Origin of the sequence: Streptomyces sp. NPDC059008, from assembly GCF_042749045.1 — a bacterium.
Classification (GTDB): domain Bacteria; phylum Actinomycetota; class Actinomycetes; order Streptomycetales; family Streptomycetaceae; genus Streptomyces.
The window spans coordinates 57,672-173,014 of the sequence record NZ_JBHYJC010000005.1 but is presented as its reverse complement, the minus strand read 5'-3'; the positions used below and the strand labels follow the sequence as shown (position 1 = coordinate 173,014).

Sequence of the window (115,343 nt, the reverse complement as noted above, 5' to 3'; positions counted from 1 at the left end):
GGGTCGCAAGCAACCTGCAGGTCTGCGGGTTCTTGGCCAGTGCTGTTTTCGGACATCTTTGCGCGCGGTGCGATCGCGGCGCGAAGAAGCATTTCCGGGCCGCGATCGACGAGTCGCACGAAGCAATTCCGGATCTGGTAAGTGCGGCGTGTGAAGCCCGCGGCAATTGGCGGGTTTGTGTCTTTCCTTTTCCGTGCCCCCTGATGCGCCCGGCGAGATCGGGCATGCGGGGATGCATGATGATCATGTTGGGTACCCGGCTGCCAGTGCGGCCCGTGGGAGAGGGCAAGGACGCGTGAAAGAACAATCACCGATATCGCTGACGGCATATCAGCGGGACATCTGGGTCGCTGGCCGCCAGGAACCGGAATCACCCCAGTTCAATTGTGTACTCCATGAGCGACTACAAGGTGACGTGGACCACGAAGTTCTCGTGGGCTGTGTTGAGCGCGCATTATCCCGCCACGAGAGTTTCCGGCTGCGCTTCGGCGAAAGCGCCGGCACGCCCCATCAGTGGGCTGCGCCCGAAGGTGTCCGGGTCGAGCGGCTCGACCTGACGCAAGAGCGCGAACCGGCCGCGGCGTGCGACGCGTGGATACGGCGATCGCTGTCCCGCGCCCTGCCGCTCATCGACCGGCCGATGGTCGAGGCGACCCTGCTCCTGGAGAGCCCGACCGTCACCCATCTGCACATCAAGGCGCACCACATCGTCGCCGACGGCTGGGCGGTCAACCTGCTGAGCCGGGAAATCCTGGAGGACTACGCCCGGGTGACCGGCGGCCGCGCGGACACCGGCCCCGCCCCGTCCTCCTACCTCGCCTTCGTCGAGGAGGAGGCCGCCTACCGGGCCGGCGCCGAAGCCGACCGCGACCGGGCCTTCCACCGCGAAGCCCTGGCCGGCGTGGAGCCGGCGCTGTTCACCCGCTCCGGAAGCACCGGCGAGCACTCCCGGCACTCCTTCGTGATCGAAGGCGCGCTCGTCGAGCGGATCCGCGCCGCCGGCTTCTCACCGTTCACCTACCTGGCCGCCATGTTCGGCAGCTATCTGACGCGGGTGCACCGCAGCGCCGAGGCCGTCCTCGGCATCCCCTTCCTCAACCGGCCCGACGAGCGGCACCGCGCGGTGCCCGGCCACTTCGCCAACACCCTGCCGCTGCGGGTCGCCGCACACGGCGGCCGGACCGTGCGGGAGGTGGTCGCCGAGACCCAGCGCGCGACCCGCGACCTGCAGCGCCACGAACGGCTCTCGCTCGGCGACGTGCTGCGCGAGCTGCCCACGTCCGCCGAGGGCCCGCGCCGGCTCTTCGACGTGCAGATCTCCTACATGCGCTGGCCCCGCCCGGACCAGATACCCGGCGTCGCCCGCGAGACGGCCATGATGGCCCCCGCGCACGAGCAGGACGCGCTCAGCGTCGTCGTCTCCGCCTTCGACGACACCGCCGACCTCCACATCGACCTGGAGTACGCCTGCGACGTCTTCGACCAGGACCTCCCGATCACCTCGGTCGCCGGTCACCTCAAGACGCTCGTCGCACAGGGCCTGGACGACCTGGACCGTCCGCTGTCCGACGTCGGCATGCTGGAGCCCGCCGAGTACGACGACCTCACCGCCGTACGCAGCCACGGCCCGCGGGTGCCCTACGCCCACCACGCCACCCTCCACGCGCTGTTCGAGGCGCAGGCCGCCCGGCGCCCCCGGCAGACCGCCGTCATCGGGGCCGCGGGGGAGACCCTGACCTACGCCGAACTCGACGAGCGGGCCAACCAGGTCGCGCGCGCCCTGCGGGCCGAGGGCGTCGGCCCGGACGACCGGGTCGCCCTCATGCTGGAGCGGGGGCCGCAGCTCCTGGCCGCCCTCCTCGGCGTCCTGAAGTCCGGTGGCGCCTATGTGCCCGTGGACCGCGGCTACCCCGCCGAACGCGTGGCGTTCCTGCTGGCGGACAGCCGCGCCAAGGTCGTGATCGTCGACGGCGACACCCCCGTCACCGAGGCCGCCGAGGGGACGACCGTACGGCGCATCGACGACCTGCTGCAGGGCAGCGGCGCCCCGCTGGAACCCGTCGCCACCTCCCGCGACCTGGCCTACGTCATCTACACCTCCGGTTCGACCGGCCGCCCCAAGGGCGTGATGGTGGAGCACCACAGCGTCGTCAACCGGCTCGCGTGGATGCAGCGCCGCTACCCGCTCGGCGAGCACGACGTCCTGCTGCAGAAGACGCCGGTCTCCTTCGACGTCTCCGTGTGGGAGCTGTTCTGGTGGGCGATCGAGGGCGCGAGCGTGGCGCTGCTGCCGCCCGGCGGCCAGCAGGACCCGCGCGAGATCCTGCGCACCATCCGTGAACAGCGGGTCAGCGTCGCGCACTTCGTCCCCTCGATGCTCGGCCCCTTCCTCGACCTGTTGCAGGAATCGCCCGAGGCCCGCGCGGGCGCCCGCTCCCTGCGCCAGGTCTTCTGCAGCGGTGAGGCCCTGCCGCCCGCCCGCGTCGAGCAGTTCCAGCGCGTCTTCGGCACCGACTACCCCGCGCGGCTGGCGAACCTCTACGGCCCGACCGAGGCGACCGTGGACGTCTCGTACCACGACTGCCCACCTGATCCCGCCCGGCCCGTCACCCGGGTCCCCATCGGCCGGCCGATCGACAACACCCGGCTGTACGTACTGGACGCCGACGGCCGGCCGCAGCCGGTGGGGGTCGCCGGTGAGCTGTGCATCGGCGGCGTCGGCGTGGCCCGGGGCTATCTGGACCGGCCCGAACTGACCGCCGAGAAGTTCCTGCGCGACCCGTTCGTGCCGGAGGGCCGCATGTACCGCACCGGCGACCTCGCGCGCTGGCTGTCGGACGGCAGCCTGGAGTACCTCGGACGGATGGACGGCCAGGTCAAGATCCGCGGCAACCGCGTGGAGCTGGGCGAGGTGGCGGCCGCACTCGGCTCGGTCCCCGGCATCCGCGACGCCCTCGTCGTGGACCGCACCACCGCCGCCCGCGGCACACACCTGGTCGGCTACTACGTCGCCGACACCGCGCACGACCCGGTCCGGCTGCGCGAGCACCTCGCCCGCACCCTGCCCGGCTTCATGGTCCCGGCGTACTTCCTGCCGATCGACGCCGTTCCGCTCACGCCCAACGGCAAGGCCGACCGCCGGGCACTGCCCGCGCCTCAGGACGGCCCGCACACCGAGGACCCCGCGGCGCGCGAGACGGCCCGTACCCCCGTCGAGGCCGCGCTGGCCCGGATCTGGGCCGGTGTACTGGGCCGGGAGACCGTCGGGGTGCACGACGACTACTTCGCGCTCGGCGGCGACTCGATCCTGATGCTCAAGGTGCGTGCCGCGGCCGAGGCCGAGGGCCTGCGCTTCTCGCTCACCGACCTCGTCCGCAACCCGACGGTCGCGCAACTGGCCGCCAGGACGGGCGAGGCCACCGGGCACGCGGGCGACGCCGCCCCCGCGCCCTTCGCCCTCGTCTCGCACGTGGACCGGGCCGGCCTCGAAGGCGCCGAGGACGCCTTCCCGCTGACCCGGCTCCAGCTCGGCCTGCTCTACCACAGCCGCCGCCACGAGACCTCCGCCACCTACAAGGACGTCTTCCAGTACACCCTCGAACTCCCTTGGGACGAGGGCGCGTTCCGCGCGGCGTTCCAGCGGCTGGTGGCGCGTCATCCGGCGCTGCGCTCCGCCTTCGCCCTGGCGGGCTTCTCCGAGCCGCTCCAGGTCGTCCACCCCGAGGCGCCCGGCGGCCTGGACGTCGCCGACCTGCGCTCCTTCGAACCCGGCGCCGCCGACGCCGAGATCCGCCGGCACATCGAGGAGCGCCGCCGGCACCCCTATGTCTTCGACCACGCGCCGCTGTACCTCTTCCGGGCCCATGTCCGGCCCGAATCCGTCGACCTGGTCCTCAGCTTCCACCACGCGCTCCTCGACGGCGGCAGCGTGGCCACCCTCGTCGGCGAACTCCTCCAGGACTATGCGCACGGCCTCGGCCTGGACACCGGCCCCGTCGACACCCCCCGGCTGCCCTCACCCGCCGCCCACGTACGCGACGAGCAGGAGGCTCTGCGCTCCGAGGAGACCCGGCGCTACTGGCGGCAGAAGCTGGCCGGCAGCGAGCCCCTGCAGATCGAGGCGTTCGGCCCGCACCTGGCGGACGGCGAGGGCGCCGAGCCCTCCGCGCGCCGGGTCGAGCTGCCCGACGCGCTCACGGAGCGGGTGCGGCACTTCGCGGCCGAACACACCGTGCCGGTCAAGTCCGTGCTCTTCGCCGCGCACTGCCTGACGCTGGCGATGCTCGCCGGCACCCGCGACATCACGACCGGACTGGTCACCCACGGGCGGCCCGAACTGGCGCACGCGGAGCGGATCGCCGGCCTCTTCCTCAACACCGTGCCGCTGCGCCTCGACGCCGACCACGACAGCTGGCTCGACGTGGTGCGCGAGGCCTTCCGACAGGAGCAGGACGGACACGACCACCGCCGCTACCCGCTCAGCGCCATCCAGGAGGACCACGGCGGCCCGGTCCTGGACACCGCCTTCAACTACGTCCACTTCCACCAGCTCGCCGAGATCCTCCACCTGCCGGGCCTGCGCCTGCGGGACTTCCGCACCTGGGAGGAGACCAACTTCCGCCTCCTGGTCAACGCCGTCACCGAACCGGACGGCGGGCGGGTCTGGCTGCGCATCGACTGCGACGGCCACACCTTCTCCGCCGACCAGGCCGACCTCTTCGCCGACGGGTACCTGAAGATCCTCCGGCAGATGGTGGAGGAGCCGCACACCGAGCCCGACTTCGCCTTCCTCGCCCGGCCCGCGGCCCTCGCCCGGCCCACCGCCCTGCCCACCGTCGTGACCCGCTTCGCCGACCAGGCCGCGCGCACCCCGCAGGCGACCGCCCTGGTCGCCGGCGAGGAGCGGTGGAGCTACCGGCGGCTCGACGAAGCCGCCGGGCACGTGGCCGGCCGGCTGCGCGCGCTGGGCGCCCCGTGCGAGGCCCGGATCGGCATCGCCATGGACCGGTCACCGCAGACCATCGCCGTGATCCTGGGCGTCATGCGGGCCGGCTGCGCGGTGCTGCCGCTCGACGTCGGCTACCCCGCGCAACGACTGGCCGCGATGCTGGAGCAGGCCGGGCCCTTCCGCGTCATCGCCCACGCCCCCTACGCCCACCTCGCGGGCGACCCCGCACTGGTGCTGCCCGCCGAATCGGTGACCGAGCCGTCCCCGGATTCCGAGGACGGACCGGCGGATGCCGCCTGGGGCCGGGACCTCACACCGGACAACACCGCGTATGTGCTGTTCACCTCCGGCTCCACGGGGCGGCCCAAGGGCGTCGCGATGCCGCACCGCTCGCTGGCCGCCCTGGTCGACTGGCAGATACAGGCCCCCAGTTCGGCCGCCGGCGGCGCGACCCTGCAGTACGCCCCGCTGAGCTTCGACGTCTCCTTCCAGGAGATCTTCTCCACCCTGTGCTCGGGCGGTGCGCTGCACCTGGTGAGCGACGGCGAGCGGCGCGACATGCCCGCACTGCTGCGCCGGATCGACACCGAGCGCATCGAGCGGGTCTTCCTGCCCTATGTGGCGCTCCAGCAACTCGCCGAGACCGCCGACGCGTTGGACATCACCCCGCGCGCCCTGCGGGTGCTGATCTCGTCCGGCGAGCAGCTGCGGGTGACCGGGGAGATCCGCCGGCTGTGCGCCGCACTCCCCGACGCCGTGCTGGAGAACCAGTACGGGCCGACCGAGACCCATGTCGCCACCGCCTTCACCATGGCCGGGGACCCGACCGCGTTCCCGGCGCTGCCGCCCATCGGATACGCCGTCGACGGCTCCGAGGTGCACGTCCTGGACGACCGCCTGCGCCCGGTCCCCGCCGGTGCGCGCGGCGAGGTCTACCTCGGCGGCGCCTGCCTGGCGCACGGCTACGAAGGCCGCCCCGACCTGACCAAGGAGCGTTTCGTCCCGCACCCGTTCGCCGACGAGGGGCAGGTCCTCTACCACACCGGCGACCTCGGCCTGGTGCTGTCCGACGGCGCCGTCGTCTACGCCGGACGCGCCGACGCGCAGGTCAAGGTCCGCGGCTTCCGCGTCGAGCCCGCCGAGGTGGAACTGGCCCTCACCGCCCTCGCCGAGCACTACCCGCCGCTGCGTGACGCCGCGGTCGTGGCACGGCAGCGCGAGAACGGCGACACCTTCCTCGCGGCGTTCCTCGTCGGCGACGGCGCCGAGGAGGACCTGCCCGGCATCCGGGAACGGCTGCAGTCCACGCTGCCCGAGCACATGGTGCCCTCGCATCTGCAGTGGACCGCGCGGCTGCCGCTGACGCCCAGCGGCAAACGGGACGACGCCGCGCTGCGCAAGGCACCGCTGACCACGACCGCCGGCCCCGACGACGTCGCGCCCCGCGACGACTACGAACGCGCGCTCGCCGAGATGATGGCGGACCTGCTGCACCTGCCGTCGGTCGGCATCCACACCGGCCTGTTCGACCTGGGCGGCACCTCGCTGACCGCGATGCGGCTGGTGGTGCAGATCGAGCAGCGCTACGGGGTGACCATCGCCCTGTCCGAGTTCATCGCGGCGCCGACCGTGGCCGGACTCGCGGCCCGGCTCCGCAACGGTGACGCGGTCGCCGCCTTCGACCCCCTGGTGCCGATCCGCCCCGACGGCGACCGCCCGCCGCTGTTCATGGTCCATCCCATGGGCGGCAACGTGCTGTGCTACGTCCGCTTCGCCCGTCATCTCCCGGCCGACCAGCCGCTGTACGCACTCCAGGCGGCGGGCGCGGACCCGGGCACCACGCCGCTGCTCCGCGTCCAGGAGCTCGCCGCCAGCTATGTGACCGCACTGCGCGAGGTGCAGCCGCACGGCCCGTACAGCATCGGCGGCTGGTCCTTCGGCGGCTTCGTGGCCTTCGAGATCGCCCGCCAGTTGCGCGCGGCGGGGGAGGAGATCAACCGACTGGTCCTGCTGGACACCACCGCGCTGAGCCCGGGGCCGCGCACGCAGCACGACGACGACGCCCTGCTGGGCTGGTTCTTCTGGGAACTGCTGTGGCTGGAGCGCGGCGGCGGCTCCCCGGTGGAGGCGATCCCGGCGGAACTGTCCACCGTGGAGGAGAAGTTCGACTTCATCGCCCAGCTGGCCGGCGAGGCCGGTGTGCTGCCGGCCGGCAGCTCGGGGGCCGTCATCCGCCGCCTCTTCCACGTCTACCAGGCGAACTGGCAGGCGGCCCTGGACTACCGGCCCCAGGACGAGCAGCTGGAGCCCACCCTGATCCGCGCCATGGAGCCGCTGCCGGACGTCCTCGCCGAGATGCACGGCGCCGCCCGGACCCGCCACCAGGACGCCCGCAACGGCTGGAGCACGATGACCGGCGGTCCGATCAACGTCGTCAGCGTCCCCGGCGACCACCTGACGATCATGGAGGAGCCGTACGTGGAACACGTGGCGAAGACCGTCGCCGACCTGATCCGGACCGACCGGTCCGCAGCCCGTGAGGAGAACTGACGAGATGTCCCAGAACCGTGTGAAGGCCCTCGTCGCCGGAGCCGGCATAGGCGGGCTCAGCTGCGCCGTCGCGCTGCGGCGGGCCGGCCTCGACGTGGAGGTGTTCGAACGGGCCGGCGAGCTGCGCGCCGCCGGATCCGGACTGTCGGTGATGAGCAACGCCATCGCCGCGCTCGCCACCCTCGACATCGATCTCGGACTCGCCAAGCGCGGCCGGGTCGTCGAGTCGTTCACCATCCTGGACCACCGCGGCGAGCTCATCAGGGACCTGCCGTTCAAGGAGGTCTGCGACAAGTTGGGCGTGCCCAGCGTCTGCCTGAGCCGCTCGGACCTGCAGGAGGCCCTGCTCGACCAGATGGCGGACCCGATCCGCCTCGGCGCAGCGGTCACCGGTTTCGACGCCGACGACACCGGCGTCACGGTCCGGCTGGAGGACGGGCGCGAGGTACGCGGCGACATCCTCATCGGCGCCGACGGCTTCCAGTCGGCCGTCCGCCGGCAACTCGTGGGACCGGGGGAGGACTCCCAGGACAGCGGTTACGTCTGCTGGCTGGGCATCGTCCCCTTCCAGCACCCCACCATGGCCCCGGGCGCCGTGCACCACTACTGGGGCAGCGGACAGCGCTTCGGCCTCATCGACATCGGCCACGGCCGCTACTACTGGTGGGGCACGAAGGAGATGCCCGCCTCCGAGTCCCACGACTGGAACGGCACCAAGGACGACATCACCCTGGCCTTCGCGGACTGGGCCGAAGAGGTCCGGGCGGTGATCGACGCCACCCCGCGCGAGGACATCCTCGCCGTGCCCTCCCGCGACCGCGCCTTCCTGGAGCGGTGGGGAGCGGGCCGGGTCACCCTGCTCGGCGACGCGGCCCACCCCATGCTGACCACGCTGGGGCAGGGCTCGTGCATGGCAATCGAGGACGCCGTCGTCCTGGCGCACACCCTCGCCGAGCCGGGCGCCGCCGCGGACCTGCCGGGCGCCCTGCGCAGGTACGAGGACCGGCGGCGCGATCGCACCCGGATGATGGTCGACGCCTCCCGCTCGCTGAGCGACTTCGAACAGGCGGCCACCCCCGCCGAACGGCAGGCCCGTGACGACTACTTCCGGCTGACCTCCCGCGAGGAACTCGCCCGCCGGAACGAGGAGGCCATGACCTTCGCCGGCGTCTAGCCGACCGGACCGCCTCGTGCGGCGGCGCCCGCCCGGACCCGCCACGGGTCCGGGCGGCGCCGTCTCCGGCCCCCGCCCCATGGCGCCGGTTGCCGGCGTCCCCCGCACGACCGGTCCCGGGCAGGGATGCCGTACGGCGCCCCGGGGCACATATCTTCTCCCCACCGACGCCAGATCCCGTCCACGCCGGACGCCCGCCGACGTCTCCGAGGAGCACGCCATGAACAAGCCATCGACCGGTCCCGGTGGCCCGGAGGAACTCCAGCGGCGACTGGGCCTCTTCGACGCGGTGGTGATCGGCCTGGGGGCGATGATCGGCGCCGGGATCTTCGCCGCCCTGGCACCGGCGGCGCAGGCGGCCGGGTCGGGGTTGCTGCTCGCGCTCGCCGTGGCCGCGGTGGTCGCGTACTGCAACGCCACCTCCTCGGCGCGGCTGGCGGCGCGGTACCCGGCGTCCGGCGGCACCTACGTCTACGGCCGCGAACGGCTGGGGGACTTCTGGGGGTATCTGGCCGGGTGGGCGTTCGTGGTCGGCAAGACCGCCTCCTGCGCGGCGATGGCACTGACCGTCGGCTCCTACGTATGGCCGTCCCAGGCGCACGCGGTCGCGGTGGCCGCCGTGGTGGCGCTGACCGCCGTCAACTACGCCGGGGTGCAGAAGTCCGCCTGGCTCACCCGCGCCATCGTCGCCGTCGTGCTGGCCGTGCTCGCCGCGGTGGTGTGCACCGCCCTCACCTCCGGCGCCGCGGACCCCGGCCGGCTGGACATCGGCGGCGACACCACGCTCGGCGGGCTGTTGCAGGCGGCGGGCCTGCTGTTCTTCGCGTTCGCCGGATACGCGCGGATCGCCACCCTCGGCGAGGAGGTGCGCGACCCGGCCCGCACCATTCCCCGCGCCGTGCCCCTCGCCCTTTGCCTCACGCTGATCGTCTACGCCGCCGTCGCGGTGGCGGCGCTGACCGTACTGGGGAGCCAGGGGCTGGCGGCGGCCCCCGCCCCGCTCGCCGACACGGTCCGCGCCGCGGGCCTGCCCGGCCTGGCTCCGGTGGTCCGCGCCGGTGCCGCGGTCGCCGCGCTCGGCTCGCTGCTGGCGCTGATCCTGGGCGTCTCGCGCACCACCCTGGCGATGGCCCGGGACCACCACCTCCCCTCCGCCCTGGCCGCCGTCCACCCGCGGTACAAGGTGCCGCACCGCGCCGAACTGGCCGTCGGCGCGGTCGTGGCGGCCCTCGCCGCGACGGCGGACGTGCGCGGGGCGATCGGGTTCTCCTCCTTCGGGGTGCTGGCCTACTACGCCGTCGCCAACGCCAGCGCCTGGACCCTCGACCCGGACCGGGGACGTCTCCGGCGCGTGGTGCCGGTGCTCGGGCTGGCGGGCTGTCTGGTTCTGGCCTTCGCCCTGCCGCTGTCCTCCGTGGTCTTCGGGGCCGCGGTCCTGGCCGTCGGCGCGCTCGCCTACGTCCTGCGCCGCAAGGCCACCCACTAACGCTCGGGGGAGTGGGCAACACCACTGCCGGAGAGCCGACGTTCGGGTGCGGTAGGTGTGATAACCGTCTCAGCCCGTACCGCGAGTAGCGGGGTGACCGTGACTGGTGATCAATTCTGGTTACACTGTTACCAGTTGAGTACACCGGAGAGCGGCGATTCTCCTTGTATTCAACCAATGGTTTTGTTATCGCCTTGAGTGGGTCAGGTAGGCCCGACACCGTCGTCACCGCCGTGCCGCCTCCCACGCGCCTTGCAGTTCCCCACGATTGAGGATGTTGATGGTTCGCACTGCGTCGTCACCCGGAGGATCTCATTCCGGCTCGGTTGCGGCGTGGTCGGCACCCGCTGTCGTGGCGGCCGCGGCGACGGTGGTCACCGCGGTGCTGGTGCCGCCCGCGGCCACCTGGGCGGTGATCTGGTGCGGGGTGGTCGCCACGGCGGCCGTTGCCGTCCTCTCGGCGGCGGTGGCACGCCGCGGCCGGGCCCTGACCGAGCTGCGCGCCACGGCACTTGAGCGGGAGTCGCTCCTCGCCCAGCACCTGCGGCAGCAGGAGGCGGCGACGATCCGGCTGGCCGAGCAGCAGCTCCCGGTGGCCGTCAGCAGACTCCAGGAAGGCGAGTTCGCCGAGGACGTACTGCTGTCCCTCACCGTCGAGGACAACGGCCTCAGCCCGCAGTTCCGCGCGGCGCACGAGGCGCTGCTGCGCTCGGTGGTGGAGGCGGTGCAGGCCGAGGAGTCCATGCGCGACTCCGCCCAGCGCGGTGTGGTCAACGTCGCCCGCCGCGTCCAGGCCATCGTCCACCAGCAGGCGACGGACCTGCGCGCGATGGAGGACCGGCACGGCCAGGAGCCGGCGTTCTTCGCCGACCTGCTCAGGCTCGACCACGGCACGGCCCTGATCGGCCGCCTGGCCGACAGCATCGCCGTCCTCAGTGGCGCCCGGCCCGGACGCCAGTGGAGCAAGCCGGTACCGCTCTACAGCGTGCTGCGCGGCGCGATGTCCCGGATCCTGGACTACCAGCGCGTCGAACTGCACTCCGTCGCCGAAGTCGCCGTCGTCGGCCCGGCCGTCGAGCCGCTCATCCACGCGCTGGCCGAGCTGCTGGACAACGCCACCCGGTACTCGCCGCCCAAGACCCGCGTCCATCTGACGGCGGTGGAAGTGCACATGGGCATCGCCATCGAGATCGAGGACGGCGGCATCGGCCTCAGCGAGGAGGCCCGCGCCCGGGCCGAGCGGATGCTGACCGAGGCACGGGCCGGGATCGACCTCAAGGACCTCGGCGAGTCGCCGCGGCTGGGCCTCGCGGTCGTCGGCCGCCTGGCGCGGGCCTACGACTTCCAGGTGTCGCTGCCGCCCTCCGCCTACGGGGGAGTGCGCGCCGTACTGACCGTCCCGAAGGCGTCCATCACCACCGCGCCCGCACCGGGCAGGGCGCACGGCATCGGCGCCTCCTCCGGTCCGCGTACGGCACCGTCCCGCGGTTCGGCCCAGCCCGCCGCGGCGGCGCCCCAGCAGACACCGAGCACACTTCCCGCGCCCCGGTCCATCACGGAGGTCCCCGGCGCAGTCGCGGCGGCCGCCCCCCTGGACCGTGCCGAGGAGCAACCCACCGGGACCGAGGTGACGGCCAGCGGCCTGCCGCAGCGGCGTCGGCGCTCTCCGAACCCTGCCCGCAGGACGGCCTCCGCCCGGCCGGGCCCGGCGGCGACGGCGCACGAGGAGCCGGCGCCCGGCGTCTGGATGGCCGAGCTGCGCAGTGGCCTCGCCGGCGAACGGCCGACGTCGGCACCCGCCCGGACCAGCAACGACACGTCAGACAAGGGTGAGTAACCGATGTATCAGCGCGCGGACATGGACTGGATGCTCAAGGACCTCGCGGAGAGCGTCCCCCAGACCCGCCATATCGTGGTGCTGTCGTCGGACGGCCTGTGCATGGCCCGGTACGACACGTCCCCGGACACCGCCGACCGCCTCGCCGCCATCGGTTCGGGACTGCAGAGCCTCTCCGTGGCGGTGGCCTCCGAATTCCCGCACAGTGACGGCCGGATGAGAATGGTCGTCATCGAGGTCAGCGGCGGCTTCATGTACCTGATGGCCGCCGGTGCCGGTGCGCACCTGGCGGTGCTCGCCGACGAGGGCGTGGACGCGGGGCTCGTCGGACAGTGCATGCGCGACCTGGTGGCCCGTATAGGCGCCCATCTCACCAGCCCGCCGCGCACCGACGGGCGGACGGCGTGAGCGAATCCGGTCGGGACTGGGCCCAGGGCGGTCCTGAGCGGTTGTACGTGATCACCGGGGGTCGGACCGGAAGTGAGGAACAGGCCGAGCTCGACCTCGTCACACTGATCGTCGCCCTGGAGGAGTCGCAGCCGGGTATGCAGCCCGAGCACGCCGCGATCCTCCGGGTCTGCCGGTCGCCGCTGTCCGTGGCCGAGATCTCCGCGCATTTAGCGCTGCCGGCCAGTGTGGTCGGCGTGCTCCTCACCGACCTCCTGACCGACGGGCGGGTGGAGGCCCGTGCACCGGTCTCCAAACTCCCCGACATAGCACTGATTGAGGCGGTTATCGATGGTCTCCAGAAGCTCTGACAGCGTCACGGAGCCTCGGCGCGAGGACCAGCTGCCGTCGTCGGCCTCCGCGGCGGTCAAGATCGTGGTCGTGGGCGGCTTCGGCGTCGGCAAGACCACCCTGGTCCGCTCGGTGAGCGAGATCAGGCCGCTGACGACCGAAGAGACGATGACGGAGGCCAGCACCGACGTCGACGACGTCTCGGGCGTGGAGCGCAAGACCGCGACCACCGTGGCCATGGACTTCGGCCGGATCAGCCTCAACGAGGAGCTGGTGCTCTACCTGTTCGGCACGCCCGGCCAGCAGCGGTTCTGGTTCCTGTGGAACGGCCTGTTCGAAGGAGCGCTCGGCGCCGTCGTCCTGGTCGACACCCGGCGTCTCGAAGTCAGCTTCGACGTGATCGGCCGCCTGGAAGAGGCCGAAGTGCCCTTCGTGATCGCCGTCAACGCCTTCCCCGACGCGAACTCCTACGACACCGAGGAGCTGCGCGGTGCGCTGGACCTGCCGGATCAGGTGCCGATCGTGGTGTGTGACGCCCGCCAGCGGTCGTCGAGCCGGGACGTCCTGATCACACTGATGCGCTACCTGCGCTCCTCCGCCCAGACTTCGGAGCCCAATTGACCGCCGCCGACTTCCCCGCGCACGCCCCCGCCGCTCACCTCGCGCCGCCGCCGGGCTGCCCGGCGCACGGCCGTGCGCCCGAGACCCTGTACCGGCTGCACGACGCCGACGTCCAGGCCGACCTCGCGGGCGTGCAGGAGACCTTGCGCGCCGAGTACGGCCCGGTCGCACCGGTACTCGTCCACGGCGACCTCCCGGCCTGGCTGGTCCTCGGACACCGCGAGAACCTGGAGATCCTGCGGACCCCGAGCGTCTTCTCCCGCGACTCCCGCCACTGGCGGGACATGGCCGAGGGAAGGGTGCCGCCCCACCACCCGCTGGCACCGATCACGACCTGGCAGCCCCTGTGCGTCTTCGTCGACGGTGAGGAGCACAAGCGGCTCCGCGGCGCCGTCACCGACAGCCTCGGGCGCTTCGAGTCCCGCGGCATAAGGCGCCATGTCACCCGCTTCACCGACCAGCTGGTCGACCGGTTCGCCGCGACGGGACAGGCCGACCTGGTGGGCCAGTTCGCCGCCGAACTCCCGCTGCTCGTCATGACCCAGCTGTTCGGCATGCCGGACGAGCACGGACCGAGTCTGGCGGCCGCCGTCCAGGACGTGCTCAACGGCACCCAGACCGCCGTGGCCAGCAACGACTTCATCACCCGCACCCTTCAGCAGCTCGTCGAACGCAAGCGCGCCAACCCCGGCCACGACTTCCCGTCCAAGCTGATCGAGCACTCCGCGGGCCTCAGCGACGACGAGATCCGCGAACATCTGCGGCTCATCCTCACCGCGGCGAACGAGACCACCGTCAACCTCATCGCGAACGCGCTGCGCATGGTGCTCACCGACCCGCGCTTCCGCGCGCATCTCACCGGCGGCCACATGACGCTGCCCGATGCGCTGGAGCAGGTCATGTGGGACGAGCCGCCGATGATGACGCTGCTGGGGCGCTGGGCGACCAGTGACACCCGGCTGGGCGAACAGTCCATCAGGGCCGGGGACATGCTGCTGCTCGGCCTGCGGGCGGCGAACGCGGACCCCGCGATCCGCCCCGACCTGTCCGCACCGGTGCACGGCAACCGGTCGCACCTCGCCTTCAGCAGCGGTCCGCACGAATGCCCGGGCCAGCACATCGGCAGGGCCATCGCCGACACCGCCGTCGACACCCTGCTCACCCGCCTGCCCGACCTCCGACTGGCCGTACCCGAGACCGAACTGGAGTGGTCCACCTCGCTGATGTACCGCCACCTCGTCGCGCTGCCGGTGCAGTTCACACCGAGCCGCCGGTAGCCCCGAGAGTCGCCTTCCCCGAGCCCCGTGAGCGGGCCCTCGTCAGCCATCCACCCCGGATGCGGAACGAGGCCCGCCCCCGGGGCATTTGGCGTGTTCCGGCAAGTGGGGAACTGGTCAAGGGTGAGCTTGATTACGCCATGGCTTGACGGCAATCCTGTCTTAAAGTGATGCCGATGTGGGAAGTGATGCCGCGGAGCACAGATGGGGCGTAAGAGCAAGACGGCTCGCCGAGGCTCCCGTAGAGGAAGGCGTCACGTGCCCTGGCAGGACGAAGAGCACCTGGACCAAGTCTGCGGGCATCCCCCGATGTTGCCCCCGAGCTCATTTCACGCGTTACGGGCGGCGGATGCGGAGCTGCGCGCCGCCGGCCCCCTGCGCCGGCCCCGAAAGTGTCGCGCGAGAGCGAGCTGACCCCGTCCACGGCCCGGCAACACGGGCCGCGCCGTTCGTCCCCGGGTGGAACACCGCCCAACGGCCGGCGGAACCCGTCCGCCCGCGCAGCCCTCCGGCGCACCGCACACCCCGCCCCCGGCGCTCCGCCGCCGCCCGCGTCACCCCCATTCCCCCGTGTGGAGCTTTGATGAACACCAGCACGCCCGTCGCCGCCACCCGGCACCGCTCCCAGGCCCCCTCGCCGGGCGCCTCCCTGCCCGTCCTCCTGGCCCGCCGGACGGCTCTGACCCCCAAGAGCCCCGCCGTCAGGGACGGTGACCGGACCTATGCGTACCGCGAGTTGGACGACTGGTCGCAGTCCATATCAAGGGCCCTGTACGACCTCGGCATACGCAGAGGCGACGCCGTCGCCGTCCTGGGCGTCCGCTCATGGGAGGCGACGGTCACCATGGCCGGCATCCTGAAGGCGGGCGCGGTATGCGTCCCCGTGGACGCCCAGTACCCCTCGGCCCGTTCGGCACAGATGCTCACGGACGCCCGCGCACGGCTGGCCGTCGTCCTCCCCGGGCACGCCTCCGCGGTGCCGGCGGACGGCGGCCCGGTCGAGTGGGTCGACTTCGACACCCTGATGGACACCCGCCCCGGCCCGTTGGGCGACAGCCCGACCGCCGTCGAGCGCGCTCCCGACGACAGCGCGTACATCCTGTTCACCTCCGGCACCACCGGACGCCCCAAGCCGGTGGTGTTCCCGCACCGCGCCGTGGCCCGGCTCGCGGCCGGGGCGAACCCCTGGTGCGCCGGCCCGGGCAAGCGCGTGCTGCAGACCTTCGGCCTCTCCTTCGACGGCGCCCTCTTCGAGACCTGGGCCACCCTGGTCAACGGGGGCTGCCTCGTCGTGGCCGAAAGGGACGTACTGCTGGACACGGACCGGCTGCGGTCCCTGATCCGTACGGAAGACATCACCCACGCGTTCCTGACCACCAGCCTGTTCCACCACACGGTGCGCACCCGCCCCGCGATCTTCGCCTCCCTGGACATGGTGCTGATCGGCGGTGAGGCGATGAACCCCGACCTGACGGCGGCGGTGTGCGAGGCCGGGCGCCCCCGCCACCTCATCAACGGCTACGGGCCGACCGAGGGCGGCATCATGGCCACGGCGTACGACGTCGACCACGTGGCGCCCGGTACGTCCGCCATCCCGATAGGCCGCCCGGTGGCCGGCAGCAGCTGCCATCTGCTGCGCGCCGACGGGACGTGGGCCGGCCCCGGCGAACAGGGGGAGATCTGCATCGGCGGCCAGGGCCTGGCCCTGGAGTACCTCGACCGGCCGGCCGAGACCGCCCGCGCCTTCGTCACCCGGGAAACCCCCTCGGGGGAGACGCTCCGCCTCTACCGCAGCGGCGACCTGGGACGCCGCCACCCGGACGGCACGCTCGAATTCCTGGGCCGGGCCGACCGGCAGGTCAAGATCCGCGGTTTCCGCGTCGAACTGGAGCCGGTGGAGGCCCTGCTGCGCGGGCACCCCGAGGTCGCCGAGGCCGCGGTGCTGGTCAGCGACCACGACGGGATAGGCAAGGGGCTCACCGCCTTCGTCACCCCGGCGCGCCCCGACTGCCTCCCGGACCCGGCGGCACTGCGCGCCCACCTCGCGGCCCAGCTGCCCCCGCACGCGCTCCCCACCCCCATCACCCCGTTGGAGCGCCTCCCCCTCACGGCCAACGGGAAGATCGACTACCCGGCACTGCGCACCGCCGCGGCGTCGGGCACCGCCCCGGACGGAACCGGCGAGGGCACCACCCACCACAGCGGCGACGCCGTCGCGGACATCTGGGCCGAGGTGCTCGGCACACCGGTGTCCGACACCACCGACTTCTTCGCCGCCGGCGGCAACTCGCTGCTGGCCGCCCACACGGTCACCCGCACCCTCGCCCGGCTCGGTCTGCCCGCGGAGCGCTTCACGCCGCTGCTGCAGGGCCTGCTCGCCGACCCCGACCTCGCGGCGTTCCGCTCGGCGACCCGCTGCCCGTCCGCCCCCCAGGGCGACTGCGCGGAGCCGGACTACGAGGCCGAAGCCCTGCTGGACCCCCTCCCGCCCGCCACCGCCGGCCCCGCGCCCACGCCGACCCGGGCCCGGCACATCCTGCTCACCGGGGCCACCGGATTCGTCGGCGCGTTCCTGCTCGAACGGCTGCTGAGGGACACCGACGCCACCGTCCACTGCCCCGTGCGCGCGGCGGACGAACCGCAGGCGGCGCGGCGGATACACGAGGCGATGGCGCGCTACGGCGTCCGGCCCACCGACCCCGGACGCATCCGCCCGATACCCGCCGACCTGGCCCGTCCCGCACTGGGGCTGGCCGCCGCCACCTTCGACCGGCTCGCGGACACCGTCGACCTGGTGGTGCACAACGCGGCACACGTCAACTTCCTCTACCCCTACCGCCGGCTGCGGGGGGCCAACGTGGAGGCCGTCCGCACCCTCGTCCAGCTGGCGGGCCCGCGACGCGTCCCCCTCCACTACGTCTCCACCACGGCCGTGCTCGCCGGAAGCGGCGTCGGCGGCGTACGGCACGTCGACGAGGCCACCCCGCTCAGCCACCCCGAACTGCTCAGCATGGGCTACCCCGAGACCAAGTGGGTGGCCGAGCGGATGCTCGGCCACGCCGCCGGTGCCGGTCTGCCGGTCACCATCCACCGCCCCTACGAGATCACCGGTCACAGCCGCACCGGCGCCTGGAACACCACCAGCGCCATCTGCGCCGTCTTCGACGCCATCGTGGAGATGGGGGTGGCGCCCGCGGTGCCGCTCCCGCTCGACCTGGTGCCGGTGGACGCGGTCACCGACGCCATCGTCGGCATCGCCACCCGGCTCCCGCACCTCGGCGGCGTCGTCCATCTGACCAACCCCCGACCGGGGTCCCTCAGCGACATGGTCGACCGGATGCGCTCCGCCGGGCACCGCATCGACGACGTGAGTTACAAGGAGTGGACCGACGCGCTCGTCGCCCACGTCCACGCCCGACCCACCGCGCCCGTGGCCCCGTTCACCCCGCTCTTCCTCACCCCGGCCAAGCAGGCCGGCTTCAGCGTCAAGGAGATGTACCTCGACACCGTCTTCCCCGAAGTGCGGCGCACCCGCACCGACGAGGTGTGGCCCTCGTGGACCGCGTCCTGCCCGCCCGTGGACGACGCGCTGCTGGACCACTACCTCACCTCCCTCAAGCGCGACGGCCTCCTCGGGGGCCGCGGCTGAGGTGCCCGCTCCCGGGACCGGCGCGCTCCGGTGGAGGCGTCCGGTCCCGGTCCGGCTCATGCCGTGACGACGTCCCGCAGCGGTCTGCCCGCCAGATGGCCCGTCACGTTCTCCACGGCGGCCAGCGCGATGCGGACCAGCGTCTCGCGGGTGACCCCCGCGACATGCGGGGAGAGGACCACGTTCGGGGCCTTGAGCAGGCGCAGGGCCGCGGTGGGCGGCTCGGGGTCGAAGACGTCGAGCCCGGCGCCGGCCAGCGCGCCGGCCGTGAGCGCGTCGGCGAGGGCGTCCTGGTCGATCAGAGCGCCGCGCGCGGTGTTGACGACGAACGCGGTGGGCTTGAGCAGGGCGAGGCGTTCGGCGTCCAGGAGGTGGCGGGTCGCCTCGGTGAGCGGGGCGTGCAGGGTGACGTAGTCCGACGTGCGCAGCAGTTCGTCCAGGCCCAGATGGCGGGCGCCGCCGAGCCGGGCCTCGGTCTCCGGGGCGGCGCGCCTGGGGCCGGTGTAGACGACGGTCATGTCGAACGCGACGGCCCGGCGCGCCACTTCCTCACCGATGTGGCCGAGGCCGACGATGCCCAGGGTCTTGCCGGACAGCTCGGTCAGGGACCGCTGCAGCCGCGGCAGCGCCCAGTCGGCCTCGACCAGGGCCGTGTGGGCCGGTACGAGTTGTTTGGCGAGGGCGAGCATGAGGGCGAAGGTCTGCTCGGCCACGTTCTGCTTCTCCGCGCCGCTGGAACCGATGGTGCAGACCGGGACGCCCCGGTCGCGGGCGGCGGCCAGATCGACGTAGTCGAAGCCGTGGCTGGCGCACTGGACGAGCTCCAGGTCCGGTGCGGCGGCGAGGTGTTCGGCGGTGACCGGGCCCAGCCCGGTGATGATGATGTGGGCCGCGCGCAGCGCCGCGGGGTCCTCGTCCGTCGTCTCGACGACGGTGACGCGGGCCCGGCCGGGGAAGACCTCGGCGAGCGCGGCACCGGCGGCGCGTCCGCCCACATGCGGCGAGATGACGGCGAGGACGTTCTTCAGGGCCGTGGCGGGCGTGGGCTCGGCGGTCATCGGGCATCCTCGGTGAGATCGTCGGCGGACGGTGTGGTGGGGCGGGAGTGGCCGGACAGGGCCAGGGTCAGGTCGAACTCGGCGAGCAGGCAGCGGATGACGTGCTCGACGCCCGCCTGGCCGTCCAGCCCCAGTCCGTACGCGTACGGGCGCCCCACCAGCACCGAACGCGCGCCGAGCGCGAGCGCCTTGAAGATGTCGTCGCCGGTGCGGATGCCACTGTCGAACAGGACGGTGAGCCGGTCGCCGGCCGCCTCGACGACCCGGGGCAGCGCGTCCGCGGCCGCGACGGAGCCCGCCACCTGGCGCCCTCCGTGGTTGGAGACGACCACTCCGTCCACGCCGGCCTCGGCGGCCCGCCGCGCGTCATCCGGGTGCAGGACGCCCTTGAGCACGATCGGCCCGTCCCAGTTCTCCCGCAGGAACGCCAGGTCCGGCCAGGTCTTGGCGGGGTCGGCGAACATCCCCACGAAGTGCCGCACGGCCGCCTGCGGATCCTCGTGCACCGGCTTGGCCAGGCCCGCCCGGAACGCCGGGTCGCTGAAGTAGTTGGCGGTCCCCACGCCGTGCAGGAACGGCAGGTACGCCCGGTCCAGGTCGCGCGGACGCCAGCCGAGGAGCGGAGTGTCGAGCGTGACGAACAGCGCGGTGTAGCCGGCCGCTTCGGCCCTGGCCAGAAAGCTCGCGGTGACCTCGCGGTCCTTCGCCCAGTACAGCTGGAACCACCGTTCGCCGTCGCCCATCGCCCCGGCGACCTCCTCCATGGGAGTGCTGGAGGCGGAGGAGAGGATGTAGGGCACCCCCTGCGCCGCGGCGGCCCGTGCGGCCGCGGACTCGGCCTCCGGGTGCATGATCGACAGCACGCCCACGGGCGCGAGGGCGAGCGGCGCCGGCAGCGACCGGCCCAGCACCTCCACGGACAGGTCGCGTTGCTGCACATCGCGCAGGACGCGCGGCACGATCCGCCGGCGGTCCAGTGCGGCACGGTTGGCGGCCGCGGTGCTGCCGTTGCCCGCGCTGCCCGCCACATATCCGACCGGGCCGGGGCCCAGGCGCTGCTCGGTGAGCTCCTCCAGCCGGGTCAGATCCGTCGGCAGCCGGGGAACGGAGCCGGTCATGCCCTGGAGATAGATCTCGTACTGGAAGTCCGCCCAGTGCTTCGCCATCCGTACGTTCCGCCTCTCTTCGCTGAGCACGCGTGTTCCCCCGAGATCCTGGCGAGGACGCTGCGATCCGTCCACCGCGCGGAGCACCGCACCTGGAGGCGGCCAAGGAGAACGCCACCCCGCGACGAGGGGACGCGCGCGGCCCCTACGCCCGGTCGCGGGAGAGCGTCGGAAGCCGCAGCCGCTGCGCGATGTCGTCGTCGAAGTCCGCGCAGAACGCGCCGAGGAGGTCTTCGAGGTGCTCCATGGAGCGGGCGGCGTACAGGACGGGCTGGTAGCCGGAGATGCGGTACGCGGTGCCGGCCGCGGCGCGGATGTCCAGCTCGCGTACCTCCCGGCTGTCGTGAGCGGCGATCTCGCCGTACGACGACAACAGGGCCGCGCCGAAGGCCTTGGGCGTGCCGGACTCCGTGATCAGCCCGTATTCGAGGGTGAACCAGTACACCCGGCTGAGGACGTCGAGGGCCTCCTCGGTGCGGACGTGGTTGGCCGCCTCGCCGATGAGGCGGTAGAGGTGGGCGACGCGCGGGTCCGACAGATGGATGCCGTGGCCGAACACGTCGTGCAGCACGTCGGGTTCGGGGGTGTAGAGCGGGACGGCGGGGTGCCGGACGAACTGCACGGCGTGGAAGTAGCCGTACTCCATCGCTCCCAGAAACCGCTCGTTGGGCACCACCCCGCCGGCCAGCGTGAAGGCGAAGCCGGTGCGGGCCGTGAGACGGGCACTGACCTCCGCGTGCTGCGGAATCCGCGCGGCGGGGATGGCCGCGTCCTCGCCGGCGTCGAGCACCGTGCGGCACGCGTGGGCGCGGTGCGCGGGGCCGAGCGCCTCGTGCACCACCCGCCAGGTGCGGTGCTCCGCCTCGGTGTAGTCGACGGACGCGTAGGGCGCGCCGACGCGGTGTCCGTCGGCCGGGGCGGCCAGTGCGGCGCGGCGCCGCAGATAGGCCGGGTCGCGGCGGCCGGGGTGCTGGGACGGGCCGCCCAGCCGGCCGTCGGCGGAAACGGGGGTGTGACTCCGCGCCGTACTCATGACGATGACATCTCGGCGGCCTGTGCAGAGCGCTCGGCGGTCAGGGGACCGCCGCTTCCGGCGCGCGGGCCCGGCCGGCCGACGCCAGGCCTCGATCAAGTTTCCCACGAGCGGTCGAAGGGTGCATCCGTGAGAGAACAGGCAAGGCGGTGAGAACGTGAAATATGGCCGGAAAGGAACGTTCCGGAAGGCTCCGTGAGTGAACGTCGTTCAGAGATCCAACTCATGCCTCACTTTTGTATCGTTATTGCCTCGATTCTTGACGATGAGGCGGAGGGTGACGTTCACTTCAGCCGTTCTGGGCCGGGTCAGGCGGCCCCATGGGAGGTACCGAAAAAATGAATGCAATAATGCGGCGTGCCCTCACCGGTGCAGTGGCCCTTTCGCTGGCGGCGCCCTTGGCGGCCTGCGGGAAGGAACAGCAGGACGCCGGAGCCGGCAAGGATGCCATTGGTCTGCTCCTCCCGGAGAACAAAGCGGACCGCTACGAGAAGTTCGACCGCCGCATCATTACGTCCCGGATTGCCTCGCTCTGCCTTGAATGCAAGGTGGAATACGGGAATGCCGAGCAGCAGGTCGACACGCAGAAGAGACAGTTCGACGCCCTGGTGAAGAAGGGCGTCAAGGTCATCATTCTGGACCCGGTCGACTCCCAGGCGGTCAAGGGCTGGGTGAACTCCGCGGCCAAGAAGGGCGTCCAGGTCATCGCGTACGACCGGCTCGCCGAGGGTGATGTCGCTGCTTACGTGTCCTACGACAACGAGAAGATCGGCCAGCTCCAGGGCAAGGGCATGCTGACCGCTCTCGGCTCGGGGGCGTCCTCCGCCGATGTCGTCATGATGAACGGCTCGCCGACCGACCCGAACGCGCCGGCCTACAAGAAGGGCGTCCATTCCGTCCTCGACGGCAAGATCCACAAGATCGTCTTCGAGAAGGACATCCCCGACTGGTCCGCCGCGACGGCCAAGCAGAAGATGACCGACGTCATCAACGCACATGGCGCACAGGGATTTGACGCCGTTTACTCGGCCAATGACGGTATGGCGGGCGGTATCGCCGCGGCGCTCAAGTCGGCCGGCGTCAAGGGTGTTCCGGTCGGCGGTCAGGACGCCGAACTCCCCGCGCTCCAGCGGCTGGTAGCCGGCACCCAGTACTTCACCATTTACAAGGACGTCCGGCCGGAGGCCGAAACCGCCGCAGAAATTGCGTTCCGTCTGCTGCGCGGCAAGAGCATCAACTCCCTGACGACCACCACGGCCGGCAACAGCACCAAGTCCGGTATCCCGGCCCGGCTGTTCGACGCGAGGATCGTCACCAGGAAGAACCTCAAGGACACCGTCGTCCGCGACGGCGTCGTCCGGACCGACCTGCTCTGCGCCGATCTCGCCGACGCGTGCAAGTCGCTGGGCATGGAGTGACCACCCGGTTAGCCGGCCTTCCGGAGACCGCCCTCCGGTACGGCACGGTCATCACCCGGTGCCGGACCACGGCGGACACCCGACGGCCACCTCCGCGCAGGACAGCGGAGGTGGCCGTCCGGCGTTCGGCCCCCGGCGTTCGGCCCCGCCCCGGACGGCCCGGCGTTCGACCACCCCGCCCCGGATGCGCCGTGTGACCGCCACCGGAGAGATCAGGCAGACCGCACCGGGGAGAGGTCAGGCAGACCGCACCGGCTGCTCCAGCCAGTCGTACGCGGCCCGTGCCGTGAACTCCCCCTGACCGCCCTTGAACAGCAGCCCGGCCCGCGCGAAGGCCGGGTCGTCGGCGGTGGCGGCCACATACGGGACGGCGATGCACCGCATACCCGCCCGCTGAGCGGCGAGCGCACCGGGCGCCGCGTCCTCCAGCACCACACACTCCGCCGGCTCGACACCGAGCCGGCGCGCGGCCTCCAGGAACACATCCGGCGCGGGCTTGCCGTGCGCCACTTCCTCGGCCGACACCAGCGTGGTCAGCAGCGCGTCGAGCCCCGTACCGGCCAGCACCGCCTCGATCGCGGCCCGCGACGAACCGGACGCCACCGCCATCGGGTGCCCGGCCGCGGCCAGCCGCTCGACGAACGCACGCATCTCCGGGAAGACCTCGGTGTGCGCCCGCGCCAGCTCCAGATACGTGCGGTTCGTGCCGGCCAGCAGCTCCTCGACCGGCGCGTCGATGCCCAGCTCCCGGCTGAGGATCTCCAGGGTCTCGCGGGTGCCGATGCCGATGAAGCGGGTGTGCTGCTCCCAGCTGAAGTCCGCCAGGCCGTAGCCGGCCAGCAGCCGGCGCCCCGCCTCGTAGTAGTTCGGCTCGCTGTCCACCAGCGTGCCGTCGAGATCGAAGATCACCGGAGTGCGCCGGGCGGCGGTGCCGGGTGTGACCTGGGAGGCGGGGGAGGCGCTCATGCCCTCCAGCATGCCAAGGCGCCGCGGCCCGCCCCGGACGGCCGCGGCTCAGCGCGGCCTCGCGGCTCCCCCCACCGATTCGACCAGCGGCAGCATCCGATGCGGCACGCGCTCGCGCAGCGCCATCTCCGTACGGGTGCGGACCACGCCCGGCAGGCTGATCAGCCGCTGGATCACATCCTCCAGGTGCGCCGCGTCCCGGGCGACCACCCGGGTGAGCAGGTCCCCGCCACCGGTCGTCGAGAACGCCTCGATGATCTGCGGCACCTCGGCCAGCGCGGCGGCGACCTCCTCCAGATGCCCCTGGGTGACCTCGATGTGCACGAAGGCCAGAACCGGGTGGCCCAGCGCGGCGGGGGAGAGCCGGGGGCCGTACGCGGTGATCACGCCGTCCCGTTCGAGCCGGTCCAGCCGGGCCTGGACGGTGCCCCGGGCCACCCCGAGCAGCCGGGCGTACTCCCGCACGCTGGTACGCGGCTGCTCCAGCAGCAGCCGGAGGATCTTGGCATCCAGGGCGTCCACGGGCATGGTCCAACGGCCCCCTCTCGGTCGGCGAAATCTCCTGCCGAATGTACCAATGGCCCAGTCGACACAGAGACGGTTGAGCCAGCTGCCCTGTCGGTGCTTATCTCTTCCACAGATGGCGTTGCAGGGCTGCGCCCGACCGGCAAGGGAGCCGGTACGGACCCCCGCAGCGCCTTTGTCTTGCCCGCCGGCAGGGGTGTGCCGCGGCGCGTCGCATCGGGCCGGATCGAACCGGAGCAGAAGGGGGCGGTTTCCGCACGTGAAGAGGATCTTTGTGGCACCGGACCCGGGCCGGCTGCGCCTGCGTACGTCCCTGCGGGCCGTCCTGGGGATCGCGCTCGCCGTCACCGCCGCAGAACTGGCCGGGCTCCCGCTGCCGGCCTCGATCCTCGGCGGTCTCGCGGCGCTCCTGGCCCTCTTCACCGTCGGCGACCCGACCGTCCGCGGCCAGGCCGGCACCACCGCCCTGCTGCCGGTCGTCGGGCTGCCCGTCCTCGCCCTCGCCACCACCCTGCACGAGCTGCCGACGGCGCGGGACGCGGTCTTCCTGCTCGTGGTCTTCTGCGGGGTCTACGCCCGCCGCTGGGGGCCGCGCGGCCAGGCACTGGGCATCTTCGCGTTCATGATGATCTTCGCGGCGCAGTTTCTGCACGCCGTTCCCGCGCAGCTGCCGCAGCTCGCCGCGGCGGTGGCGCTGGCACTCGTCGCGAGCAGTACGGTCCGCTTCGGCCTGTGGTGCCTGGAGCGGCGCACCCCGCCGCCGGCCGCCCCCGCGCCGCTCGTGAGCCGCGGTCTCGCCCGCCCCACCACCCGGCTCGCCGTCCAGAACACCCTGGCCTGCGCGCTCGCCCTCGCGGTCGGCCAGGCGGTCTCCAGCGAACGCTGGTTCTGGGCCGTGGGCACCGCCTGGTGGATCTTCGTCAACACCTCCTCCCGCGGGGAGACGCTGGTCCGCGGCTTCCGCCGGGTGGTGGGCACCGTCGTCGGCATCGCGGCCGGCCTGGTGGTCGCCGTCCCGCTGCACGGCGCCGCCGCCCCCACCGCCGCCCTGGTCGCCGTCTGCGTGTTCGGCATCTTCTACACCGCGGGCCCCTCGTACAGCTGGATGATGTTCTTCGTCACCGTCATGGCCGGGCTGCTGTACGGCCTGCTGGGCGTGCTGCACCCCGGACTCCTCGCGCTGCGCTTCGAGCAGACTCTCGTCGGCGCGCTGGGCGCGGCGCTGGCCGTCGCGCTGGTGCTGCCGGTCACCACGCACGCCGCGACCGACGCCTGGATCCAGCGCGCCGTGCGGTGCGTCCGCGACTGCACCGCCGCCTCCGCCCGCCGGCTGGCCGGCGATCTGCACGCCGACCCGTCCCCGCACGTCGCCGAGCTCGAACTGCTGCTGGCACGGGTGCGGCTCTCGCTCGCCCCGCTGCTGCATCCGCTGAACCCGTTGCGGCACCGCAAGGCCCGGGCCCGCCAGGTCATGACCCACCTCGACGACTGCGCCGCGCAGGTCCGGGGCCTGGCCGAGGTGGCCGCCGACCCGGCCGCCTCGCACGACGCCCGGCTGACCGCCGCCTGCCAGCGCGTCGAGGCCGTCGTCGGCACTCTCTTCGCGCCCGGCGCCGAGCCCGCCACCACCCCCGAGACCCCCGCCGCCACCGCGCACCACCACCCCGGCGCCGAACGCGCCCTGGCGCATCTGCACAGCCTGGAGTCCGCCCTCACCGCCCTCGCCCATCCGGTGCGCAGCTCACCGCGGGCACCGTTCGCGGCGTCCTGAGACCGCGCCGGGGCCGCTGGCCGCCGCATTCCGGCCATCGCCCAGGACACCCCGGCCGCGGCTGTTAGCGTCGCCGGAGCACCTCAGGCGGGCGGACGAAGGGCGGACCAGTGGGGACCAGCGACAGCGGCCGGCGGGCGTACATCGGCTCCTTCACCACCGCCGGCGGCCCCGGGATCACCACCGCGGCCGTCGACCCGGAGTCCGGGGCGCTCACCCCGCTGCACTCCACCGACGCCCTCGCCAACCCCTCCTACCTGGTCCCGAGCCCCGACGGCCGCCACCTCTACGCGGTCAGCGAGACCACCGACGGCGCCGTGGCGGCCTTCGCCCTCACGCCCCGAGGGCCCGAGCTGCTCGCGCCCGCCGTCCCCGTGGACGGCGCCGACCCCACCCACCTCACCCTGGCCGCCGGCCACCTCGTCACCGCCAACTACAGCTCCGGCAGCGTCAGCACGCTCCCCGTACGGGCCGACGGCTCGCTCGGCGGCCCGGCCACCGTGCTCTCCCACCACGGCAGCGGCCCGCGGACCGACCGCCAGGAGGGCCCGCACGCGCACGCCGTGCTGGCCGCCCCCGGCGCGGGCCGGCTGCTCAGCGTCGACCTGGGCACCGACTCCGTCCGGATCTGCGCGCTCGGCACCGACGGGGCCCTGGCCCTGCACGACGAGGTACGGCTGCGGCCCGGCAGCGGCCCGCGCCACCTCGCCTTCCACCCGCGCGGCGACCGCGCCTACGTCATCAACGAACTCGACCCGACGGTGACGGTCTGCCGCTGGGACGCCGAGGGCGGCGCGCTGACGCCGCTGGGGGAGACCCGTCTCCTCCCGGACGGGGCCGAGGCGGCGGGCACCTTCCCCTCCGCTCTCGTGCTCTCCACGGACGGCCGGTTCGCCTGGGCCGCCAACCGGGGCCACGACAGCATCTCGGTCCTCTCCCTCGACGCCTCCGGCGACACCGCGACCCTCGTCACGACCGTCGCCTGCGGCGGCCACTGGCCCCGCGATCTGGCACTCGCGCCCGACGGCCGGCACCTCTACGCGGCCAACGAGCGCTCCGGCGACGTCACCTGGTTCACCGTCGACCCGCGGAACGGCATCCCGGTCCGCGGCGGCGCCGTCCGGGCACCGGCCGCCTCCTGCGTCGTCTTCGTCTGAGGACTGCCCACGGGGCGGCTCACCCCTCGGGGAAGCGGCCGCCGAAGTACACCTGGACCTCGGCGATCCGGCCGTCGCGCACCGTCTGCACCTCGACGTTGCGATGGCGCTCGCCGGTCTTCAGCTCGTAGGCGTAGCGGACGTAGACCTGGTGGTCGTCGATGTCCGCCGTGTCGAGGATCTCCTGCCGGCGCAGCCGGTCCGCGGTCGGGAAGCAGACCCGGAGGAAGGCGGCCTTGTCGAGGTGGTCGTCCTGGGGGCTGGTGAAGACGAAGTCGTCGGCGAGCAGCCCGTCGATGGCTTCGCGGTCCTGGGCGAGGTAGGCGGCGAAAGCCGCGCGGACGATGTCGATGTTCGTCATGAACGTCCTTCCCAAGGCTCTGTGGGGCTCTCTGGCGAGCGTAGAGCCGCTCGCCCGCCCGAAGCGCGACCGATGCGCTCGCGGGCCGCCTGACGCCCGTCTGCGCCGCTCGGAGGGGAGTCGGGGCGCCCACCGCGGCCGGGAAACGCGCAGGGCCGCCCCGCGCACTGCGCGAAGACGGCCCTGACGAGGCGATCGTTGCCCCTGGCGGCGCCTGCCCTAGCGGACCGGCGCCCCCTGCGCCTGCGTCGGCAGGGTGATGCCCACCGCCGCCGCGTAGTTCGACAGCACCAGCCGGCCCACCGCGCCGTAGGCGCCCAGCGCCTCGGCCGACGCACAACCCGCCTCCGCCGCGGCCGCCCCCACAAGGCCGTCGGCGATCTCCGGGCCGATCAGGTACGGGGCCAGCGCCAGCTGCTGCGAACCGGAGCCGCGCAGCTGCTCGGCCGTACGGGAGATGGCGCCCTCCTCGTCCAGCGCGGCGGCCAGCACGGGCACCGCGAGCCGGGCGGAGAGCAGCATGCCGGTGATCCCGGCGGCCTGCACGGCCTCCTCGCCGCCCACGGTGGCCAGGATGATGCCGTCCGCGGCCGTGGCGACCGTGAACAGCCGGGCACGGTCGGCGCGCGCCAGACCGGCCTCGGAGAGCCGGACGTGCAGCGCCTCGGCGAGCAGCGGGTGCGGACCCAGGACGTCGGTCAGCTCGGCGCCGGAGCCGCTGTTCATCATCGCCTGGCGTATCCGGCGCAGCAGGGCGCTGTCCGGCCCGGCCAGCAGCGGCACGACCACCGCGGCGGGACCCGGGTCGGGCTGCCCGGCGGCGTCGGCACGGGCCTTCTGCTCGGCCGCCGCGTGCGCCAGCACGGCCTCCAGCGACGGGAACTCGTCGTCGCCGCCGTCCACGTAGCCGATCCGGGCGTCGAGGCCCGGCAGTTCGGAGCGGGCGATGCTGGAGACCTCCTCCGCCAGGCTGCGGGAGGCGGAGGTGGGGGTGCCGGGCACGGCGAGCACCAGGGCGGGTGCGCCCTCGGGTGCGGCGAGCGGCTCCGGCTTGCGGTGGCGGCCGGACTGCCGCGCGCGCGGCATTCGTACAGGCAGGCCGGGTGCGGCTCCAGGGCTCGGGGGTGCGGCGTCAAAATCGTGCGAGCCAGGTGCGGGCCCAGTGGGGGAACTCATGGCGCCGCATGCTAACGCCTCGGACCGCCCCCGCGCGGAGGGAGGGTTCGGTGCCGAGGTATCCGTCCCGTTTTATCCCGCGCGTCATGGTGGTGCTACCCCGGCGCAGGCCGTGTGATCTGCAACAACTTCACATCCGTGGGCAACAGCAGGCGGTCGCCGGCCAGCGCGGCGGCGACCGCCAGCGCCCCGTCGAGCGGGCTCCCGGAAGCGTCCGCGAGGCGGGCGCCCGGGAGCCGTTCGGCGAGCGCCGAGCGCAGCGGAGTCAGCAGTGGCGCGCCGATCCCGAACAGCCCACCGGTGCAGGCCACCACGCGGCCGGCGCCCGGCGGGCAGACCGCGGCCGCGGCGTCGGCGAGGTGGCCGGCGGCGGCCCGCAGGATGCCGAGCGCCACCGCCTCGTCCTCCCGGGCGCAGCGGGCCACCTCGGGGGCGAACGAGGCCAGTACGGCCGGCCGGTCCGGGCGCGGGTAGAGCGCGCCGGGCAGCCCGTCGACCGGCCCGAACACCGCTTCGGCGCGCGCCAGCAGGGCGGCCGAACCGCCGGGCCGCCCGTCGTGGGCGCGCAGCGCGGCCTCCAGACCGGCCCGGCCGATCCAGGCGCCGCTGCCGCAGTCGCCCAGCAGATGGCCCCAGCCGTCCGCGCGCCGCCACCCGCCCGCCGCGGTCAGGTCGGTGCCCACGGCGATCACGCCGGTCCCCGCGGCGACCACGGCGCCCGGCCGCTGGCCCAGCGCCCCCGCGTACGCGGTCACCGCGTCCGCCGCGAGCGCGAGCGAGCGCACCCCGAACGCGGTGGCCAGCGCGGCCGGCAGCCGGGCGCGCAGCTCGTCGCCCAGCGACGCCATACCGGCCGCGCCCACACACGCCGCCGTGAACCCGTCCGCGCCCACTTCGTGCGCCAACTTCTCGGCGGCGGGAAGGAGTTGGGACAGCAGATGTGCGGCGTCGATACCGGCGGGGCCGGTGTGCACCGGCTCGTCCGAGGTGTACGAGGCCAGCGGCCGCGCCTCGGCGTCGTCGGCGCGGGCCACGGCGATCCGCAGCCCCGAGCCGCCCGAGTCCACGCCGAGGACATGGCCCCGCCGGGTCCCGATCGCGTCCGGGCCGCGGCCCCGGGGCTCAGCCAAAGCCGCGGGCGTCCTGCTTGAGGGCGGTGTCGACGGTCAGGGCCGTGGCGACGACCAGGCTCAGCAGCGGGTCGGGCAGCTGATGGTGGATCTGCAGGACGTAGTTGTCCGCGGTCGTGAACATCGTCTTGGCCAGGCCCTCCCAGGTCTTGGTGATCCGGGCGACCTCGGTCTCGGCGTGGTCCACGATCGCGAAGTTCCAGGCGCGCCAGTTCTCGGCCTTGATGGCGCCGATCTGCTGGCCGTTGACCATCATCGCGAAGTTGATCTTCCCGATGGCGTTCTGCTGCACGATCTCGCCCACCGGCGAGCCGTCCGGACGCTCGACGATCACCTTGGACTTGATGAACTTCGCGGGCCGGGTCAGCACCAGCTGCGGCTGGCCGTAGCCGTCCCGGATCTCCAGCTTGTGGGTCATGTACTGATCGAGGCTGGAGACGACCCGCAGGACCTTCTTGGCCGTGCTCTGGCCGACCTGGACGACCGTGCCGATGGTGTTGCCGTGCTGGTCGAAGACGCTGTACTCGTTGGTGACCTCGATCAGCTTGGCCTTCTGGTTGACCACCAGCACCGGCTCGGTGAACAGCGTGCCGCCGCCCGGACCGCTGGGCGCCACCCCGGCCTGCTGCTGTACCTGCTGCTGCACGGCGCCCGGGTGCGCGCCCTGCGCTCCCGGCATCGGCTGCTGACCGTAGGGCTGCTGCGCCGGCATGCCGGGCGCCTGCTGGCCCGGCATCTGCTGGGGGTGGCCGTGGCCCTGCTGGCCGTACGGCGCGCCGCCCTGCTGCTGACCCGGATACGGGGCGGCCTGCGCCGCCGGCTGCTGCTGCGGCGCGAACTGCGCGGGCGCCTGCTGCCCGGCCGGCTGCTGCTGCGCGGGCTGCTGGGGGCCGGGCTGAGCGGCCTGGGCCTGGGCCGGGGCGGCGGCCTGCTGCCCCGGGTGTGTGTGCTCCGTCCACTGGGACCCGTCCCACCAGCGAAGTTGGTGGGGGGTGCCCTGCGGGTCGGCGTACCAACCCGCAGGGATGTTCGCATTCGTCATGCGGGGCACACTATCGTCGCCCACTGTCAGGGCAGCCTCCAGTCGACGGGCTGTGCGCCCTGTCGGGCCAGCAGGTCGTTCACCCGGCTGAACGGCCGCGAGCCGAAGAAGCCCCGGTCGGCCGACATGGGGGAGGGGTGCGCGGACTCGACGGCCGGCAGATCGCCCAGGAGCGGCCGCAGATTGCGCGCATCGCGCCCCCACAGCACCGACACCAGCGGACGGCCGCGGGCGACCAGCGCCCGGATGGCCTGCTCGGTGACCTCCTCCCAGCCCTTGCCGCGGTGTGCGGCGGGCTTGCGGGGCGCGGTGGTCAGCGCTCTGTTCAGCAGCAGTACGCCCTGGCGGGTCCAGGGGGTCAGATCGCCGTTCGACGGCCGGGGCAGGCCGAGGTCGGAGTGCAGCTCGCGGAAGATGTTCTCCAGGCTTCCGGGCAGCGGGCGGACGTCGGGTGCCACCGAGAAGCTGAGCCCGACCGCATGCCCCGGTGTGGGGTAGGGGTCCTGTCCGACGATCAGCACCCGCACCTCGTCGAAGGGCTGTTGGAAGGCGCGTAGCACGTTGTTGCCGGCCGGCAGATAGGTCCGTCCCGCGGCGATCTCCGCCCGCAGGAAGTCGCCCATCGAGGCGATCCGGTCGGCTACGGGCTCAAGTGCCTTGGCCCAGCCTGGTTCGACGATGTCTTGGAGAGGTCGCGCAGCCACGGGATCACCCTACTGGCCGAGGGCCGCTCCCCCTTAATCGATGGCCTGTGCTTGCGCAGGGCGGGCCGCGGAACTCCTCTGCCGCCCGGCCGCGTTCTCCGTTCATGCGACGACTGCCGCCCGCACGCACAGCACATCCGGCAGATGGGCGGCGAGCTGCTGCCAGCTGTCGCCGTCGTCCGCGCTGGCGTACACCTCGCCGTTGCGATTGCCGAAATACACTCCCGCGGGGTCGTTGTCGTCGACCGACAGCGCGTCCCTGAGCACCGTGCCGTAATGCTCCTGGGCCGGCAGGCCCTCGCTGAGGGGCTCCCAGCTCCGGCCGGCGTCGGTCGTGCGGAAGACCCGGCAGCGGTGCTGGGCCGGCACCCGGTCGATGTCCGCGGTGATCGGGAAGAGGTAGGCGACATCGCCTCGGTGCGGATGCGCGGCCACGGCGAAGCCGAAGTCCGAGGGCAGCCCGCCGCCGATGTCCGTCCACCGGGCGCCGGCGTCATCGCTGCGGTAGACGCCCCAGTGGTTCTGCAGATACAGGCGGTCGCGGTTCACCGGGTCCTGCGCGATCTTGTGCACGCACTGGCCGAACTCGGGGTGGTGGTCCGGCAGGAAGACCGCCTGGACGCCCTTGTTCGACGGCGCCCAGCTGGCGCCGCCGTCGAGGGTGCGGAAGACGCCGGCCGCGGAGACCGCGACCGTCACCGCGTCGGCGTCCCGCGGGTCGGTGACCACCGTGTGGACCGCCAGGCCACCGCCGCCGGGCACCCATCTCCCGCGGCTGGGGTGGTCCCACAGCGCCCGGACGAGCTCGAAGGTCTCGCCGCCGTCCTCGGAGCGGAACAGGCCGCCGGGCTCGGTGCCCGCGTACACCACGTCGGGGGCGGCCGGGCCCGCCGGATGCAGCTGCCACACCCGCTCCAGTGAAGTGCCGGTGTGCCGGGGGTACTTGATCGCCGGGCGGGAGGGCTCCTGCCAGGTGTCGCCCAGGTCGTCGGAGTGGAAGACGGACGGGCCCCAATGGGCGCTGTCGGCGCCGGCCAGCAGCCGGGGCGTCGCACGGCGGCTGTCGATCCCGAGGGAGTACACCGCCTGTGAGGGGAAGAGGGGGCCGCTGAATTCCCAGTCGCCGTGCCGCCGCCGGCCGGTGAAGAGCCCTTTGCGGGTGCCCACCGCGAGTAGTACGTCGGTCATTGCCGGAACACCTCCGGGACGCCGTTGTCTCAGACAGTGGCAAGTCTGCACCCGGCCACTGACAACGGCGTCCCGGCGGCTGTTCGCGCAGGTCACACGGAGCGGTGCGGTATCCGCTCACACGGTGCGGTGCGGCATCGGCCGCGCCGCGGCGCCCCCCCGCCCGCACCGTCCCCGCGCCCCGTCAGACGGCGCGGTGGTACTGCTGCGGAACCCGTATCTCCGCGCCCAGCTCCCGCGCCGCGTGCTGCGCGAAGCTGGGGGTGCGCAGCAGTTCGCGGCCCAGTAGTACGGCGTCGGCCTGGCCGTCCGCGACGATCTTCTCGGCCTGCCGCGCCTCGGTGATCAGCCCCACGGCGCCCACGGCCAGACCGGCCTCCTTCTTGACCCGCTCGGCGAACGGCACCTGGTAGCCCGGCCCCGTGGTGATCTTCGCGTCCGGTGTGTTGCCGCCCGTGGAGGTGTCCAGCAGGTCGACGCCGTGCTCCTTGAGGTCGCGGGCGAAGCGCACGGTGTCGTCGGCGGTCCACCCCTCGCGGTCGTCGCTCTCGTCCTCGGTGAGCCAGTCGGTCGCCGAGATCCGGAAGAAGACCGGCAGCTCGTCGGACCAGACCTCGCGCACCGCGTCCACGACCTCCAGCGCGAACCGCGTCCGGTTCTCGTAGGAGCCGCCGTACTCGTCGGTGCGCCGGTTGGTGAACGGCGAGAGGAACTGGTTGATCAAGTAGCCGTGGGCGCCGTGGATCTCGGCCACCTCGAAGCCGGCGTCCAGCGCCCGCCGGGCCGTCGCCCCGAACCGCGCGACGAGCTCGCGGATCTGCTCCACGGACAGCGCGGAAGGAGTGGCGAACCCCTCGCCGAACGGCAGCGGGCTCGGCCCGACCGGCTCCCAGCCGTGTCGCCGGCCGGGAAGGAGCGGGCCGCCGCGGTCCACCCAGGTGCGCTCGGTGGAGGCCTTGCGGCCGGCGTGGGCGATCTGGATTCCCGGGACGGTCCCCTGCGCCTTGAGGAAGGCGGTGATGCGGCGGAAGGCCTCGGTCTGGGCGTCGTTCCACAGCCCGAGGTCGTACGGGCTGATCCGCCCCTCGGGGCTCACCGCGGTCGCCTCCGTGAGGATCAGGCCCGTCCCGCCCGCGGCCCGTGCCGCCAGGTGCTGGAAGTGCCAGTCGCCGGGCACGCCCTGCGCCGGGCCCTCGGGATCCGCGGAGTACTGGCACATGGGCGCCATCCAGAGGCGGTTCGGGATGGTCAGCGAGCGAAGGGTGAGGGGTTCGAACAGTGCGCTCACGGCAGGCTCCTGTGCGTGGGGAGGAGCGGGCTCCGGTCGGGCCCGCACTCATACGATAAGCGTCGTACTACGGTGGATGTCAAACTACGATGCTTCTCGTACAATGAGCGGGCGGACGATGAACGCACGGGGGAGGGCGCCGCGCCGATCCGAGTCCCGCAGACCAGTCAGGAGCCGTCATGCCGACCGATACGACGCCGACGGGCGCCCCGCCGGGCGCTCGTTCGCTGGAGCACCCGGCCCGCGAGGACATCAGGCTCACCGACGTCCTGCACGCCCTCGCCGACCCGATGCGGCTGCGCATCGTGTGCACCCTGGCCGCCGCCGACGGCGAGCTGAACTGCGCGGACATCGAGCTCCCGGTGAGCAAGTCGACCTGCACCCACCACTACCGGGTGCTGCGCGAGCACGGCGTCATCCAGCAGCTCTACCGCGGCACCGCCAAGATGAACCGGCTGCGCGAGGCCGACCTGGAGGCGCTCTTCCCCGGCCTGCTCGACGGCGTCCTGCGGGCGGCGGAACTGCAGTCCCGCCGCCTCGGCGAGCCGTAGCCGCCCGCCGACCGCCGGCCGGAACGGTCAGCCGGTCACGTCCGCCGAGTGGGCGGCCTCCAGCAGCCCTTGCCAGTCCGGCAGTTTGACGGTGCCGCGCCCCAGGCCGCGTCCCCACTCGGCCTCCGCGGCCTCGATGGCCAGCCAGCCCGGCCACGGGACCGGCCGCTGTCCGGCCCGGGTCAGTGCGGCCATCGGATCCTCGGCCGTGGCGCGCTCCGCCAGCGTCGCGGCGTCGGCCAGGAGCGACAGCGCGGTCTCCTTCGCGCACGGCCGGTTGGTGCCGATCACCCCCGTGGGGCCCCGCTTGATCCAGCCCGCCACATACACGCCGGGCAGCGGTGTCCCGTTGCGCAGCACCCGGCCCTCCTTGTGCGGCACCGTTCCGGTCGCCTCGTCGAACGGCAGGCCCGGCTGCGGCGTTCCCCGATAGCCGACCGAGCGCAGCACCAACTGGGCCTCGATCTCCTCGAATTCACCGGTCCCCGTGACGCCGCCGTGGCCGTCGGGCGCGGTCCGCTCGAACCGCACCGCGCGCACCCCGGTGGCGTCCCCGAGCACCTCCACGGGGCGCAGGAAGAACCGCAGATGGATCCGCCGCCCGTGCTCCTGCGCGGGGGCCGGGTCCGCCGGGCGCTCGGCCCAGCCGCGCAGCACCTCGACGTTGCGCCGGCCCACCGCGGGTAGCTCCGCGGGGTCGCGGTACGCCGGGTCCAGCGCCAGTTCGTCGGGCCGGACGAGCACCTGCGTGCCCGGAAGCGAGCCCAGCTCCCGCAGCTCCTTGGTGGTGAACTTGGCCTGCGAGGGCCCGCGTCTGCCGATCATCCAGACGTCCTCGACGCGGCTGTCCGCGAGCGCGCCGAGCGGCCCCTGCGGCATGTCGGTGGCCGCGAGTTCGGCGGCCCGGCGCGAGAGCATGCGGGCCACGTCCACCGCCACGTTCCCCACGCCGATCACGATGGCGGACCGTGCCGCGAGGGCGAAGCGGGTCGAGGCCGCGTCCGGATGCGCGCTGTACCAGGCGACGAACTCGGTGGCCGGATGGCTGCCGGGCAGGTCCTCACCGGGGATGCCCAGGTGCCGGTCGGTGGCGGCGCCCACGCAGAACACCACCGCGTCGAAGATCTCCCGCAGCTCCTGGACGCCCAGTCCCGGTGCCCCGACCTCCACATTGCCCAGGAAGTGCACCCCGGGGTGCTCCAACACCGTACGCAGATTGTTCTGCAGCGATTTGATCTTCTCGTGGTCCGGTGCGACGCCGTAGCGCACCAGACCGTACGGGCAGGGCAGCCGGTCCAGGACGTACACCTCGATGTCCGGTACGGTCTGCTGCTCGATCAGGGACTGGGCGGTGTAGACACCGCTGGGCCCGGAACCGATCACTGCGACACGAAGCACGAGTGGCCCCTTCCGCGGGTTACCCCCAGGATCGCACCGGCGGGCGCGCGGCGGGAGATGCGCTATCGGGGTTGCTCCCGTTGGGATGAGCGTGCCGCGCCACTGGCCCGGGTGGGCTGGAGGCTAGGTTTTCAAATGTGTCGGAAAGTGACTTTTATACCGTTAATCACCGATATGAAGCCCAGGGCGCGCCACAGGAGTGGCCCACGTGGGAGCTGCGGGGGCATGGCACGGCCGCGCCCGTTCCCGGACCCGCCGCCCCGGACGAGGCGACCGGAACCGACGGCCGCGGGTGCCCGCCGCCCCGGCTCGATCCCCTGGGCCCCTGGTGCAGCGCCCGGCTGACCTTCGCCGACGGCGCGCGGATCGATGTCCTTGTGACGGTCTCCGACGACCACATCACCGTCGAGGACGTACGGGCCGACCCGCCGCTGACCCCGGACGGCCTCGCCGACCTGGCCCGCTGGATCGAGGGCCCCCTCGACGACGCCTTCCGGACGGCTACCGGACGGCCGCGGAAGACCCGGCCCGCGCCCCGGCAGCCCGGTCCGGCGGCCACCTCGCCGGAGCGGGCCGGCGGGACGACGGCCGGATCCGCGGACGAGCCGGCGGCCGGTCCGGCGCGCGCGACGGTGACGGGCGTGGCACACGGGGCGGTGACCGGCGGCCCGGCGCCGGAGCCGCCGAACGGGGCGGCGCCGCGGGAGGAGCCGGCGGAGCCGCTGCCGGAGGCGGCGCGGGAGCCGGCGGGCGAGTCGGCGTACGGGCCGGCCCCGGAGCCGGCGGGCGCCGGAGCCGAGGTGGCGCAGGGGGCGGCCGCGGAGGGCGCGGTGCAGCCGGCGGCCGAGGCGCCGGGGCCGGGGGAGGGGCCCGAGGAGCATGCCCGCTCCGCCCTGCTCGCCCGCTCGCGGGCCGCCGAGCGCCGCAGGCTCGCCGCGGACGCCTACCGCCAGGCCCAGCGGGAGGGGCGCGATCCGGTGCTGGCGGTCATGCTGGCCACCGGCCGCAACCGCCGAAGATCGCTGCGACTGATCGCCGGCGCCCGCGACGAAGGCCTGCTGACGCCACGTCACAACAAGCGCTGAACAACAAGCGCTGACCCGCGCATCCACCCGCACGGACGTTCCGACACGCCGCGTCCCGACCGCGCGGCCCGCCCCGCGTCCGTCGCGACGCCGCCCGCCACCGGCCGCAGCCGGCCGTCCCCGCCGCGCCTACCGCGGCGCCGCCCGCATCCGCTCCATCCGTCCGATCTCGGCGCTCTGCTGCGCGATGACATCGTTGGCCATCTCTTCGACGAGCGTGTTCCGGCCCCCGGAGAGCACCTCGGTGGCCATGGTGACCGCGCCCCGGTGGTGGGCGATCATCAACGTCAGGAAGAGCGCGTCGAACTTCGCTCCGCGCGCCGCCCGCAGTCGTTCGAGCTGAGCGGCACCGGCCATTCCGGGCATGTCCCCGTGGTGGTGGCCGGCCTCCGTGCGCGGCCCGCCATGGCCGCTCAGCCAGCCCTTCATCGCGCCGATCTCTGGCCCCTGGGCGGCCGCGATCCGCGCCGCCAGCCGCTCGACCCGCGCATCGGCGGCGTACCGCTCGGCCAGGGCCGTCATCACCAGCGCCTGCTGATGGTGCGGGATCATCATCTGGACGTAGTCGAAGTCGGCGGAGTTGGGGGCGTCGTCGCCGCGTGCCTTCCTGGCCTCGTCGGCGGTGAGCACCTTCGCCGGCTCCCCCGGTCTGCCCGGTGCCACCACCTGGGGGCCACGGCTCCGGCTCGCCCTGGTGGCGCCGCCCTCGGACGAACAGCCGCTCAGTACAAGGCAGACGGCCAGCGCCGAGCCGGCCGCGGCGAGGCCGGGCACTCTCCTGGGGCGCTCTCTCCTGGGACGCGTCAACGCACACACTCCTGTCCGTCGGACCATCCAAAGGGCCCTGGCCGCCCCGCCCTTGCCGGGAGAGCCACCGGCCCCACTAGGGCGTTACATGTTCGTTGCCTTCTATTGATATGTACATGAGCAGCGCGATACTGCCGGGGCCAAGAACCGTTCACATCGGAACGGACTCCAAGGGAGGACCCTGTGACGTCGTTGCACAGACCCCGCGTGCGGCGCAGATCCCTCGGCGCGGCGGCCGCGGCCCTCGGGCTCGTGGCCGCCCTCTTCATGGCCCAACCCGCGGCCGCGACCCCCGACCCGGGGGACCACCCCGCCGCGGCCAAGGAGGTCGGCCCCGACCAGGCGGCGGACACCCGGGCCGCGATCAGGAACGGCGAGATCCCCGGCAAGGACGAGGTCGTGCACAGCGACAACGTCCGCCATCTGGCCAACATCCCCAAGCAGGCGCTCCTGGGCACCAATTCCGACCTCGCCTTCCAGGGGAAGTACGCCTTCGCCGGCAACTACGACGGCTTCGTCGTCTACGACATCTCCCGCCCCGAGGCGCCCAGGACCGTGAGCCAGGTGCTCTGCCCCGGATCGCAGAACGACATCTCGGTCTCCGGGGACCTGCTCTTCCTGTCCACGGACTCCTCGCGCACCGACGACTCCTGCAGCAGCACGCCGCAGCCCGCGACGGAGAAGTCCTCCTGGGAGGGCATGAAGGTCTTCGACATCAGCGACAAGGCGCACCCCAGGTACGTCGCCGCCGTCGAGACCTCCTGCGGTTCGCACACCCACACGCTGGTCCCCGAGCGCCGGAACGTCTACCTCTACGTCTCGTCGTACGCGCCCAGCGCGACCTTCCCCGACTGCCGGCCGCCGCACGACGGGATCTCCGTCATCAAGGTGCCGCGCGCCGCCCCCGAAAAGGCCGCCGTCGTCGACTTCCCCGTCCTCTTCCCGGACGGCGGCAACCCCGGCGGGCCGACCAACCCCGGCGTGGTGCAGACCACCGGCTGCCACGACATCACCGCCTTCCCGAAGCTGAAGCTGGCAGCGGGCGCCTGCATGGGCGACGGTGTGCTCATCGACATCGCGGACCCGGCCGCGCCCAAGGTCATCGACCGGGTCCAGGACAACGTCAACTTCTCCTTCTGGCACTCGGCCACCTTCAACGAGCGGGGAAGCAAGGTGGTGTTCACCGACGAGCTGGGCGGCGGCGGCGCGGCCACCTGCAACGACCGGGTCGGTCCGGACCGAGGTGCCGACGGCATCTACGACATCACCGGCAAGGGCACCCACCGCAAGCTGGCCTTCAAGAGCTACTACAAGATCCCGCGCCACCAGGCCGACACCGAGAACTGCGTGGCCCACAACGGTTCGCTGATCCCCGCCAAGGGCCGCGACATCATGGTCCAGGCGTGGTACCAAGGCGGCGTCTCCGTCTGGGACTTCACCGACTCCGCCCACCCCAGGGAGATCGGCTACTTCGAACGCGGCCCGATCTCCACCGACTCACTCGTCTCCGGCGGCGCGTGGTCCGCGTACTACTACAACGGCCACATCTACTCCAACGACATGGCCAAGGGCTTCGACGTCCTCGCGATCGACGACCGCCTGACGGACAGCGCCAAGTCGGTCCGCATGAGGGAGCTCAACGTCCAGACCCAGCCCGACTACCGCTGACGCGTCAAGGCACCGCGTCCGCGTCCCGCCGGGCGGCTCAGTCGTCCGGCGGGAAGCCCGACTCCCGGTCCAGCCCGTAGCGCTGGAACAGCTCGGCCCGCAACCGGGCCCGCGGCATCGGTGCCCCCGGCAGCAGCATCGGCACCACCGAACCCATCAGCAGCGCCCGCAGCAGCGGATAGTCGGCGTCGGGATCCGTCGATCCGTACGCCACGACCGTCTCGCGCAGCAACTGGGCCAGCCGCTGCTGCTCGGGGCACTGGATGAACCCCTCGGCCGTCAGTATCCCCGCCATGTGCGTACGCATCAGCAGCGGGCGATCGTGCGCGAGCCCCAGGATCGCGTCGATGGCCCGTGCCAGCAGCTCCCGTCCCGCGTCCGGCCCGCTCGGCCGGGGCTCGCGCTCCAGCGCGGCCTGCAGGGTCAGATGCATCAGCCGGTGCACGGCGGACTGCAGCAGCTGGCGCTTACCGGGGAAGTAGTACGAGGCCAGCCCACGTGCCGTCCCGGCCCGCTGTGCGATGTCCCCGAGCGTGGTCGCCTCGTACCCGCGTTCCCCGACCAACTCGACCGCCGCCTGCAGCAGACGCTCGCGGGAGCGCCGCCGCAATTCTTCATTGACCGATGCGCTGCGGGGGGACATCCTGTAACTCCTGCGTTGACTGGCTGGGAGCCAATATACTCAGCGCGGCTCCGGATGTCCGTTCTCGGGCGGATTCCGGTCAGACTGCCTGATTCGGGCGAAACGGGGGATCGTCCGAATCGGGCTGCATCAGCCGGTCTACCTGGTGTTATGCGTCAGGCAGGCCGGCTGAGCGCACATCCGGGGCGCATCCGGCGCACTTCCGAGAACGTCCTCTCGGCCTCGCGGTGCCCTGATCTTCGTCCGGAAACGGATACGCGTGCGCATCCATCGCGACCTCGACGGTGTCGCCGAGACGTGCGGCCATGGCCTTGGGCCCGGCCTGGTGTACGAGGAGCACGCTCGCGGAGGCGTGCCGCAAGGTGTGCATGCCGGTCTTCTTCGGCGGTGCCGCTTTCCTGACGGCCTTGGCCACAGGACCTTGGCGAACATGGGTCGGTACTGCGTCGAACGCCGCGTCGCGGTAAACGACTGCGCCCCGGTGTCAAAAAACTCATCACGCGTATAGCGGCAGTGTCGAGCGTGCCGCCGGAAGCAGCAGTGTCCCAACGCTCAACGCCCGCAGGCGAAGCCGAAGTGACCGAACTGCCGATACCAAACCTCTGTGTTGCTGATCGGCGCCACGAGTTCCGTGTCCGCCGCCCGGAACGCGACCGTCATAGCGCCCTCCCGCCGCGCGTTGGGCCTCTGTATGGGCCAAGTGGCGCCGGCTTCGAGGCCGAGAGACCATGGTCGTTGGGGGATTCACATGCCCTTGACCATGGGAGCGTAGCCATGAAAGCAAAGCCCGCCTGCGGGCCGGAACGCGACCCCGAGTTTTTCGAAGAACTCGACAAATTGTTGGCCCGGCACCCCGAAGCCGCTCGTAGGTATGGGGTGTCTTGTATGAGGGCTGAGCTCGACATACTGAAGATCGACTTCGATAAGCAAGTAGGGGTGTCACGTATCGAGGACGGTCGGATCGTCACGGAGTTCTACGATCGGGACGACGACATCGTGCGTAGCGCACATCACGCCTGCTGTAAGTGGGTTGACCACAAGTGCGTGTGGATATGCCCGGAGTGAACCTCCGCGTTCGACGCTTGGGAGCGTGGTCATCAAAGCAAAGCCCGCCTGCGGGCCGGAATGCGACCCCGAGTTTTTCCGTGAAATCGACAAGAGGCTGACGTCTAAAGGAGCCGCACCGGCCCATCAACGTACGGCAGTTGGTGGTTGACGACGCCGCGACTCTGCAAAGGGGGCGCTGCCCCCTGTCGGACGGAGTGGCGTCCGGGACGCGATCGATGTAGAGGTAAGGTAACCCTAAGTCGATCGCTCATGGTTCGGAGTCCGCCCGTATGTCAGCACCCGTGCCGCCCCAGGGCACCCCACGCCATCCACCTCGGCTGGCGCGTCCCCACGCGCTTGCGCGCCTCGCGCGGCCCGGTTTCCTGCCGGCCTCGCCGGGGGAGGTCGAGGAGTTCTGGGCCGGCGTCCGCCGCCGTGGCACCCCGCTCGTCACGCCCGACCCCGCGGGCAGCGAAGAGCACGCGGCCGTGACGTACCTGTGGCGCGGCACGCCCGCCACCCGCCGGGTGCAGGTGATGCCGAACAAGCTGGCCGATCCCCGGGTGCCCGAGGGCAATCTCATGGAGCGCCTCCCGGGCACCGACGTCTGGCACTGGACGGTCCGGCTGCGCCGCGACTGGCGCGGCACCTACGACCTCCATGTCGACGAAGGCGGCGGTCCCGACCCGGGCGACCCCGCCTACTGGCAGTGGCTGCGCACCCAGATCCGCGCCGATCCGTACAACTCCCGTACGCTGCCGCGCCGTTGGAGCGGTGATCCGGTCGCGTACGCCGAGCTTCCGGGTGCGCCGGACGCGCTGGACTGGGCGCCGAGGAAGGGCGTGGCCCGTGGCACGGTGCGGGACTTCCAGGTGCCGAGCCGGCACCTGGGCGGGGAGCGTCGGGTGTGGTTGTACCGGCCGGCGCTCGAAGCGCCCCAGCCGCCGGAGCTGCCCGTCCTCGTGCTGCTCGACGGTGAGCACTGGCAGCCGCGGCTCGGTGTCGCGCACCTCCTGGACAACCTCATCGCCGACGGCCGGATCCCACCGCTCGCCGCCGTCCTGCCGGAGTCCGTGGACGCGTCCGCCCGCTGGGCGGAGCTGACCTGCCGTCCGGAGTTCGTGGCCTTCCTCGCGGACGAACTGCTGCCCTGGGCGGCCGCGCGGCTGCCGATCACCCAGGACCCCGCGCGGACGGTGGTCGCCGGGCAGAGCCTGGGTGGGCTCACCGCCGCCTACGCGGCGTTCACGGCCCCGCACCGCTTCGGCAACGCCCTCGCCCAGTCCGGCTCGTTCTGGTGGCCCGACGGCCCGGAAGCGGAGTGGCTGACCGGCCGCCTCGCCGACTCGCCGCGGCTGCCCGTGCGCTTCTGGCTCTCCTTCGGCGAGCAGGAATGGGTGGCCCTGCCCGCCGCCCGGCGGCTGCGGGACACCCTCGCCGCCGCCGGCTACGAGGACGCCGTCTACCGCGAGTTCAACGGCGGTCACGACTACCTGTGCTGGCGCACCGAGCTGGCCGACGGCCTGGTCGGGCTGCTGTCCGGCAAGAGTTGAGTGGGCCCGTGGCGGGGGGGGGCTGTACGGCCGCCCCCCGCCACGGCGCCCGTGGTTATCCCGTGTCGCGGCCTTCGGGCCCCGGGCCGAACGGAGCCGGGCGACCGGACCGCGACGTCATGCGTCGAGCTCCTTCAGACGAGCCGCCAGCACGGCGCCGATCTCGTCGAGCTGCCGGTCCTGCATCAGCTGCGGATGGGTGCAGTCCAGATCCCGGTTGGTGATCGTGCCGCTCACATGCGGCCGCCACGCCTCGCAGGTCAGCCAGTCCTCGGCGCGCGGCGCGGCGGCCGTGAAGAACAGCAGGTCGCCCCGGTAGGCACGGTGGCGGTGCGCGCGCATCATGCGCGCGTGGTTCGGCACGATGTCGACGATCTTCGCGAGGGTGTGGTCGGTGAGCCCGGCGAGCGGACTGCCCGCCCGGCGCAGGGTGGCCAGCACATCGTCGCGGGTGCGCTCGTCGGTACGGTCGAAGCCCGCCATCCGCAGCACCGCGGTGAGCGCGTCGCCCTCCTCGGGTGCGGGCCGCTCGCGCCACTGCTCGGCCGGGAACGCGTCGAGCAGCGCGAGCAGGGCGACCTCCTCCCCGGCCTCCTGGAGCAGCACGGCGACGGTGTGCGCGAGGACGCCGCCGACGGACCAGCCCAGGAGGCGGTACGGGCCGTGCGGCTGGACGGTGCGCAGATGCCGCACATAGTCGGCGGCCTGCTCCTCCAGGGCGACCGGCAGCGGCTCGTCACGGACCAGACCGCGCGCCTGGACGCCGTAGAAGGGCTGGTCCGGGCCGAGGCGGGCGGACAGGCCCGCGTAGCACCAGGCGATGCCGCCGGCGGGGTGGAAGGCGAACAGCGGGGGCCGCTCGCCCGCACCGCGCAGCGGCAGCAGCACATCCAGGGCGTCCTCGGCCGCCGGACCCGAGCCGTCGAGCCGGGCGGCGAGCGCGGCCGGCGTCGGCGCCTCGAAGAGCGAGCCGATCGTCAGCTCGGTGCCCAGCGCCTCACGAACCCGCGCCACCAGCCGCACGGCGAGCAGGGACGTGCCGCCCAGGTCGAAGAACGCGTCGTCGGGACCGGCCCGTTCGACCCCGAGCACCTCGGCGAAGAGACGCGTCAGGGCCTCCTCGCGCGGACCCGACGGGCGCCGCGCGCCCGCGCCGCCGGTGAAGACCGGGGCGGGCAGCGCGCGGCGGTCCAGCTTGCCGTTGGGGCTCAGCGGGAAGGCGTCGAGGGCGACGACGGCCGCCGGAACCATGTGCTCGGGCAGGAAGCGGGCCAGCCCGGCCCGTACGGCCGCGGGGTCCGCGCCGCCGGTCACATAGCCCACGAGCCGCGGGCCGGCCGATCCGCTCCCGTCCCCGTCGTCCTCGCGCACCAGCGCACAGGCGCCGTCCACACCCTCCTGCGCCGCCAGCGCGGCCTCGATCTCGCCGAGTTCGATGCGCTGGCCGCGCAGCTTCACCTGGTCGTCGGTGCGGCCGAGGTACTCGACCTCGCCCTGCTCCGTCCAGCGCGCCAGGTCGCCGGTGCGGTACATCCGTCCGCCGGGCGGCCCGAACGGGTCGGCGACGAACCGGGAGGCGGTCAGCTCGGGACGGTGCAGATAGCCGTCGGCGAGCTGCCGCCCGGCCAGGTACAGCTCGCCGGGGACACCCGGCGGACAGGGCCGCAGCGCCGCGTCGAGCACGTACAGGCGGGTGTTCCACACCGGCTTGCCGATCGGCACCGGACCGTCGCCGTGCGGCGCGCACGTGTGGTGGGTGACGTCGACGGCGGCCTCCGTCGGCCCGTAGAGGTTGTGCAGCGCGACACCGGGCAGCGCGCGGGCGAAGGCGTTCGCGGTCTCGCGGGGCAGGGCCTCGCCGCTGGCGAAGACCCGGCGCAGCCCCCGGCACCCGGCCGCGTCCGGCCCGGCCAGGAAGGCCTGGAGCATCGACGGCACGAAGTGGCAGGTGGTGACGGCCTGTTCGCGGATGAGGCGGGCCAGGTACACCGGGTCCCGGTGGCCCCCGGGCTCGGCGACGACCAGCGCCGCGCCCTCGCGCAGCGGCCAGAAGAACTCCCACACCGACACGTCGAACGACGACGGCGTCTTCTGCAGCACCCGGTCGGCGGCCGTCAGACCGTACTCGGCCTGCATCCACCGCAGGCGGTTGTCGATCGCGCCGTGCGGGACGACCACGCCCTTGGGACGGCCGGTCGAACCGGAGGTGTAGATGACGTACGCGGGGTGCGCGGGCGTCAGCGGGCGCCCCGGGGTGATGGCGAGGTACCCGCTCAGATCGAGCCCCTCCAGGGCGACCAGCGGAGTTCCGGGGCGCTCGGGAAGCCGTCCGGGGCGGTCGGTGACGGCGCACACGGGCGCGGCGTCGTCGAGCATGTACGCCAGCCGCTCCGCCGGATAGTCCGGGTCGAGCGGCAGGTACGCGGCACCGGCCTTCAGCACGGCGAGCAGGGCGACGACCAGTTCCACCGAGCGCGGCAGCGACACCGCCACCACCGCACCGGGCCGGGCACCGAGGGTCTGCAGGTGCCGGGCCAGGCGGTTGGCGCGGGCGTCGAGCTGCCCGTAGGTGAGCGAGGTCGCCCCGTACACCAGGGCGGTCGCGCCGGGGGTGCGGGCGGCCCGCGCCTCGATGGGCCCGATCAGGGTCGTCGGCGGCAGCTGCCGGTCGGTGCGGTTGAACTCCTCGACGACCAGGGCGTGTTCGGCGGGCGTGGCGATCCCGTGCGCGGTCAGCGGCAGGTGCGGATCGGCGGTGGCGAGCCGGTCCAGCAGATGCAGGAACCGCTCCTGGTGGGCGGCGAGTCCGGCGTCCTCGTACAGCGCCGGATTGCCGTCGTGATCGATGCGCAGGCCGCGTCCGTCGGCGCGGTCGTAGATGTTGACGGTCAGGTCGTCGACGGGCCCGGCGGACAGGTTCCCCGCCCGCGCCGGCGCGCCGGCGAACTCCACGCCGTAGTCGAAGGGCATGACGTTGACGAGCGGGCCGACCAGGGCGCGGCCCTCACCGAGCAGTCCCAGGTCGCGGCGGATGTCCTCGTAGCGGTAGCGCTGGTGGCGACGGACCTGCCGGATGCCGAGCACGACCTGCCGGACGAGTTCGGCGAAGGTGGCGTCGGGGGAGACGGTCAGCCGCAGCGGCAGGATGTTCATGACCATGCCGGGCACGCGCAGCGCGGCCGAGCCCAGCCGCCCCATCATCGGCAGCCCCAGTACGACGTCGGACCGGTCGGTCGCCCGGGAGGTGTAGAGGGCCTGCGCGGCGATCAGGACGTCCGGCCAGGTCGCGCGGAGCCGGGTGGCCAGTTCCCGGACGCCCTCGGTGGTCGCCGCGGGCAGGTGGGCGGTGCGGCGGCGGAACGTCCGCGCGGGCGCCGCGCCGCGGCCGGCCAGCCGTGGCACCTCGGGCCGGTCGGCGAAGGCGGCGGACCAGTGGGCGCGGTCGGCCGCGAAGTCCGCCGAGGAGCGGTACTCCCGGTCCTGGGCGACGAGGTCCGCCAGGGTGCCGAAGGGGCTCGGGCCCGGCTCCTGACCGCGCGCCAGCGCGCCGTACACCTCGGCGGTGCGGCGGACCAGGAGCGAGTAGCCGAAGCCGTCCATGACGAGATGGTGGATGCACTGGTACCACAGCCACCGTTCCTCGCCGACGCGGAACAGGGCGTGCCGGAACAGCGGGCCGTCCGACAGATCGAACGGTACGGCGAGGTCGGCGCGCAGCCATGCCCCGGCCGCTTCCTCGGCATCGTCCGCGGTGCGCAGATCGCGTACGGTCAGCGGCGGTTCGACCTCGTCCAGGACGTACTGGCGCGGCCCCTCCGGCGTGTCCTCGACGCGCACCACCCGCAAGGCGTCGGCCTCGGCGGTGACGCGGCGCAGGGCCCGGGCGAAGAGGTCCGGATCGAGCGGTCCGTCGATCTCCAGGCACTCCGCGGTGTTCTGTGCGGGACTGAGCGGATCGAGGGCCTGGGCGTACCACATGCCCGACTGGGCCGCCGTCAGCGGCAGCACGGTGCCCGCGGCGCCGGCCGGCTTCGGCCGGGCGCCGCCGGTGAGCAGGGCCGTCACGAGGTGACCCCCAGCAGCGGTGCCCAGGCGTCGATGGCGGGGCGCTCGGCGAGGTCCACGAACCCCGCCTCGACGCCGTGTTCACGACGCCAGCGCTCGACCAGCGACATGATCCTTATGGAGTCCAGCCCGTAGTCCACGAGGTTCTCGTCCAGGGGGATGTCGGCGGGCTCCTCGCCGAGGCAGTCGGCGACGTCCCTGCGGATCCGGTCCAAAGTCAGGGCCATGGCGGCTCAGACCTCCTTGAAGAGCGCGTCGGTGGTGGTGACGACCGCGCAGCGGCCGGCGGCCCAGCGCAGTGCCATGTCGTGGTCGTCGCGGGAGAAGTCGGCGACGGCGTCGGCGACGACGAACGCCTGGATGTCGCGCATCCACGCGTCGCAGGCGCTCATCAGCACCCCGATGTGCGCGTAGACGCCGACGATCACGAGCTGGTCGCGGCCGGTGTCGCGCAGCAGTGCTTCCAGTTCGGTGCGGACGAACGCGCTGTACTTCCACTTGGTCAGGACGGTGTCACCCGGCTCGGGCGCGATGGCCTCGGGCATGGCGAGGGCGTGCGGGTCGTCCGCGACGCCGGGGCCCCAGAAGTCGAGCTGCAGACCGCGTTCCTCGGGCGTCTGGCCGCCCCGCTGCGCCGAGTAGACGACGGGCACGCCGCGGCGGCGGCACTCCCGCGCCAGGCGCGCCGCGTTGTCGAGCATCCCGGTCACCGGCTGCTCGCCGGCCGGGAAGGCGTCGACGAAGTGGTGCTGCAGGTCGTGGACGAGCAGCACGGCGCGCGCGGGGTCCACGGTCCAGGCGACGCGGTTCGCGGGCAGCTCGTCCGCGGTCGGCAGCGGATAGGGGGCGATCGTGGGAAGCGCCATGGAAGAGGGGGCCTTTCGGTGCTGCTGGGCGGTGGCCGCGGTGGACCGCAGGCCCTTCTTGCTGACCTTGCCGATCCCGGTCTGCGGGAAGGCGTCGACGAACTCGACGAGGTCGGGGACCTTGAAGTCGGCGATCCCGCGCTCGCGTACGAAGCGCCTGACGGCGGCGGGCCGCAGCGGTTCGGCGCCCTCGCGCAGGATGACGTAGGCGAGGGTGCGCTCGCCGAGGTAGTCGTCGGCCACGGCGACGACGGACACGTCGTGCACGGACGGGTGGCCGAGGATGAGGTTCTCGACCTCCTCCGGCGCGACCTTCTCCCCGCCCCGGTTGATCTGGTCCTTGGCCCGGCCCTCGACGACGAGGTGCCCGGTCGGGGTGCGGCGCACGATGTCCCCCGTGCGGTAGAACCCGTCGTCGGTGAAGGCCGTCGCGTTGTGCTCGGGCGCGCGCCAGTAGCCGCGGATGGTGTAGGGGCCGCGGGTGAGCAGATGCCCGAACGCGCCCTCGGGGACCTCGCGGCCGGCGTCGTTGACGATGCGTATCTCGTCGTCCGGGGAGATCGGCCGCCCCTGGGTCGACACGGTCGTCTCGGGGTCGTCGTCGAGGCGGGTGTAGTTGACCAGCCCCTCGGCCATGCCGAAGACCTGCATCAGCCGGCAGCCCAGCGCGGGCTCAAGCCGGCGGGCCGCCTCCTGGCTGTACTTGGCCCCGCCCACGAGCACCAGCTCCAGGCTCGACAGGTCGTGCTCCGCCTTCGGGCCGGCCTCCGTCCACACCAGGGCGAGCGGCGGCACCAGCCCCGTCATGGTGATCCGCTCCTGTTCGACGAGCGGGAAGGCGGTCGCCGGGTCGGGCCGGGGGCACAGCACCGCGGTGCCCCCGGCGTGCAGCACGCCGAGCCAACCGGGCGAACTCATCGGGAAGTTGTGTGCCGCGGGCAGTACGACGAGGAAGCGGGTGTCGGCGTCCACGCCGCAGATCTCGTTGGAGCCCCACAGCGAGTACAGATAGTCGTCGTGGGTGCGCGGGATGAGCTTGGGCACCCCCGTCGTCCCGCCCGACAACTGCAGGAACGCCAGCTCGTGCGGCTCCGGACCGTCGAGCGGCCGAACCGGGTCGCAGGGCACGTCGGACAGCGCGGTGTGCTCACCGGGGTCGCCGACGACGAAGACATGACGCAGGCTCGGCGTGCGGGCCTTGATCTTCGACGCCAGCGCGCGGTGGTCGAAGCCCGCGTGCCGGTCGGGGACGACGTACGCGCTGGCCTCGGTGAAGGAGCAGAAGTAGCCGATCTCCGTCTCGCGGTGCGCGGGCAGCGCGTAGACCGGCAGCGCGCCGATCCGGAACAGCGCGAAGACCACTTCGATGAACTCACCGATGTTGGGCAGTTGCACCACGACCCGGTCGCCCTTGGCGATCCCGCGCGCCGCGAAGCCGGCGGCCAGCCGGTCGGCGCGCTCGTCGAGCTCCCGGTAGGTCCAGGTGCGGCGCTCGGGCGCGGGGTCGACGAGGGCGGTCCGGTCGGGGTGCGCGGCGGCCCGCTCGCGCAGCATCCGCCCGAAGGTCTCCCCGCGCCAGTACCCGGCGGCGCGGTAGCGCTCGGCGAACTCGGCGGGCCAGGTGGGGGCGTCCAGGCCCGGGGTGGTGGCCAGGGCGCGTGCTTCGGTGCTCACAGGGAGGCTCCCACTGCGCTGAGGAAGGTACGGAACTTGGCCGCGGTCTCGGCGGTCTCGGCCTGCGGTGTGGAGGCGGCCACCACGCCGGCGCCCGCGAACAGCCGCAGTGTGCGGCCCTCGGCCTCGGCGCAGCGGATCGTCACGACCCACTCGCCGTCGCCGTCCGCGTCCTGCCAGCCGACCATGCCGGTGTACGGGCCGCGGTCGAAGGGCTCCGACGCGGCGATGACGCTCCGCGCCAGGTCGGTCGGCGCACCGCAGACGGCCGGTGTCGGATGCAGGGCGGCCGCCAACTCCAGGGCCGTCGCGGCGGGATCGGCCAGCTCGCCGGTCACGGTCGTCGACAGGTGCCACATGGTGGCGGTACGCACCAGCGTCGGCCGCGCCGGCACCTCCAGGCGGGTGCAGTACGGCGCGAGCGCCTCGCGTACGGCGTCGACGACGACCGCGTGCTCATGGAGGTCCTTGGACGACTCCAGCAGCGCGGCCGCGGCGCGCACGTCCTCGGCCAGGTCGGTGCTGCGCGGCACCGAGCCGGCCAGCGGGTTGGCGGTGAGCCGGCCGCCCTGGCGGGCGACCAGCAGTTCGGGGCTGGCGCCGATCAGCGTGCGGCCCGGACCGCTGGGGACGGCGAAGGTGTAGCCGCCCGGGTCGCGGCCGGCCAGGTGCCGCAGCATCGCCGACAGGTCGGGTTCGCGCTCCGCGGTCAGCTCCAGGGTGCGGGCGAGGACGACCTTGTCCAGCTCACCGGCCCGCATCCGCGCGACCGCGGCGGCGACCGCCTCGCCGTACCGCGCGGACGACGGCACTTCGCGCACCTGCCAGTGCGCGGCGGCGGGCACCGCGGTCAGCGGGCCCCGGCCCGCGGCGGCGGGGAGTGCGAGGAGCGGGTCCTCGTGCAGCGGCGGTGCCCACCGCACGGACTCGGGGACGGCGAGCGCGGGCGGCGCGTCCGGGGCGAAGGGCAGTGAGCCGATGACGATCGGCGCCGGCTCGCCCGCGTGTCGGCGGGCGTCGAGGGCCTGTTGCACCCGTCTGGTCAACGGCCGTTCGTCGTGGGGGATCTCGGCGGCGGTCCCCTGGGCGAGCAGGGTGTGCCGGGGAGTGGCGAGGAAGCGGTCCTCCCCGGGGCGGCAGGCGCTGAGCAGGGCGGTCGCCGCGCCGGGGGAGAGCATCGAGGACAGGGTGGGGTCCGGGGCGGGGGAGGTGGGTTCGCACAGTGAGGCGGACATGGGTGTCTCCAGTGGGAAGGGCACGGGCCGGAGTCGGAAGGGGGCGGCGGGGTGCGGCCGGTTCAGGCCCGCAGGGTCGCGCCGCCGTCGACGTACAGGTCGTGCAGGGTGATGTGCCGGGCGCGGTCGGAGACGAGGAAGGCGACGGCCTCGGCGATGTCGGCCGGGTCGGCGATCCGGCCGAGCGGGATACCGGTGCGGTACGCCGCCGGGTCCCCTTCGATGACGCGCCGTACGGCGGCCGCCTCGTCGTCCGCGCCGGAGGACGCCCACATCTCGCGCTGCATCTCGGTGCGGGTCGAACCGGGGGAGACGGTGTTGCAGCGGACGCCCCGCGCGGCCACCTCCAGGCCCAGGCACTTGGTGAACATGACGGCCGCGGCCTTCGAGGCGGCGTAGGCGGACATGCCCGCGCGGGGGATGCCGGCCGCGTTGGAGGCGACGGTGACGATGCTGCCGGAGCCGCGCTCGGCCATCCGGCGGGCGGCGGCCCGCGAGACGTGGAAGACGCCGTCGGTGTTGACGGCGAAGGTGGCCGCCCAGTCCTCGTCGGCCAGGTCCACCGCGGGTGAACTCCGCAGGATGCCCGCGACGTTGACCGCGATGTCCAGTGGGCCGAGCGTGTCCTCGGCCTCGGCGACGAGGGCCTCCACGGCCGTGGCGTCGGTGACGTCCAGAGGCCGGGCGGTGACCTGGCCGGTGTACTGCCCGGCGAGCCGCTCGGCGCCCTCGGGCACCAGGTCGGTGGCCAGGACGCGGGCGCCGCGCTCGACGAGCGCCCGGACCACCGCCTCGCCGATGCCCCGGCCCGCACCCGTCACGAGGGCGAGCCGCCCGGTGAGTTCCCCCTCGGCGCTCACTTGACCATGGCCTTCCGGATGTCGTCGAGCACCGACAGCGCGGCCTCGGCGCCGCCCAGACTCGTCCACTTGGAGCCGTCGACGGTGGTGACGTGCCGGTTGTGCACGGCCTTCAGCTGCCGGTAGGCGGGCTTCTTGGTGAGCTGGTCCAACAGGTCCGCGTCGGGGCCGGAGGCGGCGAGGGTGCCGATGAACAGCCAGTCGCCGTCCACCTCCTTGAGGTTCTCGTCGCTGATCGGCGTCGAGTGCCCCTCGCCCCTGTCGTTCTGCACGCCCGGCCGGCGGAAGCCCAGGTCCTTGAGCACATCGCTGATGAACACGCCCTGCTGCATGACGGCCGTGCCCTTCGCCGAGTAGCGGGCCACGGACACCTGCGCGCCGGCCTGCGCGCCGAGGTCCTTCTTGAGGGCGGCGGCCTTGGTGTCGTAGTCGGCGAGGAACTTCTCGGCCGCGTTGGCCTTGCCGAGTACCTTGCCGGTGAGTTGGAGGGACTTCTTCCAGTCCTTGCCGCCGTCGATCGTCACGACGGTCGGGGCGACGTCCCGCAGTTGCTTGAGGATCTGGGCGTCGGCCGTCTGCCCGGCCAGGATGACATCGGGTCTGGCCCGTATGACCTTCTCGATGTCGGGGCCGGTCACCGCGCCCACGACCGGGATGCCCTTGGCCCGTTCGGCGAGGTAGCCGGGGGCGCCCTGCTGGCCGCGGCCCGCGGCCAGGCCCACCGGCTTCACGCCGAGCGCGAGCGCCGAGTCCAGGTCCATCTCGCTGAGCGCCACGACGCGCCGGGGTGCGGCCGGCACCTGGACCTTCGCGCCGGTCGCGTCGGTGATCCGGACCGTGCGGCTCCCGCTGCCGGAGCCGGCGTCCGATCCGCCGGATCCGCAGGCGCTCAGGGCCGGCGCACAGGCGGCGAGGAGGGCGGCCGCGACGACGGGGCGGGCCACGCCGCGGGAAGAGAGGGACATCATGACCTGAAATCTCCGTTGTTCGATGGGGGGTTGGTCCCGGAAGAGCGCATTCCGGCGCTGTTACCGGGGAGGTGGACACCACGAAAAATGAGGTCATTCCGGGCATTTAGCTGCGCTGTGCAGTACCCGTACCGGCCAACTGGACTTAGGTTAGGCTAACCATATGTCAATAACGCAACGAGAGCGGCCGAATACGACCGGATACGGTCGTCGCGAGCGCCCGCCGACTCCGGCGCGCCCTCCCCTCGGGGCGGCCGCCGCACTCGCCGTCCTCCTGCTGGGCCTGGCGCTGCTCTCGCTGCTCATCGGCACCGGATCCAGCTCGCCCGCCCGCGCCTGGGACTACCTCGTGGGCGAGCCCGCCGCCCGCGCCGACGCCCAACTCCGGCTAGCCGTCCTGGACGTACGCCTGCCGCGCACGCTCGCCGCCGTGCTCGTCGGCGTCTGCCTCGGCACGGCCGGCTGTCTGCTGCAGACCGCGACCCGCAACCCGCTCGCCGAGACCGGACTGCTCGGCGTCAACTCCGGCGCCGCCTTCGCCGTCGTCGTCGGTCTGACCTTCTTCGGCGCCGCATCCTCCTTCGCCCTGCTGCTGTGGGCCCTGCTCGGCGGGATGGCCGCCAGCGCGGTCGTGCTGCTGCTCGCCGGTTCCGGACGCGCCGCCGGCTCCCCGCTGCGGCTCGTCCTCGCCGGCTCCGCGCTCGGCGCGACCTTCCACGGCATGACCTCGTATGTGCTGCTGGGCACCCAGGTGACCTTCGACACCTACCGCTACTGGACGATCGGCTCCCTCGCCGGGGTGGAGACCTCCGACCTCGTGCCGCTGCTGCCGCTGGTCGCCGTCGGCCTGCTCACCGCGTTCGGCTGCGCCCGCCCGCTGTCGGCACTCGGCCTCGGCGACGACGGCGCCCGCTCGCTCGGGCACCATCCCGGCCGGATCCGGCTCGTGGTCGCGGCGGCCGTCTCGCTGCTGGCCGGCTGCGCGGTCGCGGTGGCCGGGCCCATCGCCTTCCTCGGCCTGCTCGCCCCCTATGCCGCCCGGACGCTGGCCGGGGCGCGGACGACCGCCCAACTCGCCCTGTCCGCACTGATCGCGGCCGATGTCATGATCCTCGCCGACATCCTCGCGCGGATCGTCATCCGGCCCTGGGAGACGCCGGTCAGCGTGCTGCTCGCGTTCGTGGGCGGCCCGCTGCTGGTGTGGATCGCCCGTTCGTCCCGCCTGTCGACCGCAGGAGCCTCGGCATGACCCCTCCCGGCAGGGAACCCGACGTCACCCCGCCCGACAGCACGGTCCTGCGCACCACCACCTTCTCCTGGCTCTTCCCCCGCCGCAGCGCGCTCGCCGCGGCGCTCCTCGTGCCGCTGCTCCTCGTCCTCATCGCCCTCGCCGTCATGGCGAGTTCGACCGGGATGAGTCCGGCGCAGACCCTCTCGGGGCTGCTCGGCACCGGAGACCCCGGGAGCGTCATGATCGTGCGGGACTTCCGGCTGCCCCGCGTCCTCGTCGGCCTCATGGTCGGTGCCGCCCTCGGCGTCTCCGGCTGCCTCACCCAGACCCTCGCCGGCAACCGCCTCGCCACGCCCGACCTGCTCGGCGTCAACGAGGGGGCCACCGCCGCGGTCGTCGCCTCCGCGGCCGGCTCCGCGACCGGCATGGTCGGCGACTGGTGGCTCGGCCCGCTCGGCGCCGTCGCCGCGGCGGCGCTCGTCGTGCTGTGCGCGGGGGGCGCGGGCCACCGCGGCTACCGCGTCCTCGTCGTCGGCATCGGCGTCTCCACCTTCATCGGCGCGGTCGGCGACCTCGTCATGTCCCGCCAGAACGACAACACCGCGGGCGGCGTGTTCCTCTGGGCCGTCGGCAGCCTCAACGGGCGGGACGGGAGCGTCGGTACGCCGCTGCTGATCGCCCTGCTGTTCCTGCTGCCGCTCTCGCTCGCCGCCGGATACCGCCTCCAACTCCTGCGCTTCGACGACGACATGGCCGCGAGCATCGGCGTCGACCTGCGACGCCTACGGGCCGCCGCACTCGCCTTGGCCGTGGCGCTCGCCGGGATCGCGGTCGGCGTCGGCGGCCCCATCGCCTTCGTCGCCCTCGCCGCCCCGGTCCTCGCCCAGCGGCTCAGCGGCCCCACCCGCGTCCCGGTGCTCGGCTCCGCGCTGACCGGTGCCGCGCTCATCGTCGCGGCCGACGCGCTGGGACGCGTCGCCGCGCCCGTCGAACTCCCGGTCGGCGTCGTCACCAGCGTCCTGGGCGGGCCCTTCCTCCTCTGGGTCCTCTTCCGCTCGGACCGGACCACCAGAAAGGCATGACCAGCATGAGCGCCACTCCCGGGCTCGAAGTACGCGCGCTGAGCGCCGGATACCCCGGCCGCACCGTCGTCAGGGACGTCGAATTCGCCGTTCCCGCGGGGCAGGTCGCCGCGATCGTCGGCCCCAACGGCTGCGGCAAGTCCACCCTGTTGCGGACCCTCGCCCGGCTGCACCGTCCGGAGTCCGGCACGGTCCGTGCGGACGGCACCGACGTATGGCGCATGAGCCAGCGCCAGGCAGCGCGCCGTATCGCCCTGCTGCCGCAGTCGCCGCGCGCCCCCGAGGCCGTGACCGTCGCCGGGCTCGTCCGCTACGGCCGCCACCCCCACCAGGGCCTGCTGCGCCAGTGGTCGCGCGAGGACGAGGCGGCCGTGCGCGAGGCGCTGGCGGCCACCGGCACCACCGAGCTGGCGGCCGAGCGACTCGACCGCCTCTCCGGCGGCCAGCGCCAGCGCTGCTGGCTCGCGATGGTCCTCGCGCAGCACACCCCCGTCGTCCTGCTCGACGAGCCCACCAGCGCCCTCGACCTCGGCCATGTCGTCGAGGTCCTCGAACTCGTCCGCGAGGTGGCCGCCACCGGCCGCACCGTCGTCATGGTCCAGCACGACCTGGCCGCCGCGGCCCGCTACGCCGACACCGTCATCGCCATGAAGGACGGCCGCGTGATCGCGGAGGGCGCCCCCCGCGAGACGGTCGACGAGGTCCTGGTCAAGGAGCTCTACGCGCTGGACGCCGACATCCTGCGGGCACCCGGCGACGGCTCGCCGGTCGTCGTCCCCCGGGCCCTCGTCGCCGACTGACGGTGCGCCGGGCGGACGGTGGGCGGGCGGACGGTGGGCGGGCGGAGGGGTGGCCGGGCGCCCGTCCGCGGTCGCCGGCGCCGCTGTGCCGCCGTGCCTCGCCGTATCCTTATTGCGAAGAGGTTGCAATTGCGGTGTAGAGGCGAAAGAGGTGGCGGTGTGGGCTCTCCGGTAGTGCTCGGCATCGAGTCGTCGTGCGACGAGACCGGCGCGGGGCTGGTGCGCGAGGGGCGGCTACTGGGGCACGCGGTGGCGTCGAGCATGGACGAGCACGCCCGCTTCGGCGGGGTGGTCCCCGAGATCGCCGCCCGCGCCCATGTCCACTCCTTCACGCCGGTGGTCCACCGGGCACTGGACGAGGCGGGGCTGCGCATGGCGGACGTCGGTGCGGTCGCCGTCACCACCGGCCCCGGCCTGTCGGGGGCGCTCCAGGTGGGCCTGGCCGGGGCCAAGTCCCTGGCGTATGCGCTGGATGTGCCGCTGTACGGCGTCCACCACCTCGCCGGGCACGTCGCCGCCGACACCTTGGAGCACGGTCCGCTGCCCGACCCCTGCATGGTGCTGATCGTCTCCGGCGGGCACACCTCGCTGCTGCTGGTGCGGGACCTGGCGCGTGATCCGATCGTGCACCTCGGCGACACCGTGGACGACGCGGCCGGGGAGTGCTTCGACAAGGTCGCCCGGGTGTTCGGCCTGCCCTACCCGGGCGGTCCCGCCATCGACCGTACGGCCCGGGACGGCGATCCGCGCGCCGTCGCGTTTCCCCGCCCGCTGACCGGGCCGCGGGACGCCCGCCATGCCTTCTCCTTCTCGGGGCTGAAGACGGCCGCGGCCCGCTGGGCGGAGCGGCACCGTCTCCAGGGCGAGGAGCTGCCACTGGCCGACGGGGCCGCCTCGCTTCAGGAGGCGGTGGCCGATGTCCTCACCCGCAAGGCCGTCGCGGCCTGCCGCGAGCACCGGGTGGGCACCTTGGTGGTGGTCGGCGGGGTGGCCGCGAACTCCCGGGTGCGGGCCCTGGCCGAGGAGCGCTGCCGGGCGGCCGGTATCGCGCTGCGCGTGCCGTCGCCGAAGCTGTGCACGGACAACGGCGCGATGATCGCGGCCGTCGGGGATCTGCTGGTCCGGGCTGGTGCCGAACCCGCCCCGCTGGAGGTGTCCGTCGACCCGTCGGCACCACTGGAGCGCGCCGTACTGCACCCCAAAGGCGATTGCCGGGTCGGCAAAGGAGGAGAGGCGGCTTCCTGCCTCGCGCCCTAGCGTGAAGAGAGGGCCGAATTTTCGCCGCAACGGAGCAGAGGGTGATGCGCGATGACCGAAACCTCCCAGCAAGGGCAGCGGAACGCGGGGAACCTCGGGCGGACGACCATCGCCGACGGCGTGGTCGCGAAGATCGCATATCTGGCGGCCGGGGATGTGGCGGGGGTGCACGCCCTGGGCAGCGGCCTGTCCCGGTCGGTCGGGGAGCTGCGCAAGCGCGTACCCGGGGGAGGCACGACCGTGACGCACGGCGTCAAGGTCGAAGTCGGTGAGCGGCAGGCGGCGGTCGACCTGGACATCGTCGCCGAGTACGGCGAAGTCATCCCGGACGTGGCCAGGGCGGTGCGCGAGGACGTGATAGCCGCCGTGGAGCGGATGACCGGGCTCGAAGTCGTCGAGGTCAACATCGCGGTGAGCGATGTGAAACTCCCCGAGGAGGAAGAGGAGACCGAGGAACGGGTGCGGTGACCACCGGTACCACCGGTACCGGGAGCGGGCGGCGGCGCGGGGCGTCCCGCGGCCCCGGACAGCGCTGCGCCGGGGCATCGGCGAACAGCACGCAGTGGGCGACGACTTCGGCACCGGTGCGGCCGGTGCCGACGACCATGAACGGGCCCTGACCACCGTGAGCGGGGCCCGGAAGCGGGTTGAATCCTTTTTTCGATTTGTTTCGTATACGTGGTTGATGGTGGTTCTGAAGGGCCCACAAGGAAGGGATGAGCATGGGAGTCCTGGAAAACCTGGCTCCCGCGCTGGGCCGCAGCCGTCGTGACCGCTCGACGACGGGCAGGCGCAGGGACACCAGCTCACACGACCATGACCGCCGTCGGCGCCGGCGTCGGCGCCACGGCCGGAACCATGGCCACAGCAGGGGCCATGGAGGGAGGTACTGAGCACTCGATGTGTCTGTCTGCGGCCGGGCCTACCGCCCGGCCGCATCAGTGGGTGAGACGGCATGAGCAGCGCGCGGCCAGACGCTCCCACCCGCGCCGGCCCCCCGGGCGAAGGCGCGGGCAGGGGGACGACGCGCCCCGCCGCGACGCGCCGCCTGATCTGGAGCGTGCGGCGGCTGCTGTCCGTCGCCGAGGACCCCGACGGCGCGGCCGGCATCGTCGAGGCCGCTCCGCCGGTGGCCCTGCGCGAGGTCTTCCGGCGCTTCTGGCCCTACACGCGGGGCGGCCGACGCTGGCTGGTGGTGATCTGGGCCTTCGTCGTGCTCGGACCGGTCGTCGACGCGGCCGAGATCTGGCTGTTCAAGATCGTCATCGACGACATGCTGGTCCCGCGCGATCTGCACCTCCTGCTGCCGATCGCGCTCGCCTACCTGGCGCTGACATTCGTCGCCGGAGTCCTCGACTTCGCCGACGAGGTGACCTCCACCTGGGTCAGTGAACGGTTCCTGCTGGCTCTGCGGTCCGATCTGTTCCGCCATGTCGAGGGGCTGTCGCTCGGCTTCTTCGAACGGCGGCGGCTCGGCGATGTGCTCTCCCGGGTGACCGGTGACGTCGACGCGGTCGAGACGTTCCTGCTCTCCGGGATCGTGGACGCGATCGCACAGGTCATGCGGCTGGGCGTCTTCCTCGGCGTGCTGTTCTACCTGCGGTGGGACCTGACGCTGCTCGCCCTCGTCATCGCGCCGATGTTCTGGTGCACCGCCCGCCGCTTCGCCCGGCGGGTCAAGGCCGCGTCGCGGGAGCGGCGGCGCCGCAGCGGCTCGATCAGCGCGCTCACCGAGGAGGCCCTGGGCAACATCGCCCTCGTGCAGGCGTACAACCGGCAGCGGTGGGAGCACCGGAGGTTCGAGCGCGAGAACCTCGGCCGGTTCCGGGCCGCCATGGCCTCCGCGCGCATCGGTGCGGTGTACGCCACGGTCGTCGACCTCATCGAGCTGGCCGGCGCGCTGCTCGTGATCGGCCTGGGCACCTGGCAACTGACCCAGGGCCACCTCACCCTGGGCGGCCTGATGGTCTTCCTCACCCTGCTGAGCAGGCTCTACAGCCCCCTCCGCGGTATCTCCGGGCTCAGCAACACCTTCTACTCGGCGTCCGCCGCCGCGGAGCGGATCATCGAACTGCTCGACCAGCGCCCGCAGGTCCTCCAGGCCCCGGCTCCCCGCACGCTCGGCCGTACCCGCGGTGACATCGAGTTCGACGACGTCTCCTTCACCTATCCCGGGACCGCCCGGCCGGCCCTGTCGGGGGTCTCGTTCCGTGTGGCGCCCGGCGAGACGCTGGCACTGGTCGGGGCCAGCGGCGCCGGGAAGTCCACCGCCGCCAAGCTGCTGCTGCGCTTCTACGACCCGGACCACGGCAGCATCCGCCTCGACGGGAACGACCTTCGTGAGCTGTGCCTGGACGACCTGCGGGACAACGTCGCCGTGCTGCTCCAGGAGACCCTGGTCCTGCACGGCACGGTGCGCGACAACATCGCCTACGGCCGCCCCGGCGCGAGCGACGAGGACATCGTCGCGGCCGCCCGCACCGCGGACGCGCACCGCTTCATCAGCCAACTCCCGCACGGCTACGAGACCGTGGTGGGTCAGCGCGGCCGGCTGCTCTCCGGCGGACAACGACAGCGCCTGGCCATCGCCCGCGCGGTGATCCGCGATGCGCCCGTACTCCTCCTCGACGAGCCGACCACCGGCCTGGACGCGGAATCCGGCTGGCACGTCCTGCAGCCGCTGCGCCGGTTGATGAGCGGACGCACCACGATCCTCATCTCCCACAACCTGCTCACCGTCCGCGACGCCACCCAGATCCTGCTGCTCGAACACGGCCGCGTCACCGACCGCGGCACCCACCAGCAGTTGCTCCGCCGCAGTGCGACCTACGCACGGCTCCACCGGCTGCACGGGCCCGGCGACACGGCGAAGGCCGAGGTCGTGCCATGAGCCGCGGACCGGACCCCGAGGCGCCGCCGCTGGCGGCCGGAACGACGGTGGCCCCGCGCTACGAGGTCCTCGCCCACCTGTGCCGCACCGGCTGGCTGGACCTGTACGACGCCTGGAGCCAGGAGCGGGAGTGCCGCTGCGTCGTGAAGGTGCTGCGCCCGGACCGGCGAGACGAGCGGCGGCTGCGCGAACGGCTGCTGCAAGAGGGCCGCTGGCTCCAGACGTTCACACACCCGCACCTGGTCCGGGCCTACGAGACGGGCGAGACCCCGCAACCCTTCGTGGTGCTGGAGACCCTCACCGGGGAGACCCTTGCACACCTCATCGACCGCCGCCGGCGCCGGCTGGCCGCCGTCGACCTCGCCCTGCTCGGCCTGCACCTGTGCTCGGCGCTGCACTACCTGCACGGCCACGGCCTGCTGCACCTCGACCTGAAGCCGTCCAACGTCGTGGTCGGCTGCCGGCGCGCGAAGCTGCTCGACCTGAGCGTCGCCCGCCCGCCAGGCCCCGCCCCGCCGGGCATCGGCACCCTGTGCTACCTCGCTCCCGAGCAGGCGCGCGGCGGGCTGCTCACCCCCGCGGCCGACGTCTGGGGACTGGGCAGCACCCTGTACGAGGCCGCCACCGGCGAGGTGCCCTTCGACGACGGCGGGACGTGGGACGGCAGCGGAGCGGCGACCCCGGACACCGGCAGCGCATCGCAGGAGGAATCAGACACCGGCAGCGCATCACAGGAGGGGTCGGACACCGGGCGGTACCGGTACCCGCAGCTCGACCGGCCCGCCCCGTCCGTCGGCACGCGCCGGCGCCTTCCGCACACCCTCGGCGTGGCGATCGACCGCTGCCTCGCCCCCGACCCGGCCGCCCGGCCGACCCTCACCCGACTCGCGGCGGAACTCGACGGGTTGCTGCCGCACGGCCGGCGTGCGGCAGCGGCCGGCTGAACACCGCGCTCGCGCACGGACGACCCTCGTCGCCGCCCACCACGGAGACGATCATGAACCATTCGCCGGGCCCACTACGTACCCCAGACAGATCCGACCCGGCGAACTCCAGGAGGTGCCCGATGTCCGTTCGTCCGGCCGAGGCTTCGCTGAGGGGCGTTGCCGGTGTCTGCGCGCTCCTCAGCGCCGTGGTCCATCTCCTGCTCGTCCCCGAACACCTTGAGGAGGTGCCGTACATGGGAGTGCTGTTCCTGGTCGGCGGTGTGGCGCTCCTGGTCGCCGCCGCGGGCCTGGCGCGGCCGCACCCCGTGCCGGCGTGGCTGCTGGGCACGGCGGTCAGCGGCGCGATGGTGCTCGGCTTCGCGCTGTCGCGCACCGTCGGGCTGCCGTCGTACCAGGAAGAGGGCTGGGACCCGCCGTACGGAGTCCTGTCCATGGTGGCCGAAATGGCGTTCGTCGTTGCCTTCGCCCTGTGGTGCGGCGTGGAGCGGACACGCACCGCGTCCACCGCGGTCACCCGGCCCGCCGCGTCCGCGCACGTCCGGTAGCCCCGCCGTGAGCACCGCGGCGTCCCCGGTCCCGATGCCCGTGTGCCGGTGCCCGCCGACCCCCGTCGAGGCGCCGGCACCGAGGGAGAATGGGGGCGTGGTCTTCCGTAACCGCCAGGCAATCCCCTGGCCGGGGCGGACCGTAGACAAGGGTATGCAGAGGTTGCAGCTCCCGGTCGGACGCATCCCGGACGAGGCGCTGCTGGCTGGTCTGGCCACGGGCGACCCGGAGCTCGCCGTCACGTTCGTACGGCGCTTCCAGCACACGGTCTTCGGCGTGGCCATCGCGGTCACCCGCGATGCGCAGCTCGCCGAGGACATCGCCCAGCAGACGTTCGAACGTGCCTGGCGGCACGCCCAGATCTACGACTCCCGCCGCGGATCGGTGACGGCCTGGCTGACGACCATCGCGCACAACCTCGCCATCGACGCCGTCCGGTCGCGGCGGCCGGAGCCGGTGGCCCCCGAGGACCTCGACGCGCTCCTGGACGCGGTGACCGACACCCCCGAGGACCGGGCGCTCGCCGACGAGGCGTCGTCCGCCCTGCGAGCCGCGGTGGCGCGGCTGCCGGGCGAACAGGGCCGCGCACTGGTCATGGCGGGCATCTACGGGATGACGGCCCAGCAGGTCGCCGACTGGGAGCACATCCCCCTGGGCACCGCCAAGACGCGGATCAGGGCCGCGATGGCGAAGCTGCGGGCCACGCTCACCGCGCCGGATCCCACGCAACCCCGCCCCGTGTCGGCGCACCCCACGCGCCCGCGACCCGGGGCCCCCGAGCGAGGCGGCCATGACTAGGGACCTGACCTGCGAACAGCTGCACGAGACCGGTGCCGAGCTGGCCCTGGGCGTGCTCTCGGGCCGGGAGCGGGCCGAGGCGGCCGCCCATCTGGACCGCTGCGCGGACTGCCGGGAGTACATCGAGCAGCTCGCCCTCGTAGGCGACGGACTGCTCGGCCTGCTGCCCCGCAGCGAACCGCCGGCCGGATTCGAGACCAGGGTGGCGCGGCGGCTGACCCAGGCCCAGGCCGAGCGCGACGGACTCGAGACCGCCCGTGGCCGCGGGCGCCGGCGCGCGGGGTTCCGCGGCGGCGTACGGCTGCGGATCGCGTCCGCAGCGGCCGTGCTGGCGCTCGGCTTCGGGTTCGGCGGCTGGGCCCTCGGCACGGCCATCGAGAACATGGCGGCCGGTCCCGCGCGGCCCGTCCAGGCCGGGACGAACGTGCTGTGGGCCCAGCTGACCGGAGCCGGCGCGGGGCATCGCCTGCCGGCCGGCGACCTCTACGCCCATCCCGGGGCGCAGGGCTGGGTGTTCATGTCCGTCGACCTCGCCGACGCCGGAATTCCGTACAACGGAAAGGTCACCTGCGTGCTGGAGCGCACGGACGGCAGCACCGTCCGACTCGGCACCTTCGAGCTGCACGACGGCGACGGCTACTGGGGCGCCCCGGCACCGGTGGACCCCGCCACGCTCTCCGGTGTCCGGCTGACCTCGGCCGACGGCCGCGTCCTGGCCACCGCGCACTTCACCGCACGGTGATCGCGGGCCGCCACCAAGATCGGCGGCCGCACCGGGCCATCGGCGGCCGCACCGGGCCCGGGCGGCCGCCGGGGAAAACGCCGCCTACCCGGGAAGGTCCTCGTCGCGGGCGATGTGCACCGCGGCCTCCTCCGCCGACGCCGCACCGCCGTCGATGCCGACGTCCCGGGCGGAGACGTCGTTGCTGCCACCGCGCCAGAACCCCTCGTCGGCGCCCACGAGCCGCCCGGCCCGCTCGTCGCCGCACTCGACGTCCACCGGCTCGCCCACCCCGCCCGGCAGATCGCCGATCCCGTCACCGTCGGGCGCGCACACCTCCGGGACCTCCAGGGCCAGCCGGTGTTCGAGGGTGTCGCCCTCGTGCAGCTCCCGTGCGGTGGTCCCGGCGTGATTGACCACATACGGCCGTTCGGGGGGCGAGTAGCCGGTGTCCAGCGTCTCGTCGAGCCCCGGCTCGTCGAGGGCGTCCTCCATGTCCAGGTCGTTGGGGTTGTCCTGGGGATCGGTTCGGGGCGGCTGGTAGACCTCGTCGCCCATCGCGTCGTCGGACATGACCGCCCTCCCTCTTCCCATCCGCTCGCCCCGCCGCGGACCGCGGCAGGTGCCGGTACCACCAATTGTCCGCCTCCCGGCGCCGCCCGGCAGCGCCAGGACGGACCGGGCCGGTGCCGTCAGGCCCGACGGTGCTCCGTGTGGAGCCCGACGGCCTCGGCGATGCTCTGCACATTGCCGAAGCGCTCGTGCGCGGGCAGCCGCTCGGCCATGCCGACCAGCCGGTCCGGTGCGTTGTTGCGCCGCAGCGTCTCGATGATGGTGTTCTTGTCGGCCGGGTAGAGGCTCCGGCCGAGGTGCTGGGCCAGTTCCGAGCGCAGCCCGACGTCCTGCTCGGTCATACCGGTCGGTGTGCCGCCCCTGAAGTCGCTCTCGGGGGACCACGCCGCCCGGGGCTGGTCCTCGCCCGCCGGCTCGAGCTCGTGCTCCTCGTCCGCGCGCAGCGAGCGCACCGTGGTGAACTGCCCGCGCAGCTGCTTCTTCATCACGTCGTCCCGTGCGGGTCCGGTCTTGTCCGTTCCGTGTTCCATGACCATCGCTGCCTCCGGCTCTACCTGTCGTACCGACCCGACGCGTCTCTCCCAGTTTCCCCGGTCCTTTCGCCCTAACAACCGGAAGGCGCCGCCGGCGCGGTTTTCCCCACTGCGCACGGAATGGGTGCAGTCACCTACGGACGGTGACCGGGGCGTTTCCCCGCAGACGCATATGCCCGCAATGCATAGGCCATTTCCGGAAGGGGAATCCGTAGGGGAGCCAACCGCGTCTCGCCGACGTCAATGCGTTACCGGTGGCAGCCAACCGCAAACCGGGAGAATCCGAGGAATCCGAGGAATCCAAGGAGGCAGCGCCATGCGACTCTCGCTCCTTCGACCGGTCATCGATCGGCCAGGCCCCTGGGCAACCGTTTACGCCGATATCTCGCACGGCACCGAGGACGTCGAAAAACAACAGGAGTTGCTGGCGAGCGCCACCACGGCCCAGCTCTTCGCGCTCGGCGCGGACGAGGCCACCTGCGGGGCGGTGCACGAGGCCCTGATCGCGCCGCGCGACAGCGCACCGGGAGCGCACACCGGCCGGGTGCTCTTCGCCCACGACGGTGTGGTCGTGCTCGACACACCGCTTCCCGGCCCGCCGGCCACTCCCTTCGCCGCCTGGGGGCCGGTACCCCGGGTCACGCCCCTGCTGGCGGCGGTCGGCGACGACCCCGTCTGCCTCGTGGTCCGCCTGGACCACGACGGAGCGGACCTCGTGGTGCTGGGGGAGCGGGGCACCGACGACACCGGGCGGTCCGGCGACGCCGAACGGCCCCCGCCCCGCACCGCCCCTGCCGACTGGTCCGAACGGCATCTGCGGACCACGGCGGAGCACACCTTGGAGCAGAATGCCGGGGAGATCGCCGACGCGGTGCGCGAGGCGTTCGACAGCAGCGGCGCCGAGGCCGTCGTCCTGATCGGCGAGGCGCGCGAGCGGCATCTGGTGCACGACAAGCTGCCTGGGCGGCTGCGTGCCGTCACCTACGAGAGCGAGCACGGCGGGCGCGCGCCCGGGGCCGAGAGCGACCTGGTCGAGCGGGACATCGCCCAGGTCCGGGCCGTCCGGGAACGCGAGCACGTCGCGCAGGTGACGGACCGCTTCCGTACGGGCGCCGGGTCCGGCGGCCCGAGCGCCCCGCGGGCCGCGGCCGGCATCCCCGCCCTGGTCGAGGCGGCGCGGGCGCACCGGATCGAAACGCTGCTGGTCAGCCCGCACGGTTCGGACATCGCACGGCAGGTCTGGGTGGGCGAGGGAGTGGATCAACTGGCCGTACGGGGCACGGAGTTGCAGGCCATGGGGGAGGAGCGCCCGGCGACCGCACGCGCGGACGACGCCCTGGTGCGGTCCGCGGTCGCCAGCGGAGCCGAGATCGTGGTCGTCCGCGACCTGGAGCAGGCGCCGGAGGGCGGACTCGGCGCCATCCTGCGCAGGGCGGCGGAGGACCCGCCCGGGTGACCACCGCACCGTGTCCGGTCACCGCGTTCGTACCGCGCAAGGGGCCGCCCGCCGACCGGATGTCACCGGTGGGCGGGCGGCCCCTCGCGCCGTACGGCGTGTTCTCAGTCCTGCGTCTCGGCCGCCACCGGCTTCGGGATCAGGAAGGAGGTGCCGATGGCCGCGGCCAGGATGAGCACTCCGGCGATCATGCCGGCGGTGTAGCCGCCGGGCGACGACGGGTCCGCCGGGGCGGCGGCGGTCTTGACCGCGTAGAGGGCCGCGAAGCTCAGCCCCGCACCGAGGTTGAACGCGCCCGCGTTCAGACCGGGCAGGAAGCCCGGGTTGTCGCTGGGGGAGAGCACGATGCCCAGGCCGTTGAGGACGATGTTCGCCACGCCCGCGTAGGCGATGCCCACCAGGATGGAGGTCACCAGCAGCAGGACCTGCGAGTGGCTGTGCATCGTGAGCAGCATCAGCACCACCGTCGCCACCGAGCCGACCAGGCCGAACCGCAGGACGCGGCGGTAGCCGTAGGTGGCCGCGAGGCGACCGGCCAGCGGGCCCATGGCCAGTCCGGCCAGCGCGTACGGCGACAGCGTCCACCACGCGGACTGCTCGGCGCTCATCCCGAGGCCGGCCTGGGCGTCCTGCGCGAAGGCGGGTATCAGCCCGTTCATCACGGCGAAGACGCCGGTCATGGTGAGCACGGTGGTCAGCAGGGTGGCCCAGGTGGCGCGCTGCTTGAGATGCCGGGTGGCGACCAGCGGGTGGGCGCTGCGGTTCTCGGTGCGCCAGAACAGGGCGAAGGCGGCCGCGGCCACGACGACCAGTACGGCGATCAGCGTCCAGTCGGCCGCGGCGAGCTTGCCCGCCTCGTTGAGCGCGGTCAGCAGCGAGCCGACCGAGACGACGAGCAGGGCGACCCCGGGCCAGTCCATCCGGCGGGCGGGTGACCCCTGGGCGCCGGGGTTCCCGGTCGCGTCCGGGACGGGTGCCGTGGACTCCGGGGTGAGGGTGGCGACCAGGACGGCGGCGAGGGCGGCCACGACCGCCATCGCCCAGAAGACCGAACCGAAGCCGTGGTGGTCGGCGAGGTAGCCGCCGGCGAGCGAGTCGACTCCGGCGATGCCGCCGTTGACCGCGGTGATCACGCCGAGCAGGGTGCCGTACCGCTTGGGCTCCGGCACCTCGACCCGCAGCATGATCAGGCACAGCGGGACGACCGGACCGCACACGCCCTGCACGACCCGGCCCGCGAACAGCATCGGCACATTGGTCGCCAGCGCGGCGATCACACAGCCGACGACCATCAGGCCGAGCATGCCGGCCAGCACCCGGCGACGGCCGATGACATCGCCCAGCCTCGGCAGGAACAGGGAGAACAGGGCCGCCGAGGTGAAGAACGCGGTCTGGGTGAGGCCGATCTCGGCGGAGCTGGCGCCGAGGGTGTCCTCGATGTTCTTCAGCGCGGGGCTGAGCATGCTGGCGTTGAGCTGGAAGGCGAAGCACGCCGCGAGCAGGGCGGTGAGCAGGACGCCGGTGCGGACGCCGGATCCGGTGCCGCCCGCCGGTGCGAGCGGGCGCTGGTTGGTGGAGACGCTCATGCCGTGACGTCACCGATCCGCTCGAGCGCGTCCACGACGAGGTTCCAGAACCGCTCGTGGTCGAGCTCGACCGCGACCTGGGTGGTGCAGTCCGCCGGCGCGGGCGCACGGAAGTCCGCCACGGTCATGCCGAGGGTCAGCGTCCCCTGCAGTTCGATGTCCACCGGGGCCCTGCGCACCGTCATGACGTCCGGATCGATGACGTACGCCACCGCGCACGGGTCGTGCACCGGCGGGTGGTCGAAGCCCTGGTTCTCCCGGTAGGCCTCACGGAAGAACTCCAGCAGCTCCAGTACGAAGGTGGCCGGCTTGGTGCCGACGGCGGCGATCTTCCGCTCGACCTCGGGGGTGGCCAGCGCCTGGTGCGTGAGGTCCAGGCCGACCATCGTGACCAGCCACCTCTCGTTGAAGACGATATGGGCGGCCTCAGGGTCGATCTTGATGTTGAACTCGGCGACCGCGCTCCAGTTGCCCTCGTGGTAGCCGCCGCCCATCAGCACGACCTCGCGCACCCGCTCCGCGATCCGCGGTTCCTTGCGCACGGCCAGGGCGATGTTGGTCAGGCCCGCGGTCGGCACGAGGGTGATCTCACCGGGCTCGTGGGCCATCACCGTGTCGATGATCAGGTCCACCGCGTGCCGGCGGTCCAGCTCGATGGCGGGCTCGGGCAGTTCCGGCCCGTCGAGACCGGTCTCGCCGTGGATGTCCGGCGCGGTCTCGATGTCCCGTACGAGCGGGCGCGGGCAACCGGCCGCGAAGGGGACGCCGGTGATCCCGGCGATCCGCGCCACGGACAGGGCGTTGCGGGTCACCTTCTCCAGCGTCTGGTTCCCGACCACGGTCGTCACGGCGACCAGCTCCACGTCGGGGTTCCCATGCGCCAGGAGCATGGCGATCGCGTCGTCATGCCCCGGGTCGCAGTCGAGGATGATCTTTCTGGCCAACGGAAGAGCCCCTTTGCTCTGCGGAACGGTGGTGCGGGGGGTGCGGGGTGAAGTCTCTGGGAGCGCCGCAGGGGGCTGCTGCCGCTGGAAAACGTTCTCCGAGAATTTGGCTCATTCCGCTGCCTGATGTCAACGGAATGTGAGCCATCCGACCGGTTCACGCATATTGATCCGCCCTGGTGGCACGGTGTGTGAGCGGTGATAACGTTTGCCGCCGCCATCCGGTACGGTGGCCGCCCTCATGCCGGTACGGCTCGACCCGAAGGGCACACCACCGTGGCCGAAGTCACCTTGAAGGACGTCGCACTGGCGTCGGGCTGCTCCATCGCCACGGTGTCCCGCGTGCTGGCCGGCACCCGCCCGGTCGGCGCCGAGACCGCCCGCACCGTACGCGAGGCGGCCGAGCGGCTGGGCTACCGCCCCAACCACGTGGCCAGGGCCCTGCGCAGCCGTTCCACCGGAACCGTCGGTCTCGTCCTGCCGCAGATCACCAACCCCTTCTTCCCCACCCTGGTCCGGGAGCTGGAGCACGCCCTGCACGCCGAGGGGCGGGCGGTGCTCCTCGCCGACTGCGACGACGACCCGGTGACCGAGGCGGCCCGGATCGCGGCCCTGCTGAGCCGGCGGGTCGATGCCCTGCTGCTGATACCCGTCGACGAACTGCGCAGCCGGGAGGCGGTGGCCGCAGCCGCCGCCCAGGTCCCGCTGGTGCTGCTGGACCGTGGCTGCGGCCACGGCGTCGCCGACTCCGTCGCCGTCGACAACGCGGCGGGCATGGCCCTCGTACTGGAGCATCTGGCCGCCACCGGGCGCCGTCGCCCGTGCTTCATCGGTGCGGCCGGAACCGCGTCGGCGGCCGTCGAGCGCCATGCGGCGTACGAGGCGGGCGCCGCGGCCCTGGACCCGGAGGCGCCCGGGCGCAGCGCGCTCGGCGACTTCTCGGTGGAGTGGGGCCGGGCCGCCGTCGACCGCCTCTGGCCGTCCCGGCCGGACGCCGTGATCTGCGCCAACGACCTCATCGCGGCCGGTGCGTCGCAGCGGTTGCGGCAGCTGGGCGCGGACGTCCCGGGCGAGGTCGCCGTCACCGGCTTCGACGACATCCCGCTCGCCGGCCTCGCCGACCCCGCGCTGACCACCGTCCGCCAGCCGGTCGGCGAACTGGCCGCCGAGGCCGCCCGGTTGCTGGCCCGTCGGCCCGCCGGGGGAGACCCGGGTCCGCGGCGTACGGTCCGGCTCGCCCCCGAGCTCGTCGTCCGTGCCTCCAGCGCGCCGGGCCCGCAACCTCTTGACCGTACGCGGTCAGCGAGTAAAGTCTAGACCAATCACCTCGCCCTCGCGCTCTTCACCCCCCCTCGCGAAAGGGTTGACATGGACAGGAAAAGAAGGCTGGCCCTCGCCATCGGTGCGGGAATCGCCCCGCTGCTCGTCGTCACCATGCCGGTGAGCCCGGCAAGCGCCCACGGATATGTCTCCTCACCCCCCAGCAGGCAGGCGCAGTGCGCCGCCGGCACCATCGAATGCGGGCCGATCAAATGGGAGCCGCAGAGCGTCGAAGGCCCCAAGGGGCTGACCAGTTGCAGCGGTGGCAACAGCCAGTTCGCCGATCTCGACGATGACTCCAAGGGCTGGAAGGTCACCCCGATCGGCAGCTCCCAGGCCTTCAGCTGGAAGTTGACGGCACGTCACTCCACCAGCACCTGGCAGTACTTCGTCGGCGGGAACAAGGTCGCGGAGTTCAACGACGGCGGTGCCCGGCCGCCCGAGACCGTCACCCACACCGTCAACTTCGGCGGTATCACCGGCAAGCAGAAGATCCTCGCGGTCTGGAACGTCGCGGACACCGCGAACGCGTTCTACGCCTGCATCGACGTCAACATCGGCGGCTGAGGGAGCCCCTCCCCCTTCGGGCGCACCCTTTGACGTCCCCCATCCCTCGTCGTCCGGGACATCCCCCGAGCCGGTCCGTGCGGTGAGCGGCAGTCAGCGGGCGACGAGGGCGGCGGGCACACCCGTTACGATCGGCCCATTCATGGCCGATGTGGGTGGCCGCTGCCGGGAGGAAGAGATGGGCCTGTTCCGCCGAGGACCGAAGCGGGATTCCCGCGACCTGGCACGCGACGGGGAGTTCGGCTTCTTCTCCGAGCGTGAGGGCGGCGTCTTCAGATCACAGGTCCGGCAGGCGTTCGCGGAACAGGGCCTCGAAGTGACCGCGTACGCGGGCCTGGTCACCGATTCCGCGGGCCGTCAGTTCGGCCTCGGCAACCTCGCCGCGGTGTGCCATCGCGACCGGCGCGGCGAGCGGAGCTGGCCCGCGCTGATCCGGGACCACGTCGGAAAGGTGCTGCGGACGATGGACGGTCCGCAGCCGCTGGAGATCCTCAGCGAGGACGAGATCCGGGCCTGCCTCTACCCCCGGGTCGTCGCCCAGGAGACGCTGCCGGCCTCGGACTCCTTCCGCTACGGCCGGGAGCCGGCTCCGGGGTTGCGCGAGGTGCTCGCCCTCGACCTGCCGGAGGCGGTGCAGATGCTGAGCGAGGACTCGCTGACCGATCTCGGGGACGTGGCCGAGCTGCGCATCCGGGCGATGAACAATCTGCGGGCGCTGCCCGTCGAGGGGCATGAGACCGTGCGACGCGGCGACGGCTCGGCGTTCGAGGTGCTGCTCGGCGACTCCTTCTTCACCGCGAGCCGGGTCCTGGTGCTCGACGAGCTGGTGCAGCGGATCATGGGCACCGGGCTCACCGCGGACGGCGCGCTGGTCGCCCTGCCCTTCCGGCACCAGCTGGCGTTCCACCGCATCCACGACGCCCAGGTCATCCCGGCGTTGCAGGCCATGGCGCAGTTCGCGGCGGCCGGTCACGAGGACGCGGCGGGCGCGATCAGCCCCAAGGTGTTCTGGTGGCGCCGGGGCGTGATGACCCCGCTGAGCGAGCCGGACGGGGACGGGCTGCGCATCGTGGTGAGCGGGGACTTCCAGGAGCTGCTGGACCGGTTGGTGCAGGACGAGGCCTGACCGTCGAAAGGGGGCCCGACCCCCGGACGAGGCCCCGACCGGAGGACGGGCCACGGCCGCCGCGCACACTCCGTACAAGATTTTCTTGCCGAATCCCCACCATCGGGGAACCGATGCCCCCCGATGCCCGTTTGTCTAAGTGAGGCCCCACGCTCTCCCCCGTGCGTGGGGCCTCACCACTGCCCCGCGGCCGCCGCTTCAGTCCCCGAGCCGGGCCCGCTCCTCGTCGCTGAAGAGCCGCGAACGGATCAGGAAGCGAACACCCTCGGGTGCCTCCAGGGAGAAGCCGCTGCCCCGCCCCGGTACGACGTCCACGGTCAGATGGGTGTGCCGCCAGCGCTCGAACTGGTCCGCCGACATCCAGAACCCCACCGGCTCCGGCACCCCCGCCACGCTCAGCCGGGCCAGCAGCACATCCGACGATCCCGTACGGAACTCCCCGGCGGGGTAGCACATGGGCGCGCTGCCGTCGCAGCACCCACCGGACTGGTGGAACATCAGCGGCCCGTGCTGATCGCGCAGCAGCCGCAGCAGTTCGCTCGCCGCCGCGCTGAGCGCGATACGCGAGGCGCCCTCGGCCACCCCGGCCCTGGGGGCGGCCGCCTCCCACCCGTCGCCGCCGCCCATCAGAACCGGCCCGGCGTCGTGCCGAAGCAGCTGACCTGCGGGTTCCTCGTCTCACAGCGGTGCATGTACCTCTCCTGTCCTGACCGGCCGGATCATGACCACCGGGCCGCCGATGCGCCCCGCCCAGTTAACCCCCGGCAAGGTTGCGAGGTGGTTGCACGCCACCCGCACCGGTGTGCCGGGGCCGTGCGGCCGGGTGAGCCGTGTCTCACCCGGGCGGTGCCCCTTGTCTATGCAACGAGTTGCATAGAAGGATCGGGGTATGGCGCTCGATCACGCGATCCTCGTCTCCCTGCTGGAGAAGCCGGGCTCGGGCTATGAGCTGTCCCGGCGGTTCGAGCGGTCCATCGGCTACTTCTGGACCGCCACCCATCAGCAGATCTACCGCGTCCTGAAGCGGATGGAGAGCGACGGCTGGATCGATGTCCGCGAGGTGCCCCAACAGGGCCGGCCGGACAAGAAGGAGTACTCCGTCGCGGCCCTGGGCCGGGTCGCCCTCTCCCAGTGGCTGCACGAGCCGATCGAGCCCGAGAGCGTCCGGCACGAGCTCGCGGTGAAGATCCGCGGCGCGGCCTTCGACGACCCGGCCGCGCTGATCCGCGAGGTCGAGCGGCACCACCAGGCGCACACCGACCGCCTCGCGCACTACCTCGCGGGGGAGCGGCGCGACTTCACCGGCCCCGAGGCCCCCCGACCGCTCGACGCCGGACAGGAGCTCCAGCACGTCGTGCTGCGCGGCGGCATCGCCTACGAGCGGATGACGCTCGCCTGGCTCGACGACGTCCTCGCCACGCTCCGCCGGCTCGGCCCCGAGCGCTGACCCGGCGCCCACCCCCGCCCCACTCGACTTCCCAGCCTCCGTTTCCCAGTCCCACTCCCGAGCCGGAAAGGCGAACACCCATGGCCGACCCGCTGCTGTTCAACCCGAGCACCTACGACCCGGCGCACTTCGACCCCGAGACCCGCAGGCTGCTGCGCGCCACCGTCGACTGGTTCGAGGAGCGCGGCAAGCGCAAGCTGATCGAGGACTACCGCTCGCGCGCCTGGCTGGCGGACTTCCTGGCGTTCTCCGCCAAGGAAGGGCTGTTCGCCACGTTCCTGACGCCCGCCTCCGCCGCCGAGGGGCAGCAGGACAAGCGCTGGGACACCGCCCGGATCGCCGCCCTCAACGAGATCTTCGGCTTCTACGGGCTCGACTACTGGTACGCCTGGCAGGTCACCATCCTCGGCCTCGGCCCGGTCTGGCAGAGCGACAACGCCGCCGCCCGCAGCCGAGCGGCCGAACTCCTCGACCAGGGCGAGGTGTTCGCCTTCGGCCTGTCCGAGAAGACCCACGGCGCGGACATCTACTCCACCGACATGCTGCTGGAGCCCGACGGCGACGGCGGCTTCCTGGCCAGCGGCTCCAAGTACTACATAGGCAACGGCAACGCCGCCGGGCTCGTCTCCGTCTTCGGCCGCCGCACCGACGTCGAGGGCCCGGACGGCTATGTCTTCTTCGCCGCCGACAGCCGCCACGAGGCGTACCACCTGGTCAAGAACGTCGTCGACTCCTCGAAGTACGTCAGCGAGTTCCGCCTGGAGGGCTACCCGGTCCGGCCGGACGACATCCTGCACACCGGCCGCGCGGCCTTCGACGCCGCCCTCAACACCGTCAACGTCGGCAAGTTCAATCTCTGCACCGCCTCGATCGGCATCTGCGAACACGCGATGTACGAGGCCGTCACCCACGCGCACCAGCGCATTCTCTACGGCCGCCCGGTCACCGCCTTCCCGCACGTGCGCCGCGAGCTGACCGACGCCTATGTCCGCCTCGTCGGGATGAAGCTGTTCAGCGACCGGGCCGTGGACTACTTCCGCTCCGCCGGCCCCGACGACCGCCGCTACCTGCTCTTCAACCCGATGACGAAGATGAAGGTGACCACCGAGGGCGAGAAGGTCATCGACCTGATGTGGGACGTGATCGCCGCCAAGGGCTTCGAGAAGGACACCTACTTCGCCCAGGCGGCCACCGAGATCCGGGGGCTGCCGAAGCTGGAGGGCACGGTCCACGTCAACCTGGCGCTGATCTTGAAGTTCATGGGCAACCACCTGCTGGCCCCGACCGAGTACGCGCCCGTCGGGACCCGGCTGGACGCGGCCGACGACGCGTTCCTCTTCCAGCAGGGACCGGCCCGCGGGCTGGGCGCCATCCGCTTCCACGACTGGCGCGCCGCCTACGACGCCTACGCCGAGGTGCCCAACGTCGCCCGCTTCCGGGAACAGGCCGACGCCCTGTGCGAGTTCGTCACCACCGCCGCCCCCGACGAGGAGCAGAGCCGCGACCTCGATCTGCTGCTCGCCGTCGGCCAGCTGTTCGCGCTGGTCGTGCACGGCCAGCTGATCCTGGAGCAGGCCCGCCTGACCGGCCTGCCGCAGGACGTGCTCGACGAGCTGTTCGCCGTCCTCGTACGGGACTTCTCCGCGCACGCCGTCGAGCTGCACGGCAAGGACTCCGCCACCGCCGAACAGCAGCGCTGGGCACTGGGCGCGGTCCGCCGCCCGGTCGTCGACGACGCCCGCTCGCAGCGCGTCTGGGAGCGCGTCGAGGCGCTGGCCGGGGCGTACGAGATGGCGCCGTAGCCGCCCACCGAGGTCGCCGCGCGAGCGGCGGCACCGAACGGGGGCCGGACCGACCGAGCACTTCGGCGATCCGGCCCCCGGAACCGATCAGAACAGACCCTGTGTCAGCGCGACCGAGTCCGGAACGGCGACCTCCTCCGGCGCGCTCAGGGGCATGATGCCCAGGATCTGCTGGGTGACGTAGTGGGCGGACATCATGGCGCCCTCCTGCCATCCGGGCAGCGGCGAGATCTGGTCACCGGTGACGAAGAACGTATCGGTGCCCTCGGGCTGCAGCAGTTGCCGGTACGCCTTCTTGTGCGTCGCCTCGTGCGGCTTCCAGGCCGCCCAACCGCCCAGCTGGTAGGGCACCTTGTGCCAGGCGATGGAGACGGCCTGCTCATCGGGGACGAGCTTTCTGTCCCCGAATTCCGGATGCAGCTGGACGGCACCCTGGCGGGCCAGCTCCAGACGTTTGTCCGGTGAGCGCTTGCCGAGGTCCTCGGCGGCCTTGCCGAAGTTGTAGGCGCCGGTCAGGGTTCCCTTGTCCGAGAAGTAGTCGTTGGACGGATACCACAGCTGGGTGATGTTGTGCCCGGTCCAGCTGATGCCGCCGTAGATCCCCTCGCTGTCGTCGCAGCTGTCGAGGTCCCCTTCCCAGAAGCGGCGGTTCGCCTGCCAGCCGACCTTGCAGGTCTTCTCGAACTCCACGAGCTTGATCGCCTTCGTGAAGGGATCCGAGAAGCGGGTCAGCTTGATCTTGCGGAGCACCGGGATCGGGATGTTGCTGACGCAGTACCGGGCGCTGTCATGGAACTCGCCCTCGCCCTTGCGGTAGATGAGGGCAACCCCCAGGCCGCGCGGGTCGATCTCGATCTCCCGGACCTCGGCGCCCAGCACGATCTTCGCGCCGGCCCGCTTGGCCTCCCGCGCCAGTGCCTTGACGATGTGGTCCATGCCGCCGACCGGCTGGAACATCGTGGCCTGCCACAGATAGTCGACGGGCTGGTAGAAACGGGCCTTCCAGAAGCCCGAGTGCACCAGGTCCTCGAACGACAGCGGAGGCGCCGGTGTGGGCCACTCCTCGATGCCGGGCCGGTCCAGGTAACCGGAGCGGGTGGAGCCGCGGTACTTGCCGTTCGTGTCGAGCGCGCCGAACACCCGCAGCAGGTCCCGCAGTTCACCGGTGAAGGTGTCGGTGCTCACCAGCGTCTCGGCGAGCTTCGCCGCGAGGTGGCCGCGGGTGTCGTTGGCCACCCGCCGGTTGGGCCAGGTCACCTCGGCACCCGGCGGGCGGACGCGGTTCGCCGTGGTCTCCATGACGTACGGCTCCAGCTCCACACCGAAGTCCCGGCAGTACTTGAGCACCCGGCGGTGGTGGTACGGGATGCGGCCGGGCCCGAGGTTGAGGTACAGGCCCTCGTCGAACGCGCAGGTGTGCGTGTGGGTGACGTTGCCCTTCTCGTCGAGCTCATAGAGCTCGTCGCCCCGGCGCGCGGTGCGGTTGCGCCCGCCGACGCGGTCCTGCGCTTCCAGGACGGTGACCTGGTAGCCGAGCATGCTCAGCTCGTAGGCGGCGGTCAGCCCCGCGACACCGGCGCCCAGGATCAGTACCTTCTCGCCCTCGCCGGGGCATCCGGCGGGCCGTACGGTCCCCGTCCAGCCGGTGGCCTCCGGACCGGACAGACCGCTCATGGCGTGCCGGAGCGCCCTCGCGGAGTCGTCGACGGCGGTGCCCGCCGCGCCCCCTCGCTGTGTGTTCGGGCCGGTCATGCCGCGCTCCCTTCGGACGGTGCGCCGCCGGGCGGCGGACAGTTCTCGGCGATCTTGTACTTGAGCGCCTCGGGATAGTCCCGGCGCGCGAACTGCACCCGTACGACGACCGGGCCCTGGTTGATCGCGTCGGTGGGCTCGGCGATCTGCCGCAGCAGGGATTCGAGCTGTTCGTGCGTACGGACGGCGAACCCGTGCATGGGGTGCTTGGTCGAGCCGAAGACGTCCGCGAACTTCTCGTACTGCCACGGGTGCAGTTCGTTGTAGAAGTCGGCGCCGTCGGACGGCGGGGTCGGCGTCTCCTCCTTGTAGTAGCAGGGGTGGACGAGCATCTGCTCGATCCCGTAGAAGCCCTCGTTGTCCAGGACGAACACCACCGGCCGCAGACCGTGCCGCACGTGGGTGGACATCTCCTGGCAGGTCTCCTGGAACGAGCCGTCGCCGACGAAGACCATCGGCCGCTTGCCCGCGTGCTGCCGGCCGAGCGCCACCCCGGTGGCCGCGCCGACCGAGTAGCCGATGGACAGCCAGCTGTTCTGCGCCACGTACGAGGCGCGCTCCGCCATCCGCAGGTTCATCGAGCCGATCAGCGCGAACGCGGCGTCCGACACCACCGTGAACGGATTGCCGAGCTCCTCCGGAGGATCGCTGGTCTGCGACTCCAGGAAGGCGTTGATGTGCCGGAAGAAGCTGTCGTACGTCACGCTCTCCGGGTACACCCCGCCGATCTGGGAGTCCAGGAAGGCGGCGGTGGTCGCGGGGACGTCGAGACCGTCCTTGCGCGCGAGGGCGAAGTGGTCCGCCTCGAACGCGCCGGTGCCGAAGTCGAGGACCAGGCGCCGGCGCAGCGCGGGGATGAACTCGGCGAGCTGCACATCGGGGAAGTACGAGGCGCCGACATGCACCCCCTCATGGGCGGCGACCGCCCAGTCGTCCCCGATCGACCGCTTGCCGCCGAGGTTCTTCGAGGTCGCCCAGGTGCCCAGCCCGATGCGGCAGCCCGCGTTGTGGAACACCTCGGCCACGTCCGGGTTGCTGGCCTTGCCGTTGTAGACGCCGGAGAAACCCGGGGTGTACTCCGAGACCACGGACTTGGCACCGACGGTGGTGCAGAACGGGATGCGGGTCTCGTGTACCAGCTTCTCGAACTCGTCGGACAACCGGAAGCGGTCGATCTCCTCGCCGGCCCACAGGATCGGGGGCTTCTCGTGCTGCCGGATCAGGTCCACGCAGGCCGTGACCGCCCGGTCGAGCATCTGCGCGTTCTGCGCGGTGACCGGCCGCTGCTGCCGCGTCAGACGGCCGTGCGGCGCGGCGCACCGCGCCTCCCAGACGTCCTCCATGACCTCCAGGTAGACCGGTCTGCGGTGCGAGAGGCAGGCGGTGATCGCGCCGTCGATCTGGGTGGGGGCCAGGCCCGGGTGGGAGATGGCCTGGGCGTCCACCGTCACCTGGCGGTAGACGTCCAGGTTGCTCTCCGGGCGCTGGGACATGTGCGAGGTGAGCAGGCCGATCGCCCGCTGGTTGAGCCACTGCTCGTAGGTGGGCGCGGCGTTGATCGCGATCAGCGGCACATACTCGGCGAAGCCGCCGCCGATCGCGTTGAGCAGGTTGAACGCGCCCACGCTGTAGGTGACCGCCACCGCGCCGATGCCCTGCTCGCCGAGCGAGATCTCGGCATCGGCGACCTTCACCCGCGCATAGGCGTCCGCGGCCTGTCCCGCGCCGCCCTCGGTGGGGGTGCCCACCCAGCGCACCTTGGTCTTGGCGTGCAGGGTCGACAGGAACGGGCCCAGGTGGTTGCCCGGGACACCGAACAGATGGGTGATGCCGAGCTGTTCCAGCCGGATGGCCAGGTACTCGGCCACCGTGCAGGTCTGCGACGTGGTCATGACGTCAGCACCTCCTCGCGCGACCGGTCCGCAGTCGCGGCGGACCGCCGCTCGCGGGGCGCCGCGGCCAGCCCGGCGACGATTTCCTCGGCCGCGTTGGCCTCGTTGACGGCGATCGCGGCGCGCACCGCCGACTCCACCGCACCCTCGATCCAGGCGTGCTTGAGCGACACATGCTCACCGGCGAAGTGCACCGGCCCCTCGGCCCGTACCGCGTCGAGGTGGAAGCTGGTCATCTGGTGCGGGGTGTAGACGGCGGCCTCACCGCAGGCGTACGGGTCGCGCAGCCAGCTCTGGGTCTGGCCGGCGCCGGTGTAGAAGACCTCGATACGGCGGCCGTGCACGGACTGGAGGTTCTGCAGGGCGTAGCCGTAGCGCTCGTGGTCGTCGAAGGAATCCCAGCGGGCGGCGTCGTCCGACCAGGAGTAGCCGGCCAGCACCACGCCTCCGGGGCTCCCGGGGACGGGGTGGGAGGGGTAGTACATGAAGCGGTTGGGGTTGTCGGTGGTGGAACCGCCGCCGTAGGCGTTGGTGGCCGGCCGTACGCCGCCGCGCAGCGAGGAGTTCTGGTGGTACTCCACCTGCTTGCGGCTGATCCGCTTCTCGTCGACGCTCGGATGCGCACCGAGCAGTCCGGTGGGCAGATCGCGCAGGCTCTTCGGCACCGCCACCGCGGCCTCGGCGTCGTCCTCGCCCCACCGCTGGTAGTACTCGTACAGACCGGGCGCGATGGCGTCCAGCTCCCGCTTCCAGTCCGCCTCGGTGAACTCCCACCAGCGGCGCGAGAACTCCAGCAGCACCTTGGTGGCCTGGTCGTAGTGCGTCTCGATGATGGCCCGGCGCTTCTTGTAGGAGAAGGGCGGCGAGACGGTGGTGAACCGCAGGCTGGAGAAGGGGACGGTGACGATCGCCAGGTCACCGGTCCAAGTCTGGACCTCTCCGTACGGGTCGCCCTCGGGCACGGTCTGGATGGCGACGGCGGGGCCGCCCGGCCCGGTGAGCCCGCCCTGGTGGCCGTTGCGGCCCGCGTCGTAGTACTCCAGCCGGACCATCCGCTGGCCCATCACGATCTCGTCCCGCAGATCCTTGGCGAGCGCCTCCGGAAGCTTGCGGCTGCCGCCCTCGATCTCCCAGTACGTGGCGGTGGGGTCGATGTCGCTGCGGCCCAGGAAGCTGTGGAAGAACGCCAGGTGCAGCCGCGACGTCATGTTCTCGATCGTCCCGACCGCCTCGACGGCCTCGTCGCTGAACCCGGCGTACTCGCGCAGGAAGCGGCCCATCGAATAGCCGTCGAAGTCGCGGATGACCGAGGCCCAGCCGTCCAGCCACTCCTTGAAGGGCTTGTTGACCCGCGTGCCGTCGCTCTGCCGTACGGAGTAGTAGTCGCGCACCGGCTCCAGGGCCTGGTTGACCATGTCGGCGACGGTCAGCCGGGATTCGCAGCCGGTGAGGTGGAAGCCCTCGTTGATCTGGGACGGGTCCTTGGCGTACTGGGCGCGGCGGGCCTGGGAGCGGTTGGTGCGGATCCAGGTGTGGTTGCGCTTGTCCGGCTCCCGGAACTCGGGACTGGGCGCGCCGTTCGTCCAGAGCTTGCCGTCCTTGAAGGACTTGTAGACCACCGGGGGTACGGGCGCGGTCTGATTGCCCGTCGACGGATCGATGTCGACGTTGAAGAACAGCCGCCGCTTGAGCCCCAGCCGGTCGACCAGCGCCAGGGTCAGCGGGTGGAAGCTGGGCAGCCGCATCGCCCCGGCCTCCGCGTACTGCGCGGGGTCGGTGAAGGGCGCCGGTTGGCCCTTCTTGGCGTGGAAGGTCTTGATCCGGCCGCCGACCCGGTTGGCGTTCGCCTCCAGGATCGTCACATCGTGCCCGGCGCGGGTCAGCAGATCGCCGGCGACCAGGCCGGCGATGCCGGCGCCGACGATCAGGATGCGTTTGGGTGCGACGGGGCGTTCCAGCCCCTTGTCGATCAGGACGTCGAGGTAGCGCAGCTTGAGGTCCTCGTTGGCCGGATCGGGGCCGACCAGCAGCAGTTCGCGGGCCAGCTGCTGGTAGGTCTTGTCGTTGGCGCGATCGACGCCGGTGCGCTCGTCGCGGAGGTCCTGGCGGTTCTTGGACATGGCGGCTCAGGCTTTCTCGTGCAGGGACTGGTTCGCGGCGAGCCGCCGCAAAGTGGAGAGGGAGGGCGTGAAGGCGTACACGGCGCCGGTGGTCTGCACGAAGCGGTTCATCGACACGGTGCCTTCCTGGCCGTCGGCCAGCACGATGTGGGCGTCGGGGCTGCCGGAAGCGCCCTGCTTGAGGGTGCCGGTCACCTTGTCGATGCCGTTGGGCGCGCCCTCCGTGCCGGGGACGAAACCGGGATTGTTCGACCAGGCACGCTGGACGAACTCGAACTGCCGCTCCAGCGAGGTGCCGTAGCACACGAACATCAGACCGCGGTCCGTCGTGTCATGACCTCCCGTGTACGCGGGACCGTAGGGAATGCCGCGGCGCATGATGCGGTGTCGCTGGGTGGTCTCGAAGTGACGGGGGTGGGTTCTGCGGATGTGCGCGGCGCACGGGGTGTGTTTCCCCGCCCCGTCGTTCTCGTAGGTGAAATCGTTGCCGCCCGGCCCGACCCCGGTCACCGGGTTCTGGCCCTGCGCGAGGGGCGTACCGTCCTTCTTGCGGCCGACTAGGCAGGCGCCCAGCAGATCCGGCGAGATGGCGTGCGGCTGGAATTTACCCGCCTCGCGCACCACGGCCTCGTTCCAGCCGGCGACGTCCTGCCGCAGCCGGCGCACCACCTGAAGGGAACCGTTGTCCATCCACGAAGGCGCCTCGGGCGGGCTTCCGCTCTCGCTCTTGTGCCCGAAGACGAACTCCCCGGGTTCGACCAGAGTGGCTCCCGGACGGTTCTCCCGGAAGCCGGGACGGTCCCGGTCCTCGCGGTGGAATTCCTTGACGCCCGGCTGGGAGATGCCGTCCTTGTACCCGAAGTGCTCGTGCCCGCGCAGATCGCCGGTCAGGGTGCGGCCGTCGTCCTGATGGACCAGCGTCACACCGTGCGCCACGTCCGCGGCAGCGATGTTGGCGAGCTTGTCGTCGAGCGCGGACTCGGTGTCCGCGGCCACGATCAGTACGGCGTGCACATCTGATCCGTCCGCACCGAAATGCCAGTTCTCGGGGGCGCTCGTACCGTGATCGCCGAGGTCCGCCGCCCGTGCGGCCGCGCCCTTCACGAAGGAACCGAAGGGTGCCAGGTCCTGCTTCACCCTTTCCGGCTCGCGGACGACCCGGAGCAGGCCCTGGAACGTTAACGAGACCCCGACCCAGGTGGCGGTGAGGGACGGGTCCTGGCCCCATGCCCGGCGGGAGAGGGAGAACTCCTCGTTGAAATCCTCGACCGCGGCGGTCACCGCGACCGTGTTCAGCATGACGGACAGCCAGCCGCGGCCGCCCGCGCCGTCGTCGTCCGGGAAGCGCATATAACGGAAAGCCGTGTAGTCCTTGTTGAACGCGGCCAGGATATTGCCCTGGATTTCCCTGGACCGGCGCAACGGTGGTTCCGGAAGCTGCTCGATATCAGGCGCGGCCGTAGGGCGCGCTGAAATAGTGGTCACTGCTCTCCTCTGGAAATTCGGCTGCCCAGGGCGCGCGGGAGGGGATTCGCGCGCACACGCATCCGGCTCCCGGCACCCTTGACGGCGAATGGGATGCGGAAGAAGCACAAGGGCACACCAAAGCCAGCCGGTGCACGGCTTGTGGCGCCAGCCCAGCACCGAATCGACCACCCCGCAGAAGCACCGGCGCCAACCGGAGCACAGGACCACCCGTCCCGGTGACCGGCCCCGACCACGGGCGGCAGCACCATCGGCGACGTCCGTGCGCATCACACTCGGCGGCGACAGGTCCAGCGGTCCATCCGGGCATTCATCGAGATATGTCCGGAGTGCGAGCGCCGCCGGCAGCGAATCTCCACGGAAGCATCACAACCTCTACCTGCGGTCTTCTGCGGGTGCCGTTAGCGTTGCTGGCCGCTCGATCCCGCGTGCGAACGTGAAAACAGGTCGCCGGCGTCCCTGGCGGCGCAGCACAGAAAGCTCGCAGATGGACTACTGCTCGTCGTGCCGTCGAAACCTCAATGGGGCTCTCGTATGCCCGGGATGCGGTGATTACGCCCCGGACATAGCCCCGACCACCCACCGCGACGGCTCGGTGGCCGCCGGCGCGACGACGTGGGACGCCTGGGAGGCGTGGCAGGCCGAGGTGGCCGCGGTCCCCGGGGCCGGGGCCGGTGGGCTCGACTCCGGTGCCGCGCCGGTCGGCGGTGGTGTGTCCGAGGAGACCGCGCGGATGGACGCCCCGGGTGCCGACCCGGAGAGAGGCCCCGCGCCCGCCGCCACCGGTCAGGGCCGGGCGGCCCGGCGCCGGCAGCTCGCACGCTGGAAGAAGCACAAGCGCCGCGCCGTGGCGGCGACGGCGTTCGCCCTGGCCGGCGGCGCCCTGACCGTGGCTCTGCTGCCGGACAAGGCGTCCAACGGCCAGACGCACGCGTCCGCGGCGCCGGACCCGGAGAGCGCGGCCAAGTCCCACCCCGTGGCCACCGACGGGTCGGAGCAGCCGGACGACCGGGCCTCGCGGCACCCCGGCGGACGTCCGCCCATGACCTCCAGCCGCCATCACGACACCGCCACCGCCACGCCTCCGCCGGCCGCGACGCACCGGCAGCCCGACGGCGGATTCACCGCCCAGCCCTCCGCGCCTGCGAGTGCGGCGCCGCACAGCGCGCCCGCGCCGGCCGCGAGCACACACTCCGACAACTCGGGCAACACGGCCGGCGGTGGCAACGAGGGTGCCCCGGCGCCGGCGGCAGCGCCCGCCTCCGGCGAGCAGTCCGACGCCGGCTCCTCGTCCACGAACGACGAGCCGGCGACCACACCGACGGCCGAGCCGACATCGCCGTCGGCCGATCCGTCGTCGCCGTCACATGTGTGCCTGCTCGGCGTCGTGTGCGTCGGCTGACGCCCACGGGGCCGCCCGCCCGCCCGCCCGCGTGCGCCGCTCGCCGCTCGCGCTGAGCGCTGACGAAACCCACCGCGCCGGCCCCGGCGCCGCTCGGCTCCCCGGGCCGCCGGGGCGGGTCATCGTGCGCAGTGCACATCGCGCTCCGGAAGTCGGCCCGTCGAGAGGAACGCGGTGACCTCGCGATCGCCGCAGGCGTTGCCGTTGCCGAGGTAGACACCGTGGCCGCCGTGGTCGACGGTGACCAGGCGGGCCCGGTCGCCGAGGGCTCGCCGCATCTTCAGGGCGCCGAAGTACGGCGTGGAGGGGTCCCGGAGGTTCTGGATCATCAGAATGTTGGACGGCCCCTCGGCGGTGATCCGGGTCGGCCGCTCCGCCGGTGCGTCCTTCCAGAAGGCGCAGGGTGAGACGTTGGCCGGCATCCCGGCCGTGAGCGGATGCCGGACGCGGTCGGCGGCCACCGCGCGCCGGTACCCGGAGACCGAGCCCGGCCAGCGCACGTCGTTGCAGATGACCGCGACCGTGACCGCGGCGTCCTGGTCCCGCAGGGGCTGGGCCAGCGCGGCGGGCAGGACCGGCCTCTCGGCCGGGTTCCGGGCCGCCCGGACGAGCCGGGCCAGCGGGGCGAAGGAGGCGTCGTCGTAGAGGGCGCTCTGGAGCGCCTGCCGCAGGCGGTTGCCGGTCAGCGGCACACCCGCCGTCGTCGACTCCTTCGGCGCACGGTCCAACTCCGCCGCCAGTGACAGGAACAACGGCCGTATGTCCTCGGCCCGTCGGGCCAGCCGCAGACCGTCGTCCTCCCGGGCCGGATCCGACGCCCAGGCCGCGAAGTCGGGGAAGCGGTCGTCGGCGCCCGCGGCCATGTTCGCCAGCCAGCCCCGCTCGACCCGCGTCGGATCGGGGTCGCCGCTGCTGTCCAGCACCCAACGGTCGGTGCGGTGGGGGTACTTCTGCGCGTAGACGGCGCCCACATAGGTCCCGTACGAGGCGGTCCAGGCCGACAGCCTCTCCTCGCCCAGCGCCCGGCGGAAGCGGTCGATGTCGCGCACCTCGTTCGCGGTGGAGAAACTGCGCAGCACGGCGCCCCCGTGACGCGCACACGCCGCGGCGATCCGCCGCGACCGCGCGACGTTCTCCTCGATCCCGCCGTCCGGCCGCGGCCAGGACCGCAGGTGCACCAGATGCCGGTCGTCCGCGTCGAGCCCGCAGCTCGCGGTCGTGCTGGCACCCACCCCGCGCGGGTCGAGGCTGACGATGTCGTACTGGCCCGCCGTCTCCTTGCGCAGCGCGTCCCCCTTCTGCCGCAGCCACTGCACCCCCGAGCTGCCCGGTCCGCCGGGGATCATCAGCAGCGTCCCGCGCCTCGCCGCCGGCCGATCACTGCGCAGGCGGGACACGGCCACGGTCAGCCGCGGTCCCTTGGGTTCGCGGTAGTCGAGCGGCACCGGCAGTTCGGCGCACTCCTGCCCCGCGGGCCCGCCGGGCTGGGCACAGGACCGCCAGGTGAGGCCGGGGGCGGTGGCAGCCTCGGCTCGCGCCTTCGGGGGAGCGGCGGCGCTCAGCGTCATCGTGGCGGCCGTGGCGGAGAGGGTGAGGAGCAGCGGCAGCGGACGGAGGAAGCGGAAGGCGCGTCCGCGGAGGCAAGTCGTCATGAGAAAAGGGTCGTTGAGCGGCCCATGCCCTGCCCATGCGGCAGGCCCGACAGCAGTGGTGGGGTTAGCCCCCGCATGCGTTTGGGTGAGTGTCGGACAGGCCCTGGCCGTGCAGCCAGATCCGCAGTGGACCGACCGGCTCGAAGCCGTGGCGCACGGCGGTCGCCAGGTCGTCGCCGTGCTCATAGCCGACCGCCGGCAGGGTGGGGAACAGCCGGCGCACCGCGTCCAGTACGGCGGGCCAGGCCGCGTCGGGGCCGCCGTCCCGTGCGAAGACGTTGGAGATTCCGACCACCTGGTCGCTGCGGCTCGCCACCGCTCCGGCCACCACCCGGCCACTGGTGGACCGCCCGGCGACCACGAACGTGGCCGGGTCGTCGAGCAGTTCGGGCCGGAAGAGGTCTGCGTCGCCGCCCCCGTCGTCCCAGGCGAGCGCCCAGGCGCGCAGCGTGTCCGGGTTGTCCGCCACGTCCCAGGCGAGACCCGACGGGGCGACGGGCGGACCGGCCGGGCGGTGGATCCACTGTGCCTCGAACAGCACCTGGAAGGCGGCCTGCGTCAGGTCGAGGTCGCCGAAGCTGTCCTTGACGGAGGCGCCGGGCACGGCGGTGTCGATACGGGCCACCAGCGCCGCCGGGTCGGCGCCCGGCACCAGCGTCACCGCGTCGGGGTAGTACAGCGGCGTGCGGGCCGGGGCCGCCCAGGCCCGGGCCTCGAACGCACCGGCCACACCGTGGGATCGGCTCATCGCCGCGCACCACTCGGCGTTGTTGCGGGCGGCGGCACGGACCAGGAGCTGCTGCGGCGTCGTCACAAGCGCGGATCATGGCCCGTCCCGGCTCGGCTGTCGAACGGTTTTCCGGTTCCTGTAGGGCGCACGCTCCGCGGACACGTCGTGGCGCGCGGCGCCGGTCAGTAGTGCTGGACCAGGCAGAATTCATGCTCTTCGGGATCGGCCATCACGACGACCACGCCCTCGTCGTAGTCGTGCCGTTCGCCGGTGAACCGGCCTCCGAGGGCGACGACTTGGGCGATGCCCTGATCGATGTCGTCGACCGCGACGTCGAGGTGCAGCCGTACTTTGCCGCGCTTGGGCTCGGACACGGGCTGAAAGACGAGGCGGGGCTGCGTGTCACCCCGCTGACCGAGGTAGACCCAACCGGGCCGGGACGGCCCCGGCTCGCGGTCCAGCAGTACGCTCCAGAATCCCGCCACTCGTTCCACGTCGACGCAGTCGATCGTCACTCCGACCCAGTGGTTCGCCATGCCGTCAGCACTCCTGTGTGATCGCGCGGACGCGGGCCTGAGAAGACCGGCCCGCCGGATCACCATGGTGACCCGGCGGGCGGAGCTGGCGGCGTTCGCCCCCCAGGACGTGCCCGCCCTAGCTCAGGAACACGGCGACGGCTGCCGCGAAGCGTTCGGCGTCGTCGAGCCACGGATGGTGTCCGGCCCCGGGCTGGACGACGAGTTCGGCATGCGGGAACAGCCCGGCGAACTCGGCCACCGTGGCGGGCGGGGCGCCCGGATCGACCTCCCCGGCCAGCAGGAGGACCGGGGAGTCGAAGCGGGCGAGCGCGGCGCGGGTGGCGTCCGGGTCGAACGCGCCTTCGGCGCCGAAGGCGGCTACCACCTCGCTGTTCATCCGTTCGTCCGCCGCAGCCTGATGGGCCCGCGCCGCCGCGTCCCAACGGCCGTGGGAGAACGGGGCGATGGCCTGCCACCTGTCGTCGGTGGCCTGGCCCGCCACGATCGCCTCCAGGGCCGCGAAGGCCGCCGGGAACCACGGTTCGTCCCGGCGCAGCCGCGCGGTGTCGAGCCGGAGCGCGCCGCTGATCGGAATGCCGACGGCCCGGACGCTCGGTGTGATCAACGCGAGCCGCTCGACGCGTTCCGGATGGCGGCTCGCATACAGAACGGCCGGATTCGCGCCGGCGCAGTGCCCGAGCAGGTCCATCCGGTCCAGGCCGAGGTGTTCGCGCAGGGCCTCCACGTCCGCGACGAGCCGGTCGCAGCGGTAGGAGGCGGCGTCGTCCGGGGTCGCCGACCGGCCGGTGCCCCGGAGGTCCAGCCGGATCAACCGGCGGTGTGCGGCGAGGCCACCGAGGTCGCCGAGGTATGCGGAGTCCGTCGGCCCTCCGGGCAGGCAGACCACGGGTCGGCCGTTGCCGAGGACGTGGTAGGCGAGTTCGGTTCCGTCGTACGCGGAGAAGGTGGACACGCCGGTGATGCCGTCGAGGGGGAAGGGGCGTCGCGAGACGCCGTTCGAGGTCGTCTGAGAGGTGAAACGCACAGGTGTGGGCCTTTCGGGATGCCTGCGGGCGCTCCCGGGGCCACCTACGTCAGAGGGACCGCACAGCCATGTGGGAGGAGAGCACCCGGCCTGATACAGCGGTAACGGGTCTCACCTCCTCGGTCGGTCATGTGGACGGTGACGCTATCAGGTCGTTGCCCCGCACCCCGTCACCGGTGCACCCTGAAAGTCCTATGAAGACAGACATGTTGACCGTGCCCGAGGCCGAGATCTACTACGAAGTGCGCGGATCGGGCCCGCCGCTGCTGCTCGTCAACGGTGGTGACGCGGACGCGGCCATGTTCGCACCGCTGGCCGGCCTCCTGGCGGACGACTACACCGTCGTCACCTTCGACCTGCGCGGCAACTCCCGCAGTCGCCTCACCGGCCCGCCCCGGGCACAGCGGATCGAGGAGCACGGCCATGACGCCCACCTCCTGCTCGGCGCGGTCGCCGGTGACGAGCCGGCGTATGTCTTCGGCACCAGTTACGGCGGCATGATCGGCATGGACCTCCTGGCCCGGCACCCCGGTCAGGTGCGGGCGCTGGTGGCACACGAGCCGTTCGTCATCGACCTGTTGCCCGACGCCCCTCACTGGCACGACCTGTTCCAGGAGGTGTACGAGCTGTACCAGCGCGAGGGCCTCGACCCCGCGATGCGCAGGTTCAGTACGGCGATCGGCGTGGACGGACCGCCGCGGGCGGCGCAGAACCTGCCCGTACCGGTGCAGCAGATGTTGGCACGCATCCGCGCCAACATGGAGACCTGTCTGACGTACGAGCTGCGCTCGTTCGTCCGCTTCCGGCCGGACGTCGACGCGCTGCGCGCCGGGCCGTTCGCCCTGGTGGTCGGCGGCGAGGGGCCCCAGACGCTCGTGCACCGTACGGCGCGGGCCCTGGAGGAGCGGGTCGGCACCGGGATCGTGGAGTTCCCCGGCGGACACGTGGGCTTCCTGTCACACCCGGCGGACTTCGCCGCGGCGCTGCGCGCGGCCTTCGGGGACATCGAGGCCATCGTCGACTGAGCCCAGCTCCAACTTGTGGCGCCGGCCCTCGTCGTGTGGCCGAGAACAGACGGATCGCGGCCCCCTCGCCGAACACCCGATCCCTATGCTGACGGCATGATCGATGTACCGCTTTCAGCGTTGGAAGTCGCGATGGTCCAAACCGGGACCCGAGCCGAGAAGACCCTGCGCGACACCACCGCCTTCGCGCAGGCAATGGAGCGGCTGGGCTACCACCGGGTCTGGTACGCCGAGCACCACCACTCGCCCGCCATCGGCGCTTTTCCGCCAGTCGTGCTGACCGCGCACTCCGCCGCCTCGACCTCGACCATCCGCTTCGGTTCGGGCGGCGTACTGGCCCCCAACCACGCCCCCCTCGCGCTGGCGGAGCAGTTCGGAACGCTGGCCGCCCTGCACCAGGGCCGCATCGACCTGGGTATCGGCCGTGGCCCGGGCACCTTCGACGAGACCACCGCACGGGCCCTGCGCCGCGGAGCCGGACCGACGACGGACGCGGAGTACCACGACGACGTGGCCGCGATCCTGTCGTACCTGGTCGACGAGGTCGCACTCGAACCGCTGCCCGAGCCGTGGCTGCTGGCCTCCAGCACCGCGGGCGCCGCTCTCGCGGCGAGCCTCGGCCTGCCGATCGCCCTCGCCCACCACATCCGTCCGGACAACACCCGAGCGGCGCTGGAGCGTTACCGTGCCGACTTCGTCCCGTCCCGTTGGTGCGAGCGACCTCGGGTCCTGCTATGCGTCGAGACGGTGTGCGCAGAGACGGAGGAAGAGGCCGCATGGCGGGGCGGACCGATGAACGTGATCAAGGCCGGCCTCCTCAAGGGCCTCAGCGAGACCCCCTTCCCCACGCCGGAGGACGCGGCAGCGCACCCCTTCACGGCGGAGGAGCGGCAGGCACTGGCCGCCTTCCGCGCGCAGCAGGCCGTCGGGACACCCGAGACCGTCGTGACCCGGCTCGCGGAACTGGCCGGTGCGACCGGAGCGGACGAACTGATGCTGACCACCCCCGTCTACGACCTCGACGACCGCATCCGCTCCTACGAACTCGTCAGGAAGCACATCGAGGCCGCACCGGCGCCGTAGGAACGCTGTGCGCCGCCGTCGCTACTTGGGCGTCAGCGCGAAGCGGAGCGCGGTGTGGTCGATGGTGCGGGGCAGCGGGGCCGGTGGGACGAGGGGGCGCCGGGGGAGCAGCAGGAGAGCCCTGTGGTCGCGCAGGAGGGCGGCGAGGAACGTCGCGGCGGTGAAGAGGGCGAGGTCCTGCGCCGGGCACTGCGCGGGGCCGCGGCCGAAGGGAGCCAGCGCCCAGTTGTCCTGGTTGCGGCCGTCGAGCCAGGCGTCGGGCTCGAACTGGTCGGCGTACGGCAGATGTCGGGCGTCACGGTGGAAGAAGGAGCTGTAGAAGACGACACCGGTGCCGGCCGGGGTGGTGGTGCCGTTGTGCCAGGTCGTCTCCGCGGTGGTCTCGCGGAGGATGGCCGGCGAAGTGGGCCACAGCCGCAGCGACTCCAGGACGCAGGCGCGCAGCAGGGGCAGTGCGTCGGCGGTCGCCGACCGGTCGGGTTCGGCGCCGTCGATCTCGGTGTGCACGCGCTCGGCGTGTTCCGGATGGCTGGCCAGGAGGGCGAGGGCGCAGTACGTGGCGATGGCGGCGGCATCGTAGGCGAAGAGCCAGTACGGGATCTGCCCTGCGGGTTCGGCCCCTTCGGTGCACGGCGTGCCGGCGACGAGGGCGGCCAGGCTGTCGGGCTCGGCACGGTCCACATACGCGCGCACGCCGGCGAGGAACGCCTCGCGGGTCCGCTCCTTCGGCCGGCGCAGACTCAGCCAGCCGGCGTCGGCGCGCAGTGCGGCCAGCAGGTCGGTGATGCGGTGGTCGTCGCGGGCGGCGTCCCCGAGCACGACACGGCGGATGATGCGCCAGAAGGCCGCGGAGAAGTCGTCCCAGTCCAGGGGCCGGCCCGAACCACGGTGGAGGTCGAGGAGGGCCTGGGCCTCGGCACGGATACGGGGGGTGAGGGCCGGGAAGAGCCGGTGCGCGGGGGCGCCCCAGTCGAGGACGGCCTCGTTGAACGCGCGGCGCTCGGCGCGGACTTCACCGGCGGAGACCAGCACTCCGTCGGGTTCGAAGTGGCGCAGGCCGCGGGCCTTCTCCCGGGCGGTGGGGGTGAGGGTGGCGGGCGTGGCGGTGAACATGCGGCGGGCGTCTTCAGGGGAGAGCAGCAGGAGTACCCGCCGCCCGGGGACGGCGACCGAGACCGGCCCCGCGCCGTGCCGTCGGCGCAGGCGCGCCAGGGTGCGATGGGCGCTGCGGTTGGTGTCGAATCTGGCGGCGAGGCGGACCACGCGGGGGCGGCGCAGGATCGCCCCCTGGGCCAGGGTGGGGATCAGGACGGTGACGCCCAGCACCACCGTCTCCAGGACCGACGCTCGTGCGGATGGCCGCTGTTGCATATCGCTGTCCCTCTCTCTCAGGCTCGCGGTACGGGCGGTGCGGGAGGCCCGGGAGTGACGGACCGCCGGGCGGGCAGCTCGGGAGCGGGAATGCCGGCGGCGCGGAAGGCTCTGCCGCTCTTCCCGCCTCAAAGGCGCGCCCTCGCAGACGCAGACGCAGACGCAGGCGAAGACGCAGACGAAGCCGAAGCCGGGATGTGGAGAGGGACACGGATACCTGCGCGGCTCGGCATCGCCGCTGCCCAGTGGTGCCGACACCGCAATGGTCCAAGAAGCCCAGGCGCGACACGAGGGGGCAGAACTCCGTAGCGGCCGCGCCGGCACCTGCCGCGTGACGTCGCATCAACGCACTGAACAGGGCTTTCTGTTGGTCCGGTGAGGCGGCTGGGCGGCGAGAGCCGGCAGCAAGTTCACCGTTGTGGGGGACCGTTGCCCAGGCGATCACCTGTCGCCTCGACCGGCCCTGGTGCTGCCCGGCGGTCAGGCCGGCAGATGGTGTGCGTGGGACAGGCGGCGTGCCGTGGCCAGGAGGGCGTGGATCTGGGGGCCGGACTGGTCGATGTCGCTCACCGGGGTCTTGAACGGCAGCCGGACGTCGTGGTGGGTGTCGGGGTATTCGAGGCGCAGGGTCACGCCGTAGCGGTCCATCGCCACCGGGAGGGCGCGCAGCATGCCGCTGTCCGGGCGAGGGCGGACGAGGCGCAGCAGCAGGGGGACGAGTTCGCTGTGGCCGTCCACGAGGTGGGTCAGCATGCGCGCCTCGCTGGTCGCGATCGGGTCGAGTTCGGTCACCTCCAGGGAGTGGAGGTCGACGTAGGTGCGCCCCTGGGCGTCTTCGAGGACCGCCTGGCCGAACTCCATGCAGGTGCTCTCGGCGGCCTGCGCACTGTACGGGGCGGCCAGGAGTCCGGTCACCGTGACACGGGCGCGCACCCGGTCGCGTACGGGAGTGGGGGCGATGTCGGTGAGCTCCAACCGGACGGGGATGCGCGTTGCCGTCTGGGCGTCGGGGTCCTCGCCCGGCGCGTGCAGATGGAAGTGGCCCATCGCCCCCGCGCCGTCGAGACGGCGCACTTCGGTGTGCAGCCCGTCGCTCACCACGGTCATCGAATGGGCGGCGGCCAGGATCGACCGAACGCGCTCGGCGGCGGTCGGCGTGGCGGCGCGGGCGGGGAAGAGACGCATCCGGGTGCTCCAGGCGAGGGTAGGGAGACGTGACCAATGACGACTACTTAGGTAAGCCTAACCTAATTGCGAGTGTCCCGTCCTCGGTGGAACCGTGCTCACGGTCCGCCCCCGGGCGCGCTGTCTGCCGCGCTGTCTGCCGCGATGAACCGACCTGATTTCGCGGCCAGTTGGCGCTGCAGATACTCCGCTGCGTCGTCGGGTCGCATACGCGCGAGGGTGACCAGACCGGTAATGACCACGTCCGCGACCTCGGCGTGCACGTCCTGCCAGGTGTGGCTGTCGCCCTTGCGGGGATTGGTCCCGCGCGCACCGATGACGGCCTGCGAGGCCTCGCCCGTCTCCTCGGCGATCTTCAGCACCTGCAGCGTCCACTGCTGCGCGTGATCCAGCCCGCGCTCGTCGTCATGCGCGGTGAAGTGACGGGCCAGGGCCCCAATGGTGTCCCAGACGTATCCGTCCAGGGGGAAGTGCCCTTCCGAGGGCGGCGATGCCGGCTTCGGCGACCTGGCCGTCTGCTGTGTTCGGTCGCCGGCGGGGCTGCCGTCGATCGGGTAGCTGCGCACTGGTGACAGGCCGGGCAGGACACCCGGCCACACCGCTTCCAGTGCCTGGGCGGACGGCACGAAGACCGGCCCGAGGGCGGCGAGCGAGTGCGGGTCGTGCCACTCCCAACGCTGGAACCGGTGCGGTTCGGGCAGGCCGAGAGTGCCCGACCACGCGGTGACATGGACCACCGCGGACAGGCGCCTGACGTCCTCCCGGTCGTCGTGGAGGATCGTCAGCAAGTGCGCGTCGCCCACCTCGGCCGTCAGCCCGGTCTCCTCCGCCAGCTCCCGCACGGCCGCCGCGGTGACGTGCTCTCCCGGCTCCACGCGCCCACCGGGAAGCTCCCACATCCCGCTGGTGGACCGGCCCAGAAGTACCCGCCCCGAGCTGTCGGTGACCACCACACACGCGCCGAGGACCGCCTGCGGCCTGGGGCGCCCCTTCTCCACCGCGCTGAAGGACGCCTTCGGGCCGTCCGCCGTGCTCTCCGTCATGACCATCCCATCTCGGTGTAGTGACGGCCTTCGAGGATCGCCTCGATGGCCGCACGGGTGTAGGGCACGATCGGCTCCGGAAGCGCCTCCGGACGCCACCAGCTCCAGTTCAGGCATTTGTCGGGCTCGCGAATCGCCGGCACGCCCGCCCAGCGCCGGGCGCGGAAGACCATCTGCATGCGCGGCCGGGTCCCGGGTGCATCGACGAGGTGGACCGCGTGCGCATACTCGACGTCGCACGGGTCGATCACCAGGCCCGCTTCTTCCTGGGCTTCGCGGACGAGGCAGGCGACGGCGGATTCCTGCTCGCAGTGGCCGGCCAGGAAGTGCCATGTGGAGCCCGCGTAGGCGGAGTCGGGGTGGCGCAGCCCGAGCAGCACCTCGCCTTCGCTGTTCTCCAGGTAGAGGTGGACGCCGATGACATGGGGCACGGCTCGCCCACCCGGGGCCGGAGCGAGCCCGCGCGGGTGGGGAGGCCGGCGGGCGGCGGGATGACTCTCGGCGTGGCGGCGGATCAGATCGCGGGTCGGCGGGGCCATCCGCAGGCGCGGCATGACCTCTGGCCGAAACCAGTGCAGCATGACGCCCTCGGTCAGCGGCAGCGTCGCCGGGTCGCCGGCCCATCGGCCTGTGAAGAGGTGGATCGGGACGACGGTGCCGTCGCTGCGGTGGGCTTCCTCCACGGCGAAGGGGGCAAGGTCGAGGTCGAGACCGGCCTCTTCCCGTAGTTCGCGGCGGACCGTCTCTTCCGGTGACCGGTCGCCTGGTTCACGGCAGCCGCCGAGCAGGGACCAGGACCCCGGCGCCCAGATCCCGGGAAGCTCGTCCCGCAGGTGCAGCAGGTACGCGCCGGCCCCGTCGTGGATCAGTGCCGACGCGTTCGCCCACCCATGCTCCGGCGGCGAGGCCGAGCCGAGTGGTGAGTTGTCCTCTGTCACGGGTGTGCCGTCCTGGAGTCGGTGGTGGGGGCGCGGCCGCAGGGCCGATATTCGAACGCGGCGGGTCCCGCCACAGGGACGGATAAGGGATGCAGGGTTCCTCCAGGGGGAGCGATGAGTACAGGTGCTCTAAGAACGGCCCGGATCGCGACCCGTAACGGGTGCGTCGGGGGCAGATGGTGAACGCCTGTTCGGATCGCCGTGGAGGGTGCCGCGCTTGGCGCTTGGGGTGCGGCTTTCGAACGGCTCGGATCGCTACGAGCCGCGGCCACGGGCAGCGAGCCGCGCCTACGGCGTGAGTGCCACCGCTCGCGGCAGCAACCGGGCGAACGGCCACTGCGGGCGGTAGCAGAAGTACTCGCCGCGTGCCTCGATCTCCGCGGCGGCCGAGGCGCTGGTATCCCGGGCCTCGTCATGGGCGCCCGCGGTGTGCAGTGCGTCGGCGAGCAGTCCGACGTGGAGGGTGCGGCGCAGTACGGCAGCAGCGCCAGCAGAGCCCGCTGCTTCGGCGTACCGAGATCCACCTTCTCCGCACCGCAACTCACGCTCAACGGGCCGAGGATCTCGAATCGAAGGCCAGGGGAACGTACTTCGTCTTTCATCGTGCATCCCGACTGGAGAGATTGACGGAAGTGTGGTGAACGCAAAGGGGGAGGACGGGGTCTGGGTTGCTCGCCGAGACGTGCGCTCTCCGTGTTCCCGGCGATGTCCGAGTCCGAGCGTGCGGGGGCGGTCGACCGCACGGCAACGCATCCGGGCCGATGCAGAAGGGTGGAATGCCGGTACGGCTCCGACCTGCGGAATCACCCTTTGCCCGGAACGCCTTCCTGGGACGCCGTCAGTTCCGCGCGCCGGCCAGCGCGGTGCGGAACCAGTCGAGTGTGGCGTCGAGCGTCGCCTCCAGCGGTGTCGGACGGAGGCCGAAGGACCGCTCGAACGCCGAGGAGTCCACGATCTGCGGCTCGGTGTGCTGGTAGAACATCTCCGCGTACTCGTCCATGAAGGTCGCGTCGAACGGCCCGAAGGGGCGCGGCTCGGTGAGCACCACCCGCCGCAGCGGGCGGTCCACCCGTTGCTCGATCATCGAGTGGATCTCGCGGGTGGTACGGGCGGGCGCGGTGGGCAGATGCCACACCCGGCCGTCGCCTTCCGGGTCCTCGCCGAGGGCGGCCAGCCCCTTCGCCACGTCCTGGATGGCCGTGTAGCTGTGCGGGAGGTCGAGGTCGCCCAGCGCGAGGACCTCGCCGCCGGTCAGTGCGGGCGGGAACACCGCGCCGCCGAGCGTGGAGTTGAGCACGCCGGGACCGACGAAGTCGGCCGACCGGCCGAGGACGACACGCGCCCGCCCCGCACGGTGGGCGGCGAGATACGCCTCGTCCAGCTGCGCCCGCATCACCCCCTTGCGGCTCGTCGCCCGCCAGGGAGTGTCCTCCGTCATCACCTCACCGCGCGTCGGGCCGTACGGATACAGCGTGTCCAGGACGACCAGCCGTGCCCCGGTGGCCTCGACGGCGCTCAGCACCGCCTGCTGGACCCGGGGCATGACCTCGGTCTGCTGGTGATAGGCGACGTTCACGCAGTGGTACACGACATCGGCGCCCTCGACGGCGGCCAGCGCCCCGTCGTACGTGCTCACATCGGCGGCGCGGCGCTGCACTCCGTCGGGGGCGCCGTCCGGCGCCGAGCGGCTGACCAGCCGTACGTCCTTGCCCTGGCGGGCGAGTTCGGCGGCGAGCGTGGTGCCGGCCGGGCCGGCACCCAGAACGGCATGGAGGCGGCGTGCTGCAACAGACATGGCGATTCCTTCTCTCCGGGAGGGCGGTGGATCGGTTCAGCGGCGGGCGAGGGCGGCGGAGCGGGAGAGGCCCCGCGCTTCGCATCATCACTTCTGTTAGAGACCATAACTCTTGCGATGGGCCATCGCAAGAGAAGTGGTGGTTACGATGAGCGAGGACCGCTCACACATGCCGTCCGCCGCCCCGCGACGCAGGAGGAGAACATGGCCGCCGAGGTACGAAGCCCCCGGGCGCGCTACCGCGAGCAGAACCGTGCGGAGATCAAGGCGGCCGCGCTGCAGCAGCTCGCCGAGGGCGGCGTCCAGGCCGTCGCGCTCACCCGGATCGCCAAGGACATGGGGCTCTCCGGGCCGGCCCTCTACCGCTACTTCGCGGGCCGGGACGATCTACTGGGCGAGCTGATCCGGGACGCCTACGACGACGTGGCGCAGGCCATCACACAGGCCGTCGGCGGCCCGGCAGGGGACGCGCGGTCCACCCTGCACGCCCTCGCCGGCGCCTACCGGAGCTGGGCCGTCGCGCAGCCGCACCGCTATCTGCTGATCCAGGGAACGCCGCTCCCCGGATACGCGGCTCCGGCTGACACGCTCCAGCGCGCGAGGGCCGTCCTGGGGCCGTTCCTGAAGGTGTTCGCCGCCGGTGCGACCGCCGAGGCGCTACGGCCGGTCGTCGCCGAGATGGACGCCTGGGTGCGCGAGGACGACGGCGTCGCCGACTGGGTGGCGCAGCACACCGGGCTGCCGCCGCACGGCAAGGCGGCGGGCACCGCCCTCGCCGGCACGGTGCTGGCCTGGTCGCAGCTGCACGGCACGGTCGGCCTGGAGGTATCCGGCCACTACGCCGGGATGGGGCACCACGCGTCGACCCTGCTCACCGCGCAGATCGACACTCTGGCCGACTCCTTCGGGCTGTGAGGGCCTGTCCGGCCCCATCCGGCCGTGCGGCTGGGAGTCAGGCCCCGGGCGTCACAGGGAAGCAAGCACGCGGCGGCGCAGCCCGGCGGTGCCGGGCGCCTCGCGGGCTTCCCGCTGCCGGGGGTGCGGGACGTCCAGGACCTCGCCGGACGTGAGCAGGGCGATCCGGTCGCCCAGGTAGAGGGCCTCGTCCACGTCATGGGTGACGAAGACGACGGTCGCACCGGTGCCGCGCAGGATCTCCACGAGCAGGTCCTGCATCTCGGCGCGGGTGTGCGGGTCGAGCGCGCCGAACGGCTCGTCCATGAGGACCGCCCGGGGCCGCCCGGCCAGCGCGCGGGCCAGCTGGACGCGCTGCCGCTGCCCGCCGGAGAGTTGGTGCGGCAGCTTGCGGGCGTGGCCGGCGAGGCCGACCCGCCGCAGCCAGTCGTCGGCGACCCGCCGTCGCTCGGCCCTGGCCACCCGGCGGATGGCCAGCGGCAGTTCGACGTTGGCGCGGACGCTCCGCCACGGCATCAGGGCGTCCTCCTGGAAGACCAGCGCCCGGTCGGCGGCGGGCCCGGCGATCGACGCCCCGTCCTGGGTGACCCGGCCGCCCAACGGGGGCAGCAGCCCGGCGAGGGTGCGCAGCAGCGTGGACTTGCCGCAGCCGGACGGGCCGAGCACGGCCACGAGTTCGCCCGGCGCGATCCGCAGCCGCACGGTGCCCGGCAGGGCCTGATCCGCCCGATGGCCGAGCAGTACGTCGTCCAGGGCGAGCTCGGTGCCCTGCCGGACGGGCGCGGTGCTCGTGGTCGTGGGACGCGCAGGACTCATGGGACGGGCTCCTTGTCGAGGGCCGGAGCGGGGGACGGGACGGCCGGGGGAGCGGCGCGCAGGGCGCGGCGTGCCGCACGGGACGGGGCGCGCTCGGCCGGGCGCGGTAGCCAGGAGGTGGCGCGGCGGCCGAGGAACTCCACCGCGGTGGAGGTCAGCCAGCCGAGGGCGCCGATGGTGGCCATGCCGACGAAGACGCCCGGATAGTCGACGACCGTGTAGTCCTGCCAGGTGCGGTAGCCGACTCCGTACTCGCCGGAGATCATCTCGGCGGAGATCACACAGATCCACGCGACGCCGATGCCCACCGAGAGCCCGCCGAAGATACCCGGCAGCGCGCCGGGCAGCACCACCGAGAACAGCACCCGCAGTCGGCCGCCGCCCATCGTGAGCACGGCCTCCTCCCATACGGGCGTGAGTGCCCGCACCGCGTGCCGGGTCGACACCAGGACCGGGAAGAACGCCGCGGTGAAGGTGATGAACACGATGCCCTGCTCGTTGGTGGGCAGCAGCAGGATCGCGACCGGGACCAGGGCGATCGCCGGGACCGGCCGCGCCACTTCCACCAGCGGGCCGAGCAGGTCGGCGGCCCACCGCGACCGGGCGATCGCCGTGCCCGCGGCCACCCCGAGGACCGCGGCGAGCAGGAAGCCGAGCACGATGCGGCGCAGGCTGTGGCCGAGGTCCTGCCAGTACGGGCCGGTGGCGAGCCGGTCGCCGAAGGCGGATGCCACCTCGCCGACCGTGGGGAACTGGCCGAACCGCAGCCAGAGTTCGACGTCCAGGGAGGTCAGCAGCTGCCAGAGGCCGAGGGCCGCGGCGAGCGAGGCGGCCCGGACCACCCAGCGGCCCACGCTCATGACGCCCGCCCCACGGCGTCCGCGTAGCTGACGACCCGGGCCCCGGCGTGCCGCCCGATGTACGTCTTCGCATGGGCCGGGGTGACGAAGGCGCGCAGGTCGGAGCCGTCCGCGACCCACACCGCCCGGTCGGCGAACCACAGCGTGCCGGTCAGCGCGTCCGGTACGTACGCGGCCCGCACCTCGGCGCCCTTCGCCGCCTTCAGCAGCTGCTTGGGGCTGTCGAAGGTACGCGTGGTGGACCGGCCCTTCAGCCACAGCTCGGCCTTGGCGGCGCCCGCCTTGGGGTAGGAGGCGGCGCGCGCGGCCCGCCGCAGCGGTGCCGGGTCGACGAAGGAGTCCACGTCGACGCCGCCCACCAGCTTGGCCGTCTTCAGGATCGGGACGTCCTTCTTCAGCGCGCCGATCAACTCCGGGCGCAACGCCGGGTCGAAGGTGGCGATGCCGTGGGCGCCGTTGTAGAGGTAGACCACCTCGGCGGGGAGCCCGGTCTCCTTGGCCACCGACTCGGCGGCGGCGACCGGGCGGGTGCGCAGATAGTCGGTGGCCCGTCGCTGCGCCCGGAGGAAGTCGTCCAGGACCCCGGTGCGCTCCTTGGCGAACTTCTCCCGGACGGTGACGCCGTGGAAGGTCGGCAGGTTCAGGTCGGCCCCGTCGTACAGGGCCCTCGCCTTGCCCTGGTAGGCCAACTGGCCAGGCCAGGCCACGAATTGGGACAGCGCGTCGACGCTGCCCCCGGCCAGGGCGGACGCGCCCACGCTGGGCTGCTGGTTCAGCTTCTCGATGCCCCGCTCCGGGTCGATCCCGGCCTGCTTCAGAGCTCGGACCAGGGTGCCGTCGGCGGCCGAGCCGACGCTGGTGGAGACCTTCCTGCCGCGCAGGTCGGCCAGCGAGCGCAGGGGCGAACCGGGCGCCGTGACCACGGTGTTGAGGCCGCCGCGCAGGTTGTAGCCGGTGACCGAGACGAGCCGTGTCGGCTGCCCCAACTGCCGGCCGCGGGCCGCGTTGATCAGCAGCGGGAAGTCACCCATCGACCCGATGTCGATCTTCCCGGCGGTCATCTGGGAGGTGATCGGGGCGCCCGTCGCGTAGTCCTGCCACTTCACCTGGTAGGTGATGCCGTCCTTCTTGCCGCGGGCCGCGAGTTCGTCCTCGAAGTAGCCGAGGGAGCGCAGCAGCGTTCCGGCGGTGACGGTGTTGATGGTCTTCGACTGGTATCCGACGGTCACGGTGACGGTCTTGGAGTCCTGGGCCCCGGCCGCGTCACCGCACGCCGTGGCCAGCGGCAGCAGCAGGGCGAGCGGCAGGAGCCGGGTGAGCGGCAGAAGCCGGGGGTTCGGGACAACAGGCATGGCTGTCTCCAGGGAGGGCGGTAGCGGGCAGGCGCGGGAGGAACGGGGAGGTGGGGCGGGGCGGACGGGTCAGACGGAGCGGTGCAGGACGCCGCTCATGGTGATGCGGTCGCCGCGGAAGCGGATGAACTCCAGGTCCACGGGCCGCCCGTCGGGCAGATGCGTCAGCCGCTCCAGCATCAGTACGGCACTTCCGCGCGGGGCCTGCAGCACCGCGGCGGAGTGCGCGTCGGCGTTCACGGCTTCGAGAGTGATCTCGGCATGCCCCAGGGGGCCGCCGGTCAGCGTCTCCAGGAGCCGGAACACGTCCGTGGACTCCAGGTCGCAGCCGAGCAGTTCACCGCCCACGTCCATGGGCAGATAGGACAGGTCCAGGGAGAGCGGCAGTCCGTTGAGGCGGCGCAGCCGCTCGATACACAGCACGTCGGTGTGGTCGGGCAGGCCGAGCCGGTGCGCCACCGGGCCGGGGGCGCTGACCGGTCCGACGGTGCGGACCTCGTTGGTGACCCGGCCGTGCTCGTGCAGGGTCTCGGCCAGGCCCTGGAGCCGGTCGAGGCCGTGTGCGTACTTCTCGCAGACCACGACGGTGCCGACGCCGGCCTTCCGCTCCACGAGCTGCTCACCGCGCAGCAGGTCCAGGGCCAGCCGGACGGTGTTGCGGCTGGCCCGGTAGTCGGCGGCGATGACGTTCTCCAAGGGCAGGACGCCGCGCGGGAAGCCGCCCGCCAGGATTTGATGGCGCAGCAGGTCGGCGAGTTGCCGGGCCCGGTCCGCACGCAGCCGCCGACGGCGCGCGGCGGCGACCGGAAGCGAGGCGGGGATGCGTTCTGCTGGCATGGCAGGAAACGTACCGGCGCGGCGGCTCCGATGGTGTTGCGGCAGTATTGCGCCACCTCGCGCCACCGACCGCACCGCTCTGACCTGCGACATCGACAGCCAAGGGCGAAGATCCGCCACCCCGGTGCCCACAACGTGGACGGCCATGGCGCACCGCGCCACCTACCCAGCTCGCCCGAACGCAGCGAAACCGGCGCAATGCGCTCAGAGCGAGGGTCCCGACCTCTCTCGGGTCGGGACCCTCGCTCTTGTGCCGGGCGCCGGCTCACGCCGGCACCGCTGCTCCTACCAGGCGACCGGCAGCCGCTCGGGGATGCGCTTCATGAAGCGGGTGCGCCACACGAGCTGGTCGACGGGGACGGCCAGGTGCAGGCCGGGCATACGGGTGGTGAGGGCCTCGATCGCGATCTCGATGTGCTTCTTCCCGAGCGGTACGGCGGGGCAGTAGTGCCCGCCGTAGCCGAACGAGAGGTGAGCGGCCGCGTTGGGCCGGTCGATGTCGATGGTGTGCGGGTCGGGAAACACGCTCTCGTCGGTGTTGGCGGCCTCCACCAGGACGAGGACGAGTTCGCCCTTCTTGATCTCCGTGTCGCCGAGCCGCATGTCGTCCATGGCCAGACGGGGCAGTCCGTCGGCGATGGACAGGTTCACGCGCAGCAGCTCGTCCACGGCGGCCGGTATCCTCCCGGGCTCCGCGCACAGCCGCGCCCACACCTCGGGGTTCTGCAGGAGCGTGAACACGGCCATGGTCAGGGCGCCCATGGTGGAGATGACTCCGGCGCCGAACATGGTGACGCCGACGGTGGCGAGCATCTCGTCGGTGAGGTGCGCATAGTCGGGGTCACCGCGCAGGGCGGCGAGTTCGGCCATGAGCCCGTCGGTGGCGGGGTCGTTGAGCCGCCCGGTCATATAGGCGATGTCCCGGTCCCAGTTCAGGCGCGCCCCGGTGATGGGGCATGCCGAGTTCATGAACGCGATGTCGAGACTGGACGCCAGCAGCGGTGCGTCGTCGCGGGGGATGCCGAGGATGTGGCAGTGGAGGTGCTCGGCGTAGGGGTTGGCGAACTGCCCGCGCAGATCGACCGGCGGGCCGTAGGCAAGGAGGCCGTCGACCAGGTGGGCGGCGTGGTCGGTCATCCACTCCGGCAGGCCACCGGCCCGGGGATTGATCGCCTTGAGTACGGCCTTGCGGAGACCGGCGCCGGTGATGTTGCCCATGTTGTTGACCACCTCGGGCGGGATGGTCAGCGCGTACTGCCGTGGGACGCCGGGGGCGGAGGTGTCCTTGAGGCTGAAGCGGGGGTCTTCGAGCACCTGTCTGCACAGCTCGTAGGAGGAGACGAGCCACGCCTCGTCCCCGGCGATGGTGCGTACCCGTGTGACCGGGGTGGCGCGGAGCTGCTCGATCTCCGGGGGGAGGCGGTCGCCGCGGGGGGAGAACGGGAAGTCGATCAGGGTCGGGGCGGTCGTCACTGGTGGTCTCCTTCGGTGGGAGTGCCGGCGGGGGTGATCACCGCGTGGCCCTGGTTGCGTGTGGCGCGCAGGCCGTGCCCGCGCGAGTACAGGAGGTCGGCCATCGGCAGTGCCTGGTGGTAGCAGTTGAGCGACGAGGGGACGCCCATGATCGCGGGGGTGTCGATGAACAGCGGTGCTTCGGCGCAGATGTAGTCGAGGCAGACCTGGCGCTGGCGGTCGGTGGGCCGCGCTCCGTCGAGAACCTTGCTGGTCAGGAACTGGACCACGAGCTGATCGCAGACCTCGCGGAACGCCGGGTCGGTGGACAGCCGATCGTCGAGTCCCTCGCGTATGACCCGATAGGCGGGGATGTCCAGCAGCGCGGACATGGGGCGGCCGCGGAGCCTGGTGCCGTCCGGGTCGAGCGCGGCGACGGCGGCGGTCACCTTGGCCCGTACGCCGCGCAGGTTCTTCACGGCCTTGCGCTGGGCGTCGAGGGCCGGATATCCGAGCGCCTCGTACATGTCGGCGACATGCAGATCCGTGTAGATGAGATCGACCTGACGGAAGTTCTCCACGCCCCAGGCGGCGAGGCTGAGGATCCGCTGATGGGTGAAGTAGGAGTTCCCCGGAGAGATGCCGATGACAGCGTGATCACCTTCGTCGGTGATGACCTGGCAGTGCGGGGTGTACGGACGGACGTGAAAGATCTCGGTCGCTGTCGTCAAGAGACGATGCCCCTACGTGCCGCTAGTCCCTGGGAACCCCGTGTTCCCGGTGTGGCGGCGACAGCGGAAACCTACCTGACCGTCGGTTCTGGATGATGTCGAACCAGAAAGTAACTCCCAGGTCAGACCGCATAGTTGAGTTCATATCGCGTTCACAAGCGGGCCTGATGACCGCGAACGAGCCCGTCGCGAAGCTGCTCGGGCCGAACCCTCGGGGGTCGGGGACGGCGCGCGCCGTTCCCCGCCTGCCCGCGCCGGACGCTTTGCCCCGACCGCCGAACGCGCGGGCCGACCTCCGACGGCACGCGCCCGGCCTTCGCCGTCAGCCCACGCGCTCCGCCACCAGCTGCTCCTCGATCAGATCCACGGCCCGACGGGTGCCGCCCTCGGTGCGCACCTCGGCCCACAGCCATGCCGAACGCGCCGCGACCTGTGGATCACCGATGAGCTCCATCAGGGCCGTACGCAGCGCCGCCGCCGTGACGTCCGCGGTGTCGATCCGACGGGCGACGCCCAGTTCGACGAGCCGGTCGGCGTAGCGGCCCTGCTCGGCCCCGTGCGGTACCGCGATCATCGGCACACCGGCGTACAGGCCCTCACCACAGCTGCCCATACCGGTGTGCGTCACCCAGGTGTCCACCTGTCCGAGGATCGTCGACGGCGGCACCCACGGCAGCACTTCGAAGTTGGGGGGAATCCGTTCCCCCAGCCGGGCCCGATCGCTGTCGTTGTCGATCTGCAGCACCACATGCCAGCCCGGAAGGTCCGCGAAGGCCGCCACGCACTGCTGGTAGGTCTCCCGCTGTCCGAGGCGCGCCGAGCCGCCCAGCGACACCAGCAGTACCTTCTTCGCACCGGCCGGCCGCATCCAGCCGCCCGGCTTGTCGCCGGTGCCGCAGCACGGGCCGACGAACGTCACCGCCTTGGTGTCGACCCGGTCCGCATACGGCTGCATGGCGCGCGGGATCAAGGCCAGCACCCGCCGCGGCCGGCCGGTGAACTCCTCCACCTTCGTGGTCGCCGCACCGCACCGGGCCAGCCAGGCGGCGAACCGCGCGCGGTGGGCGGAGCCTCCGGGCAGCCCGGCGAACGCCGCGTCCATCTCCTCCTGGGCACCCTCCCAGGCCACATGCGTCGGTGACAGCTGGACCAGGCCGCGGCCCTGCGCCTCGGCCAGCGCACGGCCCGCGTACGCGCCGACGTCGTAGAGGTAGAGGTCGGCGGGGGTGTCGTCGTACGCGGCGTGCAGCTGCGGCAGTACGGCCATCGCCTCGTCGAGGAAGAGGGAGGCGGCGGCGATGGGATGCTGCGGCCACTCGCTTTCGGCGACCGGAAGAGTGGAGGTCAGACGGACCAGCTCGGCACCGGTGGGGGCGATCAACTCGGCGACGTGGTCGGCGTTGGCGTACGTCACGCGATGGCCGCGGGCCACCAGCTCACGGATGATCTCCAGGCTGGGCAGCACATGGCCGACCAGGGGCGTGCCGATCATAGCGATATGGGAGGGAAGGGGCATATCGGGAAACTTCCTTGGATAGAGGTCTACGCCAGGCAAACGCCGAGAGGCGCGACTGGGCAACGCGGAAGCGCGCAACAAGGCAACGCGGTGGCAGTGCCCGGGACATCGGACGGCATGTCCCCCAGGTATCCGAGGAGTCTCCACGTTTGAGTCGATCGAGTCGTTTGAGTTGATCGAGTTGGTCGAGTCGATCGACAGGGGAAGGGATTCGGACAGTGGAGAAGCCTGGTGTTCCGCGCACGAACGACGCGCGGAACACCAGGCTCTCCCGACTCAGTTCTTGCCGATGGCGGTGGCCCTGGTCAGGTCACCGGCCGCTCCGGGCCGGCAGCCGGCCGCAGTCGCCGCCGGCGCACTTGCTCAGCCAGTCGGCGAAGTCGGCGTCGTACTTGGTGCCGATGGTGTCGCGGAGCAGGCTGTAGGCCGCGTCGTACTCGCCTGCGCGGTAGTGGCCGAGCACGGTGGCCACGTCGTCGGGGTGCGACTGGAGCATGTAGCGGACGCCCAGATAGCCCCACTGGTAGATGCGGGTGGTGTCGGCGTTGTCGTAGGTGGTCCCGAAGAGCTGGCTGAGCTTGTAGGTGTTCTTGCCCGCCTCCTCGATCGCCCGGTCGTAGGTGACACCGCGGTACGAGTAGGAGACGTACTCGGCGAATCCCTCGACCCACATCACGGTCGGGGTGGTCTGCCCGGCCGCGAAGTCGCCGTACATGTCGAAGCGGCCGTCGAGGTAGTGGGTGTACTCGTGGTTGAGGTTCCAGATCTGGAAGGCGCCGTCCTGGGCCGGCTGCTCGTAGGCGATGAAGCGCGGCTGGTTGCCCTCGGCGGCCGGATCGCCCTCCAGGTACATGCCGCCGTTGTTGGTGTCGATGCCGAAGACGACACCGGCGTAGGTCTTGTAGTCGGTGCTGGAGTTGAAGGCGACGATCTCGATACTGGTGTTCTTGTCGTCCTTGACCGGGCCGTTGTCCTTCACGATGCCGTGGAAGACCGGGTCCTGCTTGAGGATGCTGTCGCAGGTGGCCGAGAGTTCGGACGCGGACAGCTCCTGCGCGAGGATCTTCGCGCTCGGACCGCAGGTGTGCTTGACCGTCAGCACGGCGTCGCGCACGCGGTTCTGCAGGTCACAGGTGTTGTACTCGGCGCAGTTCGCCTTGTCGAACTGATCGGTCATCTCGGCGAGGCCGACCCAGAGCAGGGCGGTGCGCCCGGTGATCTCGCTGCGGCCGAGCAGCTCCTTGACCAACGGCTTGACGGTGTCCTTGAGGTCGGCGTGCTGCAGGAAGCGGCCGAGTTCGCGGCCGGCGTTGCCGGCCAGGTAGGCCTTGTCGGTGCCGAGCAGGTCGTCGTGGGCGACGGCGAAGTCGCGCAGTCCGGTGAGGACGCTCGGGTCGGCCTTCACGGCCGCCACGAACTCCGGCAGCTGGTGGCCGCGGAAGAGCACGGTGTAGGTGTTGTTGACCGCCGCGAGCATCCAGTAGAACTCGTCGTAGGACGCGTTGTAGTCCTTCTGGAGACGCTTGACCACGTCGAGGTAGCGGGCGTTCTCTTCGGAGCTGTCGATCAGGGTGACCGTCTCCGCCAGGGTTTCGCCGTTCGCCTCGGAGACGTCGAAGGCGTGGGACGAACCGAAGAAGCCGTCCAGGGCGGCCTGAATGGCGCTCTTCAGCGTCGGGCCGTATTCGCCGACGTTCTCCGGCTGGTTGTACTGGATGTAGTAGCCGGCACGCAGGTACAGCACCACCTGTGTCGCGGAAGTGCTGTTGTCCCCGGGGTAGTCGGCCGCGACGTCCTTGAGGGCGTTCGCCACCGTGACCATCTGTTCCTCGCGGAAGAGGGCCTTGGAGTCCTCACCGGTCACGCTGAACAGCGTGTTGATGCACGCGGTCTCCGACTGCTTGATCTGCTCGACCAGGGCGGCACCGGTCTTCGAGGTGAAGTCGCTGACCTTGCAGTCCGCCGCGGCCTTCGCCGCGGAGCGGGCCTTCTTGCGCTCCGCGGCGTTCTGGGTGGCGGGGAGCGGAGGGCGTTGCGCGAAGTGCGCGGTGTTCGTGGCCGATCGCGCGGGGGCGGCGGCGTGTCCGGGCGCGAGATCGGTGGCGAGCACGGTGGCGGAGGCGGGCTGCGGGGCGACAGCCGACCTCGGTGCGGGCTTGGGCGCCTTGACGCCGGCCGGTGCCGCCCCGCCGTTGGGGGCGAGCATGGTGAGCCCCAGGCCGGCGGCGGCCACGGTGGGTATCAGCAGGCGGACGAGTTTGTTGAGGGTGGGGGGTCTACGCATGGCGATGGCCTCCAGGCCGGTCGGCAGCCGCGCGAGGGGCACGGCGGTGGGGGATGCGGACCGTGATGGCACGGGAAAGTCGCACACTCTCGCGGAGCTGTCATGCCCGCGGAAAGTGTGACGGTACAATTTCACAGTTCACATGGCAGTGGAAGAGAGCTACGCGTAACGAATGAAATTGATGGGCCGTCAGGCATGCGGCGGCCGGGGCGTGGAGGGTTTGGTCATCGCGGGCCTTCCGGCGAGGGAGATGCGCCGGCCTCCGCCCGGAAGCGGGCGACCTCGCCGTCGCGCAGTGCGAGGTGGGAGCCGGTGAACCGGGAACGCATGCGGCGGTCGTGGGTGACGATCACCAGGGCGCCCTGGTAGTCCGCCAGTGCCTGTTCCAGTTCCTCGACGAGGGCGGGGGACAGGTGGTTGGTCGGCTCGTCGAGGAGCAGCAGATCCGTCGGCTCGCTGACGAGCCGGGCCAGTTCGATGCGGCGCCGCTGCCCGTACGACAGGCTCCCCACCCGTTGCCGCAGCTCTGCCGGGCCGAACAGGCCGAGGGAGAGCAGCGCCTGCGTGTGTTCGTCCGCCGTGCCCGCGCGCCCGTGGGCGAATGCCTGCAGCACGGACAGTTCCGGGGCCCAGGGCGTCCCCTCCTGTCGCAGGTGCCCGACGCGGCCGGGTACGCGTACCGAGCCGCCGTCCGGCCGGAGCTCCCCTGCCAGCACCCGCAGCAGTGTGCTCTTGCCCGCCCCGTTGGGGCCGGTCACCAGCAGCCGTTGGGTGGCAGCCAGGTGCAGTGCCGGCAGGTGCAGTCGATCCTCCACCCGCAGGTCGCGGACCTCCGCCGCCGTCCGGCGCGGTTGCTCCCGCGCCCCTGGTGCCTCCCGCACTTCGCCCGGGGTCTCGTGGGGCCCGGCCGAGGTGGCGATACGGGCGGTGAAGACGAGCGGGGTGGGGGGCGGGGCGACGGGGTCGCCGGTCAGCCGTTCAAGGCGTGCCTTGGCGTTGCGGATACGGCTCATCGCGCCGTGCCCGCGGCCGCGTGCGCGGAAGGCGCCATGGCCGAAGACGGCGAAGGGCAGCTTGCGCGGCATGTCGTACAACCGCGACGCGTTGGATTCCACCAGCCGCCGGTTGCGGACCAGTTCGGTGCGCCACTCCTCGTACTCCCGCAGCCGGCGCCGGCGCTCGGCTTCCTTGGCTGCGAGATAGCCGTCGTAGCCGTCGCCGTACCGCGAGACCGTGCCGGAGCCGACTTCCAGGACGGTGGTGGTGAGCCTTTCGAGGAACACCCGGTCATGGGTGACCGCGACCACGGTGCCGCGGTGCGCGCGCAGATGCGCCTCCAGCCAGCTCACGGCCTGGTCGTCCAGGTCGTTGGTGGGCTCGTCCAGCAGGAGCAGCTCCGGCTGCGAGGCGAGCGTGGCGGCCAGCGCCAGCCGGGACCGTTCGCCGCCGGAGAGGGTGCCCAGCCGCCTGTCGCGGGCCAGACCAGGCAGTCCGAGGCCGTGCAGGGCGCTGTCCACCCGCGCCTCGGCCGCGTATCCGCCGCGCGCCTCGTAGCGCTCGACCAGTTCCGCGTATGCCGCCAAGGCGGTGTCGAGTTCGGCTCCCGCGGCCCGGAAGCTCAGGTCGGCCTCGGCCCGGCGCATCCGCGCTTCGAGGTCACGCAGGTCGGCCAGGGCGAGATCGACGGCGTCCTGGACGGTGGCGCGGGGCGGCAGCTCCAGGGTCTGCGCGAGGTAGCCGGTGCCGCCGGCCGCGCATACGGTCAACTCGCCGTTGTCAGAGTCGAGTTGACCGGCCATGAGCTTCAGAAGGGTGGACTTCCCCGACCCGTTGTCGCCGACGACGCCGACCCTCTCGCCCGGTTGGACGGAGAAGGAGACCCCGTCGAGGACGAGTTGGTCCGCGTAGCGCTTGGTGACGTCGTGGAACGCCAGCTGCGCGGTCCGCGCGGCGGGGGGAGCGGTGGTGGCGGTGGTTGAGGTGGTCGCGGTGGGCGACGGCGTGGGCGAAGGGGTGTGCATGGAGATGCTCCCTGCTCCCGGCGGCTGAGCCGGCGGGGTCGGATGAGGTCGAGGGCATGTCCGCGTGTCGGCGGGCCCGTACGGCGAATCCGGTCAACGGAGTCGGGGCCGACGGGTGCGGCGGAGGCACGCGAGGGAAGGTGGCGGTGACGGCGGAGCTCAGCTCGACGCGGTCACTCGCTCGGCGATCACAGGAACAGGGAACCCATGCGCAGCACCTTACGGGTCGTAGACCACTTTGACAAGACGAATCGTCTCGTCTCCTGGCGGGGGGAGGTTGTGTGGGAAGGTCCTCAGGTCTTCACCGGCAGCCCTCGCCTCGCCGTGGTGCGATGCGTGCCGGAAGATCGCGGTGCGCCTGGACGTTGCCTCCAGGTATGAAGATCGGCGAAGCATCCAGATCCAGCGGCGTGAGTGCGAGATCGTTGCGGCACTACGAGGACGAGGGCTTGATCGTCCCTGGCCGGTACGGCAATGGGTTCCGCGACTACTGCCAGTCCACCATCGACCGTGTGCTCGTCATCCGCTCGCTCCTGGAGTCCGGGCTACCGGTGCGGTTGATCAGGGAAGCCCTGCCCCGCATCAGTGACGGACCTGATGCCGGCGCGGATGCGGTGGGCGCGGAGTTCCTGCGCGAGGTGCAGAGCTACCGCGATCGGCTCGCTGCACGGATCGCCGTTCTCAGCGATCAGCAGGCGGCACTCGACGCCTATCTGCGAGAGGCCCGCCGTCCTGGCCCATGACCGCCACTTGACCTTGACGCAAGTGTCAGACTCCTACGTTCGGCGTATGGAGACCAACAAGCAGCAGCACACCGCTGGGCAGAGGGTACGAGCACTGGTCCAGCGGTCGCACCGAGGGCCGAGGGATCTGACCCTCACGAGCGATCACCGCACCCCCACCCCGGGGCCGGGTGAGTACCTGGTCCGCGTCGGCGCCGCCGGAGTCAACTTCGCGGACGTGATGCAGACCCATGGCGCCTACGGAGGCGGCCCGCAGGCGCCCTATGTGGCGGGCTTCGAAGCCGCCGGCGAGATCGTGGGCGTCGGCAAGGAGGTGGAGCACCCGCTCCCCGTCGGCACCCACGTCGTCGGCACTGGCCCGGGCGCCTTCGCGCAGTACATGACCATGTCGGCCGCGGCGGTGCTGCCCGTCCCTTCGGGCTGGAGCGATGCCCAAGCCCTCGGCCTGGTGCTCAACTGGGCCACCGCATTGGCGGCACTGAAGCAGTTGGGCGAGGTCAAGACCGGTGACGCGGTGCTCATCCACGCCGCGGCCGGCGGCGTGGGGCAGGCCGCCGTCCGCCTCGCCCGCCACTACGGCGCGCGGGTGATCGCCACGGCGTCACCGGACAAGCACGACACCGTCAAGGCGCTCGGCGCCGACGAGGTCCTCGACAGCCGACGCCCCGATCTGGCCGCGGAGATCACCCGTCTGACCGGCGGCGTCGACCTGGTCCTGGAATCGGTGGGACAGGCCACGTTCGAGGCCAGCCTGGCGGTCACCAAACCCTTCACCGGACGCATCGTCGTGTTCGGCGCCGCGTCCGGCGACGCCACCCTGAGCACCCACGACCTGGTCTTCACCCACCAGGTCCAACTCAAGGGCCTGCACATCGGTGCGCTGGCGGCCGCGGCCCCGTCCCTCTACCGATCGTTGCTCGTCGAGATCGAGGAACTCATCGCCCAGGGCGTGTACCTGCCCGGCACCCCCGAGGTCCACCCGCTGGCCGAGGGGCCGACGGTACTGCGGGAACTCGAAGCGGGCCGGACCCGTGGCAAGCACGCCCTCGATCCCTGGCGGTAGGAACGCCTGTGGCCCGTCGCGACGCCCCGGACGGTCCTCTTCGGTGCGGCACCGAAGAGGACGCGGTCACCTCCGCATCGCCTCCTCAGCGGTGCTGTGACCGGGAACGGGAAGGTTCGCCGGGGTGGCCGGAGGCCGCCGACCAGCCGGTCGGGAGGGTGTAGTGCCAGCCTTCCTGCCACCCGAAGGGCGCATCGACGAGGTCCTCGATCGCGGCGCCCGTCAGGAGGCAGTCGAGGGCCCACTTGTTGGCCGAGTGGGCGATGATCAGGACGCGCCGCCCGCTCCAGCCGTCGTCGAGGTCGTGGAGGAAGTCGGCGGTGGCCGCGATGACCTGACGGAAGCTCTGCCCGCCGGGGAAGGGCTCCTCGATGTGCCGGGAGCGTTCGGCTGCCAGGTCGGTGACCGGGCAGCCGTTGAGGTCGCCGTAGTCGCACTCCCGCAGGCGTGGGTCCTGGTGGATGGGGAGGCCGGTGTCGGCGAACGCGATGCGGGCGGTCTCCACCGCCCGGTGCAGGTCGGAGACGAAGACGGCCGCGAGGTCGTCGTTGCGGCGGCGCTCGCCGAGCTGGGCGGCGAGCGATCGCCCTTGTACGGAGAGCCTGCCCGGCAGCCGGCCGGTGGCGATCCCGTTCTCGTTGTCCTCGGTGAGGGAGTGGGTCTCGTAGAGGATCTCGACGGCCATACCGGCTCCGTTCGCAGGTCGTTGGTCAGGCTGCTGCGCGCGGTGGTCTGCCACCCCGGCGGATGTACCTCTTCGCCCGGCAGGAGCCCGCTAGGGCCTGTCCGACCCTGGCCCATCGGACAGGCCCTAGCCTTCGATGTCGAGCGCCGTTCCGTACAGCCGGTCCACCTTCAACCGGATGACCACCCGGCGCTCGGTGACCAACTGCTCCAGGAAGGCCTCTTCGTCCTCCGGTTTCGCGGCTGTCGGGATCATCCCGAGCAGTTCCCGTCCCACCGCGTCGCCAGGAACCGTCGTGGTCTCGGACACCTCGGCCTCGCCCTCGGCGACGGCGAACGACCATACGTCGCCGCCCTGCACATGCAGTGCCGCACGCGGGTCGCGCCGCAACTGCCTGACCTTGACGCGGTCGGCCGTCGTCGAGAGCCGCACGACGCGGGCCTCGGCGTCCCAGCTGTAGAGCATGGTGGTCAAGTGGGGGTGGCCGCTGCGCTTGACAGTGGCGAGGGTGCCGAACTGCTGCTTGCCGAGCAGGGCGGAGAGGGCTTCGTCGGACAGGGGACGCGGTGCCGGGCCTTGAGTCATGGTCTGATCAACGTCCGGCACCGCCCGGCAATTCCATCGACGCCACATGTCCAGCCGTCCACCTTTCCCGGCCGTGTGCGACGGCCTGTTGACGTGGCGTGCGTCGCCTCGGCAGAGCTCCGGGGCCACTGTCAGTGGCGGTCGGTACGGTTCCGGGCATGCCTGCACTCCGTGAAAGCTACGACTCGACCCGTCACCCCGATCTCCTGGCGTGGCTGACCGAACGACGGGCCGGTTTCGAACACTGGGCCCGCGAAGCCGGAGGCGTCGCCCTGTTCGACTTCTCCAGTGCCTCCCTGGACGCACTGGAGGACCTGGTGAGGCAGGGGTACTCCGAGACGGAGGAGATCAGCCAGCAGCGCCGCACTCCCTTCATCCAAGGCTCCGTGTGGTACATCGGCGAGGTCTTGTGCCGCCGCAACGGGTGGGTATGGAAGTTCGAGCCGGACATCACCACAGGCGAAGTACCGCCGTTCTACGGCGAGATCGAAGCACCGGGACTCCTGGACGTCCCCTGCGTGGGCGCCCCCGAGGCCGGTCCTGGTGAGCACTGGTTCCCGCTGAACATGCTTCGTCGCCTGTTCGCCGAGGACGACGAGGTGGGCAATCCGATTGATGAAGGGCTCGTCGGGATGGTCGAAGGCTGGTACGACGACGAAGATGAGGACGAAGACGAAGACGAGGACGAAGACGAGGACGAGGACGAGGGTCGGGTGTACGGCGCGGGGTGATGCCGCGCACGGTCGCGGGCGCGACCGGCCGGCCGCGCCGCGGCGCGTACGCCGGTCCGGTTCAGTCGTCCTCGTCGATCAGCCGCACGGCGTTCAGCGCCGCCGACAGGGCGCGGGTGTCGCCGTCCTCGGAGGCCGCCGCCACGTCCAGTGCGGTGTCCGCGAACTTGATCGCATGCTCGTTGCCGTTGGCGACCGCCCGCTCGAAGACCTCTTCGGGAGTGACCGAGGCGGCGTCGGGTGCCGGAAGCGGGGTGTCGGCGGCGTAGAGGGCGGTGATCGCCGACGCCGCCGCCCAGGCCGCGGCGAAGGAGTCGGCCCACAGCTCCCGGGGGAGCGCGGGCAGCGTCCGCAGCACCGCGTTCGGCGCGGTGGCGGCGTGCACCAGCATGATGCCGTCGCCATGGCCGTGGTCGGCGTAGTTGAGGGTGGCGGCCCGTACGAGTGCGGCCAGCCGCCCGCGTACGGCCTCGGGGTCGTCGGGGACGTGCAGCGACTCGGTGGTCTCCAACCATCCAGGAGTCTGCGGAAGTCGGGCGTACCCCTGCACGGGCGTCAGCCCCCGGTCGGCGACGCGGGGGAGGGCGGCCAGCGCCGCCGCCGGAGTGGCATCGCCGGCCGGCCGGACGGCGGTGGGCAGGAGCAGATGGCGGGCGGCCCAGTAGCCGAGCGCATGCGCCAACTCCGCGACGCGTAAGCCCTCCTCACCCTCCGTCAGCAGGCTGCGCACGGCGTGGCCCACGCGGATGACGGGGTGGGTGGCGGCGCCCGCGATGCCGGGCAGCAGCCGCGGCCACCACTCGGCGAGGACCTTGCGCCAGGGCCGCTCGGTGACCTGACCGCCGAAGTACGCGGTCCAGTCCGTGACCCGGCCCGTATCCCCCAGTGCCTCCCGCCAGTCGGCGTCGGTGATGGGGGCGCGGGCACGGGGTACGTCCTCCAGTTTGTGCTCGTACGTGTCGAGCCAGCGGTGGACGGTACGGGCCTGTCCGTTGCGGACCATGGCCTCGACGGCCATCGGGCCGTGATTGCTCAGAAACCCCTTGAACTCGGGACCGGAGGCGTGCAGCCGCTGCAGGGCCTCGCCGAGTGTTCCGCTCGTCGTATCCATGGCCAGAGGCTAGGTCGGTGAAACCGGGGGCGTAACGGGCCAGAGACCTAAGACGTTCGGCCTGCGCCGCACGTTTTCGGCCTTGCCGCTGTGGCGGCGGAGCGGGTGCCCGGTCCCGCGGACGCGGACGGCGGTGGCCCGGATCTCCCGAGGAGCCGGGGCACCGCCGTGCTCGGGCCGCTTCAGGCCGCTTCAGGCCGCTTCGGGGAAGTGGCACGCCACCTGTCGCGTCGTCCCCGGCACCGTGCTCTGGAGGGAGGGCGGTGCGACGCGGCAGATCTCCTGGGCCTTGGGACAGCGCGGGTGGAAGGTGCAGCCGGGTGGGGGAGCGGCCGGGCTCGGTGGATCCCCGAGCAGGGTGATCCGCTCGCGGGTCCGTTCGGCGGCCGGGTCGGGCAGCGGTACCGCCGACAGGAGCGCGCGCGTGTACGGATGGGCCGGGGTGGCGTACACCTGCTGCTTCGGGCCGATCTCGACGATCCGGCCCAGGTACATCACGGCGACCCGGTCGCACACCCGCTTGACGACCGACAGGTCGTGGGCGATGAAGAGGTAGGCCAGGCCGAGTTCGTGCTGGAGCCGCTCCATCAGGTTGACGATCTGGGCCTGGACGGAGACGTCGAGGGCGGAGACCGGTTCGTCGGCGACGACCAGGCGGGGGCCGGTGGCCAGCGCGCGGGCGATGCCGATGCGCTGTGCCTGGCCGCCGGAGAACTCGTGCGGATAGCGGTCGATGTGCTCGGGGAGCAGGCCCACCAGCTCCATCAGCTCGGCGGCCCGGGTACGGGCGTCGGCGCTCGAACCGCCCTGCGCCAGCAGCGGATCGGCGATGATCCGGGCCACCGTCTGGCGCGGGTTGAGCGAGGAGTGCGGGTCCTGGAAGACCATCTGCAAGTCCTTGCGGAGCGGCTTCAGTTCGCGCTGTGACAGATGGCTGATGTCACGTCCGTCGTAGATGACGGCGCCCGCGGTGGGTTCCAGGAGCCGGACGATCGTGCGGCCGGTGGTGGACTTGCCGCAGCCGGACTCGCCGACCAGGCCCAGCGTCTCGCCCGCCGCCACATGGAAGGTGATGCCGTCGACGGCGCGGACCGGGGCGGATCGCCGCCGTCCGGGGAACGTCGATGTCAGGTTCCGTACGGACAACAGGGGTGCGGTGGATGTCATGAGGCCATGCCTTCGTACGCCGGGAAGTGGCAGGCGGCCCGGTGCCCGGCCGGGCCGTCGAGGAGGGGGAGGTCCGTCGCACAGCGGGAGCGCTCCTGGGCGGGGGCGCCGGCGATCCGGGGGCAGCGGGGTGCGAAGGCGCAGCCGGGGGCGGGGGTGAGCAGGGACGGCGGGCTGCCGGGGATCGCGCGCAGAGGTGCGTCGTCGCGGTCGTCGAGGCGCGGCAGGGAGTCGAGCAGACCGCGGGTGTAGGGGTGGGCCGGTGCCGCGAACAGGGTGTCCACATCGGCCCGTTCGACGGCCCTGCCCCCGTACATCACCAGGACCTCGTGGGCGACACGGGCCACCACCCCCAGATCGTGCGTGATCATGATGACGGCCAGTCCCCGGTCCTGTTGGAGCCGGGCGAGGAGTTCGAGGATCTGCGCCTGGACGGTGACGTCCAGGGCGGTGGTCGGCTCGTCCGCGATGAGCAGCTCCGGTTCGCAGACCAGGGCCATGGCGATCATCACCCGCTGGCGCATACCGCCGGAGAAGCGATGCGGGTGCTCCCGTGCCCGGCGCCGTGGCTCGGGGATGCCGACCTCGGCCAGCGCCTCGACCGCCCGCTCACGGGCGGCCTTTCGACCGCTGCCGAAGTGCACGCGGTGGTGCTCGGCTATCTGCTCGCCCACGGTGTAGGACGGATGGAGGCTGGAGAGCGAGTCCTGGAAGACCATCGCCATTCGGCGGCCGCGCAGCCGGTTCAGCTCGCGCTCCGCCAGGCCGGTCAACTCCCGGCCGCCCAGGGTGATGGAGCCGGTGACCGAGGCGCCGGTGTGCAGCCCCATCACCGCCAGGGAGGTGACGGACTTGCCGGATCCGGACTCGCCGACGATGCCGAGGGTCTCTCCCCGCCGTACGTCGAAGCCGAGGCCGTCCACGGCCCGCACCGGACCGCGCTCGGTGGCGAAGGAGACCGTCAGGTCCCGTACCGAGAGCACGGGTTCGTGGGCGCTCATCAGTACCTCACTCGGGGATCGACGACGGCGTACAGCAGGTCGACGGCCAGGTTGGCGACGACGATGAAGGTGGCGGCGAAGAGCGTGACACCGAGGACGACCGGCTGGTCACCGGTGGACAGCGCGCC

94 protein-coding genes and 2 pseudogenes (1 of these 96 only partly in view) are annotated in these 115,343 nt (G+C 72.2%); 40 read left to right on the top strand and 56 right to left on the bottom strand.

Annotation, left to right across the window (positions count from 1 at the left end):
- Positions 1-319: 319 nt before the first annotated feature.
- The 9 genes from ACFWZH_RS09915 (at position 320) to ACFWZH_RS09875 (ending at position 18,280) form a co-directional block, all read left to right on the top strand.
- Complete coding sequence (locus ACFWZH_RS09915) at positions 320-7,498, top strand: amino acid adenylation domain-containing protein (protein WP_384427740.1); 7,179 nt, start codon at positions 320-322, stop codon at positions 7,496-7,498.
- Between the two features lie 4 nt (positions 7,499-7,502).
- A complete protein-coding gene (locus ACFWZH_RS09910) occupies positions 7,503-8,672 on the top strand; it encodes an FAD-dependent monooxygenase (protein WP_384427584.1) in 1,170 nt (389 codons plus the stop codon).
- A 220-nt stretch (positions 8,673-8,892) separates the two neighbouring features.
- The gene (locus ACFWZH_RS09905; RefSeq protein ID WP_384427582.1) at positions 8,893-10,158 is read left to right on the top strand and encodes an APC family permease; all 1,266 of its coding nucleotides are present in this window, start codon (positions 8,893-8,895) and stop codon (positions 10,156-10,158) included.
- A gap of 280 nt (positions 10,159-10,438) precedes the next feature.
- Entirely contained in the window at positions 10,439-11,995 is a 1,557-nt protein-coding gene (locus ACFWZH_RS09900) for a sensor histidine kinase (RefSeq protein ID WP_384427580.1), read from the top strand.
- Positions 11,996-11,998: 3 nt separating this feature from the next.
- A complete protein-coding gene (locus tag ACFWZH_RS09895; protein WP_384427578.1) occupies positions 11,999-12,403 on the top strand; it encodes a roadblock/LC7 domain-containing protein in 405 nt (134 codons plus the stop codon).
- Positions 12,400-12,753: a DUF742 domain-containing protein gene (locus ACFWZH_RS09890; RefSeq protein WP_384427576.1), complete on the top strand. Its 354-nt coding sequence runs from the start codon at positions 12,400-12,402 to the stop codon at positions 12,751-12,753. Before ACFWZH_RS09895 ends, ACFWZH_RS09890 begins: the two co-directional genes overlap by 4 nt.
- Positions 12,734-13,354, top strand: coding sequence for an ATP/GTP-binding protein (locus ACFWZH_RS09885; protein WP_384427574.1), 621 nt, complete (start codon positions 12,734-12,736; stop codon positions 13,352-13,354). Before ACFWZH_RS09890 ends, ACFWZH_RS09885 begins: the two co-directional genes overlap by 20 nt.
- Positions 13,351-14,631, top strand: a complete 1,281-nt coding sequence (locus ACFWZH_RS09880; protein ID WP_384427572.1) for a cytochrome P450 — start codon at positions 13,351-13,353, stop codon at positions 14,629-14,631. Before ACFWZH_RS09885 ends, ACFWZH_RS09880 begins: the two co-directional genes overlap by 4 nt.
- Positions 14,632-15,214: 583 nt before the next feature.
- Complete coding sequence (locus ACFWZH_RS09875; protein WP_384427570.1) at positions 15,215-18,280, top strand: amino acid adenylation domain-containing protein; 3,066 nt, start codon at positions 15,215-15,217, stop codon at positions 18,278-18,280.
- Between the two features lie 56 nt (positions 18,281-18,336).
- On the opposite strand, the gene ACFWZH_RS09870 is transcribed toward ACFWZH_RS09875, so the two are convergent.
- From ACFWZH_RS09870 to ACFWZH_RS09860, 3 genes are all read right to left on the bottom strand, one after another.
- Positions 18,337-19,338, bottom strand: coding sequence for a 2-hydroxyacid dehydrogenase (locus ACFWZH_RS09870; protein ID WP_384427568.1), 1,002 nt, complete (start codon positions 19,336-19,338; stop codon positions 18,337-18,339).
- Entirely contained in the window at positions 19,335-20,504 is a 1,170-nt protein-coding gene (locus tag ACFWZH_RS09865) for a lactate 2-monooxygenase (RefSeq protein ID WP_384427566.1), read from the bottom strand. Before ACFWZH_RS09865 ends, ACFWZH_RS09870 begins: the two co-directional genes overlap by 4 nt.
- 145 nt (positions 20,505-20,649) lie before the next feature.
- Positions 20,650-21,537, bottom strand: a complete 888-nt coding sequence (locus ACFWZH_RS09860; protein WP_384427564.1) for a phenylalanine 4-monooxygenase — start codon at positions 21,535-21,537, stop codon at positions 20,650-20,652.
- 338 nt (positions 21,538-21,875) lie between these two features.
- Between ACFWZH_RS09860 and ACFWZH_RS09855 the strand changes: the two genes are divergently transcribed.
- On the top strand, positions 21,876-22,955 hold the full coding sequence (locus ACFWZH_RS09855) for a sugar ABC transporter substrate-binding protein (protein WP_384427738.1): 1,080 nt from the start codon (positions 21,876-21,878) through the stop codon (positions 22,953-22,955).
- A 237-nt stretch (positions 22,956-23,192) separates the two neighbouring features.
- Here the strand turns inward: ACFWZH_RS09855 and ACFWZH_RS09850 are convergent, their stop codons facing one another.
- Together ACFWZH_RS09850 and ACFWZH_RS09845 are read right to left on the bottom strand one after the other, a co-directional pair.
- Positions 23,193-23,921 (bottom strand): HAD family hydrolase, encoded by a 729-nt coding sequence (locus ACFWZH_RS09850; protein ID WP_384427562.1) that lies wholly within the window; start codon positions 23,919-23,921, stop codon positions 23,193-23,195.
- 48 nt (positions 23,922-23,969) lie between these two features.
- Entirely contained in the window at positions 23,970-24,449 is a 480-nt protein-coding gene (locus ACFWZH_RS09845; protein ID WP_384427560.1) for an Lrp/AsnC family transcriptional regulator, read from the bottom strand.
- Positions 24,450-24,714: 265 nt separating this feature from the next.
- Here ACFWZH_RS09845 and ACFWZH_RS09840 point away from each other — a divergent pair, with 265 nt between their 5' ends.
- Both ACFWZH_RS09840 and ACFWZH_RS09835 read left to right on the top strand, forming a co-directional pair.
- On the top strand, positions 24,715-26,217 hold the full coding sequence (locus tag ACFWZH_RS09840) for an FUSC family protein (RefSeq protein WP_384427736.1): 1,503 nt from the start codon (positions 24,715-24,717) through the stop codon (positions 26,215-26,217).
- Between the two features lie 110 nt (positions 26,218-26,327).
- The gene (locus ACFWZH_RS09835) at positions 26,328-27,374 is read left to right on the top strand and encodes a lactonase family protein (protein WP_384427558.1); all 1,047 of its coding nucleotides are present in this window, start codon (positions 26,328-26,330) and stop codon (positions 27,372-27,374) included.
- Positions 27,375-27,393: 19 nt separating this feature from the next.
- Here ACFWZH_RS09835 and ACFWZH_RS09830 read toward each other — a convergent pair whose 3' ends face one another.
- The 7 genes from ACFWZH_RS09830 to ACFWZH_RS09800 form a co-directional block, all read right to left on the bottom strand.
- A complete protein-coding gene (locus ACFWZH_RS09830; protein WP_384427556.1) occupies positions 27,394-27,735 on the bottom strand; it encodes a nuclear transport factor 2 family protein in 342 nt (113 codons plus the stop codon).
- 219 nt (positions 27,736-27,954) lie between these two features.
- Entirely contained in the window at positions 27,955-28,911 is a 957-nt protein-coding gene (locus ACFWZH_RS09825) for a sirohydrochlorin chelatase (RefSeq protein ID WP_384427554.1), read from the bottom strand.
- 95 nt (positions 28,912-29,006) lie between these two features.
- Entirely contained in the window at positions 29,007-30,041 is a 1,035-nt protein-coding gene (locus tag ACFWZH_RS09820; protein ID WP_384427553.1) for an N-acetylglucosamine kinase, read from the bottom strand.
- Positions 30,034-31,083, bottom strand: coding sequence for a phospholipid scramblase-related protein (locus ACFWZH_RS09815; RefSeq protein ID WP_384427551.1), 1,050 nt, complete (start codon positions 31,081-31,083; stop codon positions 30,034-30,036). The genes ACFWZH_RS09820 and ACFWZH_RS09815 overlap by 8 nt, the downstream gene beginning before the upstream one ends.
- A 26-nt stretch (positions 31,084-31,109) precedes the next feature.
- A complete protein-coding gene (locus tag ACFWZH_RS09810; RefSeq protein ID WP_384427549.1) occupies positions 31,110-31,787 on the bottom strand; it encodes a uracil-DNA glycosylase in 678 nt (225 codons plus the stop codon).
- Between the two features lie 102 nt (positions 31,788-31,889).
- The gene (locus ACFWZH_RS09805; protein WP_384427547.1) at positions 31,890-32,975 is read right to left on the bottom strand and encodes a WD40/YVTN/BNR-like repeat-containing protein; all 1,086 of its coding nucleotides are present in this window, start codon (positions 32,973-32,975) and stop codon (positions 31,890-31,892) included.
- Positions 32,976-33,159: 184 nt separating this feature from the next.
- Positions 33,160-34,263 (bottom strand): NADH:flavin oxidoreductase/NADH oxidase, encoded by a 1,104-nt coding sequence (locus ACFWZH_RS09800; protein WP_384427545.1) that lies wholly within the window; start codon positions 34,261-34,263, stop codon positions 33,160-33,162.
- 179 nt (positions 34,264-34,442) lie between these two features.
- Here ACFWZH_RS09800 and ACFWZH_RS09795 point away from each other — a divergent pair, with 179 nt between their 5' ends.
- Complete coding sequence (locus tag ACFWZH_RS09795; protein WP_384427543.1) at positions 34,443-34,814, top strand: ArsR/SmtB family transcription factor; 372 nt, start codon at positions 34,443-34,445, stop codon at positions 34,812-34,814.
- A 27-nt stretch (positions 34,815-34,841) separates the two neighbouring features.
- On the opposite strand, the gene ACFWZH_RS09790 is transcribed toward ACFWZH_RS09795, so the two are convergent.
- Entirely contained in the window at positions 34,842-36,212 is a 1,371-nt protein-coding gene (locus ACFWZH_RS09790) for an FAD-dependent oxidoreductase (protein ID WP_384427541.1), read from the bottom strand.
- Between the two features lie 137 nt (positions 36,213-36,349).
- On the opposite strand from ACFWZH_RS09790, the gene ACFWZH_RS09785 reads away from it, so the two are divergent.
- A complete protein-coding gene (locus ACFWZH_RS09785; RefSeq protein WP_384427539.1) occupies positions 36,350-37,297 on the top strand; it encodes a DUF6214 family protein in 948 nt (315 codons plus the stop codon).
- A gap of 129 nt (positions 37,298-37,426) precedes the next feature.
- Here ACFWZH_RS09785 and ACFWZH_RS09780 read toward each other — a convergent pair whose 3' ends face one another.
- Positions 37,427-38,131, bottom strand: coding sequence for a DUF305 domain-containing protein (locus ACFWZH_RS09780; protein ID WP_384427538.1), 705 nt, complete (start codon positions 38,129-38,131; stop codon positions 37,427-37,429).
- A gap of 156 nt (positions 38,132-38,287) precedes the next feature.
- Between ACFWZH_RS09780 and ACFWZH_RS09775 the strand changes: the two genes are divergently transcribed.
- Positions 38,288-39,772, top strand: coding sequence for an LVIVD repeat-containing protein (locus tag ACFWZH_RS09775; RefSeq protein WP_384427536.1), 1,485 nt, complete (start codon positions 38,288-38,290; stop codon positions 39,770-39,772).
- A gap of 24 nt (positions 39,773-39,796) precedes the next feature.
- Here ACFWZH_RS09775 and ACFWZH_RS09770 read toward each other — a convergent pair.
- Positions 39,797-40,415 (bottom strand): annotated as a pseudogene (locus tag ACFWZH_RS09770) (TetR/AcrR family transcriptional regulator); the annotation flags it as partial.
- Between the two features lie 774 nt (positions 40,416-41,189).
- Here ACFWZH_RS09770 and ACFWZH_RS09765 point away from each other — a divergent pair.
- Together ACFWZH_RS09765 and fes are read left to right on the top strand one after the other, a co-directional pair.
- Positions 41,190-41,480, top strand: coding sequence for a hypothetical protein (locus ACFWZH_RS09765; RefSeq protein ID WP_384427534.1), 291 nt, complete (start codon positions 41,190-41,192; stop codon positions 41,478-41,480).
- A gap of 272 nt (positions 41,481-41,752) precedes the next feature.
- On the top strand, positions 41,753-43,015 hold the full coding sequence (gene fes / locus ACFWZH_RS09760; protein ID WP_384427532.1) for an enterochelin esterase: 1,263 nt from the start codon (positions 41,753-41,755) through the stop codon (positions 43,013-43,015).
- 117 nt (positions 43,016-43,132) lie between these two features.
- On the opposite strand, the gene ACFWZH_RS09755 is transcribed toward fes, so the two are convergent.
- From ACFWZH_RS09755 to ACFWZH_RS09725, 7 genes and pseudogenes are all read right to left on the bottom strand, one after another.
- Positions 43,133-47,080, bottom strand: a complete 3,948-nt coding sequence (locus tag ACFWZH_RS09755; protein ID WP_384427531.1) for an amino acid adenylation domain-containing protein — start codon at positions 47,078-47,080, stop codon at positions 43,133-43,135.
- Positions 47,077-47,307, bottom strand: a complete 231-nt coding sequence (locus ACFWZH_RS09750; protein WP_384427529.1) for a phosphopantetheine-binding protein — start codon at positions 47,305-47,307, stop codon at positions 47,077-47,079. Before ACFWZH_RS09750 ends, ACFWZH_RS09755 begins: the two co-directional genes overlap by 4 nt.
- 6 nt (positions 47,308-47,313) lie before the next feature.
- Positions 47,314-47,946 (bottom strand): isochorismatase family protein, encoded by a 633-nt coding sequence (locus tag ACFWZH_RS09745; RefSeq protein WP_384427734.1) that lies wholly within the window; start codon positions 47,944-47,946, stop codon positions 47,314-47,316.
- Positions 47,947-47,973: 27 nt separating this feature from the next.
- A pseudogene (locus ACFWZH_RS09740) lies at positions 47,974-49,620 on the bottom strand ((2,3-dihydroxybenzoyl)adenylate synthase); the annotation flags it as partial.
- On the bottom strand, positions 49,617-50,855 hold the full coding sequence (locus ACFWZH_RS09735) for an isochorismate synthase (protein ID WP_384427527.1): 1,239 nt from the start codon (positions 50,853-50,855) through the stop codon (positions 49,617-49,619). The pseudogene ACFWZH_RS09740 and the gene ACFWZH_RS09735, both read right to left, overlap by 4 nt.
- A 62-nt stretch (positions 50,856-50,917) precedes the next feature.
- A complete protein-coding gene (locus ACFWZH_RS09730; RefSeq protein ID WP_384427525.1) occupies positions 50,918-51,715 on the bottom strand; it encodes a 2,3-dihydro-2,3-dihydroxybenzoate dehydrogenase in 798 nt (265 codons plus the stop codon).
- On the bottom strand, positions 51,712-52,683 hold the full coding sequence (locus tag ACFWZH_RS09725) for an ABC transporter substrate-binding protein (RefSeq protein WP_384427523.1): 972 nt from the start codon (positions 52,681-52,683) through the stop codon (positions 51,712-51,714). Before ACFWZH_RS09725 ends, ACFWZH_RS09730 begins: the two co-directional genes overlap by 4 nt.
- 163 nt (positions 52,684-52,846) lie before the next feature.
- Between ACFWZH_RS09725 and ACFWZH_RS09720 the strand changes: the two genes are divergently transcribed.
- The 10 genes from ACFWZH_RS09720 to ACFWZH_RS09675 all read left to right on the top strand — a co-directional run bounded on the left by ACFWZH_RS09720 (position 52,847) and on the right by ACFWZH_RS09675 (position 62,976).
- Complete coding sequence (locus ACFWZH_RS09720; protein WP_384427522.1) at positions 52,847-53,932, top strand: FecCD family ABC transporter permease; 1,086 nt, start codon at positions 52,847-52,849, stop codon at positions 53,930-53,932.
- Positions 53,929-54,996, top strand: coding sequence for a FecCD family ABC transporter permease (locus ACFWZH_RS09715; RefSeq protein WP_384427520.1), 1,068 nt, complete (start codon positions 53,929-53,931; stop codon positions 54,994-54,996). Before ACFWZH_RS09720 ends, ACFWZH_RS09715 begins: the two co-directional genes overlap by 4 nt.
- Positions 54,993-55,796 (top strand): ABC transporter ATP-binding protein, encoded by an 804-nt coding sequence (locus ACFWZH_RS09710; RefSeq protein ID WP_384427518.1) that lies wholly within the window; start codon positions 54,993-54,995, stop codon positions 55,794-55,796. The genes ACFWZH_RS09715 and ACFWZH_RS09710 overlap by 4 nt, the downstream gene beginning before the upstream one ends.
- Before the next feature lie 159 nt (positions 55,797-55,955).
- On the top strand, positions 55,956-57,053 hold the full coding sequence (tsaD, locus tag ACFWZH_RS09705) for a tRNA (adenosine(37)-N6)-threonylcarbamoyltransferase complex transferase subunit TsaD (protein ID WP_384427516.1): 1,098 nt from the start codon (positions 55,956-55,958) through the stop codon (positions 57,051-57,053).
- A gap of 51 nt (positions 57,054-57,104) precedes the next feature.
- Entirely contained in the window at positions 57,105-57,521 is a 417-nt protein-coding gene (locus tag ACFWZH_RS09700; protein WP_384427514.1) for an Asp23/Gls24 family envelope stress response protein, read from the top strand.
- Between the two features lie 487 nt (positions 57,522-58,008).
- The gene (locus tag ACFWZH_RS09695; protein WP_384427512.1) at positions 58,009-59,943 is read left to right on the top strand and encodes an ABC transporter ATP-binding protein; all 1,935 of its coding nucleotides are present in this window, start codon (positions 58,009-58,011) and stop codon (positions 59,941-59,943) included.
- Positions 59,940-60,887 (top strand): serine/threonine-protein kinase, encoded by a 948-nt coding sequence (locus tag ACFWZH_RS09690; protein WP_384427510.1) that lies wholly within the window; start codon positions 59,940-59,942, stop codon positions 60,885-60,887. The genes ACFWZH_RS09695 and ACFWZH_RS09690 overlap by 4 nt, the downstream gene beginning before the upstream one ends.
- Before the next feature lie 122 nt (positions 60,888-61,009).
- Positions 61,010-61,435 carry a hypothetical protein gene (locus ACFWZH_RS09685; protein WP_384427508.1) on the top strand — a complete coding sequence of 142 codons (426 nt, stop codon included), beginning with the start codon at positions 61,010-61,012 and terminating at the stop codon, positions 61,433-61,435.
- 154 nt (positions 61,436-61,589) lie between these two features.
- Positions 61,590-62,234, top strand: a complete 645-nt coding sequence (locus ACFWZH_RS09680) for an RNA polymerase sigma factor (RefSeq protein WP_384427506.1) — start codon at positions 61,590-61,592, stop codon at positions 62,232-62,234.
- Positions 62,227-62,976 carry a hypothetical protein gene (locus ACFWZH_RS09675; protein WP_384427504.1) on the top strand — a complete coding sequence of 250 codons (750 nt, stop codon included), beginning with the start codon at positions 62,227-62,229 and terminating at the stop codon, positions 62,974-62,976. The genes ACFWZH_RS09680 and ACFWZH_RS09675 overlap by 8 nt, the downstream gene beginning before the upstream one ends.
- A gap of 84 nt (positions 62,977-63,060) precedes the next feature.
- On the opposite strand, the gene ACFWZH_RS09670 is transcribed toward ACFWZH_RS09675, so the two are convergent.
- Positions 63,061-63,528, bottom strand: a complete 468-nt coding sequence (locus ACFWZH_RS09670) for a DUF5709 domain-containing protein (RefSeq protein WP_384427502.1) — start codon at positions 63,526-63,528, stop codon at positions 63,061-63,063.
- A gap of 119 nt (positions 63,529-63,647) precedes the next feature.
- The gene (locus tag ACFWZH_RS09665) at positions 63,648-64,058 is read right to left on the bottom strand and encodes a DUF2795 domain-containing protein (RefSeq protein ID WP_384427500.1); all 411 of its coding nucleotides are present in this window, start codon (positions 64,056-64,058) and stop codon (positions 63,648-63,650) included.
- Between the two features lie 319 nt (positions 64,059-64,377).
- Between ACFWZH_RS09665 and ACFWZH_RS09660 the strand changes: the two genes are divergently transcribed.
- A complete protein-coding gene (locus ACFWZH_RS09660) occupies positions 64,378-65,517 on the top strand; it encodes a hypothetical protein (protein WP_384427498.1) in 1,140 nt (379 codons plus the stop codon).
- A 104-nt stretch (positions 65,518-65,621) separates the two neighbouring features.
- Here ACFWZH_RS09660 and ACFWZH_RS09655 read toward each other — a convergent pair whose 3' ends face one another.
- The gene (locus tag ACFWZH_RS09655) at positions 65,622-67,103 is read right to left on the bottom strand and encodes an MFS transporter (RefSeq protein ID WP_384427496.1); all 1,482 of its coding nucleotides are present in this window, start codon (positions 67,101-67,103) and stop codon (positions 65,622-65,624) included.
- Positions 67,100-68,047 (bottom strand): nucleoside hydrolase, encoded by a 948-nt coding sequence (locus ACFWZH_RS09650; RefSeq protein WP_384427494.1) that lies wholly within the window; start codon positions 68,045-68,047, stop codon positions 67,100-67,102. Before ACFWZH_RS09650 ends, ACFWZH_RS09655 begins: the two co-directional genes overlap by 4 nt.
- 276 nt (positions 68,048-68,323) lie before the next feature.
- Between ACFWZH_RS09650 and ACFWZH_RS09645 the strand changes: the two genes are divergently transcribed.
- From ACFWZH_RS09645 to ACFWZH_RS09635, 3 genes are all read left to right on the top strand, one after another.
- Positions 68,324-69,364 carry a LacI family DNA-binding transcriptional regulator gene (locus ACFWZH_RS09645; protein WP_384427492.1) on the top strand — a complete coding sequence of 347 codons (1,041 nt, stop codon included), beginning with the start codon at positions 68,324-68,326 and terminating at the stop codon, positions 69,362-69,364.
- A gap of 51 nt (positions 69,365-69,415) precedes the next feature.
- A complete protein-coding gene (locus tag ACFWZH_RS09640; protein WP_384427490.1) occupies positions 69,416-69,934 on the top strand; it encodes a lytic polysaccharide monooxygenase auxiliary activity family 9 protein in 519 nt (172 codons plus the stop codon).
- 178 nt (positions 69,935-70,112) lie between these two features.
- Positions 70,113-71,060, top strand: coding sequence for a hypothetical protein (locus tag ACFWZH_RS09635; RefSeq protein ID WP_384427732.1), 948 nt, complete (start codon positions 70,113-70,115; stop codon positions 71,058-71,060).
- A gap of 198 nt (positions 71,061-71,258) precedes the next feature.
- Here the strand turns inward: ACFWZH_RS09635 and ACFWZH_RS09630 are convergent, their stop codons facing one another.
- Positions 71,259-71,687 (bottom strand): DUF779 domain-containing protein, encoded by a 429-nt coding sequence (locus ACFWZH_RS09630; RefSeq protein ID WP_384427488.1) that lies wholly within the window; start codon positions 71,685-71,687, stop codon positions 71,259-71,261.
- A gap of 262 nt (positions 71,688-71,949) precedes the next feature.
- Between ACFWZH_RS09630 and ACFWZH_RS09625 the strand changes: the two genes are divergently transcribed.
- Together ACFWZH_RS09625 and ACFWZH_RS09620 are read left to right on the top strand one after the other, a co-directional pair.
- Positions 71,950-72,507: a PadR family transcriptional regulator gene (locus ACFWZH_RS09625; protein ID WP_384427486.1), complete on the top strand. Its 558-nt coding sequence runs from the start codon at positions 71,950-71,952 to the stop codon at positions 72,505-72,507.
- An 80-nt stretch (positions 72,508-72,587) separates the two neighbouring features.
- Positions 72,588-74,309, top strand: a complete 1,722-nt coding sequence (locus tag ACFWZH_RS09620; protein WP_384427484.1) for an acyl-CoA dehydrogenase family protein — start codon at positions 72,588-72,590, stop codon at positions 74,307-74,309.
- An 87-nt stretch (positions 74,310-74,396) separates the two neighbouring features.
- On the opposite strand, the gene ACFWZH_RS09615 is transcribed toward ACFWZH_RS09620, so the two are convergent.
- From ACFWZH_RS09615 to ACFWZH_RS09600, 4 genes are read right to left on the bottom strand one after another with little or no spacing between them, the layout of a single operon-like run.
- On the bottom strand, positions 74,397-76,061 hold the full coding sequence (locus tag ACFWZH_RS09615) for an NAD(P)/FAD-dependent oxidoreductase (RefSeq protein WP_384427482.1): 1,665 nt from the start codon (positions 76,059-76,061) through the stop codon (positions 74,397-74,399).
- Positions 76,058-77,953 (bottom strand): alpha-keto acid decarboxylase family protein, encoded by a 1,896-nt coding sequence (locus ACFWZH_RS09610; RefSeq protein ID WP_384427481.1) that lies wholly within the window; start codon positions 77,951-77,953, stop codon positions 76,058-76,060. The genes ACFWZH_RS09615 and ACFWZH_RS09610 overlap by 4 nt, the downstream gene beginning before the upstream one ends.
- The gene (locus ACFWZH_RS09605) at positions 77,950-80,073 is read right to left on the bottom strand and encodes a flavin monoamine oxidase family protein (RefSeq protein ID WP_384427479.1); all 2,124 of its coding nucleotides are present in this window, start codon (positions 80,071-80,073) and stop codon (positions 77,950-77,952) included. Before ACFWZH_RS09605 ends, ACFWZH_RS09610 begins: the two co-directional genes overlap by 4 nt.
- 6 nt (positions 80,074-80,079) lie before the next feature.
- Positions 80,080-81,495 carry a Dyp-type peroxidase gene (locus ACFWZH_RS09600; RefSeq protein WP_384427477.1) on the bottom strand — a complete coding sequence of 472 codons (1,416 nt, stop codon included), beginning with the start codon at positions 81,493-81,495 and terminating at the stop codon, positions 80,080-80,082.
- Positions 81,496-82,153: 658 nt separating this feature from the next.
- Between ACFWZH_RS09600 and ACFWZH_RS09595 the strand changes: the two genes are divergently transcribed.
- On the top strand, positions 82,154-82,960 hold the full coding sequence (locus ACFWZH_RS09595; protein ID WP_384427475.1) for a hypothetical protein: 807 nt from the start codon (positions 82,154-82,156) through the stop codon (positions 82,958-82,960).
- A 119-nt stretch (positions 82,961-83,079) separates the two neighbouring features.
- Here ACFWZH_RS09595 and ACFWZH_RS09590 read toward each other — a convergent pair whose 3' ends face one another.
- The 4 genes from ACFWZH_RS09590 to ACFWZH_RS09575 form a co-directional block, all read right to left on the bottom strand.
- Entirely contained in the window at positions 83,080-84,612 is a 1,533-nt protein-coding gene (locus ACFWZH_RS09590) for an alpha/beta hydrolase (protein WP_384427473.1), read from the bottom strand.
- Positions 84,613-84,676: 64 nt separating this feature from the next.
- The gene (locus ACFWZH_RS09585; RefSeq protein ID WP_384427730.1) at positions 84,677-85,360 is read right to left on the bottom strand and encodes a hypothetical protein; all 684 of its coding nucleotides are present in this window, start codon (positions 85,358-85,360) and stop codon (positions 84,677-84,679) included.
- A 164-nt stretch (positions 85,361-85,524) separates the two neighbouring features.
- Positions 85,525-85,878, bottom strand: a complete 354-nt coding sequence (locus ACFWZH_RS09580; RefSeq protein ID WP_384427471.1) for a VOC family protein — start codon at positions 85,876-85,878, stop codon at positions 85,525-85,527.
- Positions 85,879-85,996: 118 nt separating this feature from the next.
- On the bottom strand, positions 85,997-86,833 hold the full coding sequence (locus ACFWZH_RS09575) for an alpha/beta fold hydrolase (RefSeq protein WP_384427728.1): 837 nt from the start codon (positions 86,831-86,833) through the stop codon (positions 85,997-85,999).
- Between the two features lie 278 nt (positions 86,834-87,111).
- Here ACFWZH_RS09575 and ACFWZH_RS09570 point away from each other — a divergent pair, with 278 nt between their 5' ends.
- Positions 87,112-87,930, top strand: coding sequence for an alpha/beta fold hydrolase (locus tag ACFWZH_RS09570; protein WP_384427469.1), 819 nt, complete (start codon positions 87,112-87,114; stop codon positions 87,928-87,930).
- Between the two features lie 96 nt (positions 87,931-88,026).
- Positions 88,027-89,013 (top strand): MsnO8 family LLM class oxidoreductase, encoded by a 987-nt coding sequence (locus ACFWZH_RS09565; RefSeq protein ID WP_384427467.1) that lies wholly within the window; start codon positions 88,027-88,029, stop codon positions 89,011-89,013.
- Positions 89,014-89,034: 21 nt separating this feature from the next.
- On the opposite strand, the gene ACFWZH_RS09560 is transcribed toward ACFWZH_RS09565, so the two are convergent.
- The 6 genes from ACFWZH_RS09560 to ACFWZH_RS09535 all read right to left on the bottom strand — a co-directional run bounded on the left by ACFWZH_RS09560 (position 89,035) and on the right by ACFWZH_RS09535 (position 95,345).
- A complete protein-coding gene (locus ACFWZH_RS09560) occupies positions 89,035-90,384 on the bottom strand; it encodes a cytochrome P450 (protein WP_384427465.1) in 1,350 nt (449 codons plus the stop codon).
- 480 nt (positions 90,385-90,864) lie between these two features.
- A complete protein-coding gene (locus ACFWZH_RS09555) occupies positions 90,865-91,569 on the bottom strand; it encodes a DUF2470 domain-containing protein (protein ID WP_384427463.1) in 705 nt (234 codons plus the stop codon).
- A 98-nt stretch (positions 91,570-91,667) separates the two neighbouring features.
- The gene (locus ACFWZH_RS09550; protein ID WP_384427461.1) at positions 91,668-92,612 is read right to left on the bottom strand and encodes an NUDIX domain-containing protein; all 945 of its coding nucleotides are present in this window, start codon (positions 92,610-92,612) and stop codon (positions 91,668-91,670) included.
- Entirely contained in the window at positions 92,609-93,550 is a 942-nt protein-coding gene (locus ACFWZH_RS09545) for an NUDIX domain-containing protein (RefSeq protein ID WP_384427459.1), read from the bottom strand. The genes ACFWZH_RS09550 and ACFWZH_RS09545 overlap by 4 nt, the downstream gene beginning before the upstream one ends.
- 288 nt (positions 93,551-93,838) lie before the next feature.
- Positions 93,839-94,090, bottom strand: a complete 252-nt coding sequence (locus ACFWZH_RS09540) for a hypothetical protein (RefSeq protein ID WP_384427457.1) — start codon at positions 94,088-94,090, stop codon at positions 93,839-93,841.
- A 298-nt stretch (positions 94,091-94,388) separates the two neighbouring features.
- Entirely contained in the window at positions 94,389-95,345 is a 957-nt protein-coding gene (locus ACFWZH_RS09535) for an NAD-dependent epimerase/dehydratase family protein (RefSeq protein ID WP_384427456.1), read from the bottom strand.
- 204 nt (positions 95,346-95,549) lie between these two features.
- On the opposite strand from ACFWZH_RS09535, the gene ACFWZH_RS09530 reads away from it, so the two are divergent.
- Entirely contained in the window at positions 95,550-96,260 is a 711-nt protein-coding gene (locus tag ACFWZH_RS09530) for a TetR/AcrR family transcriptional regulator (protein ID WP_384427454.1), read from the top strand.
- 51 nt (positions 96,261-96,311) lie between these two features.
- Here ACFWZH_RS09530 and ACFWZH_RS09525 read toward each other — a convergent pair whose 3' ends face one another.
- The 9 genes from ACFWZH_RS09525 to ACFWZH_RS09485 form a co-directional block, all read right to left on the bottom strand.
- Positions 96,312-97,076 carry an ABC transporter ATP-binding protein gene (locus ACFWZH_RS09525; protein WP_384427452.1) on the bottom strand — a complete coding sequence of 255 codons (765 nt, stop codon included), beginning with the start codon at positions 97,074-97,076 and terminating at the stop codon, positions 96,312-96,314.
- Positions 97,073-97,936 (bottom strand): ABC transporter permease, encoded by an 864-nt coding sequence (locus tag ACFWZH_RS09520; protein WP_384427450.1) that lies wholly within the window; start codon positions 97,934-97,936, stop codon positions 97,073-97,075. The genes ACFWZH_RS09525 and ACFWZH_RS09520 overlap by 4 nt, the downstream gene beginning before the upstream one ends.
- Positions 97,933-99,288, bottom strand: coding sequence for an ABC transporter substrate-binding protein (locus tag ACFWZH_RS09515; RefSeq protein WP_384427448.1), 1,356 nt, complete (start codon positions 99,286-99,288; stop codon positions 97,933-97,935). The genes ACFWZH_RS09520 and ACFWZH_RS09515 overlap by 4 nt, the downstream gene beginning before the upstream one ends.
- Before the next feature lie 69 nt (positions 99,289-99,357).
- Entirely contained in the window at positions 99,358-100,125 is a 768-nt protein-coding gene (locus tag ACFWZH_RS09510; protein ID WP_384427446.1) for a GntR family transcriptional regulator, read from the bottom strand.
- 285 nt (positions 100,126-100,410) lie between these two features.
- On the bottom strand, positions 100,411-101,598 hold the full coding sequence (locus ACFWZH_RS09505) for a cytochrome P450 (protein WP_384427444.1): 1,188 nt from the start codon (positions 101,596-101,598) through the stop codon (positions 100,411-100,413).
- The gene (locus ACFWZH_RS09500; RefSeq protein ID WP_384427443.1) at positions 101,595-102,308 is read right to left on the bottom strand and encodes a tRNA-dependent cyclodipeptide synthase; all 714 of its coding nucleotides are present in this window, start codon (positions 102,306-102,308) and stop codon (positions 101,595-101,597) included. Before ACFWZH_RS09500 ends, ACFWZH_RS09505 begins: the two co-directional genes overlap by 4 nt.
- Positions 102,309-102,630: 322 nt before the next feature.
- Complete coding sequence (locus ACFWZH_RS09495) at positions 102,631-103,800, bottom strand: macrolide family glycosyltransferase (protein ID WP_384427441.1); 1,170 nt, start codon at positions 103,798-103,800, stop codon at positions 102,631-102,633.
- A gap of 334 nt (positions 103,801-104,134) precedes the next feature.
- Positions 104,135-106,108 carry a collagenase gene (locus ACFWZH_RS09490; RefSeq protein WP_384427439.1) on the bottom strand — a complete coding sequence of 658 codons (1,974 nt, stop codon included), beginning with the start codon at positions 106,106-106,108 and terminating at the stop codon, positions 104,135-104,137.
- 224 nt (positions 106,109-106,332) lie between these two features.
- Positions 106,333-108,129: a TlrC/CarA/OleB/SrmB family ABC-F type ribosomal protection protein gene (locus ACFWZH_RS09485; RefSeq protein WP_384427437.1), complete on the bottom strand. Its 1,797-nt coding sequence runs from the start codon at positions 108,127-108,129 to the stop codon at positions 106,333-106,335.
- 377 nt (positions 108,130-108,506) lie between these two features.
- Here ACFWZH_RS09485 and ACFWZH_RS09480 point away from each other — a divergent pair, with 377 nt between their 5' ends.
- Both ACFWZH_RS09480 and ACFWZH_RS09475 read left to right on the top strand, forming a co-directional pair.
- Complete coding sequence (locus ACFWZH_RS09480) at positions 108,507-108,872, top strand: MerR family transcriptional regulator (RefSeq protein WP_384427435.1); 366 nt, start codon at positions 108,507-108,509, stop codon at positions 108,870-108,872.
- A 46-nt stretch (positions 108,873-108,918) separates the two neighbouring features.
- Entirely contained in the window at positions 108,919-109,935 is a 1,017-nt protein-coding gene (locus ACFWZH_RS09475; RefSeq protein WP_384427434.1) for an NADPH:quinone oxidoreductase family protein, read from the top strand.
- A gap of 85 nt (positions 109,936-110,020) precedes the next feature.
- Here the strand turns inward: ACFWZH_RS09475 and ACFWZH_RS09470 are convergent, their stop codons facing one another.
- Entirely contained in the window at positions 110,021-110,620 is a 600-nt protein-coding gene (locus ACFWZH_RS09470) for a histidine phosphatase family protein (RefSeq protein ID WP_384427432.1), read from the bottom strand.
- 126 nt (positions 110,621-110,746) lie between these two features.
- Positions 110,747-111,205 carry a TIGR03618 family F420-dependent PPOX class oxidoreductase gene (locus ACFWZH_RS09465; protein ID WP_384427430.1) on the bottom strand — a complete coding sequence of 153 codons (459 nt, stop codon included), beginning with the start codon at positions 111,203-111,205 and terminating at the stop codon, positions 110,747-110,749.
- A 158-nt stretch (positions 111,206-111,363) separates the two neighbouring features.
- Between ACFWZH_RS09465 and ACFWZH_RS09460 the strand changes: the two genes are divergently transcribed.
- The gene (locus ACFWZH_RS09460) at positions 111,364-111,936 is read left to right on the top strand and encodes a hypothetical protein (RefSeq protein WP_384427429.1); all 573 of its coding nucleotides are present in this window, start codon (positions 111,364-111,366) and stop codon (positions 111,934-111,936) included.
- Positions 111,937-111,997: 61 nt separating this feature from the next.
- On the opposite strand, the gene ACFWZH_RS09455 is transcribed toward ACFWZH_RS09460, so the two are convergent.
- The 4 genes from ACFWZH_RS09455 to ACFWZH_RS09440 all read right to left on the bottom strand — a co-directional run.
- Positions 111,998-113,047: a questin oxidase family protein gene (locus tag ACFWZH_RS09455; protein ID WP_384427427.1), complete on the bottom strand. Its 1,050-nt coding sequence runs from the start codon at positions 113,045-113,047 to the stop codon at positions 111,998-112,000.
- 192 nt (positions 113,048-113,239) lie between these two features.
- The gene (locus tag ACFWZH_RS09450; RefSeq protein WP_384427425.1) at positions 113,240-114,214 is read right to left on the bottom strand and encodes an ABC transporter ATP-binding protein; all 975 of its coding nucleotides are present in this window, start codon (positions 114,212-114,214) and stop codon (positions 113,240-113,242) included.
- On the bottom strand, positions 114,211-115,215 hold the full coding sequence (locus ACFWZH_RS09445; protein WP_384427423.1) for an ABC transporter ATP-binding protein: 1,005 nt from the start codon (positions 115,213-115,215) through the stop codon (positions 114,211-114,213). The genes ACFWZH_RS09450 and ACFWZH_RS09445 overlap by 4 nt, the downstream gene beginning before the upstream one ends.
- Positions 115,215-115,343 carry the final stretch of an ABC transporter permease gene (locus ACFWZH_RS09440; protein WP_384427421.1) on the bottom strand. Its footprint extends 858 nt past the window's final position, so the window shows 129 of its 987 coding nt (coding positions 859-987); the start codon falls outside the window, past its right edge; it ends in the stop codon at positions 115,215-115,217. Before ACFWZH_RS09440 ends, ACFWZH_RS09445 begins: the two co-directional genes overlap by 1 nt.

Bases quoted from the DNA above. Each gene is read 5' to 3' on its own strand.
- ACFWZH_RS09910 (WP_384427584.1), top strand. From the start codon at position 7,503: ATGTCCCAGAACCGTGTGAAGGCCCTCGTCGCCGGAGCCGGCATAGGC.
- ACFWZH_RS09905 (WP_384427582.1), top strand. From the start codon at position 8,893: ATGAACAAGCCATCGACCGGTCCCGGTGGCCCGGAGGAACTCCAGCGG.
- ACFWZH_RS09900 (WP_384427580.1), top strand. From the start codon at position 10,439: ATGGTTCGCACTGCGTCGTCACCCGGAGGATCTCATTCCGGCTCGGTT.
- ACFWZH_RS09895 (WP_384427578.1), top strand. From the start codon at position 11,999: ATGTATCAGCGCGCGGACATGGACTGGATGCTCAAGGACCTCGCGGAG.
- ACFWZH_RS09885 (WP_384427574.1), top strand. From the start codon at position 12,734: ATGGTCTCCAGAAGCTCTGACAGCGTCACGGAGCCTCGGCGCGAGGAC.
- ACFWZH_RS09875 (WP_384427570.1), top strand. From the start codon at position 15,215: ATGAACACCAGCACGCCCGTCGCCGCCACCCGGCACCGCTCCCAGGCC.
- ACFWZH_RS09870 (WP_384427568.1), bottom strand. From the start codon at position 19,338: ATGACCGCCGAGCCCACGCCCGCCACGGCCCTGAAGAACGTCCTCGCC.
- ACFWZH_RS09865 (WP_384427566.1), bottom strand. From the start codon at position 20,504: ATGGCGAAGCACTGGGCGGACTTCCAGTACGAGATCTATCTCCAGGGC.
- ACFWZH_RS09860 (WP_384427564.1), bottom strand. From the start codon at position 21,537: ATGAGTACGGCGCGGAGTCACACCCCCGTTTCCGCCGACGGCCGGCTG.
- ACFWZH_RS09855 (WP_384427738.1), top strand. From the start codon at position 21,876: ATGAATGCAATAATGCGGCGTGCCCTCACCGGTGCAGTGGCCCTTTCG.
- ACFWZH_RS09850 (WP_384427562.1), bottom strand. From the start codon at position 23,921: ATGAGCGCCTCCCCCGCCTCCCAGGTCACACCCGGCACCGCCGCCCGG.
- ACFWZH_RS09845 (WP_384427560.1), bottom strand. From the start codon at position 24,449: ATGCCCGTGGACGCCCTGGATGCCAAGATCCTCCGGCTGCTGCTGGAG.
- ACFWZH_RS09830 (WP_384427556.1), bottom strand. From the start codon at position 27,735: ATGACGAACATCGACATCGTCCGCGCGGCTTTCGCCGCCTACCTCGCC.
- ACFWZH_RS09825 (WP_384427554.1), bottom strand. From the start codon at position 28,911: ATGAGTTCCCCCACTGGGCCCGCACCTGGCTCGCACGATTTTGACGCC.
- ACFWZH_RS09815 (WP_384427551.1), bottom strand. From the start codon at position 31,083: ATGACGAATGCGAACATCCCTGCGGGTTGGTACGCCGACCCGCAGGGC.
- ACFWZH_RS09805 (WP_384427547.1), bottom strand. From the start codon at position 32,975: ATGACCGACGTACTACTCGCGGTGGGCACCCGCAAAGGGCTCTTCACC.
- ACFWZH_RS09795 (WP_384427543.1), top strand. From the start codon at position 34,443: ATGCCGACCGATACGACGCCGACGGGCGCCCCGCCGGGCGCTCGTTCG.
- ACFWZH_RS09780 (WP_384427538.1), bottom strand. From the start codon at position 38,131: ATGGTCCGACGGACAGGAGTGTGTGCGTTGACGCGTCCCAGGAGAGAG.
- ACFWZH_RS09765 (WP_384427534.1), top strand. From the start codon at position 41,190: ATGAAAGCAAAGCCCGCCTGCGGGCCGGAACGCGACCCCGAGTTTTTC.
- fes (WP_384427532.1), top strand. From the start codon at position 41,753: ATGTCAGCACCCGTGCCGCCCCAGGGCACCCCACGCCATCCACCTCGG.
- ACFWZH_RS09750 (WP_384427529.1), bottom strand. From the start codon at position 47,307: ATGGCCCTGACTTTGGACCGGATCCGCAGGGACGTCGCCGACTGCCTC.
- ACFWZH_RS09745 (WP_384427734.1), bottom strand. From the start codon at position 47,946: ATGGCGCTTCCCACGATCGCCCCCTATCCGCTGCCGACCGCGGACGAG.
- ACFWZH_RS09735 (WP_384427527.1), bottom strand. From the start codon at position 50,855: ATGTCCGCCTCACTGTGCGAACCCACCTCCCCCGCCCCGGACCCCACC.
- ACFWZH_RS09725 (WP_384427523.1), bottom strand. From the start codon at position 52,683: ATGATGTCCCTCTCTTCCCGCGGCGTGGCCCGCCCCGTCGTCGCGGCC.
- ACFWZH_RS09720 (WP_384427522.1), top strand. From the start codon at position 52,847: ATGTCAATAACGCAACGAGAGCGGCCGAATACGACCGGATACGGTCGT.
- ACFWZH_RS09715 (WP_384427520.1), top strand. From the start codon at position 53,929: ATGACCCCTCCCGGCAGGGAACCCGACGTCACCCCGCCCGACAGCACG.
- ACFWZH_RS09710 (WP_384427518.1), top strand. From the start codon at position 54,993: ATGACCAGCATGAGCGCCACTCCCGGGCTCGAAGTACGCGCGCTGAGC.
- ACFWZH_RS09700 (WP_384427514.1), top strand. From the start codon at position 57,105: ATGACCGAAACCTCCCAGCAAGGGCAGCGGAACGCGGGGAACCTCGGG.
- ACFWZH_RS09695 (WP_384427512.1), top strand. From the start codon at position 58,009: ATGAGCAGCGCGCGGCCAGACGCTCCCACCCGCGCCGGCCCCCCGGGC.
- ACFWZH_RS09690 (WP_384427510.1), top strand. From the start codon at position 59,940: ATGAGCCGCGGACCGGACCCCGAGGCGCCGCCGCTGGCGGCCGGAACG.
- ACFWZH_RS09685 (WP_384427508.1), top strand. From the start codon at position 61,010: ATGTCCGTTCGTCCGGCCGAGGCTTCGCTGAGGGGCGTTGCCGGTGTC.
- ACFWZH_RS09680 (WP_384427506.1), top strand. From the start codon at position 61,590: ATGCAGAGGTTGCAGCTCCCGGTCGGACGCATCCCGGACGAGGCGCTG.
- ACFWZH_RS09675 (WP_384427504.1), top strand. From the start codon at position 62,227: ATGACTAGGGACCTGACCTGCGAACAGCTGCACGAGACCGGTGCCGAG.
- ACFWZH_RS09670 (WP_384427502.1), bottom strand. From the start codon at position 63,528: ATGTCCGACGACGCGATGGGCGACGAGGTCTACCAGCCGCCCCGAACC.
- ACFWZH_RS09665 (WP_384427500.1), bottom strand. From the start codon at position 64,058: ATGGAACACGGAACGGACAAGACCGGACCCGCACGGGACGACGTGATG.
- ACFWZH_RS09660 (WP_384427498.1), top strand. From the start codon at position 64,378: ATGCGACTCTCGCTCCTTCGACCGGTCATCGATCGGCCAGGCCCCTGG.
- ACFWZH_RS09655 (WP_384427496.1), bottom strand. From the start codon at position 67,103: ATGAGCGTCTCCACCAACCAGCGCCCGCTCGCACCGGCGGGCGGCACC.
- ACFWZH_RS09640 (WP_384427490.1), top strand. From the start codon at position 69,416: ATGGACAGGAAAAGAAGGCTGGCCCTCGCCATCGGTGCGGGAATCGCC.
- ACFWZH_RS09635 (WP_384427732.1), top strand. From the start codon at position 70,113: ATGGGCCTGTTCCGCCGAGGACCGAAGCGGGATTCCCGCGACCTGGCA.
- ACFWZH_RS09630 (WP_384427488.1), bottom strand. From the start codon at position 71,687: ATGGGCGGCGGCGACGGGTGGGAGGCGGCCGCCCCCAGGGCCGGGGTG.
- ACFWZH_RS09625 (WP_384427486.1), top strand. From the start codon at position 71,950: ATGGCGCTCGATCACGCGATCCTCGTCTCCCTGCTGGAGAAGCCGGGC.
- ACFWZH_RS09620 (WP_384427484.1), top strand. From the start codon at position 72,588: ATGGCCGACCCGCTGCTGTTCAACCCGAGCACCTACGACCCGGCGCAC.
- ACFWZH_RS09615 (WP_384427482.1), bottom strand. From the start codon at position 76,061: ATGACCGGCCCGAACACACAGCGAGGGGGCGCGGCGGGCACCGCCGTC.
- ACFWZH_RS09610 (WP_384427481.1), bottom strand. From the start codon at position 77,953: ATGACCACGTCGCAGACCTGCACGGTGGCCGAGTACCTGGCCATCCGG.
- ACFWZH_RS09605 (WP_384427479.1), bottom strand. From the start codon at position 80,073: ATGTCCAAGAACCGCCAGGACCTCCGCGACGAGCGCACCGGCGTCGAT.
- ACFWZH_RS09590 (WP_384427473.1), bottom strand. From the start codon at position 84,612: ATGACGACTTGCCTCCGCGGACGCGCCTTCCGCTTCCTCCGTCCGCTG.
- ACFWZH_RS09585 (WP_384427730.1), bottom strand. From the start codon at position 85,360: ATGAGCCGATCCCACGGTGTGGCCGGTGCGTTCGAGGCCCGGGCCTGG.
- ACFWZH_RS09580 (WP_384427471.1), bottom strand. From the start codon at position 85,878: ATGGCGAACCACTGGGTCGGAGTGACGATCGACTGCGTCGACGTGGAA.
- ACFWZH_RS09570 (WP_384427469.1), top strand. From the start codon at position 87,112: ATGTTGACCGTGCCCGAGGCCGAGATCTACTACGAAGTGCGCGGATCG.
- ACFWZH_RS09565 (WP_384427467.1), top strand. From the start codon at position 88,027: ATGATCGATGTACCGCTTTCAGCGTTGGAAGTCGCGATGGTCCAAACC.
- ACFWZH_RS09560 (WP_384427465.1), bottom strand. From the start codon at position 90,384: ATGCAACAGCGGCCATCCGCACGAGCGTCGGTCCTGGAGACGGTGGTG.
- ACFWZH_RS09555 (WP_384427463.1), bottom strand. From the start codon at position 91,569: ATGCGTCTCTTCCCCGCCCGCGCCGCCACGCCGACCGCCGCCGAGCGC.
- ACFWZH_RS09550 (WP_384427461.1), bottom strand. From the start codon at position 92,612: ATGACGGAGAGCACGGCGGACGGCCCGAAGGCGTCCTTCAGCGCGGTG.
- ACFWZH_RS09535 (WP_384427456.1), bottom strand. From the start codon at position 95,345: ATGTCTGTTGCAGCACGCCGCCTCCATGCCGTTCTGGGTGCCGGCCCG.
- ACFWZH_RS09530 (WP_384427454.1), top strand. From the start codon at position 95,550: ATGGCCGCCGAGGTACGAAGCCCCCGGGCGCGCTACCGCGAGCAGAAC.
- ACFWZH_RS09525 (WP_384427452.1), bottom strand. From the start codon at position 97,076: ATGAGTCCTGCGCGTCCCACGACCACGAGCACCGCGCCCGTCCGGCAG.
- ACFWZH_RS09520 (WP_384427450.1), bottom strand. From the start codon at position 97,936: ATGAGCGTGGGCCGCTGGGTGGTCCGGGCCGCCTCGCTCGCCGCGGCC.
- ACFWZH_RS09515 (WP_384427448.1), bottom strand. From the start codon at position 99,288: ATGCCTGTTGTCCCGAACCCCCGGCTTCTGCCGCTCACCCGGCTCCTG.
- ACFWZH_RS09510 (WP_384427446.1), bottom strand. From the start codon at position 100,125: ATGCCAGCAGAACGCATCCCCGCCTCGCTTCCGGTCGCCGCCGCGCGC.
- ACFWZH_RS09495 (WP_384427441.1), bottom strand. From the start codon at position 103,800: ATGATCGGCACGCCCCTGGTCGGCCATGTGCTGCCCAGCCTGGAGATC.
- ACFWZH_RS09490 (WP_384427439.1), bottom strand. From the start codon at position 106,108: ATGCGTAGACCCCCCACCCTCAACAAACTCGTCCGCCTGCTGATACCC.
- ACFWZH_RS09485 (WP_384427437.1), bottom strand. From the start codon at position 108,129: ATGCACACCCCTTCGCCCACGCCGTCGCCCACCGCGACCACCTCAACC.
- ACFWZH_RS09480 (WP_384427435.1), top strand. From the start codon at position 108,507: ATGAAGATCGGCGAAGCATCCAGATCCAGCGGCGTGAGTGCGAGATCG.
- ACFWZH_RS09475 (WP_384427434.1), top strand. From the start codon at position 108,919: ATGGAGACCAACAAGCAGCAGCACACCGCTGGGCAGAGGGTACGAGCA.
- ACFWZH_RS09470 (WP_384427432.1), bottom strand. From the start codon at position 110,620: ATGGCCGTCGAGATCCTCTACGAGACCCACTCCCTCACCGAGGACAAC.
- ACFWZH_RS09465 (WP_384427430.1), bottom strand. From the start codon at position 111,205: ATGACTCAAGGCCCGGCACCGCGTCCCCTGTCCGACGAAGCCCTCTCC.
- ACFWZH_RS09460 (WP_384427429.1), top strand. From the start codon at position 111,364: ATGCCTGCACTCCGTGAAAGCTACGACTCGACCCGTCACCCCGATCTC.
- ACFWZH_RS09455 (WP_384427427.1), bottom strand. From the start codon at position 113,047: ATGGATACGACGAGCGGAACACTCGGCGAGGCCCTGCAGCGGCTGCAC.
- ACFWZH_RS09450 (WP_384427425.1), bottom strand. From the start codon at position 114,214: ATGACATCCACCGCACCCCTGTTGTCCGTACGGAACCTGACATCGACG.
- ACFWZH_RS09445 (WP_384427423.1), bottom strand. From the start codon at position 115,215: ATGAGCGCCCACGAACCCGTGCTCTCGGTACGGGACCTGACGGTCTCC.